The sequence below is a fragment of the Bacillus sp. F9_6S_D1_P_5 genome (assembly GCF_054823925.1).
This window is the reverse complement of sequence record NZ_JBTREW010000005.1, coordinates 57,672-173,014: the sequence shown is the minus strand read 5'-3', so window position 1 is coordinate 173,014 and position 115,343 is coordinate 57,672. Positions and strand designations below refer to the sequence as shown.

Here is a 115,343-nt window from a genome sequence, read left to right as displayed (position 1 = left end):
AGCGATTTTTAAAATATATGGACTTATCGACAAAACATGAAAAAAGGAGCCCATCCCAATATGATTTTTGGAACAGACTCCAAGGCTATATTATTTTTCCTTCAAAAAAGTTCGATCCTTCAAGAATAAATTCCAGAAGAAAATAAATCCTGGTAATAAAATTGCAATCCCAATTGCATATAAAATAAGCAATGCATAGAATGTTTCGACCGTTGTAAAGCTTGTAAATACAGTTACATCAGGATAAATAATATACGGTAAATGAGCGACACCGTAAGCATAACTTGCAAATGCATATTGAGCGACGACTGCTAAAACGGCAATACGAGGGTATCCTAGTGAGTCATACTTCTTGTTTGTCCACCAAAGAGAAGAGTACCCGATAACGAATAAAACGATAGAAACTGTAAACCATGGGAATTGCTTTATAAGTCCTTGCATAAGCCAGTGTGTTTCCGGGTCCATTACAACGAGGGCGATAATCGCCGTAACGAGTGTTGCAGGGCCAAGGATGATGGCGTTTCTTCGATAAACTCTATACGAATCTTCTGAACCTTGCTCTCTCGCAAAATCAGCAAGAAAGAGAGAAGAGAGAAATAGTTCCGAAGTTAGCCCGAAGAGCATATAGCAATAGATAACCGGGCTAGAAAGAAGTTTTCCATACAGTAATACTTCTTTTCCTTCAGACATTGTAATATAAGCTCCCTCTGTAACAGGTAAAACGGTAATTAATAAGGCTGGAATTAAGAGCCCAGTAATACCTGAAATAACCCGAAGAAGGTACTGATATTTTGGCACAGAGTAAGCAAATACCATGAATGTACTGCGAATTGCAATGAGTATTAAAATTAACATAACTGGTACAAACATCACTGTCGCAAGGGTGAAAGCGGCTTTTGGAAAGAAACCGAGAAAAGCGACAACGACAAAGACGAGAAATGTATTTGTTACTTCCCAAGTTGGTGATAAGTATCGGTTGGCAAGCTTGGCAGCGATTGTTGGATGTTTTGCGTATACCATGCCCCAAAAACCTGCTCCAAAATCGATGGAACCTAATATACTGTATACGAAAATAAGAGCCCACAAGATGATGATTGCAATACTTTCCTCATGCACGAGAATCGCCTCCTTCGTGATGTAAATCATTTGTAAGCGGATGTTTCTTAAAGAATGTCCGCAGTACAAAAACAGTTAAAATACCGAGTCCAATATATAAAATGATGAATAGAATAAATAAAGGACCGACAAAATCAGCGCGTGTAGAAGCGTCGACTGTACGTTGCATACCATAAATGGTCCACGGCTGACGACCGCTACAGCTAAAAATCCATCCAAATTCAATGCCGAGCATCATAATTGGTCCACATGCGGCCGCTCCCCAAAGAAGCCACTTCGGTAATTCTGCGCCTTTTTTTCGGTAAACAAAGTACCAATATAAGAGGGCAATTGCTGCAACTGCAAAGGTGAAGGCAGCGGTGCCGACCATTAAGTTAAATAATGTATGTGTGTAAAATGGTGGCCATGTTTCTTGTGGGAATTCATTTAGTCCTTTTACGACGGTGCTAGGGTCTAGTCCTACTAGTAGGCTAAGCATGTTCGGAATTTCTAGTGCATAGTTTAGTTCAAGTGTGTTAGGATCCACAACTCCGCCAATTGATAACGGTGCATGTGATGTCGTTTCAAATAAAGCTTCAGCAGATGCAAGTTTTTCAGGAGAATGCTTATGTAAGGCAATTGCCGATTCGTGTCCCGAAAGCCACATCGTAGCACCTGTAATAAATGTCACGACGAGTCCTAACAGCAGTCCTTTTTTATGATATGCTACTTCACGTTCACTTAAATTTTTCTTTAATAATTTAAATCCAGCGATAGAGGCAATGACAGCAGCTCCAGTTGCGTAGGCTGTAATCACAACGTGGAATGCGCTTGTGCCAAAACTCGGATTAAAGAAAGCTTTCCACGGATCAACGTTAAAAACGGATCCATCTGGTCCCATTGAAAATCCCGCGGGTGTATTCATCCATGTATTTGCTGATGTAATAAGCACGGCAGATGCCGTGGCACCAATCATGACGAAGAATAGCGAGATTAATCTCATGAATGGAGGTAGTTTGTCAGCTGCATATACATAAATGGACATGAACAAAGCCTCTAAAAAGAAGGCGAAAATCTCAATTTGAAAGGGAACAGAAATAACTTGCCCAACAATTTTGGCAAAACCAGGCCAAAGAAGTGAGATTTGCACACCAACGATTGTTCCAGTCGGAATTGCTACACCGAGAAGGATGGCGAACGCTTTCGTCCATCTTTTTGCCATAATGGCGTAATCGGAATCTTTCTTCCAGTGATAGAATATTTCACTTATAAAAATCATCAATGAAAGTCCGACACCGAGTGTTGCAAAGATAATGTGGAATGCTAATGAAGAACCGAAAAATGCTCTTGCTAATGTTACCGTATCCATATGTAAACTCCTCTTCTTTTTTGCCATTATTTTCTGATTGAATTGGAAGATTTATTCAAAAAAACTACCAAAAATATATATGTATTTAAAAAGTAGATATGGTAATATAATGTTTGAATATTCTAAAAAGAAAGAAGTTAATGTTTAATAATATTTTGTTTGTTTTTTAGTAAGGAATATTTTATAATCTTTTATGCGAACATAAGTTCTATTTTCCAGGGTGAAGAAGTTTATGTGAAATGGAGAGGATGTTTTATGTATCCTGAAGTCATTAAAAAGATGGCATTTTCAAAAGAGCATAGAGATTTATTATTGAAGCTGTATAATAAAGAGATTACGCGTCGTGAATATGATCGACTTGTAGAATCGCTATATAGACCTTCTAAAGAGGCTTGTGAGAGATAGAGGAAGGGAGACAATCTAATAGATTGTCTTTTTTAATTTTACGTATGTTCTGGTAAAATTAAGGCTAGCCTTATTAGGGAGGTGAATAGATTGCGGAAACGTTTATATATAGGGATTGGAGTTATTCTCTTAATCGCTTTAGGTGGAATTGTATTTTGGTCAGCTATACAAGGAAACCGTACAGAACATTTTATTTTGAGACATATGGTGAATGAAAATGGGACAATTGCTACATATCGTTTAGGGGATACAAAGGCAGGTACGGGTGAAGCGAAAGGCCGTGAAGCTTTATCGGAATCAGCAGGACTATGGCTACAATATACACTCGATAAAGACGATCAAGCGTTATTCGATGAACAAGTTAAGGTTATTCAAAATAACTTTGTACATAAGGATCAAATCGTTGTATGGAAAATCTCTGAAAAGGGAGAAATACAGTCGGCTACCAATGCACTTATAGATGATCTTCGTATTATAGAGCAATTATATCGTGCTTATGAAATGTATAAGGAAGAGCGTTATAAAAACTTGGCAGATCAATTGAGTGACGCTGTAATTCGCTATAATAAGAAAGATAATTATTACGTTGATTATTATGATGCAGATGCAGGGAAACAAAATAATTTTGCAACGACATCATACTTAAATCCGCACGCATTCTCCTATATGAAGAAGTACGGCAAAGTTTCTGATCAGCAATATCAGGAAGTCGTTCAATTTTTAGCGGATTATCCAAGGAATGGCTGGGCATTCCCGAAAGAGTATAAAGAAGATGGTACATTTACGTACGATAAAGAAGTGAATCTAATCGACCAATCATACGTTGCATATCACCGGAGTTTAGGTGGTCTTTCATCAGATGCTTATTTGGAATTTATAAAGAAGAAATTCCAGGAGGACGGCAAGCTATACGGTCGTTACAATTTAGAAACGGGAAAACAAACTGTGAACTATGAATCGCCAGCCGCTTACGGACTAACGATTTTGTACGTACTACACACAGGTGATACAAAGTTTGCAAAGGAATTATATGATCATATGGCCACATTCCGAAATGACAACGTATTTAGTAGATATTACGGTGGATACGTAACAGGCGAAAATAACAATACGCATATTTTTGATAATGTACTACCACTTTTAGCGGAAATGGAATTAGAGAAGAGTGAATAATAAAAGGTGCCACCCTATGGGGATGGCATCTTTTATTTGTTGATATAATTTTACGTCCTAATATTGGAGAAGTAATCAATCACGAATTCACGGAATTGCTGAGCGGTTTTCGATAAGTAACGTTTTTTTGACCAGCTTAAGCCAATCGTTCGCTTACAAACGGGTTCAATAATACGCAACTTATTTAATGCTAAAGTAGAGTTTTTTAATAGAGTTAAACTTGGAACAAAGGCGATGCCGAGGCCTTGCTTAATAAGGTCGCTAATTACGGTTGGTTCATCTACTTCAAAAGCGATATGTGGAGTGAAGCCAGCTTCCTTACAAAATTCATCCGTTAAGTGCCGAAATCCGTAACCAGTGTTCATACTAATAAATGGTTCGTCTTTTACTTCATGCAGATGGATACTGTCGCGTCCTGATAAACGATGACCTGAAGGGACGACTAAGAAAATTTCTTCTGTAATAAGTGGTTCCCACATAATTCCCTCGCCTTCAATTGGCACAGAAGAAATGCAAAAGTCAATTTCTATATTATCTAGTTGTCGTTTCATAGAAGGAGTAGATGCGAGAAACTGCTGGAATCGAACGTTAGGATATTCTAGTAAAAAAGAACCGATTAGTTCTGGTAATATTCTCGGAATAGAAACTGCCAGTGTAATAGAGCTTTGTTGTAATTCAGCTAAATCTTTAATTTCTCGTTCACCTTCACTTAATTCATGAAAAATGCGCTCTACTCGTTTTAAAAATACTTTCCCAAAAGAGTTTAATGTAATCTGTCGACCTTGGCGATCAAATAGCGGGACGCCTAAGTCCTTTTCTAATCTAGCGATTGTTTTGCTGAGCGAAGGTTGTGCGATATGCAATTCTTCAGCCGCTTTTGTCATATGTTCTAATCGTGCGACTGTCTGAAAGTATTTTAGTTGAAGAAGTTCCATTTTGACTCTCCTTTCTATAGACCAAAAGGAATGAATTGATAATTAAAGATGTATTATACAGTATGGAAAGTGGCGTGTATAGTAAATCTGTTAAACCATTGTAATGGTGTAAAATTAGGAGAAGGAGTATGTTTCATGAAAGGAATTCAACTTATATTTAAAGATTGGAAAGCGATGTGGCACCATAAACATGGACGTATCGCTTTAATTTTTTTATTAATCGTTCCTTTAATTTATTCAGGATTCTTTTTAGCTGGATATTGGGATCCATATGGAAAATTAGATAAATTACCTGTTGCGATTGTAAATTTAGATAAGGGTGCTGCGATGGATGAAAAAACAATTCATGCGGGAGACGATTTTGTAAGAAATTTAAAAGAGAATAAGGAACTAGATTTTCATTTCGTATCAGAAAAAAATGCTGATGAAGGGTTAAAAGAAGATAAGTATTATATGGTTGTTACGATTCCGAAGGATTTCTCTAAAAAGGTAAGTACACTTATGGATGAGAAACCAGAGCCAGCACAACTTCAGTACAAAGTAAATCCGGGTAAAAACTTTGTAGCAGCTCAAATTGGAACGACAGCTGTTGAAAATATGAAAACAAAAATTTCAAATAGTATTACGAAATCTTATACAGAAGGTGTCTTTTCAAAGTTTCAAGACTTAGCGCAAGGATTGAGTGATGCAAGTAATGGCGCTGAGAAGTTACATGAAGGAACGATATCTGCAAGAAATGGGGCCAATCAGCTTGCAGATGGTATTCATCGTTTAAGTGACGGGACATCAAAAGTGAAAGAGGGAAGTGAAAAACTTGCTGCTAGCCAATCAGCCTTAACTGGTGGAGCAAATGAGCTAAGTCAAGGAGCGATCTCACTTCATAGTGGGATGGAGTTATTGACGCAAGGTGAAAAAACTTTACAATCAGGGATTAGTGAATTAAGTGCTGGTACAAACGAATGGGTGAACGGAAGTGAGAAACTTGCTGAAGGACAAGTGAAAGCGGACAATGCAGCAAATAGTGTAAAGCAACAATTAGAAGAGTACGTGGAAAGTCATCCAGAAGTGCAACAAGATCCTGCCTTTCAAAAGATTATTGCTACTTCTAATGGATTAGCTAAAGCAACAAACTCTTTAAATAATAGCCAACAACAATTGACGCAAGGCGCGAAGAAGCTTGCTGACGGTCAACATAAGATTGAAGAAGGCATGAATACATTTGGAGTTAAGTTAAATGAGGCTACTACTGGAACGAAAAAGATTGCAGATGGTGCTGCGAATTTAGCTAATGGATTTACGAAGTGGGGAAGTGGATTTACAACATTACAAGAAGGTGTAAATCACCTTGCGAGTGGTGGAACAGAACTAAATCATGGTGCTGATCAGTTAACGAACGGACTTGTTAAACTTGACGATGGCGCGAAAGAACTTTCTACGAAATTGGGAGATGGAGCAGAGAAGATAGCGGATGTTCGCAATGATGATACACGCAATACGATGTTCTCAGAGCCAGTTCAATTAGTGAAGTCGACAGTTTCTGATGTACCTAATTACGGTTCAGGTATTGCACCATATTTCTTATCACTTGCATTTTATGTTGGCGGAATTATGGCATCGAATATTTTACCTCTTGGCCGTAGACAAAATATGAAGGTAAGCGGAACGGTACATTTTATTAATAAATTAGGATTAGTATATGTAATTGGACTTATTCAAGCATTACTAGTAGATGTAGTTGTGCTAGGAGTTATGAAATTAGAAGTTGCAAGTGTGCCACTCTTTATTTTATCAAGTATTGTTATTTCCTTTACGTTCATGACATTTATTCTTATGTTAGTAACGGTATTTGGTCTCGTTGGAAAGTTCTTAGCGGTAACGCTTCTCGTCTTGCAATTAGCGACGAGCGGGGGGACTTTCCCAGGAGAATTAAATATAGCTGTTCTTAGTAAGATTGGACAATTTCTCCCAATGTCCCATTCTCTTAGAGGATTGCAAGATGTGATCTCTTTAGGGGATTGGTCGCAATTACAAATACAAATTTTAATATTGTTATGCTATCTCGTTGTTGCGGGGGGAATTGCTTGGATTACGAGCCATATACAACATAAGGAAACGAATGCAGAACAAGTTTCCTAAAATGAAAGAAGCTATCCGGTTTTTCGGATAGCTTCTTTTTTATTTGCGTTCCATTACCGCAAAGTAATTGTTTTCATTATCAGCGAAGTTAAATGCTCTACCAGTAGGCAAATCTACAACTTGTCCAACTGTAACACCTTTCTCAGAAAGATTTTTATACAGTTGATCTAAATTATTAGCGAAGAACATAAGTGAAGGAGTACCTAAGTTTAATTCAGGTTGCATCTTCGCAATTAACGCTTTATCGTGAAGGACGATGCTTGTGCCTGCATCTTTTGCTGGAGCGATTTCAATCCAGCGAAATCCTTTTCCGTTATTTTCTTCAGCGATGATTTGGAACCCTACTTTTTCTGTCCAAAATTGTACTGTTTCGTCTTGGTTATTTACATATAACATAATTTGTCCAATTTGATTAATCATAGGTGTGTCCTACTTTCTTTTCTTGTATGGAATTCTATTATATCAAAGATATGGTTTGAATACTTTTTCATGATTTTTTCGAAGTACAATCTTCGCCCATTTCACATTCGTCGTAGGAGAAGGGCCTGTAATCCACGTATGAAGAGGTAGTGTACTGCAAATGACCATTGCTGAAATTGAGATTGTGGCCGTTATTGTAAATAATAATAGACTATATAATATTGTGTTTTCTTGCAGTGTGAATAAAGAAAGAAATTTTGTACATAGTTGCAAGAAGAAAAAGTGAGCTAAATAAGCACCGTACGTGTAATTCCCGATAAATCGTAAAGCTTTATATAAAAAACCGCGTCGCTGTACGATTGTAATAGATAGCACGTAAAGTATAATAATTTCGCATACGATATATAAAAACATAGACGGTTTTAAATAAGTCGAAACGGTTAAATGAATAGAGTTTGCTCCGTAAAAACTAAATAACTCATAATTAATGAATAAAAATAAGATGAAAAATAATATTGTGATAAGTGGGATATGTTTCATAACAAATGTACGCCACGTTTTTAGTGCGACAGCAGCGATTCCTCCCATGACGAAATAGAACGAGTAGAAGAAGAAAGAACGATCTGTATAATGTAAAATGGTTGAGCTAGTCAATTTTTCTCCATTAAAAATGTAGTGAGAAGAATACCACATTAAGAGGAAATATAGAGAAGCAAAGATGGTCATATATTTATATATGTCTTTTTTATTTTCTGTTCGTTTTTGAAACCAATAAAATAGTGTGCACAGCAAAGGGAACAATAAGTGAATTTGGAACATCATAATTACGTACCAAAGATGAGGTGCGGCCGTTCCGAGTAATACACTTTTTATCCCGCTTTGTAATGTGATCATATCGTTTGTTGTTAATAAGTAAAGAATAGACCAGAAGGAATAAGGAATGAGTAAATGTGCGGCTTTTTCAGAAATATATTCTTTGTATACTAATTGCTTTGTATAGTGACGAATTAAATGAAATCCAACGATAAATATGAATGCAGGTGCTGAAAATTTTGCAAGGTTAAATAGCATGCCCATAATGAGGGATTGCTCAAGTAAAACATGTCCTTGATTCATTGTATATAATAAAGAACTTTGCAAAACGACAGCGAGGAATGCAATGCTTTGCAAAACTTTAAATTCTGGTGCGCTTTGTGTCATTATTTCCATCTCCTTTTCCATACATGATTATAGTACGGGGAATGGATAAGAGGTGTGGAATATTTGTGAAGTTTTTAACAAATTTGTGGCGAGAGGAAATGAATGAGATTATATCAACGATTTTTCGGATATATCTATCACAACTTCAAATATATCGACGATTTTTTCAATATATCGACGTTTCGACAAGGGATATCGACTTATCAACAAATAACGACAAAAAGAGGATGCTCGTTAGGAGCATCCTCTTTCTATCTATTAAGCAAATTTGTTTTTGATCCAGTTCTTACCTTCTACAAGGCGAGCTGTCATTACGGCACAAGCGTTATCTGCTGTTACGTTTAACATTGTTGCAGGAGGATCAATGATTGTACTAATTGCTGCAATAATTGGTAATGCTTCTGGCGGGAATCCGTATAGAGAAACGATTAACATTTCACCAATCATACCGCCGCCTGGAATAGCACCCATTACTGTTCCTACTAATAGAGAAACAACAAGTGCGATTGCTAATGTTTTCGGTCCTTCGAATTCCATGTTGAAAATACCGAATAAGAAAGCAATTTTTAATACGCCGCCTAAAACAGATCCGTCTTTATGAAGTGTAGATCCAAGAAGGACAACTGTTTCACGAACGTCAGACGAGATACCCATTTTCTTCGTTGCTTCCAAGTTCGCTGGAATACTAGCAGCACTACTACAAGTTGCAAGAGATGTAACTGTAGGAGAGACCATGTTCTTCCAAAATACTTGTACACCTTGTTTGCGACCTGCAAGGTATGCATAGAAAGTGAAGAATACAAAGAAGTAAATGAGAGACGCTGGATAGTATACCATTGCTGCCCGGAAGTAAGTTCCAAGAAGTTGTGGTCCAAATTCACCAACTAATGCTGCGAAGTAAGCAGCAAGTCCGATTGGAGCGTAGTACATAATGAAAGATACCACTTTCATCGAAATTTCTGCACCAGCTTGTAAGAATGTAGCGAATGGTTTTCCTTTTTCACCAACTGCTGAAGTTGCAACCCCCATTAAAATAGAGAAGAAAATAAGTGCTAACATATTTTCTCGAGATAGTAACTTTGAGAAGTCAGATACTGTTAGAATACCGACGATTTGATCTGCAACACTAACTGCCTTTTCAGCTTTATCAGGCTGCGTTAGTTCTAATACAACACCTTGTGCTGGCGGGAATACCTTCACGACAATAATCATAAAAATAGCAGCTAAAATACTTGTAAATAAGAAAGTCCCAGCCATACTAGACATAATTTTACCGAAACGTTTTAATCCATCCATATTAGCAATAGATGACGCGATGCTAAAGAACACTAACGGTACAACAATCGTAAACATTAAGTTTAAGAAAATGTCACCAAGCGGCTTTAAAGCAACTGCATCGGCACCCATGAAATAACCAATGAAACCACCAATTAGGATAGAAGATAATAAAATAAGTGGAAAGCGATATGCCTTCATAAATATATCCTCCTATCAATTAAAAAAATCATACTGAATTATTATAGCGAGTTAAAGTCCTCTTTACTAGGAGAATAATGATAGATGGAATAGCGTGAAAAACGAGAAATTTTTGTTTTTAAGCTCGGCATACAGCAGGAAATCTAGACATATATATTTGTAACCTAGTGGTGGCAAAGGATGCACCGTAACTTAGGTTTGGAAAAAGGGGAGGGAAAAGGGATGAATATTTTACTTTGCTGTGCAGCGGGAATGTCTTCCAGTTTAATTGTTACGAAAATGGAGAAAGCAGCAGAGGCAAGAGGAATAGAGGTAAAGATTTGGGCAGTATCAGGTTCTGAAGTAAATAGTCACATAGATGAAGCTGATGTACTTTTACTTGGACCACAAGTACGTTATTTATTACCGAAAATGAAAGAGTTATGTAAGGAGAAGGGAGTACCTGTTGATGTCATTCAATCTGTCCATTACGGACTTTGTAATGGAGAAGCTATCTTACAAGCAGCTTTGTCAATGAAACCATGAGGAGAGTGGGATAGATGATACGGTTTTTAGAGAGATATGTAATGCCAGTAGCAGGGAAGGTTGCAGAACAGAGGCACTTGCTAGCGATTCGTGATGGACTTGTATTGACGATGCCTTTCTTAATTATAGGATCATTTTTCCTCATCATTAGTGCTTTACCAATACCAGGTTATAATGATTTTATGGCCGGTTTGTTTGGGGAGAATTGGCAGAGGGCTTTGGGGTATCCAGTTAGTGCAACTTTTAATATAATGGCTTTAATAGCTGTTTTTGGAATCGCTTACAGACTTGGAGAATATTATAAAGTGGACGCTTTAGCATGCGGGGCATTGTCGCTTGTGACGTTTTTACTTGCGACGCCATTTCAAGTTGCATATATTATACCAAGTACAAAAGAGAGTGTACTTGTAGAAGGTGCTATCCCAGCTGCATTAATGGGAAGCCAAGGGTTATTTGTAGCAATGATTATTGCACTTATATCTACTGAGCTTTATCGGTTTATTGTACAAAAAAAGATAATTATAAAGATGCCAGAGACAGTTCCACCAGCTGTGACACGTTCATTTGCCGCACTTGTTCCAGGATTTATTGTTGTAACGGTTGTTTGGATTTTACGTTTAATTATAGAAAATACTTCTTTTGGCAGTATCCATAATATTGTAGGGCAAATTTTACAGGAACCACTTAGTGTACTTGGTGCTAGTCTTTGGGGCGCAATAATAGCTGTTATTCTCGTTCATGTTCTTTGGTCATGTGGAATTCATGGAGCTACTATTGTTGGTGGTGTAATGAGTCCCGTTTGGTTGTCGTTAATGGATCAAAACCGAGTTGCTTACCAAGCAGGGCAAGATATACCAAATACGATTACTGCACAGTTTTTTGATTTATGGATTTATATGGGCGGTTCCGGTGCAACACTTGCTTTAGTTGTAGGAATGTTATTATTTGCCCGAAGTCAGCAATTAAAAAGTATAGGTAGATTGTCAATTGCGCCTGGTATATTTAATATTAATGAGATGGTAACTTTTGGGATGCCGATTGTCATGAATCCAATTTTATTAATTCCATTTATATTGGTTCCAGTTGTGTTAACAATTGTTTCTTACTTTGCAATGGAATGGGGATTAGTTGCTCGTCCGAGCGGAGCTGCTGTACCTTGGACGACACCGATTCTTTTTAGTGGATATTTAGGATCGGGCGGGAAACTTTCAGGTGTTGTTTTACAACTTGTTAACTTTGCGCTTGCATTCTTCATTTATTTACCGTTCTTAAAAATATGGGATAAACAAAAAGTAGCGGAAGAAAAGGGGGAGTAAAGAACTAAAATGGATACGATAGAAACGAAAGCTTTTCATTTGATTTTGCATGGGGGAAATGCGAGAAGTTGTTCAATGGAAGCAATTGATTGTGCAAAGCGTGGAGAGTTTACAGAAGCAGAAGCTAAATTACAAGAAGCGTTAAAGGAATTAAAAGAGGCGCACCGTGTACAAACGGATCTCATACAAAAAGAAGCTGGTGGTGAAAAGACCGAAGTTACCCTTCTGATGGTACACGCGCAAGATCATTTAATGAATGCAATTACGGTGAAGGAATTAGCGAGTGAATTTGTAGAATTATATAGGAAGATGTCAATGTCTGAATAAACCTTGCGTATGCAAGGTTTTTTTATGTTGTATAAAGAGACAGTTATGATGAAACAAAAACCACTTACGCAGGATTATATTTATTATTTCCAAGTTTATGTAAAAATGAAATTGTAAAGGGGGTGGGGAATAGATGAAAGTTCGCATCGAATTGGACCCATCAAAACAAGAAGTAGAAATTATTATAAAGACAAGCGAAGTAACAGATGAAATTCAGCAGATTTTAAAAATAATTGAAGGAGGGAATGTGAATCAAATTGTCGGTGTATTAGATCAGCAGTATTATTTATTATCTTTAAATGATATTTTTTGGTTTTATACAGAAGGACGAAAAGTAATGGCGAAGACAAGGAAAGGGAGTCTGGAAGTGAAAGCCCGTTTATATGAGTTAGAGGAACAGTTAGCTGGAAAGCGGTTTGCTAGATTTTCTAAGTCGATACTTGCAAACTTAGGTCATGTCACAAGCTTTGAAATGTCTTTTAGTGGAAGTATGTGTGCTCATTTTTCTAACGGAATGAAAGAATATGTTTCGAGAAAATATGTACCGCTCATTAAAGAGGCTTTAAATATAGGAGGAGGTTAAAAGATGTTTGAGAGAATTGTTAATAAAATAGCTTTTGGATTCGGGATGGCGATGTTATATAGTTTGTTGTTTTTATGGATTGGTTATGTAAAAGGAATGGAAACAGTGGAAACAAAAACATTAATTATGTATTTAGTTACGGCAAATTTAGTAGGACTTATCTTCTCTTTCGCTTCATTTATTTTTGAAAAAGAAGAATGGAGCATATTAAAGCAGACGATGACTCACTTTATTGTTTTACTAGGGGCATTTTTGCCTACAGCCATTTGGATTGGTTGGGTTCCAAATCGTTTCGGTCCGATTCTTGTTTGCATAGGAAGTTTTATTGTTATTTACTTCATTATATGGTTTATGATGACGTTATATTGGAAGCGAAAAATCACAAAATTAAATCATCGATTAAGGTGAAAAAGATATATATGTTTCTGTACCATCAGTGGAATGTTCGTTCCACTGATGGTAGTAACAATCCTCCTTTTTACAAATGAGTAAGGTTGATATTTAATCGGTAGTAACAATCTCCCCTATACCACGAATTAGTTTTTTTATATTCATCTCATTTGGTTTTAATATACTCACGATATAATCAATCGCTATTTGCGGTTCAACGGTCGTACCACACGTATAACAGTCAATGGCTGCAAAGTTTTTTTCTGGATAAGTGTGAATAGAAAGGTGGCTTTCTGATAGTAAAACTAAAACAGTAACACCGTGCGGTTCGAATTCTTTTGCACTTACGTTTAAAACATGGGCACCTGAGTGATCAGCAGCGGTAACTAAATGATATTCTAAAAAGTGAACATCATCTAATAGGGAAAAGTCCACTCCCCATAAATCTACTATTATATGCTTACCGAAAGTAGAGTATTCCATAAGGTAGCACTCCTCACTATAATATCGTTAAAACTCCATTTCTTTTTTATAACACTGATGTAGGATAAGGTTTGATTCTGAATTTAAAAGGGCAAGATTACGCTGTTCGAGATGTTCTTCTTTAAATTGAAATAAGGGAGAAAGAAGAGAAGGTAATGTTTGTGGAGTTGGTACAACATATAATTGCTCAATTTGATCGAGTACATAGTCAGAATTAGCCGCAATATGAAATCCCCAGTCAGTTCCGAAAGAAGGAACGATTGTATGATAACTCTTCACAGTTAATCCAGCATGTTCAATTGTGTTACCGATACTCCAATATACAAGGGGTGCATCAGCAGGTGAATTAGATTGACAGACGAATGCGCCATCTTCTGTTAAAAACGTAGCGATACGAGCGAAAAGTTCACTTGTATATAAAGTACTTAACAACTCTGTCGCTGGGTCTGGAAAATCAATAATGATTACATCGTATAAAGAGGAAGGAGAATTCAGAAATTCCTTTGCATCACATACGTGTGCATTCACACGATTATCAAAAAATGCGCTATTGTTCAAAGAAACTAATTCAGGAATGTTACGAGCCATATCAATCATCGACCCATCTAAATCAACAAGGTCTACATGTAGCACAGTTTCATATTTCAAAACTTCTCGTAAAGCAAGGCCATCGCCACCACCTAATATGAGAACACGTTTTGGGTCAATTACCTTTGACATAATTGGATGAACGAGTGCTTCATGATAAATTTGCTCATCGACGGAACTAAATTGTAGTTGCTTGTCCAAATATAAACGAACATCGCTTACTTGTAACAAAGTAATATTTTGATAATTACTTTGTTGTGCAAATAAACTTGTATGCTCGCCATTTTCTATCTGTTGTAGAGAAATTGCATCCCATACATCTAAGTTGTGTGAACTTGTTTCTATTATAGGTTCCAATTGTTCCTGTTTGTCCTGTTTGTCCTGTTTGTCCTGTTTGTCCTGTTTGTCCTGTTTGTCCTGTTTGTCCTGTTTGTCCTGTTTGTCTTGTTTGTCTTGTTTGTCTTGTTTGTCCTGTTTGTCCTGTTTGTCCTGTTTGTCTTGTTTGTCTTGTTTGTCTTGTTTGTCTTGTTTGTCTTGTTTGTCTTGTTTGTCTTGTTTGTCTTGTTTGTCCTGCTTGTCTTGTTTGTCTTGTTTGTCCTGTTTGTCTTGTTTGTCCTGTTTGTCCTGTTTGTCTTGTTTGTCCTGTTTGTTCTGCTTGTCTTGTTTATCCTGCTTATTTTCTATTTCTTCTTGTTCTAGTCCTAGTTCAAATTTGTCAGAGTCTAATTCAGAACGCTTGTCTTTTTTATAGCTTGTTATTCTATAAATCTTTATTTTGTTCTGTTTTCTATGTTTTGGCATAGGAATCCCCTTTCGAATTGTGTTATTTTATTCTATTCTATGTAATTTAGTAGAGTTTGATTGGACAATAGATAGAAGAGTGTGTTCAAGAGAGGTTTATTTTTTTACTAGATTTTCATGTTAAAAAATTTTTTAGTGTTTTTTGTTTTAAATACAACTAGACAACTAAACACTAATCTATTTTCATACAGTTATGTGTTAAAAGAATGTTGTTTTATAACACACTGTGTGTTTTTTTGGTGACACACTAATTGAAAGCGTTAACACACAAAGGAAATGCTCGAAAAAGCACTGATTTTAGTGGTTTTAAAAAGTTGGCACGCTAATTGCATTAATAAATAGCGTAAAGAAAAATAAATAAAACATAAATTTTTTATACTACACAAGGGGGATTTTCAAATGAATATTTTATTATGTTGCTCAGCAGGGATGTCTACAAGTTTACTAGTTACAAAAATGGAAGCGGCTGCAAAAGCTCGCGGTCTAGAAGGAAAGATTTGGGCTGTATCTGGGGATGCAGTAAAAACAAATATCGATCAAGCAGATGTATTATTACTAGGACCACAAGTTCGTTACATGCTTTCTTCTATGAAAACGCTTGCTGATGAGAGAAATGTTGGAATCGATGTTATTAATCCAATGCACTACGGCATGATGAATGGAGAAGCAGTTTTAGATCACGCATTAACACTTAAAAAATAATTAGGGGGGAAGCGAAATGCAAAAGTTTATTGCATTCATGGAGAAATATATTGTTCCTGTCGCTGGTAAAATCGGATCGCAACGTCATTTAGCTGCGATCCGTGATGGATTTATTGCAGTTATGCCACTTATTTTAGTTGGTGCACTGGCATCACTAATTAATGGTTTTCCGTCTGAAGCTTTCCAAGATTTCATGAAAGGTTTGTTTGGTGAAACGTGGAAACAAGTTGGCGGTGGAATGTGGACTGGTTCTTTCGCGATTCTAGCACTAATCATAGCATTTACAACAAGTTATAACTTAGCAAAATCTTACGGCGTTGATGGTTTGTCAGCAGGTATTATTTCATTTGGTGCGTTAATTATTCTTACGCCAACAACACCGAAAGAAGGCGGATTGAACTTAGCTTGGACAGGTGCACAAGGGTTATTCGTAGCAATTATTGTGGCGCTCCTTGTTACTGAGGTATTCCGTTTCTTTGTACAAAGAAACATTACTTTAAAAATGCCTGATGGAGTACCACCAGCAGTTTTAAGATCGTTCGCAGCTATAGTTCCGGCATTTGTTATCTTAACAGTAGTTGCAGGTATTCAATTAGCGGTGAAATTAGCTGGTACAAGTGTTCATGAATTTATCTTTAATACGATTCAATCACCACTGCAAAGTTTAGCAGGGACATTACCAAGTGCAATTGTCATTGTACTCCTTGTTCATCTTCTTTGGTTCTTCGGTTTACATGGTCCAAATATCGTTGGTGGTATTATTGAGCCATTATACTTACCGGCATTAGAGAAAAACATGAAGTTATTCCAAGGTGGTACATCTGCATTTGATGTTCCAAACATTGTTACAAAACCATTCTTTGATACTTTCGTATATCTTGGTGGTTCTGGTGCAACATTAGCGTTCTTAGTCGTTGTATTAATTGTAGCGAAAAGTGCACAATTACGCGGTGTATCTCGTCTATCAATTGGACCTGGTGCATTCAACATTAACGAACCAGTAATCTTTGGTACACCAATTATTTTAAATCCAATTTTATTCTTACCGTTTATCATAACACCAATTGTATTAGTAATTACTTCTTATACAGCTATATCTATTGGCTGGGTACCAAAAACAGTTGTGATGATTCCATGGGCAACACCACCAATTATTAGTGGTTATCTTGTAACAGGTGGACATCTTTCAGGTGCACTCCTACAGTTATTCAACTTTGTAATTGCGATGGTAATCTATTATCCATTCGTTGTATTATGCGATCGTTCTGTTGTTCGTACTGAAAAAGCAGCAGCACAAGGAAATAACAACTCTGTACCTATGTAACATAAAGGTTGTTCTCGCAGACAATATTGTCTGTGAGAACAATCACCTTTATACCATGTTCAAAAAGATGAAACCCATCTACAAGAACACCAAACTATCATTCATAAAATAATAATTTAATAGACATGTTCAAACTGAAGGGGTATTTAAATCGGTTGAACCATAATAGAGAGGACGGTAATTATGATGACTACAGCAGAACAAATTCCATTCCAATTAATTTTAAATAGTGGTAATGCACGAAGCTTTGCGATGGAGGCACTTCAATTTGCCAAACAGGGGAAAATGGCAGAGGCTGATGAAGCAATGGTGAAGGCGAAAGAAGCGATTAATGAAGCGCATCATTTCCAAACAGAGCTCATACAATCAGAAGCAAGAGGAGAAAAAACAGAGGTTAGTGTTCTTTTAATTCACGCACAAGATCATTTAATGAATGCGATTACAGTAAAAGAATTGGCGGCAGAATTTATTGACCTTTATAAAAAATTAGAAGCGAAAGGGGAATAAAGCATGACTGGAATTAAAATTGCTACAATCGGCGGTGGATCTAGTTATACACCAGAGTTAATTGAAGGGTTTATTAAACGTTATGATGAGCTTCCTGTTCGTGAAATTTGGTTAGTAGATATTGAGGCAGGAAAAGAAAAATTAGAAATCGTTGGCAACTTAGCGAAACGTATGGTGAAAAAATCTGGTTTACCAATTGAGGTACACTTAACGCTTGATCGCCGCGAAGCATTAAAAGATGCTGACTTCGTAACAACGCAGCTTCGCGTAGGTTTATTAGAAGCTCGTGCAAAAGATGAAGCAATCCCATTAAAATATGATGTAATCGGTCAGGAAACGAATGGTCCTGGAGGTTTATTCAAAGCATTGAGAACGATTCCTGTTATTTTAGATATTTGTAAGGATATGGAGGAGCTTTGTCCGAATGCATGGTTAATTAACTTTGCGAATCCAGCTGGTATGGTAACAGAAGCTGTCCTTCGTTATACAAATATTCAAAGAGTAGTTGGTCTATGTAACGTTCCAATCGGAATTCGCATGGGTCTTGCAAAATTACTTGAAGTAGATGCAAGTCGTGTCCACGTTGATTTTGCAGGTTTAAATCACATGGTATACGGATTAGACGTATATTTAGATGGCGTAAGTGTAATGGATCGTGTGTTAGAGCTTGTAACAGATCCAGAAAAGCAAATTACGATGGAAAATATTGCAGCGCTTAACTGGGAGCCAGACTTTATTCGAGGCCTTCGTGCAATTCCATGTCCATACCATCGTTACTACTACAAAACACGTGAAATGTTAGAAGAAGAGAAAGAAGCTTCGGTTGAAAAAGGTACACGTGCAGAAGTAGTAAAACAATTAGAAGATGATTTATTCGAGTTATATAAAGACCCGAACTTAGATATTAAACCACCACAATTAGAAAAACGTGGCGGCGCTTATTATAGTGACGCAGCATGTAGCTTAATTACGTCTATTTACAATAATAAAGGTGATATCCAGCCTGTTAATACACGAAACAACGGAACAATTGCAAGCTTACCGCATGATTCGGCTGTTGAAGTGAACTGTATTATTACGAAAGAAGGTCCAAAGCCAATTGCAGTTGGAGATCTTCCAGTACCAGTTCGCGGCTTAGTACAGCAAATTAAATCATTTGAGCGCACAACAATTGAAGCTGCTGTTACAGGGGATTATCATAAAGCGCTGCTTGCTATGACAATTAATCCACTTGTACCATCAGATAAAGTGGCAAAACAAATTTTAGATGAAATGTTGGAAGCACATAAAGAACATCTTCCACAGTTCTTTAAAAAGGTAGAGAAATAAAGCGGCGCTATTTAGCCCGCTTTTTTTATTCTATTAGGAGGTATTACGATGATTAAATTAATTGTAAATGCAGATGATTTTGGTCTTACAGAAGGTACAAATTACGGCATTATTGATGGGCATATAAATGGACTTGTAAATTCAACGACGATGATGATGAATATGCCAGGAACAGAGCATGCGGTACGCTTAGCGAAAGAGCATAACTTACTCGGAGTAGGCGTACATCTCGTATTAACAGCAGGGAAACCGCTTCTTGGAGACGTACCATCACTTGTAAGTAGCGATGGTTTGTTTCATAAACAAAGTGTCGTATGGGAAGGGAAGGTAAACCCAGAAGAAGTCGAGCGAGAATGGACTGCTCAAATTGAGAAATTCCTATCTTACGGATTAACACCAACTCATTTAGATAGTCACCATCATGTGCATGGCTTACCGATCTTGCACGATGTTCTTGAGAGATTAGCGGCTACGTATAATGTTCCGATTCGTCGTTGTGAGAAAGAGCGAGCAGTACGTCCGTTTTCTGACGTATTTTACAGTGACTTTTACGCAGATGGTGTGACGGAAGATTACTTTGTGAAGTTAAAAGAAAGAGTACAGGGTGAACAAACGGTAGAAATTATGGTTCATCCAGCGTATATTGATCCAGAGCTTGTGAAGCGTTCTTCTTATGTAATGGATCGGGTGAAAGAATTGCGTATTTTAACAGAGAGCGAGTTGCCTGAAGGAATAGAACTTGTGAAGTTTTAATAGAAAAACGACGGCTATATCATGCCGTCGTTTTTTATTTACAAAATGGATAGAATATATCCGCCAAAGGCTCCGAGTATAACGATAACCCAAGGTGGTGTTTTCCAAAAAGCGAGCAAGCAAAATAGAAGAGACGCGAAAACGAAATCTACAGCGTTCATAATTGTGCTTGTCCAAATTGGATCATAAAAAGCTGCTAATAAAATACCGACAACAGCTGCATTGACTCCAAGTAGTGCGCCTTGTATGAAAGATATTTTTCTTACACTGTTCCAAAATGGTAAAACACCAATAACGAGTAAGAAAGCAGGAAGAAAGATTGCAATTGTTGCGAGTAGTGCTCCAAGCGTTCCGTTTAACACTGCGCCTATATAAGAAGCGAATGTAAATAGTGGTCCTGGTACGGCTTGTGTTAATCCGTATCCAGCTAGGAACTGTTCTTTCGTCATTATTCCGTTTTGTACGAACTCACCTTCAAGAAGAGGTAGCACGACGTGTCCGCCTCCAAATACAAGTGCACCAGAGCGGTAGAAACTATCAAATAAAGCGATGTAATAAGAGAACGGTCTTAATATTGGTAGCAGCAGTAATAGTCCAAAGAATAAGACGAGACAAGAAACTGCTATCTTTTTTGAAATAGGTACTTTTATATGTTGAGATTGGCTAATTGGTTGGTTGCGATATAAAAACCAACCGATAAAGCCAGATATTATAATGAGGATGACTTGTGTCCAGCTGCTTGGCCATAATAAGGCGATTGCGGCAGTTACAATAGCGATCGTCGCACGATTTCGGTCTGGCGTTAATTTTTGCGCCATTCCCCATATGGCATGAGCGACAATAGCGACTGCTACAAGTTTTAGTCCATGAATCCAGCCAGCACTTCCAAGATCGAACTGATTAAGGAATGAGGCGAAGAAAACTAAAACGAGCACAGACGGTAAAGTGAATCCAATCCATGAAATAATAGATCCTAATAGGCCGCCCCTTAATAATCCAACCCCCATACCGACTTGACTGCTAGCGGGACCAGGAAGGAATTGACATAATGCTACTAAATCTCCATAGCTTCGTTCATCCATCCATTTTCTTTTTTGTACATATTCGTGGTGGAAATAGCCGAGATGGGCGACAGGGCCACCAAACGAAGTAAGTCCTAATTTAAATGAGATGAGAAAAATCTCTAATAATGTGTGAAAAGTGTATTTGTTTTTTTCCAAAACGACCTCCGAGAATGTTTTTCTATGTGCATTATACAAGAAATAGTGAGGCAAAAGGAACGATTCTAATGTAAAGATTGTGTGAATCTTTTCTTCGTAATTAAAGTTTGAAAAAGTCATAAATGATTATGTATAAACCATAAAGTAGTAGAAGTAGTGCTGGGAAATTTATATGAGGAGAATGCCCGTATGACAACACATTTCTTTGCGAGGTTAACAGGCAAGAGGGAAATACCTCCTGTAAATACAGAAGCTTTTGGCGTAGCAGAGTTTATATTTAGTGGTGATTTAAAGAAATTACAATATCGGGTCATATTGAAAAACATCGAAAAAGTTACATCATGCCAAATTCATTTAGGGAAAGCGGATCAAATTGGCCCAGTTGTTTTAAGTTTATTTGGTCCGTTAAAGCAAGGGATTAGTGTAAATGAAGGAGTCGTTACTGGTGTAGCTAATGTGGAAGATTTTGAAGGGCCGTTACAGGGGAGAGCATTTGATAGCTTACTGCAAGAAATCATCCAGGCGAATGTGTATGTAAATGTTTATACGAAGTCCAATAAGAAGGGCGAAATCAGGGGGAGAATCAGGAAAGTAAAGAAGTAGAAAAAAGGCTGTCCATATTTTGGAACAGCCTTTTTTCTATAAGGTATAAATTTTATCGATTATTGTTGGTAAATCGATATATTAAAACAACTACCTCGGTTAATTTTTTACAGGCTGATTTTTAATGAAGAAGTCCATAACATAAAACACTTCGTCATCAGGTATTTGTATTTCAAATGTATTTTCAATCGGTTGCAATGCTTTTTTCACTTTCATATACATCCAGTACTCATCTTGTCTTCGTTTCTCTTTATCTGGATGAGGGAGAAGGCTTTCTCCTTTTTGAAGACGGTCCACCATACAGCTCATATGCAGAATCACACCCATTAAGCTGTCAGGAGTTAGCTGTAAGGAAATTAATTCTTGAATTGTATTTAATGCGTAACGAATTGTTTTAATAAGTAGTGCTCCGTCATTGCGCTGCATTTGTTGTTCAAGAATATCAGCCATTTTTGCATATGTTTCTTCATACGTAATTAATTCTTGAATTGGCTGAATTGCTGTGTAGTTTACAATGTCTTGGAAATGATACGTTAAGCATGGCACCTGCACATCGAAATTCGTGACGATACAAATGATATTCCGCTCTTTTTTTATGTTCTCAATCATTTTCGTTAAATCTTTTTCATGGACGATACTAATCGGAATAATTTCAATTAAGTCTTTGTCAAATCGCAAATAGTTCTCTAACATTTTTTGAATAGCTAAAGCACTGCCTTCTCCAGTTAAACAAGCTGTCAAAATAACAGATTTCATTGGCGATAGTGGTTTTTTCTTTTCTTCTTGTACGTTTAAGTAAAACGGTGTTAAATTCTTCACTGTTTCATATAAGGCATCTAACGAGTAGCCAAGCTGAGCTTTTCGAGCTGCTTCTAGTGCATGTGGAGTGCTCGTCATGGAAAGAACACGCACTGGAATTTTGAACTCAGTTTCTAATATATCACCAATATAAGCGAGGGATCCCATATCAACGAGTAAGAGAAGCCCGTTTACATTTTGAAGTGTTTTCATATACACTTTCACACGCTCTAAGAAATCTTTCGGCGATTCATGTAACGGCATATCGATACCGGTTACTTCCTCAATGCCGAGCAGTTCGTTTGCAACGTTTGCCATTTCTGTTGCGATACCGTTACCGTGCGCTAATATTAATACTTTTACTTCTGTTTGTGAAGCAGGAATTGGGTCAACAACGAAGAACATTGTTAAAAAGCCCGCTTCATCGATAGGCATTGTTATTTGTAATTCGTCTTCTAGTAATTGAATGCATTGCATAGCTACGGAAAACGCTTCTTTATATTTCGTACGAATTTGATTTAATTGTGGGTGATGAATTTGTTTTCCAGCTTGCAAACGTTGTAGAGTTGTCTGTACATGTAAGCTTAAAGCGAGAAATACTTTTTCATCAAACGTCTTAGATAAATGCTTTTCAGCAAGTTCTGCAATTCTTTCACAAACGGAAACGATATTACGATCCACAATTTTAAAAACATTTTCATGACTTGTTTTTTTGGACATTTGGTTAAAATATTGTACGAAAAAGCTTTGAAGATCATTTTCTATAAGTAATTCTAATTCGTCCTCTTCAATACCACGAGCTTGAAGTTCTTCGTATTTATAATCAATATAATCGTAAATAGAAGACTGTTTTTCATTTTCTATCTTATGATTACTCCAACCTTCATTACCTGTAAATATAAATGTTTCATTTGGTATTTGGTATAGATGACGGCTCTTTCTTTCAATGAATAGCCCTTCTTTCATATACCAAGGTAAATCTGTACTTGAAACATGGACAGAATCACGTTTCTTTGTCACGAAGTCAGAATAGGCTTTTGCACAGGCAATTTGTACATCCGTTTTTAATTGACCGATGTTATTGGGACAATTGTAAAAGACGAAAGAACGCATTGCATTCGGACTAACGTGAATTTCTTTTCGCAAGCGAATTGCTTCATTTGTGAAAAATAGTTGTAGTAAAGCAAAGCGTTCTTTATGTGTACGCTCACGAAGTGGTGGCAGCGTAACAGTCATCGGGATACGTCTTGTAAATGTTTTTAATAAAAATGAATTTGGTTCTTCTGTTGTTGCAGTAATGATTAATACTTGTGCTTTACGTTCGTTTTCTGTTTCTCCAAGGCGGCGGTATACTCCGCGGTCAATAAAGGTGAAAAGCATTTCCTGTCCCTCGGGAGGAAGACGATGTACTTCATCTAAGAAAAGAATTCCTTCATGTGCTTTTTCAATTAACCCTTTTTGATCGCTTGCCCCTGTATAAGCTCCTTTTTTAATCCCAAATAACTGCCCGAGTAGTAGCTGTGGATTATTCGCGTAATCAGCACAGTTAAAGACGATAAATGGTGCATTTTTAGGAAGTTGGTCAACTTCAATTGCATATTCGTGCATTAAAGAAGCGAACATAGATTTTCCGACTCCTGTTTCTCCGAGCAGTAAAGTATGCATACCGTTTGGAGGATAGAGAATAGAAGCTTTCGCTTTTTCAATTGCGATTTTAAGGCTCGTATTTTCAATTGCAAATGTATCTAATGAAGTCACTTCTTTTGAATGCGTTTCCAACGAAGCGTTCGTTTCTATATAAAAACGAACAGGACGCGTATTTGTTTTTAATAAACGTTTATCTTTTACAAGTTTGTTTAAGTCACTACTTACATTGGCGCGATCTAGTTGCAACTGGGTAGCTAGTTCTGATGCGGTTACACCTTCTGTATAATTGCCTTTTTGTATTGCGTTAAAAATGAGATCTATTCGTTTCATTTCTATTCACCTCGAAACTTCATCACTATTTAAAATTTTACACAAAAATGGGAAGGGTGGGAAGAGAAAAATAAAACAGCTTTAGCACATAGGCACTAAAGCTGTTACAATCTTGTGTCTTTCCAAAAGTTTACTTCAAGGTGGGAAGATGGATTATAGGGAAGAAGTTTGTATCCTTGTGACTGTAAGTAATCAATTACTTGTGGCAGTATTTGTACAGTTACACTCGAATCATGCATTAAAATTACTTCGACTTGTTCATCACTCTGATTACGTACTCTTTCAAGTATGGCAGAAGGATTATCATAGCTTTTCCAGTCGTATGTATCGATTGTCCAATCCCACATTTTATACTGAGCGGATACAAGTGCATCACGGTAATTCTTTTTTAAGTAAGGCATGCTACCGTACGGGACACGAACGAGATGTGTATTTAATTTTGTAACTTGCTGAACGATGTTTTGTGTTTGTTCCATCTCTGTAATTAAAGCAGATGGGTCACCAGTGTAAAGGCGTTTTACATCGTGTGACATACTGTGAAGTCCGATATAATGTCCGTCTTTAATTAATCGTTGCATTGTCTTTTTATAATGTGGCACTTTTCCACCAATAACAAAGAAGGTTGCTTTTCCGTTCTTTTCTTTTAAGATGTTTAAAATTTGCGTAGTATATTTGTTTGGTCCATCATCAAATGTTAAGTACGCGATTTTTTTGGTAGAAGAGGTAGTTTCGGTATTTGGATGATGTTGAGCAGGGGTAATGGTAGTTGCTCCTGCATAAGATGACGCGTACATCGTAATCGTTAAAAATAAAATAATGTATTGGAATACTCGCTTGATCATAACATTCACCCTCAGTTTGACAATCAAAGATGTAAAAAAGAAAATATAATCCTTTTCTTATTATGTATATCTTTCTCCAATAGTGGGACTCTCAAACAAACTATATTTTGGAAATGTAAAATAATGAATAAAAAATAGCATCCTCTTATAAGAAAGAGGATGCTATTTGAATATTTCATAATTGTAAAGGCTATACTACAATTAGTCTTCGCGTTTTTTCACTTTTTTATAAAAGGAAATAAGTGGTTTGTAACGTTCGTGTACAAGCCCGATTACTTCAGCAATAATCTCTGTAAAGAAGATTAAAACGAAAAGAAGAATAATGGATAACCATAATGTTGCACTAGAGAAAATAATTGCATTTACACTAAAGAAAATACCGAATGCGTATATAATTAGTACCGTTTTACGATGAGAGAAGCCCATTGCAAGTAAACGGTGATGTAAATGCGATTTATCTGGTGCTGAAATAGGTTTTTTATTTACGATACGACGAATAATTGCAAATGTCGTATCAAATACAGGTACGCCTAAAATGATAACTGGAACGATAAAGCTGAATAACGTTACACTTTTGTATAACCCAAGTAACGATATAACAGAAATACAGTATCCTAAAAATAGTGCGCCTGTATCTCCCATGAAGATTTTTGCTGGATGGAAGTTGTAGAATAAAAATCCGATTGTACTTGCTAATGTAATTAATGCTAGTGGTAAGATAATAGCAGCTCCAGTGCCCCATGGGCTAGTGAAGGCCATATATGCTAGCGTTGCAAGTACGATAGATGAAATACCAGCAGATAATCCATCTAAGCCGTCAATTAAGTTGATTGCATTTGTAATACCTACAATCCAAAATACTGTAATTGGATAAGCAAGCCATCCAAGTTCAGTATCCCCGAGGATTGGGATGTATAATACTTGCACTAATAATCCACTTTTAACAATCATAATGGCAACTAGTAGTTGTCCACCGAATTTTACCTTCGCAGATAACTCGTACATATCATCTAAAATACCGATGATTACAATGATAATCGCACCTAGCGTTATCGATAACATTCTTTGTTCGTATAAGCCGCCGACAACAAATCCTACAGCTACACCAATAAATATCGCTAACCCGCCAAGACGAGGCATAATCTTTTGGTGTACTTTACGAGCGTTTGGCTTATCCGTTGCTCCTATTTTAAAAGCTAACTTAATAACTAAAGGAGTAACGACGAGTACAGTGATGAAAGATGCCAAAATGGCATAAATCACTTGTGAGTCCATTAATACCCCACCCTTTTATAGTCTAACGTAATTTTTTTAAATATATTTATCTGAAAATTATGATGTTTATTTGCAGGCTCATAACATATGGTATCACAAAAAGATTAGAATTCAATCTTTTTTTCTATTTACGATAAATGGAAGCAGATAGAATATATGACAATTGCATATAGAATGTTGAATCATTTGAGAAGGTTAATCGTATTAGGCTTTGGAATATGACATTTTCTCTTTTTCTTTAATAGTGAATACTTTTATTTCAGTATTATAAGTGTTACACGTAGAAATGAGTAAGTTCCGTGTTAAAATGTGGGAATTTATCCGCATGAACGGGCAGTAAGGTTTCCACCTCAAAATTCAGTTGGAGCAAAGAGGTGAGGTGGGAACCTTAATTCCTGTGAAGTCTCGATTGGTTTAGCTAATAATGAGCGGAAAATAGATGCTCTTTCACTGAATAAAATTTCACTTTATATTGGTGCATTTAATTTTACAAAAACTTAAAAAAGAATGGGAAAAGTAATTCATATAATAAAGAAGTAAAAGAGTTTTCTCATTTTTAATGTGAGAGGGGGAAGCACAGGGAGAATTCTATGTATTCGTATATTTTCTATTGTATATTCCTGTGCGAAAAGGAAATGAAAATTACGATAATAGGTACCGGATATGTTGGATTGATTACAGGAGTAGGGTTGGCGATGTTAGGCCACTCGGTCACATGTTTTGATATAAATGATGAGAAAATTGAACGGATAAAGCAAGGGGATTTACCTATTTATGAAGCTGGTTTATATGAATTAATAAGTGATGCATGTGATAATAATCATTTAACTTTTACAACAAGTAGAGTAAAAGCATTTAATGATGCAGAATTTATATTTATTGCGGTTGGGACGCCATCTTTATTAGATGGGACAGCGGATTTAACATATATTCGAAGTGCTTGTGACGATATTGGAACATATGCGACTAACGATGTCATTGTTGTTACAAAAAGTACGGTTCCTGTAGGGACGAATGATGTTATGAGGGGATGGATTGAGGAGAAATTACAAAATAGATATGAATTACATATCGTATCAAATCCAGAATTTTTACGGGAAGGTTCAGGTATTTACGATTTTTTTCAAGGAGATCGTATTGTAATTGGAGCAGATAATGAGGAAGCAGCACGAAAAGTTGAGAATTTGTATAGTGAATTACGCTTAAAAACATATGTTACAGATATAAAAAGTGCAGAGATGATTAAATATGCATCGAATGCTTTTTTAGCGACAAAAATTAGTTTTATCAATGAAATTTCAAATATTTGTGAGAAGGTAGGAGCAAATATATTGGATGTTGCAAAAGGGATGGGAATGGATAAGAGAATTGGTGCGTCATTTTTAAATGCGGGCATTGGTTATGGGGGATCGTGCTTTCCGAAAGATACGAAAGCACTTGTGCAAATTGCAGGGAATGTGGCGCATGATTTTCGCTTGTTAAAAGCAGTCATTGAAGTGAATAATAAACAACAGTTGTTATTGATTGAGAAAGCGAAGGAAGTAATAAATATGAACAAGAAGCGGATTGCCGTGCTGGGAGCGGCATTTAAACCGAATACGGATGATATAAGAGACGCACCGTCCCTTATTATGATACAAGAATTAATTCATATGGGTGCGGATGTAGTTCTATATGATCCAAAGGCGATTCACAATATGAAAAATATCTTTGGGGAGACTATACAATATAGCGAATGTATAGATGAATCGATTAGAGGAGCGAGTGCGGCTTTTATCATAACAGAATGGGAAGCAATCAGGGCTTATCCGTTAGAAAAGTACGCACAACTTATGAGAGAGCCTATTTTATTCGATGGAAGAAATTGTTATACTATTGAGGGTGTCAAAGAGCAAGGGATAGATTATTATTCGATTGGAAGAGAAAGTATTTGTAAGAGAGACTTTTCCGTTATTCGTTAAAAAGGCATGTATTCATGTATATTCTTATATGTCATAATAGAATTTGTAACTAGTGAAAGAAAAGAGGCAATGAAATGACTGAACGTTTAAAAGTAATGACAATTTTCGGGACACGTCCAGAAGCAATTAAAATGGCACCTCTTGTATTAGAGTTGCAAAAGCATTCAGACAAAATTGAATCGATTGTGACTGTAACGGCGCAACATCGTCAAATGTTAGACCAAGTATTAAGTATCTTTGGAATTACGCCAGATTTCGATTTGAATATTATGAAGGACCGCCAAACTTTAATTGATATTACAACGCGTGGCTTAGAAGGTTTGGATAAAGTAATGAAAGAAGCAAAGCCGGATATTGTACTTGTACATGGTGATACAACGACAACATTTATTGCAAGTTTAGCTGCTTTCTATAATCAAATTCCAGTAGGTCATGTCGAAGCAGGACTTCGTACATGGGATAAGTATTCTCCATACCCAGAAGAGATGAATCGTCAGTTAACAGGTGTAATGGCAGATCTTCATTTCTCACCTACAGCAAAATCAGCAACGAACTTACAGAAAGAAAATAAAGATGAGTCACGCATTTTCATAACAGGAAATACAGCGATTGACGCACTAAAAACGACTGTAAAAGAAACATATAGTCACCCTGTACTAGAGAAACTTGGAAGTGATCGTCTTGTACTTATGACAGCTCACCGTCGTGAAAATTTAGGGGAGCCAATGCGTAACATGTTCCGTGCAATTAAACGTCTTGTTGATAAGCATGAAGACGTACAAGTTGTATATCCTGTTCATATGAACCCTGTTGTTCGTGAAACTGCAAATGATATTTTAGGCGATCATGGCCGCATTCATTTAATTGAGCCGCTAGATGTAATTGATTTCCATAATGTTGCAGCTCGTTCATACTTAATGTTAACTGATTCTGGTGGAGTACAAGAGGAAGCACCATCACTCGGTGTACCGGTTCTTGTTCTTCGTGATACAACAGAGCGCCCAGAAGGTATTGAAGCGGGTACATTAAAATTAGCAGGAACAGACGAAGAGACAATCTTTAGTCTTGCTGATGAATTATTATCAGATAAAGAAGCTCATGATAAGATGTCGAAAGCATCTAACCCATACGGTGATGGCCGTGCATCAGAGCGAATTGTAGAAGCGATTTTACAACACTTTAATAAGTAAATAAAAAAGAGCCAAATCATTTGCGATTTGGCTCTTTTGTTATTGCTGATTTCTCATAATCCACTCTGCATGAGCATTTGTGGATGGAGGAGGTTCAGTTGGTGTTTGGTTCTGATTTTGGTTCTGATTCGTTTCTTTCTTCGCTTTTTCGTTAGAGTTAGCATTTGAAGAAGGATTTGATTCGGTTTTTGTCGTTGAATTGTCTTGCGTGTTTGCTGTTTCTCCTAATTCTTTTTTTATTTCGTTACGTACTGCCTCAATACCGTTTGGATCTGGAAGGAAGTAATAAATACCACCTATTTTTTTGTCTTCTCCTTCAAGTTTGAATGTTTGTATTGTAGAAGGATCAAATCCAGATATTTTATTGTAAAGAGCCAGTCCGTCTGAAATAGGAATGTCAGTTTTTATATATTTTCCAACGACTGCCGTTAAATCTTTAATTTTAAATACGGTAGAGGTGGAATTTAGTTTTTGAGCAACAGCGGCTAGTAGTTGTCTTTGTCTAGCAGCACGACCATAATCGCCATTTGGATCTTGCTTTCGCATACGAACGTAAGCGAGTGCTTCTTCACCATTTAATTCTTGTTGCCCTTGCTTAAATTCGATCTTTTTGTAGTAATCCACGTCTGAACGCTCCCAGAAATCGAAGGGAACATCTACGGTAACGCCGCCAACAGCATCAACAATACCTTTAAAGCCTTGGAAATCAATTTTAAGATAATGGTCTACAGGCACTTTTAGAAAACCTTCGACCGTTTTGATTGCCATTTCTTCTCCGCCATAAGCGTGCGCAGCGTTAATTTTGTCTTCTTTATTCTTTCCGACAATTGGGACGCGACTATCACGAGGGATACTCATAAGCGAAATCTTCTTCGTTTTCGGATTGACTGTTGCAAACATTAATGAATCTGTACGACCGTTTTGACCGTCTGTCGCATAATCTTCTATACCCATAATGAGGATTGTAAAAGGTTCTTTTGTAATTTCTACATCTTCAGTTCTCAAATCCGATTTTTCACGAGTAAAACCACTATACATCCCCATGAGAGAAGAGTAGGAATTTAATATATAAAGTCCTACACTACCAAATAAAAATAAGAAAATAAGGAAGTAGAAAAACTTTCTTCTTCGTTTCTTTTTTATTCTGCTATTTTGGAGATGATAATAACGTTCTTCCATATATAATCTCCTTAGTTCATTTGTAGGGAAGTAATTCCCTACATTAATCTTTAAAGGTGATAATATAGTTATTCTTAGACAACATCTTGTTCTAAGTACAACATATCTCCTTCTGTAATTGTACATTTCCCATTTGTTAATTCAATCATCCAATCTGTGAATGGTTGTTTTCCATCTTCTTCTACATACGTATCAAATGTGACATTTTCGAGATAATGTATATCTTTAATGGCATATTTTGAATTGCGTAATTCATTTTCAATTTTGCCGAGTAATGTGTAATCAATTTCGGTCTGCATAACACGCATTAGTTTTCGCTCGACAACACCGACATGATTAATACCTTCGCTTGTACATTTTCCGTATGCGCGAATTAATCCACCAGCGCCCAGTTTGATGCCACCAAAATAGCGAGTAACGACAACGACGGTATCTTTTAAACCGCGTTTTTTTAGTACCTCTAACATAGGTACGCCAGCTGTACCGCTAGGTTCACCATCATCATTTGCTTTTTGGATTTGATCTTGCTCGCCAATTAAATACGCAGAACAATTATGTGTTGCATTCCAGTTTTGTTTTTTAATTTTTTGTATGAATTCTTGAGCCTCTTCTTCGGTTGTAGCACGACTAATATAACAGATGAATCTTGATTTTTGAATAACAATTTCGTGTTCACCGTAGTCTTTTATTGTTAAATATTGTAATAACACTTATATACGCTCCTATCCATCAAAATGACTAGTACTTTACATTTTAAAAGCGGGCGTTTTTATATTCAAACATTTTTTATAAATAAGTTGAAATTTTTGGTGAGTATTTTACCTTTTTGTTGTAATTTGTCGAGATGATGAGTATAATTTCAAACCCGCATTTTCATGTATGGATGCACCATTTTTAGTTTTCGTGTAAAATTAGGAAATAAAAACTTTTTTATAAGGCAGGTACGCAAATGAAAACAGCTATTGTAACTGATAGTACAGCATATATACCGAAGCATATTCGTGATGAACTCAATATATATATGATTCCATTAAACGTTGTGTTTGGAACGGAATCTTATCAAGAAGAAGCTGAAATTTCAGCAGATGATTTTTATGTAAAAGTGCGTGAGCAAGAAGAACTTCCGAAAACTTCTCAACCAGCAATCGGAAAGTTTGTTGAGCTATATGAAGAATTATCTAAGGATTATGATGCAGTTATTAGCATCCATCTTTCAAGTGGAATTAGTGGTACATATCAAACGTCAACGACAGCTGGACAAATGGTAGAGGGTATTGATGTATATACGTACGACTCTGAGATTAGTTGTGAAGTACAAGGATTCTATGTGCGTGAAGGTGCAAGGCTAGCAAGCGAAGGAAAGGATCCGAAAGAGATTATCGCCCGTTTTGATGAAATGAAGAAAACGATGGACGCTTATTTTGTAGTAGATGATTTACACCATTTACAACGTGGAGGCCGATTAAATAGCGCGCAAGCTTTCATTGGCAGTCTGTTACAAGTAAAGCCGGTTTTATATTTTAGAGATAAAATCATTATTCCGTTTGAAAAGATTCGTACGCGTAAAAAAGCGTTAAAACGAATTGTTGAAATTTTTGATGAGCAAGCAAGTAAAGGGGTACCTATGGAAGCAGTTATCATTCATGCACAACGTGAAGAGGAAGCGAATGAATGGAAGGCTGAATTAGAAGCAAAATATCCTCATGTCACAATCCGCACAGGTTATTTCGGTGCTGTAATTGGAACGCATTTAGGTGAAGGTGCACTAGGTCTTGGATGGTATACGAAGTAATAAAGATATAAAAAGCTCTCTTTCGGAAGAGGGTTTTTTTACGGATATTTTACGTGAATTTGACAAGTTAATATTTGGAAATGGTAAAATGTACGTAAAATAAAATAATGAGGAAAGTTTTATAACTTACTTTTTACAAGAGACTATATTATAATAGAAGAGAGGTGAAACATATGGAGCATAATTCTTGTTTATGTCCAAAGTTTGAGTCAGCTTTTACTTTGCTTAGTAAAAAATGGACTGGCTTAATTATTAAATCTTTGCTTGAAGAGTCAAAGCGTTTTAGAGAAATCGCAGATATTATACCGAATATGAGCGATCGTATGTTGTCAGAGCGTTTGAAGGAATTGGAGAGCGAAGGCATTGTAGTTCGTAATGTTTATCCAGAAGTACCAGTTCGAATCGAGTACGGCTTAACTGACAAAGGGAAAGCATTAGAAAGTGTTATGGATGAAGTCCAAAATTGGGCTGAAAAATGGATGAAATAACGCTTGGATTGCATTCGTATTAGTATATTTAATAAAACGTAAGGGAAACCTTACGTTTTTTTCTTTGCTTATAAAAAACGTTTAAAATTCTACACATACATACAAAAATATGCATATTTTGCGATAGTGTTACATATAATATTACATTTGTTTTACAAAAGCGTAACATTAGCAAAAAAAATCCCGAATTATGGTATAAATTTTATAGGTTATATACGGAAAAAGAAAAAAGAAAGCGGTGTAAAAAATAAAATGAAAAAGCTAAAAATGGCATCTTGCGCATTAGTTGCAGGGTTAATGTTTTCAGGACTAACACCAAATGTATTTGCAGAAGATAAAATTGCTGACGTGAAATCACAAATTAATACACAAAATGATACTTTACATAAACAACAACAAGAACGTGATGAATTACAAAAACAAATGAACGACTTAAACAAAACAATTCAAGGTTTAGATAAATCTGTTCAAGAAAATGCTTCAAAGCTTGATGAAACAACGAAAAAAGTTGCTGATACTGAGCAATTAATCGAAAAGAAAAATAAAGATATTGCAGAACTACAAACGAAAATTGCAAAACGTGAAGAGTTATTAAGAAAACGTTTAGTTGCACTTCAAGAACAACCAAACACAAACGTTGTAACAGAAGTTCTTGTAAACTCTAAAAATATTGCAGATTTAGTTGATCGTTTAAATTCAGTTTCTAAAATTCTTGAGTCTGACGAAGACATCATGAAAACACAACAAGAAGATCAAGCGAACGTGAAAAAAGATGTTGAAACGGTAAAAACAAAACAAAAAGAATTAAAAGAAGCACAAGCTCAAATTGAAACTGCTAAAAAAGAACTTGACGCTGAAAAAGCGAAAAAAGCAACTGCAGTAAACGATTTAAGTGGTAAAATGGATACAGTTGTAACTTCAATGACAAGTACGGAAGATCAATTGAAGGAGCTTGAACAACAGGCATTAAAATTACAACAAATTGCTGAAAAAGAAGCACAAGAAAAAGCTGCACAAGAAGTTGCTGCTCAAAAGCAGGCAGAGCAAGCAGCTCAAGCAGCAGCTCAGCCAGCACAGGCTCCAGCTCAACCAGCACAAACACAGGCAGAGCCAGCAGCAACAGCAAACAATGATGGACAAGATAAAAAAGAAGAGCCTAAGAAAAAAGAAGAGAAAAAAGCAACACCAGCTCCATCAGTACCAGCAAACAATGGCACTGATGGCGGCAGACAAGATGTTGTTTCAAAAGCTAAAGGTTTAGTAGGTCTGAAATACGTATGGGGTAGTGCGTCAATTTCAAATGGTGGATTTGACTGCAGTGGTTTAATCTCTTATGTTTACGGTTTAGGTCGTCAAGATACTAGAGGTTTATGGAACTCTGTACAAAAGATTAGCGCCTCTGAAGCAAAACCAGGAGATCTTATCTTCTTACAAGGTACTTATAGAGCAGGCGTATCTCACGTTGGTATTTATATTGGTGGCGGTCAAATGATCCATGCTGCTGATGAATCAACGGGTGTTACTTACGGTAGTGTAAATAGTTCTTATAACCAAAAACATTTCTTAGGTTACGGTAGATTATAGAATTATAATTGAATAAAAAACGTGTATAAAGTCGATAGCTTACTATTTTATAAGTAGGTTATCGGCTTTTTTGAGTTTTTACGAGATTATGAGAAAGGTTTATAGTAGTGCTGGAGGTGGTGTGAATGCTTGCTGGAAAACAGTTGCTATTAGAAGAACTCTCTTCAGATTTAAGGAGAGAATTAAGTGATTTGAAAAAGAAGGGAGAGGTCGTATGTGTACAAGGCATAATAAAGAAGGTTTCTAAATATATATGTCAGCGCTGCGGAAATATAGAGCAGCGATTATTTGCATCATTTTTATGTAAAAGGTGCAGTAAAAGATGCACGTATTGCCGGAAGTGCATCACGATGGGGAGAGTTAGTGAATGTACTGTACTCGTTCGTGGGATTCAGGAAAGAAAGGAAGAAAGAGAGTTAAATCAGTTGCAGTGGAAAGGGGTTTTGTCTACCGGTCAGGAGTTGGCGGCGCAAGGTGTTATAGAAGCTATTAAGCAGAAAGAATCTTTCTTTATTTGGGCTGTATGCGGAGCTGGAAAAACAGAAATGTTATTTTACGGTATTGCAGAGGCACTTCAAAAAGGAGAAAGAGTTTGTATCGCAACGCCAAGAACAGACGTTGTACTGGAATTAGCACCGAGATTACAAGAAGTGTTTCCTAATATAAATGTAGCTGCTTTATACGGAGGGAGTGCAGATCGTGAAAAAGATGCAGCGTTAGTCGTTGCAACGACGCATCAATTGTTACGTTATTATAGAGCGTTTCATGTCATGATTGTAGATGAGATTGATGCCTTCCCGTATCATGCGGATCAAATGTTACAGTATGCAGTGAAACAAGCGATGAAAGAGAAAGCGGCACGTATTTATTTAACAGCAACTCCTGATGAAAAGTGGAAGCGTAATTTCAGAAAGGGGAAACAAAAAGGTGTCATTGTCTCAGGAAGATACCATCGTCATCCGTTACCAGTTCCTCTATTTAGCTGGTGCGGAAATTGGAAGAAAAGCCTTCATCATAAAAAAATTCCTCGAGTGTTACTACAATGGTTAAAAATGTACGTAAACAAAAAACATCCTATTTTTTTATTTGTTCCTCATGTGCGATATATAGAAGAAATAAGTCAGTTATTGAAAGGATTGGATAATAGAATCGATGGTGTACATGCAGAAGATTCGATGAGAAAAGAAAAAGTAGCAGCGTTCAGAAAGGGAGAAATTCCGTTATTAGTTACAACGACAATTTTAGAAAGGGGAGTAACTGTGAAGAACCTACAAGTGGCGGTGCTAGGGGCAGAAGAAGAAATTTTTTCAGAGAGCGCGCTCGTACAAATTGCAGGCCGAGCGGGTCGTAGTTTTGAAGAGCCATATGGCGAGGTTATGTATTTTCATTACGGTAAGACAGAGTCGATAGTACGCGCGAAAAAACACATTCAAAGTATGAACAAAAATGCGAAGGAACAAGGGTTGATCGATTAATGCATTGTTTGCTTTGTGATGAGTATATGTTGGAAACAGTTAGTTGGTACACCTTCTTTGTAAAGTCCCATAAAAAATATGTATGTAATAGATGTGAGCGGAAACTTTCCTATATTATAGGAGAGATTTGCATAGAGTGTGGGCGACCTTTAGAGGACTTGCCTTCCGAATATAAAGAAAATGATATTTGTGTGGATTGCGTAAGGTGGATAAATGAGGATAAGTATCGTCCTTTTAAAAATCGTTCTTTGTACGTGTACGATGATGAGATGAAAGAAATAGTAACACAGTTTAAGTTTCGAGGAGATGCGGAGTTAGTTCATGTTTTTCATCAATCCTTTCGAGAGCTATTTCAAAAGTATTTTACGAACGTTTCAACTGTTATTGCTGTTCCGCTTAGTAGGGAACGGCAATATGAACGTGGTTTTAATCAGGCAGAGTTATTAGCAACTTGTTTACCTGTCAACATTTCGTATCCATCATTAAGAAGAAGGGAAACAGAAAAGCAAAGTAAGAAGACGCGTAAAGAAAGGCTTTCGGGAAGTAATCCTTTTTATTTTCAAGGAGAAGAGATGTTTCATGGTCAACACATCTTACTCGTGGATGATGTATACACGACAGGAATTACAGTGAGACAAATTGGAAGTCTTTTATACAATAGAGGAGCAAGAGAAGTTTCTAGTTTGACGCTCTGTAGAAGTTGATCTATAACTGTCGAAAGAGATAATAAAAAGACGATAAGTCTTCTTTGACTTCGTAAGTTGTCATTCGTTATAGTCAAATTATGGGGCAAATGCCCTGATTTTTAGAGTGAAGGGAATGGAATGAACATGCAAGGAAGAGTGAAATGGTTCAATGCAGAAAAGGGATTTGGGTTTATTGAGCGTGAAGACGGTGATGATGTGTTTGTTCATTTTTCTGCGATTCAACAAGATGGTTATAAGTCATTAGAAGAAGGGCAACAAGTTGAGTTTGACATTGTAGATGGCGCACGTGGACCACAAGCAGCTAATGTTGTGAAACTGTAGGAATATTGTTTTTGGGAAGAGAAAGCTGCGTTTGTGGCAACGTTATATATATGGTAGAACCTCTTGTTTTTTGCAAGGGGTTTTTGTTATGAATAGAGTTGTCAAAAAGTTGTTTCTTTTCTGTAACGAATTGTCCACAGTTATATTCGTTATTCACGATGTTAATAGGATAAAATAAAGATAGAAACGATGCATCTTTTCATTTCAACAAAAAACGATAAAAAAATCACAATTCCACTAATTTTTTTAAAAAAGTTAGAAGGAGTTTTTAAGCCAGTGTCGAAATTATAGTACATAGGCTTGAAAGGAGGAATTCATCTATGAAATTCAACATTCGTGGTGAAAATATTGAAGTAACTCCAGCATTAAAGGAATATGTAGAGAAAAAACTAGGTAAGTTAGAGCGTTATTTTGATACATTCCCAGAGATTAAAGTTAATTTAAAAGTATACTCTGACAAGCAACGTGTCGAGGTAACAATTCCATTTACTGATTTATTACTTCGTGCAGAAGAAACTAATAGCGATATGTACGCTGCTATCGATTTAGTAGTTGATAAACTTGAGCGACAAATTCGTAAACATAAAACAAAAGTAAATCGTAAGTTACGTGAGAAAGGTTCTATGAAAACGAACTTTATCCTTCCAGAAGCAGTAGCTGTTCTGGATGAGGTAGAAGAGGATGAACTAGAACTTGTACGTACAAAACGATTTGATTTAAAACCGATGGACGTTGAAGAAGCAATCCTACAAATGGATATGCTAGGACATAATTTCTTCGTCTTCACAAATGCTGATACAAATGAAACTAACGTTGTATATGGCCGTAAAGATGGGAAATATGGTTTAATCGAAACTAAATAATAATTCAAAAGCGCAGCCGAAATGGCTGCGCTTTTTTTATATTTTTACTTTTCGCAGCAAGGTTAAAAAGCTTTGTAAGTAGCCCATTTCATTAAGAAGTGATTTTTAGACTGTGTTTCCTCAAAACGGCATGAGAAAATAAAAAACTTGGAAAGGCGAGTTACTCTTTATGATTTGGAACAGGCATAGGTAAGTAGTTATCGCTATAAGTATTTCTTTGCTAGGAGTGTATTATTATTTTTGTTAATTTGGCAAAATGTTTACAATTATAAATTTAATATTAAGTATTCTGAAACATGTTGAAGGTGTGTCGAGGTGTTGATATCATAAAATTGCATTATAAGGATTTAGTTTGTTTCTTCAGTGAAAAAATAAAATCAATATAATGCTACAAATTATCGGAGGTGCTTTTAGTGAGTAGTAAGAAAAAAAGTCGTTTTATGTTTGGGTCTGTTTTATGTTTAGGTATTTTAGCTAGTACTTTTGCTTTAACCGAACCAGCTAAGGCTGATACAAGGGATGATCATGTAGAATTTACCTTTAGGCTTTGGAGTGCATATGATTTTACTAACGCACGTCCTAAAGAGACACCTACTTCTATGTATATGCGTGTGAAGAGTAGTGAGAAGGGCGGAGGTTCTTTTAACGTTTGGACAGAAGCGGATAAAAATAAAAATGGAGATAAGAGAGATTGGGTAAATGTTTCAGGTGAGTCAGGTAAGCATGAAGGAACGGTGCGACCAGGTAAAACGTATCTTTTCCAAAATTACGCATATGAAAACTATGGAAAAAATGTACCTGTGAGATTTGGTGGTTATTCTAGAGAAAATAATGCTTATCCTACTGCTTGGAGTCCTGATAGTGTAAGACCTGGTGGACCTTACACTGAATATTGATTTAGAAATTATAAATTGAAATTATTTATTGTGTAACGTTAGAAAAAGTCGTCTAGTTCTTAATCTGGATTATACGATTTTTTCTGCTATTTCATTTTTCAAATAGGAGGAGCTGCAATGAAGCTTATTTCAAAATATATTTTATTCTGTTGTTTTATATTGATTATTTGTTTATTAGCTTCTTGCCATAAAAAAGTAGATGAACCTATTGTAAATATTGAAGATACTTTAACCGAAAAAGATAATTTGAAAAGTATTCAGTTGAAAGAAATTAATAAAAATACTGTTTTTGAACAAGTATTTTTGGGAAATGAAACTGGTGATGATTTCTTTCAAGGGCAAATAGATAGAAATGATATTGCAATAAAAGATAATCTTTCAAATAAAAAAATAAAGTCAGGAGTTATACCGGAAAATTATTATGTGTTTTTAACAGGTGTTACGAATAAGAAAAAACCAACGTATCTTTTGGGGCGGATTGAACAAACTGATGGAAAAGTAATTGAGTGGAAACAAGAAGTTAAGAGTGTAAAAAGAAAAGATACAAATGATGTTTATCAGTATGAAGTTGAGTTTCCTAAATTTGAAGGAGAGAGAGCGAATGTTTCTTTTCGTTACATCTGGTTAAATAAAGAAAATAAATGTTACGGTGTTGCGGATCAATTGTTCATATTAAAAAAGGTTTAAATTTAATTAATGGTTTATGGAGGAGCTGTAGATGAGTTACTTTTTAGAAAGGGTTTTAAAAGGTAGGATGTTTTGGTTATCTTTATTTATTATGTTAGTAATTGTCATTGCTCAATATATTTCTATGCTAGTAACAACGAAAGGATTTAATGATGCTGGGGTTATAGAGGTATCTCCATATTTATCTAACATTTTACATTTTAATAGATTGCCGTTTTATAGTGAATTTTATGTACTTATATTTCCGATGATTTCTGCAATGGCTGTAGCAGGAATTTATAGAATTGATAAAAATTATGGATTTATTTATTCTGTTATTTCTAAGATGGGAACGCGTCATTATTTTAGATTACTTTATTTTATTAATTTTATTGTATCTTTTTTTATTATAAGTGCCCCTTTACTATTTAATTTTTATTTATATGCGATGACTTATCCAACAGTTGCTCCGCATCCGATATTAAATTATATGGCTGCCACTGTTTCACCAATAGCTCAATTTAATACGGTTTATTATGAGTATCCTACTTTATATTTTCTTATGTATGTATTTTTAAATGGTTTATACGGTGCGGTTTTTTCAAGTTTAGCTTTATCAGTTTCGTTTTTTATAAAACGAATTTATTTTATTTATTTAGTTCCACTCATCTTACATATTGTTTGGCTTGGTATTGGAAAGGGGATTCTCAATCCTAAAGATTATTTAATTAAAGATCTTGGTTTTTTTGAATTACAAATTTTTCTTAGTGTACTGTTATGTATTTGGTTTTGTTCTGTAGTTCTTTATTTACGGGGGAGTAGGAAGCATGTTCTTTTATAATGTAATGAAAGAAACTATAAGGATGAAATATATTTGGTTCAGTATTCTCTTTTTACTTAATGTTAGTATCATTGTTTGCCTGTTCAATTATTTTGAACATGGAATTGTAAAAGAAAAAATGAATGAATTGGAAACTTTGTATAAGGTTATGTCTTTTTATAATTTATCGACTATATTTATTCCTTTGACCATCGTTTTTTCTGTATATTCTATGTCGAATTTTTTTAGTGTTTATGTAGTTTACCGAGTGAATAATGCATTGAAATTAGTTTCTATATATTATTTGAAACTATTCGTTTTCGTTTGTTTTTTCGCTGGGAGTATGATTTTACAGTTATTTTTGATGTCAAATATGATGGCTGTAAATAGTATTTCTGTGAATTATCCATTATTATTTTGCGTTCAATTATTTGCGACTATTTTTATATGTATGATAAGTGCTTTGTTGCAATTATTTTTACCTAGTTTACTTGTAATAATATGTATGATCACTGCCGTTTTACTAGATAGATTTATGTTACATGGATTTTTATTTACAAATGTTTTTTATATAAATGTGTTTGAAGATGCGACTGGTTTATTTATACGCTTATTTGGATGTTTTTCTATCTTTTTTATAAGTGTATGGATTGTATCTAAAAAAAATTATATTTCTATGAATGATGAAACAGAGGTGATCTAGTTTACATTATGATTTTATATCATTTGTTAAAAAGAGATTTACATGTAAGGTTTAGAGATTCCATCAAGATAATGGCTTTTTTATTCTTAATTTACGCTATGATTATAGTTACTTTTTTATACAATCAGTCTCTTATTAATGGTAAAGAAACTGTATTAGTAGATGTTACCTTTTATCGATTTTTTCATGGAGTAGACTTTGTGGATTTATCTTATTTTTATAAGGAGGGGCGGTTTTCTATTCCTTTTTATTGGATATTCTTTCAAATTACTCCTTTGTTGCTAGTAGGGAAGTTTGCTTTTTCAGATATTCAACAAAATGGTGTTTATTTATTTCCTCGTGTTAAGAAGAAGCATTTTCTTTGGTTAACGAAAATACTATCTTTGTTTTTTTACATAATTAGTATTTGGATTGTTATGTATTTGATTTGGTTTACTGTTTATTATTTGCTTACTTTTGGCGAGCATTCTTTTTCAAATGTATATAGTCAATTTTCTTATAGGATAGTAGGTACTATGCTAATTCAAATAATTATAAGCTTTTTATTAGCTTTAATTTTTGAGTTTTTAACGCTTTATATACCAATAACTATTGTTTTTATACTGATGTTGATGTACCTATTTTTGTCTATTTTCTTTCATAGTATTTATTTTTTAGGATCTTTTGTTATGCCAAATCGTTGGTATTTTGTTGATCACAGTTCAATTCAATTGACTTTAGGTAATAATCAATCTATTCAATGGCATGAGTTATTTTTAATAGGAGTAGTAATTGTTGTTGTTGTAATGATTTTGTTAGGTAGTTTTTGTTTAAAAAAACTAGATGTGATAGGTGAATAATTTATGGACAATTATATTAAATGTGAATGTATGACGAAAAGATTAAAAGGAAATATTGTGTTAGATAATATTAGTTTGTCAGTAAAAAAAGGAGAGTTTTTAGTTTTGAAGGGGCATAATGGTTCTGGTAAAACGATGATTTTACGCGCTATATCAGGATTAATGCGCTTGAATTCTGGAGCTGTTTATATAGATAATGAAATGATTGGAAAACAAAAGCAATTCCCTGATTCTATGGGGATATTGATTGAATATCCAAGTTTTATTCCAGGGTATACTGGTTTTCAAAACTTGAAATTTTTATCATCAATTAACAATAAAATTTCTGATGAGGAAATTTATAATATTATTCAAAGAGTTGGGCTTGATAAAACAGATAAGAAAAAGTATAAAAGATACTCTTTAGGTATGAAACAACGTTTAGGGATAGCGCAAGCTTTAATGGAACAACCAAAATTATTGTTATTAGATGAGCCTACTAATGCTTTAGATAGTGATGGGATAAAAGATGTTTTGGATATTTTGAAAGAAGAAAAATCTAAAGGAACGACTATTATTGTAGCCAGTCATGATGTGCATGTTCTAGATAATGAAATAGTAGATCGTATTGTACATGTTAATAATGGAAAGTTGGTAGATTAAGAGTGACAAGAAAACATATCTTAATAATTATTGGGTTGTGTGTGTTGCTATGTATATTTGCTAGTTTTTTTAGATTTAAAACATTAAATCAAAATAATGAATCTTATAAAGTGGTAAACGATGAGTTTTTATCTAATAGAACTTTTGAAGATGGACAAGGAGTTACGTTTCATGCACTTGATCCTCTGGATCCTACAAAAGTTTATGATCCTTATGAAGACCGAGAAGTAGTGACGTATGTTTTACCTTTAGATATTACAAATACAACGAATCGGGATATTAATTTGCTTAGTAATCAGTCTATTTCCAATACAATGTTTTATTCTAAAATAGGCGAGTTTTATAATGTAATCCCTTATTCAATAGAATTACCTAAAAAATATCAGTTTGATCCTGTAATACCTGCTGGTAAAACAGTGCGGGGATATATAGGGACAAATTATTTTATAGGAGATGACCTTTATAAAAATTATAAAAACTTTTCAAATGAATCAACTAAAGTGAAATTCATTTCTTTTATGAAGGATAAGAAAGGGAAATATCATGAATTAGAAATACCAATAAATTAATGTATGATTGATACAGATATATTTTAAGTGTGCTTTTTGGGTGCCGTGGTTGAGTAGATTTTGCAACATAACATTATCTTTTAAAGTCGGAGGTTTTGCGCAGGTGTAAGTATCCATGGATGCTGCACCGACGAAATCTTCGACTTTTTGTAATTATCGATTTAGATTTAATACGAAATTTGTAACGTGAACTTGAAATAACGAGACAGAGAAAAGAAACGTAACACATGAAATGAAAACTTTTTCTGAATATAAGGCCTGACATTCGGCCGATTGTTGTCATAGTTATAAGACAAGTGTTACAATTATCATTAGGTATATACATTTTAGTTTTTTTAATTAGGAGAAAAATTGGCATAACATACATTTGATTTTATAACGACTGATTGTAATAGAGAAAAAGAAAAAACAATCGGAAGTTTTATTTTAATAAAAAGAGGAGCGTATTTCCTATGATCGGTATTTTAAAAAAGGTGTTTGATGTAAATCAACGCCAAATTAAACGTATGCAGAAGACAGTTGAGCAAATTGATGCATTAGAGCCATCTATTAAGCCATTAACTGATGAACAATTAAAAGGGAAGACGCTTGAATTTAAAGAACGTCTAACAAAAGGTGAGACAGTAGATGATCTACTACCTGAAGCTTTTGCGGTTGTTCGTGAAGCTGCGACTCGTGTTCTCGGAATGCGTCCGTATGGCGTACAGTTAATGGGTGGTATTGCCTTACATGAAGGGAATATCTCTGAGATGAAAACGGGTGAAGGTAAAACGTTAACATCTACATTACCTGTATATTTAAATGCTTTAACAGGAAAAGGTGTTCACGTTGTTACAGTCAATGAATACTTAGCACAACGTGATGCGAGCGAAATGGGACAACTTCATGAGTTCCTAGGCTTAACAGTAGGAATTAACTTAAACAGTATGTCACGTGAAGAAAAACAAGAAGCTTATGCTGCTGATATTACGTATAGCACAAATAATGAGCTTGGATTCGATTACTTACGTGACAACATGGTTTTATATAAAGAGCAGTGCGTTCAACGTCCACTTCACTTTGCTATTATCGATGAGGTCGATTCTATCTTAGTCGATGAAGCACGTACGCCGCTTATTATTTCTGGACAAGCTCAAAAATCAACAGAGCTATACATGTTTGCAAATGCATTCGTTCGTACGTTAGAAAATGAAAAAGAATATTCATTTGATGTAAAGACAAAAAATGTAATGTTAACAGAAGATGGTATTACGAAAGCGGAGAAAGCTTTCCACATTGAAAACTTATTCGATTTAAAACATGTAGCACTTCTTCACCATATTAATCAGGCACTTCGTGCACACGTTGTTATGCACCGTGATACAGATTATGTTGTACAAGAAGGCGAAATCGTAATTGTAGACCAATTTACTGGTCGTCTTATGAAAGGTCGTCGTTATAGCGAAGGTTTACACCAAGCTATCGAGGCAAAAGAAGGCGTAGAAATTCAAAATGAAAGTATGACGCTTGCGACAATTACATTCCAGAACTACTTCCGTATGTACGAAAAGTTATCTGGTATGACTGGTACAGCGAAAACAGAGGAAGAGGAATTCCGTAACATTTATAATATGAACGTTATCGTAATTCCAACAAACAAACCGATTGTTCGTGATGACCGTGCTGATTTAATCTTCAAATCAATGGAAGGTAAATTTAATGCTGTTGTTGAGGATATTGTAAATCGTCATAAACAAGGACAACCTGTTCTTGTTGGTACAGTTGCGATTGAAACGTCAGAGCTTATTTCAAAAATGTTAACGCGTAAAGGCGTACGTCATAACATCTTAAACGCGAAAAACCATGCGCGTGAAGCAGATATCATTGCAGAAGCTGGTATTAAAGGTGCTGTAACGATTGCGACGAACATGGCGGGTCGTGGTACGGATATTAAGCTTGGAGACGATATTAAAAGCATTGGTTTAGCAGTTATCGGTACAGAGCGTCATGAAAGTCGTCGTATTGATAATCAGTTACGTGGTCGTGCTGGTCGTCAAGGAGACCCTGGTGTTACGCAGTTCTACTTATCAATGGAAGATGAACTAATGCGCCGCTTCGGTTCTGACAATATGAAAGCAATGATGGACCGCCTTGGTATGGATGATTCTCAGCCAATCGAAAGTAAAATGGTTTCTCGTGCAGTAGAATCTGCGCAAAAACGTGTAGAAGGAAATAACTATGATGCACGTAAGCAGTTACTACAATACGACGATGTACTTCGTCAGCAACGTGAAGTTATTTACAAACAGCGTCAAGAGGTAATGGAGTCTGAGAACTTACGCGGTATTATTGAAGGTATGATGAAATCTACAGTAGAGCGTGCGGTTGCACTTCATACACAAGAGGAAATCGAAGAAGATTGGAACATTAAAGGTCTTGTTGACTACTTAAATACAAACCTTCTGCAAGAAGGAGATGTAAAAGAAGAAGAATTACGTCGCCTTGCTCCAGAGGAAATGAGCGAGCCAATTATCGCGAAATTAATAGAGCGTTACAACGACAAAGAAAAGCTTATGCCAGAAGAGCAAATGCGTGAGTTCGAAAAGGTTGTTGTATTCCGTGTTGTAGATACGAAATGGACAGAGCATATTGATGCGATGGATCACCTTCGTGAAGGTATTCATTTACGTGCTTACGGTCAAATTGATCCACTCCGTGAGTATCAAATGGAAGGATTCGCAATGTTCGAATCAATGATTGCTTCTATTGAAGAAGAAATTTCTCGTTACATTATGAAAGCTGAAATTGAACAAAACCTAGAGCGTCAAGAAGTTGTTCAAGGTGAAGCTGTTCACCCATCTAGCGATGGCGAAGAAGCGAAGAAAAAGCCAGTTGTAAAAGGTGACCAGGTAGGCCGCAACGATGTATGTAAATGTGGTAGCGGCAAAAAATATAAAAACTGCTGTGGTATTGGGAAGTAATACAGGTCGGTAGCCTAGGCTACTTTACAATGTATAATTAAGAAGGATTAAACTCTCTCCGTCATAAGTGGAGAGAGTTTCCCTTGTTTTCATACGAAAGTAACAGCAATTACATAGAGGTGAAGGAAATGGAATTAGTAGAAATTAGACAGGAATTAGAGAAAATGGCTAAGAGATTAGCGGCTTTTAGGGGGTCTCTTTGACCTTCCTACTAAGGAGAAACAAATTGCAGAATTAGAAGAGAAAATGATGGGCGCAGGATTTTGGGATGACCAACAAGGCGCGCAAGCTGTAATTAACGAAGCGAATGCACTGAAAGATATGGTTGGAAAGTTCCGTCAGTTAGATGAGACATTCGAAAATTTAGAAATTACGCATGAGCTTTTAAAAGAAGAGTACGATGAAGATTTACATGAGGAGCTTGAATCAGAAGTAAAGGGCTTAATTCAAGAAATGAATGAGTATGAACTTCAGTTACTACTAAGCGATCCTTATGATAAAAATAACGCGATTTTAGAATTACACCCAGGTGCTGGTGGAACAGAGTCACAAGACTGGGGTTCTATGTTATTACGTATGTACACACGTTGGGCTGAAAAACGTGGATTTAAAGTAGAAACGGTTGACTATTTACCAGGTGATGAAGCTGGTATTAAGAGTGTTACTTTATTAATTAAAGGTCATAACGCTTACGGTTATTTAAAGGCAGAGAAAGGTGTACATCGTCTAGTGCGTATTTCACCATTCGATTCTTCAGGTCGCCGTCATACATCGTTCGTATCTTGTGAAGTTGTCCCTGAGTTCAATGATGAAGTTGAAATCGAAATACGTTCAGAAGACTTAAAAATTGATACGTACCGTGCAAGTGGTGCAGGTGGACAGCATATTAATACGACAGACTCAGCAGTTCGTATTACACATACACCGACAAACACAGTTGTAACGTGTCAGTCAGAGCGTTCACAAATTAAAAACCGTGAGCATGCGATGAAAATGTTAAAAGCGAAATTATATCAAAAGAAATTAGAAGAGCAACAAGCGGAGTTAGATGAAATTCGTGGTGAGCAAAAAGAAATCGGATGGGGTAGCCAAATTCGTTCTTACGTATTCCACCCGTATTCTCTTGTGAAAGACCACCGTACAAACACAGAGGTTGGTAACGTGCAGGCGGTAATGGATGGAGAAATTGACCCATTTATCGATGCTTACTTACGTTCTCGCATCTAATAAACTAAGTGAAAAAAAGCCAACAAAATTGTTGGCACATGTTGAGGATATAGAGGATATAAAGAGTGTTATTTTATCTATATAGATGAAGTACAGAGGAAGAGAAGTTGGAAACGACAACTTCTCTTTTTGATGGGATTATATGTAGCATACAATGTTGTATATTGTTTTGTAAAAAGTAGAGAATAGTAAAACAGAGTGGCAATAGAGTAAGACTTTATACAGAACTTTTTTAATTTCCCGTTCAAAAAGGATACTTTATAGAAGTTTTTATGTTGTTCACAGAATTGAAACAACTGATAAAAGCTTTATATTATTAGGGTTTTCGCTGTATTTTTGAAGAATATGAAATATACCTTAGTTTTTCTATATAAAGATAATGCTTATAATGAAAATGAGTGTGTTTTAGGAATGAAAAGAATATCAACAATGGGGAGCGATAGAAGTGAAAAAGAAATTGTTGGCTATTGCGCTAGGGACATCAGTCGTTTTTGCTTTAGGAGCATGTGGAAATAAAGAAGAGAGTAAGCCTTCAAAACAATCTGCAAGCACAGATAGCGCAGAGCAAATTTATCAAAAAAGTTGTATAGGCTGTCACGCGAAAGATTTATCGGGAGCAACTGGACCGGATTTACGAAAAGTGGGACAGAAGTATGATGCGGCAGAGATTGAAAAGATTATTGAAAAAGGTCGCGGTTCTATGTCACCAGGAATTATTCAAGGTGAGGATGCGAAAAAAGTAGCTGAGTGGCTAGCTGACCATAAATAAAAAAGGTGAAATGGACGAGTTGATTATAGAGTCTTATCCAAAAAGGGTTTTTGGTAAGAACTATGACAACTCGTTTCCTTTTTTGATGTGTAACATAACTGTAACAAAAATGTATCCGAACTGGAAACCGTTTGATGTTACAATGGGGTTTGTAGAATTTTGCTGAAATATATTACATAGTAGTATTACTTATAAAAAAATTGTAAGTAGACTACCTTCAACAAGAGTGGTTAAGTGAGAATAAAGTTTTTATTTTCAGATGTACAGAAAAGTATTTGAAAAAAATCATTAAGTATTGGGTGATAAATAATGATAAAAATGACGAATGTTTATAAGGAGTACCCGAATGGTATGAAAGCCATTGCTGGTCTCACAGTTAACATTAAACAAGGTGAGTTTGTATACGTAGTTGGACCGAGTGGAGCCGGGAAATCTACATTTATTAAAATGATGTATCGTGAAGAGAAGCCATCTACAGGATCAATTAATGTAAATGGACTTGTTATCGAAACATTAGCAGAAAGAGATGTTCCATATTTCCGTCGTCAATTAGGCGTAATTTTCCAAGATTTTAAATTGTTACCTAAGTTAACGGTATATGAGAATGTTGCGTTTGCCTTAGAGGTAATTGAAGAAGAAAAAGAAGCAATTCTTGAGCGTGTAACAGAAGTTTTAGGTCTTGTAGGTCTTGAAGATCGTGCAGATGCACTTCCAAGCGAACTTTCAGGCGGAGAGCAACAACGTGTTGCGATTGCGAGAGCAATTGTTAATAGACCAAAGGTTGTAATTGCCGATGAGCCAACAGGTAACTTAGATATTGAAACAGCTCTTGATATTATGAAGATTTTCACGCGCATTAATGAGCGTGGTACAACGATTGTTATGGCGACACATAACGCAGATATCGTAAATACAATCCGTCATCGTGTAATCGCGATTGAAGGCGGAAAAATTGTTCGAGATGAGATTGAGGGAGGATACGGATATGAAGGCTAAGACCCTTAGTCGACATTTGCGAGAAGGTGTAAAGAATCTATCACGTAACGGATGGATGACGTTTGCTTCTGTTAGTGCAGTAACAGTTACATTATTACTTGTAGGTGTCTTCTTAACAGCGATTATGAATATGAACCATTTTGCAACGAAAGTAGAGCAAGATGTAGAGATTCGTGTACACATTGATCCAGCAGCAAAAGAAGCTGATCAAAAGAAATTAGAAGATGATATGAGTAAGATTGCAAAAGTAGACTCTATTAAATATTCTTCTAAAGAAGAAGAGTTAAAACGTTTAATTAAAAGCTTAGGCGATAGCGGAAAAACGTTTGAGTTATTTGAACAAGATAACCCACTTAAAAACGTATTCGTTGTAAAAGCAAAAGAACCAACAGATACAGCGACAATCGCGAAAAAGATTGAAAAAATGCAGTTTGTAAGTAATGTTCAGTACGGAAAAGGGCAAGTTGAACGATTATTTGATACTGTAAAAACTGGTCGTAATATCGGGATTGTGTTAATTGCTGGTCTTTTATTCACAGCGATGTTCTTAATCTCTAATACAATTAAAATTACAATTTATGCTCGTAGTACAGAAATCGAAATTATGAAACTTGTAGGTGCGACAAACTGGTTTATTCGTTGGCCGTTCTTATTAGAGGGATTATTCTTAGGAGTATTAGGATCAATTATTCCAATTGGCTTAATTCTAGTCACGTATAATTCACTACAAGGTGTGTTTAACGAGAAACTTGGCGGAACAATTTTCGAACTTCTACCATACAGCCCATTCGTATTCCAATTAGCTGGTTTACTAGTGTTAATCGGGGCTTTAATCGGTATGTGGGGAAGTGTAATGTCAATTCGACGCTTCTTAAAAGTATAAAAAGTTGCAAACATAATTCGTACAAGCTTATCATATAGTAGAAATAGGTAAAGGCATCACACACTGTGTGATGCCTTTTGCTACACCACCTGTGTGTTTTGGAAAGGGGAATTCCGCATTGAAACGTAGAGTTGCAATTATTGGAATGGTTGTTGCATTTTTAATTGGTGCTGGCGGAATGTTTGCAGGTATGTCTTTATTTGGGGTTAACCCAGCAGAAGTAACGCAAACAATTTCGAGTGGAAATGCTAGCACTGCGCAAGGGAATTTGGCAAAAATTAATGAGGCGTATGCACTAATTGATTCACGTTATGTGGAAGACGTGAAAGATGAAAAATTAGTCGAAGGTGCAATACAAGGAATGTTGTCTACGCTGAAGGACCCTTATTCCACGTATATGGATAAAGAAACGGCTAAACAGTTTAGTGAATCGCTTGATCCTGAGCTAGAGGGGATTGGGGCTGAGGTGAACAAGACGGACGGTAAGCTTATTATCGTATCTCCAATTAAAGGCTCACCGGCAGAAAAGATTGGAATTAAACCGAATGACCAAATTTTATCTGTAGATGGAAATAGTGTGAAAGATTTATCACGTGAAGAAGCAGTATTAAAGATTCGTGGTAAAAAAGGAACGACTGTTGCGATTGAAATTAAGCGTGCAGGAGTAGCTGATCCGATTGTGTTTAAAATTAAACGTGAAAAAATTCCGATTTTCACAGTGTTTAGCTCTGTGAAACAAGAGAGCGGAAAAGATATCGGTTATATGCAAATCACTTCCTTTGCTGAAAATACAGCGAAAGAATTTAAGGATCAGTTAAAAGAGTTAGAGAAGAAAAACATAAAAGGCTTAGTTATTGATGTACGTGGTAATCCTGGTGGCTACTTAAATAGTGTAGAAGAGATACTAGGGGAAATTATGACGGATAAAAAGCCGATGCTACAAGTAGAAGAGCGAAATGGTGCGAAGAAGAAGTTCTCTACGGAACTGAAACAAAGAAAGCCATATCCAATTTCAGTATTAATTGATAATGGAAGTGCTTCTGCTTCAGAGATTTTAGCGGGTGCGCTAAAAGAGGGAGAAGGATACGATTTAGTTGGTGAAAAAACATTTGGTAAAGGCACTGTTCAGCAAGCCGTTCCATTTAAAGATGGCAGCAACATCAAATTAACGATGTTTAAATGGTTAACGCCGGATGGAAACTGGATTCATAAAAAAGGAATCGCGCCAACAGTAGAAGTGAAGCAACCAGATTATTATCATGCGACACCAATTCAAATTGAAAAGACACTTTCATACAATTCAAATGATGTACAAGTAAAACACGCACAAGAAATGCTTAAGAGTTTAGGATATGTAACAGGACGTGAAGATGGATACTTTAGTAAAGAGACAGAATCAGCGCTGAAAGCATTCCAAAATGCGAATAAAATGGATGCGACAGGACAGCTTGATAAAAAGACAGCTGAAGCGATTCAAACGAAAATTATTGAAAAAATCCGTTCTGGAGAAAATGATCTACAATTACAGTCAGCATTAAAATTAATAGCGAAATAACAAGAAATACAGGCAGTTTGCTGCCTGTATTTTTTTGTGTTAAACAAACGTTTGTCCAGTTATGATAATATAAAAAGAAAGAATGATATAAATGGTGGTGAATGGGTTCGTGGAGGCATGGATTTTTGAAATAATGCGGGCGGTTGGACGTTTTTTCTTACACCCTGCTGTCTATGTATTTTTAATAAGTAGTATCTTCGTTGGATACTTACGTATGTTACGAGAACGAAAGGACTTTGCCTTTAAAGTTTATGATATTTGGTTTGAACTGCGAACATCTTTATTTGCGGGAGTTAAATACGGATTAATCGTATCTATTATTACAATTGGCTTTGGACTTGTTGTTTCCAAAGCGAGCTTATGGGTCATCTTACTTTGGACGCTTCTATTTGGATTAACAGCTATGTATCGATATTTATCAGCAGCTTATACGTTTAGTATCGCAATTGTCTTTGTTCTATTATCTTCTAAGCTACCAGTTTCCTTCTTACAGCTTGGAGAAGGTGAAGAGAGTACGATTGTATCTCTTGCTATTTTACTAGGCGTCATGCTCGTTGTAGAGGGCTTATTGATTTCTAAAAATGCAGTAGGATATTCGACGCCAAAGATGAGAAAGGGTAAGCGGGGATTAAAGGTTGGTTTACACGAATCAAAGCGTTTATGGATCGTTCCTATTTTTATTCTCGTACCAGGTGACGCAGTAACGCAGTTTATTTCATGGTGGCCTGTCGTTTCAATCGGTTCAGATACATACTCTCTATTCCTCGTTCCATTTTTAATTGGATTTATGAGAAGGATTAGAAGTTATGAACCGACGGAAGCTTTATTATTTACAGGAAGACGTGTATACGGATTAGCAGGACTTGTGCTAGTTTTAGGAATCGCAAGTTATTGGTGGCACGTACTTGCAATTATCGCCATGGGAGTCGCAATGCTTGGACGTTTCACAATTTCCATGCAAGAAAAAATTGCGGATGAAACAAGACCAGCGTACTTCGCTGCACGTAATGATGGACTCGTTGTATTAGATACAATCCCGAATACAATTGGGGCAGAGCTGAATTTACTACCTGGAGAAATTATTACGAAAGTAAATGGAGTCATTCCAAGAAGCGCTGAAGAATTTTACGATGCGCTTCAAACGAAGACGACAGGAGCATTTTGTAAATTAGAAGTATTAGATACAAACGGAGAGCTTCGCCTCGCTCAAACGGCATTATACGCCGGAGGACATCACGAATTAGGTATTGTATTTGTCCAGCAGGAGCATGAGTGGGATTCGGAAGCTATGTAATAGAAGTGGGGGTATCACCAATAGGTGATACCCTTTTTGTATGGGATGGGTGGGGCAGTAGTAAATGAAATTTATATCGGCGATTACTGGGATATATCAGCGCAACTTGAATTATATCGGCGATTATCGAGATATATCAGCGCAACTCGAATTATATCAGCGATTATTCCAATATATCGACTTTCCGGCAAAAAACGACAACTATCGCAAACCTTATTTTAGTTTCATAGTCGAATTACTTGAATAATTATTTGATAATGGTTATCATTTAGGGAGTCTTTTTAATTTTGGAAAATGGAGGGAAGATATGCTACGTAAATTTTTTTCTTACTATAAACCGTATAAAGGTTTATTTATACTCGACTTTTCTTGCGCAGTTGTCGCAGGGTTATTAGAACTTGGCTTCCCGCTTATCGTAAATCAATTTATTGATAAGTTATTGCCAGGGCAAAACTGGACGCTTATTTTATGGGCTTGTTTCGGTTTACTTGCAGTGTATATGTTAAATGCGGGCTTACAATACGTCGTTACATATTGGGGACATATGCTTGGCGTTAACATTGAAACAGATATGAGGCAGAAATTATTTGATCACATTCAAAAGCTATCATTCAGATTTTTTGACAATAATAAAACAGGTCATTTAATTTCACGTCTTACAAACGACTTAATGGAAATTGGGGAAATTGCTCACCATGGACCGGAAGATTTGTTTATCGCTATTATGACTTTAGTTGGAGCATTCTCATTTATGATGATGATCAACTGGAAGTTAGCGCTATTAACGTTCTTCGTCATTCCATTCTTATTATGGTTGGCGCTTTACTTTAATAAAAAAATGACAGGTACATTTAGACGTTTATTCTCAGATGTTGCTGATTTCAATGCATGTATTGAGAACAACGTCGGTGGTATCCGCGTTGTACAAGCATTCGGAAATGAAAAGTTTGAGAAAGAGCAATTTGCTGTGAACAACGCTCGTTTCCGTACAACGAAATTAATGGCGTATAAAATTATGGCGTTAAATTCGTCGATTAGTTATATGCTTATGCGTCTCGTAACGCTCTTCGTCTTAATATGCGGTACATGGTTTGTTCTGCAAGGCGAATTAACGTACGGTGGATTTATCGGATTCGTTCTATTAACGAATATTTTCTTCCGCCCAATTGAAAAAATTAATGCGGTAATCGAAAGTTATCCGAAAGGGATCGCTGGCTTTAAGAGGTATGTAGAGCTTCTTGAAACAGAGCCAGATATTGTAGACGCTAAAAATGCGATAGAAGTTAAACATGTACACGGTGATATTCAATATAACAACATTACGTTCGGATATGAAAATAAAGAACCGATTTTAAATGACATTAGCTTGAAAATACATGCAGGTGAAACAGTTGCATTCGTTGGACCATCAGGAGCAGGGAAAACAACGTTATGTAGTTTACTCCCACGTTTTTATGAACAATCGTCTGGATCGATTCAAATTGATGGTATTGATACGAAAGATATGACGCTATCTTCACTTCGTAAGCAAATCGGAATTGTGCAGCAAGACGTGTTCTTATTCTCTGGAACGATTCGTGAAAATATCGCTTACGGAAATTTAAAGGCGTCAGAAGCGGAAATTTGGCAGGCAGTAAAACGTGCGCAGTTAGAAGACTTAATTTACTCGCAACCAGACGGTTTAGATACCGTTATTGGTGAGCGCGGCGTGAAACTTTCTGGTGGACAGAAGCAGCGTCTAGCGATTGCTCGTATGTTCTTGAAAAACCCGCCAATTTTAATATTAGATGAAGCGACTTCTGCATTAGATACAGAGACAGAACTAGCGATTCAAAAATCACTTGCTGAACTAGCTGTCGGTCGCACAACGCTAGTTATCGCTCACAGGCTGGCAACGATTAAAAATGCAGATCGTATCGTCGTTGTAAATAAAGATGGTATTGCAGAACAAGGTTCACATGATGAATTAATTGAACAAGGCGGAGGATACAGCAGGTTATACGAAGCGCAGTTTAGTTCGTAAATATAATTTGTACTGAATTAGTGCACCATAAGTAGGTAAAAATCTCATATGGGAGGCTATAAAGTATGATTGTAACAACAACGTCTACAATTCAAGGAAAAGAAATTATTGAGTATATCGATATCGTCAATGGAGAAGCGATTATGGGCGCGAATATCGTCCGTGACCTTTTCGCCTCTGTTCGTGACGTTGTCGGCGGTCGTGCCGGCGCTTATGAAAGTAAATTAAAAGAAGCGCGCGACATCGCAATGGAAGAAATGAAAACTTTCGCAAGACAAAAAAATGCGAATGCAATTGTTGGTATCGACGTGGATTACGAAGTAGTTCGCGAAGGAATGCTAATGGTTGCAGTGAGCGGGACTGCTGTCCGTATTTAAAGTAAAAAGCCGTGCTGATGCACGGCTTTTTACTTTTATTCATGCTATTCTATGTCGAAGTTTCAATATTTCTTGGGAAATGTGGAAGGCCCCGTCGATATATAGGGAAGACATTAGAGCGCTTCTTTACATTTCCGGATTTGAACTAATAATGTTTCGTATTCTTGTTCAAGAGATGGGATGTTATCGTGATGATTTGGTATGGAAATTCGGCCGATGATTTCCGTTAATTTTGTTTGTAATCGTAATAATTCTTGTTCAGTAACGTTTACAGAATCCCCAGCTGTTCTTTTTGTGTATTGCTCGTAATTACCGTGGAATACTCTTGGTTCACTCTCATCTACTTGTAGAATATGGTCGGCAACAGAGCGAATAAAAGCGCGGTCATGGCTAATGAATAGTATTGTACCAGGATATTCTTGCAACATGAGTTCTAATTCTTCTTGCGTCGCTAAGTCTAAATAGTTTGTCGGTTCATCGAGCAGAAGCATATTATAGTTTCCTAAAAATACTTTTGCGAGTGCAACCTTCATTCGTTCACCACCGCTTAGAATGTGCACAGGCTTATGAACGTCTTCACGGCGGAATAGGAGCCGTGCAAGTATTGTTCGAACGAACGATTCTGTATAATTTGTTTCCTCTAGAACGTTTTCTAAAATGGTTTTATCTGTTTTTAAAATAGATAGTGTTTGTTCGAAGTATCCAATTTTACAACTTTTCGAAAGCTGAATGCCACGCTCGTTTGCGAGAAGCATGTTGAACAAAGTGGTTTTTCCACTTCCATTTGCACCTAAAACAGCAAGCTTTGCACCAGGAGCAATAGTTCCACTTATACTTTTAAATAGTGTACGGTCGCCTATTTTCTTTGTTGCTTTATTGAACTGTACTGCCACTTTACTATGAATGGGTGCATGATATTGCACGTCAAACTGAGCCTGAGAAAAATCCTTTGGCTTTTCTTTCTTTTCTAGTTTTTCGAGACGTGTTTCTAATGCTTTTGCTGCTTTGCTAACCTTTTCTTGGCCGTGAGCCCCACTTAATTTATACAGTTTAGATTCAGATGAGCTGAACCGTGTTGGGATTTTTGTCATGTTAGAAGCACGTTGCTTTCTTTGTAAAATGGACTGCTCTAAACGATTTTTTTCTTGTACATATTGCTTATACTCTGCTTGTTTTTGTGTTCGTTCACGTTCTTTTTGTTTTCGATAGTTGGAATAATTCCCTTTATACTCTTGGATCCTACCGTCTTCAATTTCAATAATTTTTGTACATATATTATCTAGAAATTCACGGTCATGCGATATTAAAACAAGTGCCCCTTTATAAGATAAAAGTGCCTTTTCTAATTGCTCTGTACCGACCATATCTAAGTGGCTTGTTGGTTCATCAGCGAATAAAATACCTGCATCTTGTTCGAGAGCATGGGCAATCTTTAGGCGCATTCGTTCACCGCCGCTCATTGCATCTGTAACGTTTGAAATACTCCATTTTCCTTTTGAGAGAGAAGACGCGGTTTCCGGTAGTTCCTCACTAAGCTGAGGAATGATGCTGATAGAACTATGATGAGTTACTATGCCTTTGTCGGCTTCTATTTCTTTACTCAATATTTGTAATAACGTAGATTTACCAGCACCATTGACTCCGACAATTCCTATACGGTCATGTGCTTGTATTTCCAGTGACGGTAACGTAAATAGTGTGCGATCACCAAAGCTCTTTTCAATATTACGTGCGAATAAAATAGTCATAAAAAAACCTCCCTAGTTTCACTAGAGAGGATAAACGTCGCCCTTGCATGTAAAAAACCGTACATAAATAAACGATTTTTTTACATGATCGTTTCGAAAGAAAGTATCGACAAATGGACAGACTAATCCCCTGCTAGTTTTCATCATTTTTTGTTCACTATTTGTGATGGATGAAATAAATAAGAGAATTAGAACTTCATTGGTCAAAGTACCTTCCTTTCATAATATTACTTTTATTGTATGCGCATACAAAATGGTTTGTCAAACTTATTTCTGTTCATGATTTTTGAGTTCGTTATTATACACTTATACTTGTACCTGTATTGTAAACCTTCACACTAATGTGAAGGTCAACTCTGTTTTTTCGCAAAAGAATCTACATGATTTAAAAATACTTGAATAGCTTTAGACGGAATAAAATATTTGCCGCGCACGATGGAGAATGGACGGATGAGTTGTTCATTTGGAACTTCGACGTGGAATAGTTCTTTTGCCAGTAGCTCTTTCCGTACAGTCCAATCAGAAAGAATAGCGATGCCAAGCCCGGCACTAACTGCTTCCTTCACGCTTTGGATACTACTGAATGTAAAGAATCGTTTCATTTTTAAATGGTGTTGATGAATAAAACGATCACTATAAGCACGTGTACCAGAGCCACTTTCTCTTAATACCCATACTTGATCTTGGAGTGTGCTTTCATTTATTTCATTTGTGCGGAGCAGTGGATGATTTGGCGGAACGACGAGCTTCATTTCATCTTGCATAAATGTTTCAACGTCAACGTCGGCGTATACGACTTGCCCTTCCACTAAGCCGATATCAATTTGATTAGAGCGAAGGCTTTGCAAAACGTCTTCTGTATTTGAGATAAAAGTATGAACTTCGACGTGTGGATTTTCATTCGCATAGTTAGCGAGTATTTTTGGAAGTAAGTATTCGCCAATTGTAAAACTAGCACCGATGCGAAGAGTTCCTGTTACAACGTTATGTAGTTCGTTAATTTCTTGCTTAGCATCTTCGTAAAGAGAGAGCATTTGCTTTGCGTGTATATATAAAATGTTTCCAGCCTCTGTCACTTGAACGTGCTTCGGGGAGCGCTGAATGAGTGTAGTTCCAAATTCATTTTCTAAGTTGCGAATGTGCATACTTACGCCAGGCTGTGAAAGGTTTAATAATTCTGCTGCACGGGAAAAGTGTTTCTGTTCCACGACAGTAACGAAAATTTTTAAAATGTCTACGTTCATGTAATGAGCTCCTTTCGTTTTTCTATCATCTTATCATAAGTATTTCTGATGATAGAGATTCAATATTGATATTAAACTTATTATAGAAACTCTCTTATAATGTAAGTAGATAGAACATGCATGTTCCAATACGATTATTGGAGTGGTACAAAGTGGAACAAACACTTGTTATACAAAAGAAGAAGCGTTTTGGATTTTCACAAGGAATTGGGATTACACTATTAATCGCAATTGCGGCGAAATATTTAGCAGAGCTTCCATTTTTAAATATTATGGGACAATTAGTAATTGCTATTCTAATCGGGATGGTTTGGCGTGCGGCAATTGGAGTTCCTCATGATGCGATTGCAGGGACGAACTTTGCGAGTAAGAAGTTGCTTCGCTTCGGGATCATCTTACTTGGAATGCGATTAAATCTTGTTGATATTGCGAAGGCGGGGCCGAAAGTATTGGTCATCGCAGCGGTTGTTATTATATTTACGATTTTCGTAGTATATGGACTAACGAAAGTATTTAAAGTAGAGAAGAAACTTGGAATTTTAACAGCGTGCGGGACGGCAATTTGCGGCGCGGCAGCGGTCGTGGCAATTGCGCCGCAAGTGAAAGCGAAGGATGAGGAAACGGCAGTCGGCGCAGCGATTATTGCAATTTTAGGTACAATATTTACACTTATTTATACGCTATTATACCCAGTGCTTGGCTTCTCACCGTACGGTTACGGTGTATTCTCAGGTGCGACGCTGCATGAAATTGCTCATGTTATCGCAGCTGCGGCGCCAGGAGGAAGTACGGCTGTAGACATCGCAGTTATCGTGAAGCTAACGCGCGTAGCAATGCTTGTACCAGTAGCGATTTTAATTGGATTATGGTTTGGTAAGAGTGAAGGAAGCGAAGAAAAAAAATCGTGGCGCGACCTTCCAATTCCATGGTTCATCTTCGGATTTTTAGCGATGAGTGCAGTGCATTCGCTCGGGGTTATACCAGAAGTTGTTGCGGGCTATATTGTTGTCATTGCTTACATGCTTATTGCAATGGCGATGGCGGGGCTTGGTTTAAATGTAGAGTTTAAAACGTTCCGTAAGTTAGGAAGCAAAGCGTTCGTGGCAGGGCTAATTGGTTCGGTTTGCCTTTCTATTCTCGGATACGTTCTTGTATATGCGTTAGGATTTATGTAGTAGGGCGGAGAAGCTGTTCCCAAAGGTATTTGGGAACAGCTTTTTTTTATGATTATAGTGCGTCGGTATTTGTCGGTAAGTCGATATATTAAAAAATCGCTGATATAAATTAAATGACTCTTGTACTTTGGTAGAGAAGATGTTCAGTGAAATGTTTTTCTAAAATCTGTAAAGATATCTTTACTTGAAACTGGAAAATATTTTTAATTAAAGTAAAGATATCTTTACTTTCAAAGGTGGAGCCTATGGGTGTGAAAAATACAATAAAAGAGTTAAGAAAGCAAAATCATATAACGCAAGTTGAAATGGCAAAGGCGATGCAGGTGACGCGGCAGACGATTGTGGCGATTGAAAACCATCATTATAACCCGAGTCTAGAATTATCGTTAAAAATCGCTAAATATTTTGGGATGAAGGTGGAGGAAATATTTACGCTAGAGTAAGGGGAGAAAAATGGACGATACTAAAAAGTTATTGATTGGTGCGACTATTGGATTGTTTTTGGGAGACATTGTAGTTCATATTATGAATCCGGCTATACCAATTTTACCGCTCATAGTGAGTAACGTTTTAGCAATTGTATTTTTAATAGTGTATACGTATTACAAAAAGCGTAAGTACAAAAAAGAAGAACTTCCAGATATAGACGAGCGAGTAAATGAAAATATAAAAAAATATGTAAATATCTCATTTATATTCGCGTTTTTATTGCTTATTGTTTATATTGTTGCGAGCAAGGCGATAGGTAGAGCCGTTATGCCGATACAAGAAATATTTATAATATGTAGTTCCTTATTTGCGGGTAGTCTCATCATAGGAGTGATGATAGGGAAACGAGTATAGCGATAGGAGGAATGAAAAATGCAAGATGAGTTTGAGAGATTTCAGTCGGATAAAGCGTTTAAATATGTAGGAGTATTTTTAACAATTAGTTTAGCGATATGGAGTTTGTACAATTTAATTGTTGATGGAAATGCTGGCATGCCGTTTGTTTTATTTGTACTAGGGCAGTTTGTTTATTTCTTTGTGAACTATTGGCCGAAGTGGAAATATAGAAATCAAAAAGAGATCGATCATGTATGAGTAAGCAAGATATTATACGTTTTATAGGAAGTTTGTTTTTAGCAAGTCTTGTTTTAAATGTGAGTTTAATGATTGTAAGTATTTCGTGGGGAACGATCTTCATATCGAATGTAGCACTAGTCATTTTATATGGTATTGCGGAATATAGAGAACAGAAGCGTTTGAAAGAAGAGGGAGTACCGTCAATTGATGAGCGAGTTGTGAACAAGATGAAGTCATATTTTACGATTAGTATGACAAGCTTCGTTTTCTTGTTCATTATGTATCTTTGTGTAAATAAGTATTTAGATAGGCAAGCAGTACATGTAAATGAGTTATTATATATTGTTATTTTTGGTTTATTAATAAGTATGGCATCGACGAGTGTGTTAGCAACAAGGAATAGATAGAAAAAGGGGAACTGGGATGGGATTACCGGTATTATGTGTCGCTACGGCTATTTTTGCTTTGTTTTGGGGAATGCAGAACTTCTCTCGTAATCCAGTGCCAAGCGTTTGTATTATGATTGGTACTGTCGGTTTATCATATTATTTATTAGTTTCAGCTCATTATCATAAAACAGCAACGAGTGTTGTTGTTGGAGCACTTATTTTATTTTGTGGGCGCGCTGTACAAAAAGGATTATTTCCGTAAAAGCTGTTTATACGAAGAGTATAAACAGCTTTTTGTATTTTTTTACAAAAGGCTTGAAAGTGACGTAACGTCATCTTTTATAATGAAGGGGAAGAGGTGATGGTAGTGATTTCAATACAACAATTGACGAAAGAAACAGGGGTAACAGTACGTACATTACGTTATTATGATCAAATAGATTTATTAAAGCCGAGCGGGAAAACAGAAGGCGGGCATCGTTTATATAGTGAAGCTGACGTAATACGTTTGCAACAGATTTTATTTTTAAAGGAAATGGGATTTTCATTAAAAGAGTCTGCGAATATGTTAGTAAAAGGTGAGCTTAATTTAAAGGATTCGCTTGAAAAACAACTTCGATTTGTACAGGAAGAACAAAAGAAGTTTAATCGAATGGAGCGTGTTTTACAAGCTGTTGTTTATTCGGTAGATGTAGAGGGAGAACTTGATTGGAAAGTTATGTTTGAACTGATTCAGCTTTCAAAACAGTCTTCTCGTATACGTGAAATATTTCAAAATGAAGTGTTTTCAAAGGAAGAACAAAAATTGCTTCATAATTTGCCAAATATGAGTGAAGAAGATCCGAATGTTTTAGAGTGGGTAGATTTATTAAAGCAATTACGTACTTTTATGAAAGACGGCAAAGAAGTCGCGAGTGATGAGGTACAAAGGGCAACGAAGAGATTAATGCAGAAGTGTTTAGAAATGGCCAATGGTGATGAAGCATTTTTAGATAAGTTATGGGAAGTTAGAAAATCGAAGGAAGATTCACAGAAAATGAGCATGTATCCAATTGAAGAAGAATTTTTATTATATATGGATGAAGCTTTTCGTATATATGATGAAAAGGAGAAGGGTAAATGAGTATACTCGCAGAATATCGTTGGTATTTTTTAATTGGGGCAGAGATTGTATTTTGGTTAGCGGCTATCGGTTTCTTTTTACTCCGTTACGGATTCCGTTTGAAGAAGGCGAGCTTTATTATGGGGATTGTACTTCTCGTAAATGAAGTATTTATTTTAACTTTAGGGGTAGTGGACTATTATCAAACAGGGAAGTTCTCTAATTTTCAAATCATTACTGTAATTATTTTATTGTATGCAGTTTTCTACGGGAAAAAGGAGTTGAAGAAGCTTGATATATTTGCGCAAAAGCTAGTTGCGAAATGGAGGAATGAACCAGCGCCAATTATGGAAGAGCACGTAGAATTAACAGGTATGGCCTATGCGAAGCAGGAAATAAAAAATTGGGTATTACATCTTGTTTTATTCGTTGTTGTGCATATTTTCTTTTTCTTTCTGTATGGTTTTGTCCCGTTTGAACAATGGCATAATTGGTTAGAAACGGGGATTGTTTTAAATGAAAAAGCAAGTCGTGTTAGCCAAGTTTGGGCGATTATACTTTTAGTGGATACAGTTATTTCATTTTCATATGTTCTTTTCCCGAAGAAGGAAAAAGGAAAAGAGAAGCTACTTTCGTAGAGGAAAGTAGCTTTTGCAGTATACAAATGATTTTTATAGGAGCGGATGACAATAGGAAAAAGAAGTCGTTTTATATGCCTATTTTTCTTTAGTTTAGTAGCATGGTCACAACCTAACATTGAAGTTGATAGGAAGAATGATGTCATTGTAAAGAGAGCAGGAATTTCCAATCTAGATAAATTCGAAAAGTTCGTTTTGAATGTGGCCCAAGGGGAAGTTGATAAAATAAGAATTGTACATTATACACATGAAGGGGATCCAGTTTTTCAAACGTTAGAGTATAGTGGGACAGATATACTTTATGTGTCAGATAATAGGCAAGATCGATTTGCTGGTAATCATACAGGTATGGATGAAGATAGCTGTAAAAGAATTGTTAAAGAGCAGCGTGAATCACAAATAGCTTATAGGTTAATAGATTGTGCGAATGAAAATGGGCGCAATGGATATGATTTATTATATGTACTTAAAAAATAGAGTTAGTAGAGGAAGGAAGTTTTGACCCCTTCCTTTTTCTATGTATATATTGTCGAAAACTTTACCGAATATCTGTTCGTTTTTTTAGGTTTTTTGTGGGTATTCGTGGTAAAATAATAATACAGATTTTTATGAGGAGGTCGGATTATACTTGGAACATCAATTTGAAATTATTTCAGCGTATTCCCCGCAAGGCGATCAGCCGGTAGCTATAGAGAAGCTTGTAGAGGGAATTAATAGTGGAAAGAAAAAGCAAGTGTTGCTTGGAGCGACAGGAACGGGTAAGACATTTACGATTTCAAATGTCATTAAAGAAGTGCAGAAGCCAACACTTGTCATGGCTCATAATAAAACGTTAGCGGGACAGTTATATAGTGAGCTGAAAGATTTTTTCCCGAATAATGCAGTTGAATATTTTGTTAGTTATTACGATTATTATCAGCCAGAAGCGTATGTGCCGCAAACAGATACATTTATTGAAAAAGATGCGCAGATTAATGATGAAATCGATAAATTACGTCACTCAGCAACATCTGCACTATTTGAACGGGATGATGTGATTATTGTTGCGAGTGTTTCGTGTATATATGGTTTAGGTTCTCCAGAAGAATACCGCGAGTTAGTTGTTTCACTTCGAGTTGGTATGGAAAAGGACCGCAATCAATTGCTTCGTGAACTTGTTGATGTGCAGTATGGACGTAATGACATTGATTTCAAGCGTGGTACATTCCGTGTGCGCGGAGATGTAGTTGAAATCTTCCCAGCATCACTTGACGAGCATTGTATTCGAATTGAGTTTTTCGGCGACGAAATTGATCGTATTCGCGAAGTAAATGCGTTAACAGGTGAAGTATTAGCAGAACGTGATCATGTAGCAATCTTCCCAGCATCTCACTTCGTTACACGTGAAGAAAAGATGAAGGTCGCTATTGAAAATATCGAAAAAGAATTAGAAGAGCGTTTAAAGGAATTAAATGATAATGGCAAGTTGTTAGAAGCGCAGCGTATAGAGCAGCGAACACGTTATGATTTAGAAATGATGCGTGAGATGGGCTTTTGTTCAGGGATTGAAAACTACTCCCGTCATTTAACGCTTCGTCCAGCGGGTGCAACGCCGTATACGTTATTAGACTATTTTCCAGAAGATTTCTTAATCGTTATGGATGAGTCACACGTATCCGTGCCACAAGTAAGAGCGATGTATAACGGGGACCAAGCACGTAAGCAAGTGCTTGTGGATCATGGATTCCGTTTGCCATCAGCTTTAGATAATAGACCGCTTACGTTTGATGAGTTTGAAGAGAAAACGAATCAAGTTATTTACGTTTCGGCAACGCCAGGTCCGTATGAATTAGAGCAGTCACCAGAAGTAATAGAGCAAATTATTCGTCCAACAGGGCTTTTAGATCCACCAATTGATATACGACCAATTGAAGGTCAAATTGATGATTTATTAGGAGAAATTCAAGATCGTATTGCAAAAAATGAGCGTGTATTAATTACGACTTTAACGAAGAAGATGTCAGAGGATTTAACGGATTACTTAAAAGATGTAGGAATTAAAGTGAACTATCTTCACTCTGAAATTAAAACGTTAGAACGTATTGAAATTATCCGTGACCTTCGCCTTGGTAAGTTTGATGTACTTGTCGGTATTAACTTATTACGAGAAGGATTAGATATTCCAGAAGTATCACTTGTAGCTATTTTAGATGCTGATAAGGAAGGATTCTTACGTTCAGAACGTTCATTGATTCAAACAATCGGTCGTGCAGCACGTAATGAAAACGGACGCGTTATTATGTACGCAGATCGTATAACGAGATCGATGGGAATTGCGATTGAAGAAACGCAGCGTCGTCGTACGATACAAGAAGCTTACAATAAAGAGCATGGTATTACGCCGAAAACGATTCAAAAAGGTGTGCGTGATGTGATACGTGCAACGACAGCTGCTGAAGAAACAGAAACGTATGAAGCAGCGCCAGCTAAGAAGATGACGAAAAAAGAGCGTGAAAAGACAATTGCGAAGATGGAAGCAGAGATGAAAGAAGCAGCAAAAGCGTTAGATTTCGAGCGTGCAGCTGAATTGAGAGATTTACTATTAGAATTAAAAGCGGAAGGGTGAACAGAGTGAGCATGAGCAAGGATTTTATTGTTGTAAAAGGTGCTAGAGCACATAACTTAAAAAATATTGATGTAACCATTCCGAGAAATCAGCTTGTTGTTGTGACAGGATTGTCTGGTTCAGGGAAATCATCATTAGCGTTTGATACGATTTATGCAGAAGGGCAGCGCAGATACGTAGAATCGTTATCTGCGTATGCGCGCCAGTTTTTAGGGCAAATGGATAAGCCGGATGTAGATACGATTGAAGGATTGTCACCAGCGATTTCAATCGATCAAAAAACGACGAGTCGTAATCCACGTTCAACTGTCGGAACGGTAACGGAGATTTATGATTATTTACGTTTATTATTTGCGCGAATTGGTACGCCGATTTGTCCGAATCACGGCATTGAAATTACATCACAAACAGTAGAGCAGATGGTAGACCGTGTACTTGAATATCCTGAGCGTACGAAATTACAAGTGTTAGCTCCTATCGTTTCTGGACGTAAAGGTGCACATGTGAAAGTGCTTGAAGATATTAAGAAGCAAGGATATGTTCGTGTACGTGTTGACGGTGAAATGCTGGATGTATCTGAAGAGATTACGTTAGATAAAAATAAGAAGCATTCTATTGAAGTTGTAATTGACCGTATTGTTGTAAAAGAAGGAATCGCAAGCCGTCTTGCGGATTCTCTTGAAAGTGCATTAAAGCTTGGCGGGGGCCGAGTGTTAATCGATGTAATGGGAGAAGAGGAACTTCTATTTAGTGAACATCATGCTTGTCCGCATTGTGGTTTTTCAATTGGAGAATTAGAGCCGCGCATGTTCTCATTCAACAGTCCATTCGGAGCGTGTCCTTCTTGTGATGGACTTGGTTCAAAGTTAGAGGTAGATTTAGAACTTGTTATTCCGAACTGGGATTTATCATTAAATGAACATGCGATTGCTCCTTGGGAACCGACAAGCTCACAATATTATCCGCAGCTTTTACAATCTGTATGTAATCATTACGGCATTGATATGGATGTGCCTGTGAAAAATATACCGAAAGATTTATTTGATAAAGTGTTGTACGGAAGCGGTGAAGAGAAAGTTTATTTCCGCTATGTAAATGAATTTGGTCAAGTAAAGGAAAATGAGATTTTATTTGAAGGTGTTATTCCAAATATCGAACGTCGTTATCGTGAAACGAGTTCTGATTATGTTCGCGAGCAAATGGAGAAATATATGGCAGAGCAAGCTTGTCCGAAGTGTAAAGGTGGACGCTTAAAGCCTGAGAGTTTAGCTGTTTTCGTTGGTGATAAAACGATTGCTGACGTAACGAAGTATTCTGTTCAAGAAGTACAGGAATTCTTCTCAAATGTAGAGCTAACGGAGAAACAACAAAAAATTGCTCATTTAATTTTAAGAGAAATTCAGGAGCGCGTTGGGTTCTTAGTAAACGTCGGCTTAGATTATTTAACGTTAAGTCGTGCCGCAGGAACTTTATCAGGTGGTGAGGCGCAGCGTATTCGTTTAGCAACACAAATCGGTTCTCGTCTTACTGGCGTACTTTATATTCTTGATGAGCCTTCTATCGGTTTGCATCAGCGCGATAACGACCGTCTTATTCGCACATTGCAAGAAATGCGCGATTTAGGAAATACGCTAATTGTCGTTGAACATGATGAAGACACGATGATGGCTGCTGATTATTTACTTGATATCGGACCTGGTGCAGGTATTCACGGTGGTCAAGTTGTGTCAGCTGGTACACCAGCTGAAGTGATGCAAGATGATAATTCGCTAACAGGTAAGTATTTAAGCGGTAAAGAGTTTATTCCGGTTCCACTTGAAAGACGTAAAGGTGACGGGCGTAAAGTGGAAATTGTCGGTGCAAAAGAGAATAACTTAAAGAATGCGAAGATGTCATTCCCGCTTGGTACGTTTGTAGCGGTAACGGGTGTATCTGGTTCCGGTAAAAGTACGATGATTAATGAAGTACTATATAAATCGTTAGCGCAAAAATTATATAAAGCAAAAGCGAAGCCAGGTACGCATAAAGAGATTAAAGGTCTCGAGCATTTAGATAAAGTAATCGATATTGATCAATCGCCAATCGGTCGTACGCCACGTTCTAATCCAGCGACGTATACAGGTGTATTCGATGATATCCGTGATGTGTTTGCACAAACGAATGAAGCGAAAGTGCGCGGATATCAAAAAGGACGTTTCAGCTTTAATGTAAAAGGTGGACGTTGTGAAGCGTGCCGTGGTGATGGAATTATTAAAATCGAAATGCACTTCTTACCAGATGTATACGTTCCGTGTGAAGTTTGTCACGGTAAACGTTACAACCGTGAAACGTTAGAAGTGAAATATAAAGATAAAAACATTTCTGAAGTGTTAGGAATGACAATTGAAGATGGAGTAGAGTTCTTCGCTAATATCCCAAAAATTAAGCGTAAACTTCAAACGCTTGTAGACGTAGGGCTTGGTTATATGAAATTAGGGCAACCAGCTACGACGTTATCTGGTGGTGAAGCGCAGCGCGTGAAGCTAGCTTCTGAATTACACCGTCGTTCTACAGGACGTACGCTATACATTTTAGACGAGCCAACGACTGGTTTACATGCGCATGATATTGCACGTCTTCTAGAAGTGCTGCAACGTCTTGTTGAGAGCGGTGAGACGGTACTTGTAATTGAACATAATTTAGATGTAATTAAAACAGCTGACTATATCGTTGACCTTGGACCAGAGGGCGGAGACAAAGGTGGACAAATCGTTGCTTCCGGAACACCAGAGCAAGTAGTGAAAGAAGAGCGCTCGTATACAGGCAAGTATTTAAAAGAGATTTTAAATCGCGATAAAGCAAGAATGAAAGAGAAAATAAAAGAAGTAGAGTTATCTCAATAAGTGTATTACGAAAAACCGAGTGGAAATGGCACTCGGTTTTTCGTTCATAGAGGGAGAAAATGGAGTTTATAGATGTTTTAAGAAAGAAAAACATGAAGGTAAGAGAGTTTCAAAGTTGGGGTGTTTATTTTCGTAAGCGCTGGGAGGATAACTTTGCAAATCATTTTAAGTGATGAGGAAAAGGAAGACATCTTTCTGTATGGTGATAAGTATGCATGTGGGTTTCTTTGGCACATATTTAGTTATGAGAAAAAGAAGTGTTTAGAGGGTGAAGAAGCGGAGAACGCATTTCATAATGAAGTGAAAAAGAATTGTTACATATTCTATCAACATTGTGAGGAAGTCATACTAATAACGGATGCGAGTTTATTACATATGGATGATATATTACGGGAGACGTATGATGCGTATAAAGGCGATATCTATATTGTAGACAAAGATTTTACTTGGACCTTTGTGAAAACTCATGAACATAGATGGTATGGACCTTATTTTGCGAGGAAATGTTAGTAGGTATACAAGCAGGAAGAGTAGAATAAGTTGATATAAGTGTTTGCATGATACTTGCGTTTATAATCTATTAGCGTATGATGAAATATATATGTCAAAAGGATGTGTAAGAAAATGAGATGGATTGTATCACTTCTTGTAAATAGCGTTGTGTTAATCGCTGTATCGGGACTTTTAAAAGGGATTGCACCAGACGCGTTTTACGTAGCAAATATACAAACTGCAATTATTGCGAGTATTATCTTGGCTGTTTTAAATGTGTTCGTAAAACCATTTTTAATTTTAATTACGTTACCAATTACGGTTGTAACTTTTGGGTTCTTCTTAATTGTTATTAATGCGATTACGTTAAAAATAGCAGATTCATTATTAGGAGATGCATTTAATATATCAGGATTTGGTGTAGCGATCGTTGCAGCAATTTGTATTTCAATTTTTAATATGATTATTGAAAAGGCAATTGTGGAACCTCTATACGAAAAAAAGAGAAAATGACAAAAAGAAAAACATTTCATGATGTGTATGAAATGTTTTTTTCTATTTATTAGAAACCGTATTTCTTGTTTCCAGAAAAAAATGGTACAATATCCGGTAGAATGGAATTTTACATCAAATGAGACTGAACCCGCAGCGGAGTGGAGGTTTATACATATGCCGAAAGTAAGAACAAAAGATTTAATTGAACAATTTCAATTGGAGTTAATAAGTGGTGAGGAAGGAATTCATCGTCCGATTGATACAAGTGATTTATCACGACCTGGAATTGAAATGGCAGGATTTTTTACATATTATCCAGCTGATCGCGTGCAGCTTCTTGGAAAAACGGAGCTTACGTTCTTTGATACGTTAACGACAGAACAAAAACAAGAGAGAATGAAAGCGCTTTGTACCGAGGAGACGCCATGTATTATTATAACTCGTAATCAAGATGTACCAGATGAGTTATTACAAGCATCACGTGAATCAGGCATGCCTTTATTACGTTCTTCTCAAACGACAACGAGATTATCAAGTCGTTTAACCAATTATTTAGAAGGTAAGCTAGCACCAACAACTGCTGTTCATGGTGTATTAGTGGATATTTACGGTGTTGGTGTTTTAATTACAGGTCAAAGTGGTGTCGGTAAAAGTGAGACAGCTCTTGAACTTGTGAAGCGTGGCCATCGCCTTGTTGCGGATGATAGTGTAGAAATTCGCCAAGAAGATGAAGACACATTAGTAGGAAGCTCACCAGATTTAATTGAGCATTTATTAGAAATTCGTGGTCTAGGTATCATTAACGTTATGACGTTATTCGGTGCAGGGGCAGTGCGAAATTATAAGCGTATTACACTTGTTATTAATCTTGAAATTTGGGATCAAAAGAAAAATTACGATCGCTTAGGTCTTGATGAAGAGAAGATGAAGATTATTGATACAGAACTTACGAAGATTACACTTCCAGTTCGCCCTGGTCGAAACTTGGCTGTTATTATTGAAGTGGCAGCGATGAACTTCCGTCTAAAACGTATGGGAGTCAATGCAGCACAGCAGTTTTCTGAACGATTAATGAGTGCGATTGAGTTAGGAAATCAGGAGTAAACTTTGGAGAGGGAGGTCATACATATGCTGTTAGGTTCTGTACCACAGCTTGACCGCGTAGCTGTCCAACTTGGACCGTTTCCTGTTTATTGGTACGGGATTATTATCGGGACAGGTGTGCTATTAGGTCTTTGGCTAGCAACTCGCGAGGGAGAAAGGCTAGGTATTCCAAAAGATACATTTGTTGACCTTGTATTAATTGCAGTACCGATCGCTATTCTATTTGCGAGAATGTACTATGTTATTTTTGAATGGGAATATTACGCGCAAAACCCGAGTCAAATTATTAATATTCGTCAAGGTGGCTTGGCGATTCATGGTGGTTTAATTGGGGCTGTTATTACAGGGATTCTTTTTGCGAAACGCCGCGGGGTTTCATTCTGGAAGTTGGCTGATATTGCTGCGCCAAGTATTTTACTAGGACAAGCAATTGGCCGATGGGGAAACTTTATGAACCAAGAGGCACATGGTGATGAAGTAACGAGACAGTTTTTAGAAGGCCTTCATTTACCAGATTTCATTATTAATCAAATGTATATTGATGGTGTGTACTATCATCCGACGTTTTTATATGAATCATTATGGAATTTTGCAGGTGTCATTTTATTACTTGCATTACGAAAAGTGAACTTGCGACGTGGGGAACTGTTCTTTACATATTTAATTTGGTATTCAGTAGGGCGCTTCTTCGTAGAAGGCTTACGTACAGATAGTTTAATGCTAGGACCACTTCGTATCGCACAAGTAATGTCAATTGGACTTGTTGTTATTTCTATTATTTTCATTATTGTGAGACGAAAAATGGGGCAAGCTGATAAAAGATATTCGGAAAATTAGAGAAAAGTAGCATCTTATTATGAGATGCTGCTTCTTTCATATTCAGGAAAGAGAAAGGACTAAGGCAATGAGAATAAATACAGTGTTATTTGATTTAGATGGAACTTTAATTAATACAAACGAACTTATTATTTCTTCTTTTTTACATGTGTTACATACATATTATCCAGATCAATATAAACGTGAAGATGTATTACCATTCATCGGCCCGTCTTTACATGACACTTTCAGCAAGATTGATGAAGACAAGGTTGAAGAGATGATTACATGTTATCGTCAATTTAACCATGATCATCATGATGAATTAGTAGAAGAATATGAAACTGTATATGAAACAGTTCAAGAGTTGAAGAAGCAAGGCTATAAAGTTGGGATTGTTACAACGAAAGCGAGACAAACTGTTGAAATGGGATTAAAGTTGTCAAAGCTTGATGAATTTTTTGATGTTGTCGTGACAATTGATGATGTAGAGCATGTGAAACCACACCCAGAGCCACTTCAAAAAGCACTTCAGTTATTAGATGCGAAACCGGAAGAAGCATTGATGGTTGGGGATAACCATCATGATGTTGTTGGCGGACAAAATGCGGGTACGAAAACCGCTGCTGTTTCATGGACACTGAAAGGTAGAGCGTATTTAGAGGCTTACAAGCCGGACTTTATGCTAGATAAAATGAGTGATTTGCTACCAATTTTGTCTAATATGAACCGTTCATAAAGGTCCAAGTAAGTTAGTAGGGGAGATATTTCTCTACTAACTTACAGTTTCACTTTTTAGTAGAGGAGCGAGCTAAGTGCGACGGACAACGCGCTATCCTGTTTCGGGAGAAAATTCATTATGGAATGTGTATAAAACAGTGTCCTTTTGGAAGGTAATGAAGAACTTTATTATTATCCAGATTGCTCGTTATACACCATTTTTATCCGTCAAGAATTGGTTGTACCGCACATTTTTACGGATGAAAGTCGGAAAGAAAACATCGTTCGCGCTTATGGTAATGCCGGATATTATGTTCCCAGAAAAGATAACTGTGGGAGAGAATTCGATTATCGGCTATAATACAACGCTTTTAGCACATGAATATTTAATTCGCGAATATCGACTTGGAGAGATTGTCATAGGAAATGAAGTGATGATTGGAGCGAATACAACGATATTACCAGGTGTAAAAATTGGAGATGGCGCGATTGTTTCAGCTGGCACACTTGTTCATAGGGATGTCCCAAGTGGTGCTTTCGTGGGTGGAAATCCAATGCGTGTTATTTATACGAAAGAAGAAATGGATGCTAAAGAAGGTTGATACTAAAAATGTAACATTTCTCTTCTTTTTTAATGAATAAAAAGGAAATAATTGAGTATAATATACTGTTTTGTTTTTTACGGAATCGTTTATACTTATAGATAGAAGAATGTGTGAACGAAGAAAACAAAAAACTGGAGGATATATGGGGAAAAATCAAGGAATATATAAGGAGAACGGACAAGTTATCTCTTTTAATCAATTAGCGGACTTCTTTTATAAAAAAGGGATGAGGGCTTACAAAGGGCAAAAATTGCAAGATGCAATTAAATATTTTCGAAGAGCGGCACAAAGTGAGAAGGAGCCGTTTATTTTATGCCAATTAGCAACAGTATTATCTGAGGCTGGTGAATATCAAGAGTCGAATCAAACCTTCTTTAAGCTTGTTAGATCTAATCCAGAACTTGAACAGTGCTATTATTTTATTGCAAATAATTATGCATATATGGGGCTATTTCAGCAGGCGAAAAAGTATGCGGATCGCTATTTAGAAGTTGCAGAAGAGAAGGAATTTGTAGAAGATACATTAGAATTACTTGAAATTATGGAAGAAGAAGCGATGGGTGCGGAAGAGATTGAGGATGAAGATGATCTAATTGTTATGCAAGAAGAAGCGAATCGTTATATTCGTAACGGCCAATTGGAAGAAGCAATTGCTACATTAGAAATTGTTACGAAAGATTATCCGGAATTTTGGTCGGGTCATAATAATTTAGCCATTGCACATTTTCAATCTGGTAATGTAGATAAAGCGCTGAAGTTAACGGAAATGATTTTAGAGAAAAATCCTGGTAACATACATGCGCTTTGTAATACGCTTATTTTCCTATATTCAATTGGAGAGCATAAACAAGTAGAAGCGTTAGCTGCGCAGTTAGTTGCAGTATATCCAATTTCATTCGAACATCGTTTAAAACTTGGAACGACACTTGCAACAATTGGTCATTTTGAACCTGCATATAAATGGTTCAAAGTATTAAAGCGTCAAGGATACGAGGGAGACGTTAGTTTTTATTATTGGTTTGCATATTCTGCTTATATGGTGAAAGATCAGCAAGTAGCTGAAAAAATGTGGCAACATGTTGTAGAATTGCACCCTGATAAAAAGGGAAAAGAACCGTGGAATGCGCTGAATTTAGCGGATGAAGGACAAAACGTGTTATTTGAAGAATTACGAAAATCATTTCAGCAAAGTGCGACGCTAGAGGAACAAATGCTAGCTTTATATTTAATGAATGAATTATCAACGCCAGAGAAGGTGGGATTCTTCTTTGATGTAACACAAGCGAAGAACGGTGTTCCAATTGTATCACAACTTGCAAAGTATTTCTTTTTACTTAATAGCCATAAGAGCATTTCAGCTGATTTACAACAGTTTGAACAGTGCGCGCGAATCGCGGATGCCTTATACAATTATACGAAAAAAGATGATGAATTAATCGAAGAGTGTTTACAATTTTGGTTCTGTACGTTCATACGTTTATATACATCTGGGGCAGTTTTTACAAATGTATACGGCTGGTCAGCTGCGGTTGAATATATCGTACGCAGCGAACAAGGAAATAAGATGACACAGTCAGAGCTTGGAGATGTATATAATGTATCTGTAGCGACTGTTCGAAAGTATGTGCAGGCTGTGAAACGTACGCACAAATAAGATAAGCAAATCATTGGGAAAAAAATGATGCTAACAGTATAATGAGGGTAACTTAATTGTGTAGGAATGAATAGGAGTGAATGGTGTGTCAGAAGAAAAAATTTATGATGTCATTATTATTGGTGCAGGACCAGCTGGTATGACAGCTGCAGTATATACATCTCGTGCGAATTTAAGCACATTAATGCTTGAGCGCGGTATTCCAGGTGGCCAAATGGCAAACACAGAAGATGTAGAAAATTACCCAGGTTATGAGTCTATTTTAGGACCAGACTTATCAAATAAAATGTTCGAGCATGCGAAGAAATTTGGCGCTGAATATGCATACGGTGATGTGAAAGCAGTCATCGATGGTAAAGAATACAAAACAATTGTTGCTGGTAAAAAAGAATATAAAGCACGTGCAATTATCGTTGCAAGCGGTGCAGAATATAAAAAAATTGGTGTGCCAGGCGAAGCTGAACTTGGCGGCCGTGGTGTATCATATTGTGCAGTGTGTGACGGAGCATTCTTTAAAGGAAAAGAACTTGTAGTTATTGGCGGCGGAGATTCTGCTGTTGAAGAGGGTGTGTTCTTAACACGCTTCGCATCAAAGGTAACGATTGTTCACCGTCGTGACACGCTTCGTGCGCAGAAAATTTTACAAGATCGTGCTTTCCAAAATGAGAAAGTAGATTTCATTTGGAATCACACTATTAAAGAAATTAACGAAGCAAGTGGTAAAGTTGGAAGTGTAACACTTGTAGACGTAAACAGTGGAGAAGAGAAAGAAGTCAAAACTGATGGCGTATTCGTATACATCGGTATGTTACCATTATCAAAACCATTTGTTGAACTAGGTATTACAAATGAAAATGGTTACCTTGAAACAAATGAGCGTATGGAAACGAAAGTTCCTGGTATTTTCGCAGCTGGAGATGTTCGTGAAAAAATGCTACGTCAAATTGTAACTGCAACAGGTGATGGTAGTATTGCAGCACAAAGTGCACAACATTACGTAGAAGAATTATTAGAAGAACTAAAAACTGTATCAGAAAAATAAGGGATAACATATTTTTGGAGAAGAAAGCTACAGATAGGAGCTTTCTTCTTTTTTTGTGTGAAAATGTCAAAGTTTTGTCAAAAATTATTAGGATTATAAGCTTTCTTATTGATATACTGGACTTTACGGAAAAAATCACTATAAGAAATGAGGAATTTATTCAGTATGGAATGGCGTAATATATATCGTGGATTTTGTATGGGTGTTAGTGATTTAATTCCTGGTGTGAGCGGCGGTACAATCGCTGTTGTGTTAGGGATTTATGAACAATTACTTGCGGCAATTAGTGGATTCTTTAGTCGTGAATGGAAAAAACATTTAGGATTTTTAATTCCCCTTGCAGCTGGTGTGGCAGCAGCGTTTTTAACGTTAAGCCACGTTATTAAATATTTACTTGCAAATCATTATGAACCGACTCAATTTTTCTTCCTCGGTTTAATTATTAGCATATTACCGATGTTAATGAGAGAAGCTGATGCAAAGTCGTCGTTTAAAGGTAAGCACATTGTTTTATTAATAGTTGCAGCAATCCTTGTTGCAATCACAGCTTTCTTTAAACCAGATAAGGCAGCAGATCCAATTACGACGTTAACAATTTTAAATGCAATTGGCTTATTTTTCGCAGGATGGATGGCTAGTATGGCTATGTTGCTTCCCGGAATTAGCGGATCATTTATTTTATTAATTATTGGTGTGTATCCGACAGCAATTAATGCTTTAACTACACTGAACTTACCATTAATCGTAGTTATCGGTGCCGGTGTTATGGTAGGGTTTGTTGTAAGTAGTAAAGGAATTAGTTTCTTATTAGATCGTTATAAAAGTATGACATTTGCGGCAATTATTGGACTTGTTATCGGCTCAATTGTAATTGTGTTCCCTGGTATTCCAACTGGAGGATTTTCAATTATAAGTTCAATTATTACCTTTATTTTAGGATTTGCGATTGTTACTTATTTCGGTAAGAAATAAGGGCTTTAATCCCCTTGGCGATAAAAATCGTTAAGGGGATTTTTCATGCTATTCATTGAAAATCTAGGCATTTACATTGCTTGTTATAGAAAGCTTTTTTAAAATTGTTGAGTAGCATATGCTTAGCGAAAGAGGACTGGCTCCTTCGTTGTAGCAAACTGTTTTTGATAGTATAATGAAATGAGTATGCAGTGAGAAATTTACTGCAAGTAGCTGAGGTGAAGAAACATGCAAAGAGTGACAAACTGTGTGTTAATTAGAGATAATGAAGTACTCTTACTCCAAAAACCTCGCCGAAATTGGTGGGTTGCACCAGGCGGGAAAATGGAGCGTGGTGAGACTGTAAGAGATTCCGTTGTTCGCGAGTATCGTGAAGAAACAGGTATTTATTTAAAGAACCCAGCGTTAAAGGGGGTCTTCACCTTTGTCATCCAAGAAGGTGATAAAGTTGTTTCTGAATGGATGATGTTCTCCTTTTTAGCGACAGATTTTGCAGGAGAAAACAAACTAGAGAGCGAAGAAGGCATCATTGGTTGGCATACATTTGATAAAATTGATGATTTGGCAATGGCGCCAGGAGATTATCACATTATTGATTATTTAATTAAAGGAAACGGCATAATCTACGGTACATTTGTATATACCCCAGATTTTGAGTTGCTTTCATATCGATTAGATCCGAGTTAAACCGTCAAGGAGAGGATACGATGACAGAGAATAATGATATAAAAATGGTAATTATTACAGGAATGTCTGGAGCTGGAAAGACAGTAGCTTTGCAAAGTTTTGAAGATTTAGGATATTTCTGTGTTGATAATTTACCACCGATGTTATTGCCAAAGTTTATTGAGCTTATGGCAGATTCAAAAGGGAAAATGAATAAAGTAGCACTTGGCGTTGATTTACGTGGCCGAGAGTTTTTCGAACATTTATGGGGAGCACTTGATGATTTATCAGAACGTACATGGATTATTCCTCATATTTTATTCTTAGATGCGAAAGATGGAACGCTTGTAACTCGTTATAAAGAAACGAGACGTTCGCATCCACTTGCGCCAACTGGTTTGCCGTTAAAGGGAATCGAAATGGAGCGTAGCTTATTAACTGATATGAAGGCGCGAGCAAATATTGTGCTTGATACATCAGATTTAAAACCGAAAGAATTACGTGAAAAAATTGTTCATCTGTTTTCAACTGAAACTGAGCAAGCATTTCGTGTAAATGTTATGTCATTTGGATTTAAGTACGGTATTCCAATTGATGCAGATTTAGTATTTGATGTTCGTTTTTTACCAAATCCATATTACATTCCACATATGAAGCCGTTAACAGGACTAGATGAGGAAGTTTCATCGTATGTGCTGAAATTTAATGAGACACATAAGTTTTTAGAGAAATTGACGGATCTTATCACATTCATGCTGCCTCATTATAAAAGAGAAGGAAAGAGTCAACTTGTAATTGCAATTGGATGTACAGGTGGACAGCATCGTTCTGTTACGCTTACAGAATACCTTGGGAAACATTTGAAACCAGAGTATAGCGTTCATGTATCTCATCGTGATGTGGAGAAGAGAAAGGGCCATTAAGGGATGAAAAAAGAGAGAAAACCTAAAATTGTCATCATGGGAGGCGGCACTGGACTCTCTGTTTTATTACGAGGATTAAAACAATATCCGGTTGATATTACAGCAGTTGTTACAATCGCTGATGATGGTGGCAGTTCAGGTAGATTACGTGATGAGCTAGAAATTCCACCTCCAGGTGACATTCGTAACGTACTTGTTGCGTTATCAGATGTAGAGCCACTGGTGGAAGCTTTATTTCAGCATCGTTTCACAACGGGAGATGGGCTGAAAGGTCATGCGTTAGGAAATTTATTGTTGGCAGGTATGACCTCGATTACAGGAGACTTTTTCCATGCGATTACGGAAACGAGCAAAGTGTTAAATGTTAGAGGACGTGTATTACCGGCAGCGAATCAAAGCGCGGTACTTCATGCGGAACTAGAAGATGGAGAAATTGTAACAGGTGAATCAAAGATTCCGTATTACGGAAAGAAGATTAACCGTGTCTTTTTAACTCCAGAAGATGTAGAGCCGTTACATGAAACGTTGGCTGAGATTAAGCGAGCTGATTTACTCGTTTTCGGTCCAGGAAGTTTGTATACGAGTATATTACCGAATTTAGTTGTTAACAAAATCGGGGACGCTGTTCTTGCTGCAAAAGCGAAGAAGGTATATGTGTGTAATGTTATGACGCAAGCTGGTGAAACGATGGGATATACTGCGTTTGACCATGTGCAGGCGTTACATGATCATTTAGGTAAGCCATTTATTGATACTGCAATTGTAAATAACCGTGATATTCCTTGTGAATTACGTCAGTTATATGAAGAAGAAATGTCGGCACCAGTTGTAGTAGATAAAGAGCGTTTTACCGAAAACAATATTGATGTCATTCAAGATCAATTAGCGAAGTATGATGATCGTGTTGTAAGACACGATACATTAAAACTAGCCTCAATTTTATATTCACTGTTGTAGATGTGCGTTGCCTCGTTTGGGGTAACGCTCATCATTTCATATAGGACAAGATTTTTGTTCCACAATAATCGTATAAGGAGGTGTTGACTGTGTCATTTGCATCAGAAACAAAGAAAGAGTTGACGAATCTTGAGATGAAGGAATGCTGTGAGAAAGCAGAATTATCAGCGTTACTTCGCATGAACGGATCGCTTTCTTTTTCAAATCGTCGTCTATCTATCGATATTCAAACGGAGAATGCGGCAATTGCAAGAAGGATTTATACGCTTTTGAAAAAAGGATATGACGTGACGGTAGAATTACTTGTTCGTAAAAAAATGCGATTGAAGAAAAATAATGTATATATCGTACGGCTTGTTGAGAAGTCTCGCGAAATATTAGCTGATCTTCATATCGTTCGAGACGACTTTTCATTTATTCGAAATATATCACAAGAATTGATTGAGAAGAAATGTTGTAAACGATCGTATTTACGCGGTGCATTTTTAGCAGGTGGTTCAGTAAATAACCCAGAAACATCATCTTATCATTTAGAGATCTTTTCGTTATATAAGGAACATAATGATGCTATATGTGAACTGATGAACGGATTTGATTTAAATAGTAAGACGTTGGAAAGAAGAAAAGGGTACATTACGTATTTGAAAGAAGCAGAAAAAATTACAGAGTTTTTAAATATTATAGGTGCTCATAATGCACTTTTAAGATTTGAAGACATTCGAATCGTACGTGATATGCGTAATTCAGTAAATCGTTTAGTGAACTGCGAAACAGCTAATTTAAATAAAACAATTGGTGCAGCGCTAAGGCAGATTGAAAATATCCGCTATATTGATGAGACGGTCGGTCTTGATATATTGCCAGATAAACTACGAGAAATTGCACAACTACGAAGAGATTATCAAGATGTAACATTGAAAGAATTAGGTGAGATGGTATCCGGGGGGAAAATTAGTAAATCGGGTATTAATCATCGTTTGCGTAAAATCGATGAGATTGCAGAGAAATTACGCGCGGGGGAAACGGTAGCAAAAAAATAAGAGGTTAAAGGGGAAATGGAGCTGTGGTTCAAAAAAGAGTTCAGGTTTCATTAAAAAACGGTTTACAAGCACGTCCGGCTGCGTTGTTTGTACAAGAGGCAAATCGCTTTCATGCGGATATCTTCATTGAGAAAGATGGAAAGACAGTGAATGCAAAGAGCATAATGGGGATTATGAGCTTAGCAATTGGAACTGGTAGCATGATAACAATTACAACAGAAGGTTCAGATGCAGAAGAAGCTTTAGAAGCATTAGCTGCATATGTACAATAAAAAGCTATCGCGCATGTGCGATAGCTTTTTTGTTGTTTTGGGCTTGTTGTTTGTTGGTGAGGGTATGTAGGGGGGCGTGCTTGTCGAGAATTGTCGGTAAGTTGTGTGGAATCGTCGATATATTTAAGGGGATACTAGGTGGGGTATGTGAGCGAAGAACAACATATAAAAAAGCGCCCTATTATAGGGCGCTTCCACTTTAAATCTATCTAGCTCCAGCGGCTAGAATGGTCGGTGGCTTCGCTTCTTCCGACGAGGTAAAAAGCACCTCGTCGGAAGAAGCTCCATCCTCCTCCTATTCTGAACGAGCCGCTTTCGCTTTTAAGTATTAACGATTTGTAAAGATCTTATCGATTAAACCGTATTCTAAAGCTTTTTCTGCTGTCATGAAGTTGTCGCGGTCTGTGTCGCGTTGTAGTACTTCAAGTGGTTGACCTGTGCGGTCAGCAAGAATTTGGTTTAGTTTTTCACGTAAGAATAGGATACGTTTAGCAGCGATTTCGATTTCAGTCGCTTGACCTTGTGCTCCACCAAGTGGTTGGTGAATCATTACTTCACTGTTTGGAAGTGCATAACGTTTTCCTTTTTCACCTGCTGCAAGTAAGAATGCACCCATAGATGCAGCCATACCGATACAGATTGTTGATACTTGTGGTTTAATAAACTGCATTGTATCGTAAATTGCCATACCTGCTGTGATAGAACCACCAGGGCTGTTGATGTAGATGTGAATATCTTTTTCTGGATCTTGAGATTCCAAGAATAAAAGCTGGGAAACGATTGAGTTAGCTACGTTGTCATCAATTGCACTACCAAGCATAATGATGCGGTCTTTTAATAGTCGAGAGTAAATATCGTAAGCGCGTTCTCCACGATTTGTTTGTTCAATTACTGTAGGAATTAAATTCATCTGTTATTTCCTCCTTCTAAAGCTTTCTTAGTCTTATAATACAATTATGGTCAATAAAGGTCAAACGAAACCACTTTAAATCAAAAAAATATGTAGTTGTACCATGAAATATTCGCTATGTTTTTGAAATTCCCTGCTTATGTATCTTCAACATCATAACCGAATTACATAAATTTAAACGTTAGAAAAGCGATAGGAAAAAAGAAAAGAACGCTTTTTTACTGAAGCGTTCTTTCGATATTTATTCTTTTAAAAGATAGGTCACTTTATTTAAAATCTTTTCGATTTGTTTCGCATTTTTGCTATACATTTCGCTCGCTGATTTCGACTTTGTTTCTAAGGAAAATAGTTCAAGATCAGCATGACATTTTTTTAAAGATGCCAATAATAAAGGTTTGTTTTGAGGAGATGCCATTTGTAGTTTGTCATTATAAATGTCGATAGTAAGTTGTCCATATGAATCCACTTGACCGAGAAAGACGTTTTCAATGACAACACCGAGTTTTTCTAGTTCAGAATGTAGCCAAGCTCGGTTATGACCGCTTGCGGAAAGAGGTTCATCTAGTACATTGCCATCCATAATAACAGTTTGTGGTTCTTTTTCATTGGGCACTTTTAAACCGAGATCTTTTGCAGTAAGTGGCTGAAAATCTTTCTTTAATAATACATTTAATTCTCCGCTCGGTTCTAAGACAGCAAATTCGACTTCAGCTATACTGAATGCACCATTTCCTCTAAGAAGTTCAAGTAACTCATCACTTGTATATTTTTCTTGTTTTAAATTATCCTCAAGTACTTTGCCATCTTTTATTAACACTGTAGACTTCCCTTCAAAAAAATCTCTAGCAGTTTTGTTTTTTAGGGAAAGAATTCCGACAAAGAAGGGTACTGAGGCGAAAATAAGTATTGCAAAGACACCATGGAAAAACTTTTGATCAAGCCCTGTAGCTATTTGAGCGGCGATATCACCGATTGTCATTCCTGCTATGTATTCAAAAAAGGAAAGCTGAGAAATTTGCCTTTTTCCTAAGCATTTTGTAATAGTGAATAAAATGATTAATATGAATACAGAGCGAAGAATGACAAGTGTCCATTCCGGCAGGTGAGACATAGTCATTTCCTCCAGTCTACTTAAAACCCTTTATATTGAGGTTCTTCACGTTCTAATACTGAAACTCTATCCTGTAAATCAGCGATGACACTGTCCATTTCTAACATACATTCATGAAATACGCGTTTAGCTTCATTGTCTGTAGAATTTAGCGAAAGGGAACTTAGGCTTGCTTGAGCTCCCCTTACACTAGCAAGGCAGGTTTTAACGCTAGCGATAACTGTCATACAAACACCTCTTATCCTTTCGGTTTGAATAGCAATGCTCCAATGAAGCCGAAAATAATAGCTGCGGATACACCGGCGCTCGTTACTTTAAACATGCCGGTAATGACGCCAACGATACCATGTTTTGCGGCTTCTTCCATTGCGCCGTGAACGAGGGCATTACCGAAACTTGTAATAGGTACAGTTGCCCCGGCTCCAGCAAAATCAATTAATGGTTCATACAAATTGAACCCGTCTAATATAGCTCCAGCAACAACGAGTGTTGCCATTGTATGAGCGGGCGTTAGTTTACCTACATCAAACATAAGTTGGCCGATTACACATATGAGTCCACCAATGACGAAAGCCCAGAAAAAAATCATTGCGTTGCACCTCCAAATTCAATCGAAACGGCGTGAGCGATACACGGAATCGTTTCTTCTTGTTGGAATGTAAGTGGAGATAGTAAAGCGCCTGTCGCAACAACAAGTATCTTTTGGAACTCTCCTCTTTTCATTCGGTTTAATAAATGACCGTACACGACTGTTGCGGAGCATCCTGGTCCACTAGCACCAGCTATGACAGGTTGCCCCTCTCTATAAATGAGTAGCCCGCAATCTTGAAACTGTTCGCTCGTTACTTTTGTTCCATGTTTATGTAGTAAGTCATAAGCAATTTCGCGTCCGACATGTCCTAGGTCTCCGGTTACGATTAAATCGTAGTAAGAGGCATCAATTTGTCGTTCACGTAAGTGGGCTTCAATTGTATCGACGGCAGCGGGAGCCATTGCGCCTCCCATATTAAACGGATCCGTTAATCCCATATCAATCACTCGTCCGATTGTTGCAGATGTTACTCTAGGGCCATGTCCAGTATCGCTTAAAATAGCAGCTCCTGCTCCGGTTACTGTCCACTGCGCAGTAGGTGGTTTTTGTCCGCCGTATTCGGTAGGGTAGCGGAACTGTTTTTCTACCGCAGTGTTATGGCTTGATGCCCCGGTTAATAAATATTTTGCGCCTTTTGCATTTACGATACTTGCTCCAAGTGCTAAACCTTCCATAGAAGTAGAACAAGCCCCGAATAATCCGAGATATGGAGTGCCAAGTGTACGGCAAGCAAAACTTGTAGGGGTAATTTGATTAATTAAATCTCCTGCAAGTACGAATTGGATATCATCTTTACGAAGTTCTGCTTTTTCAGTGGCGCGGCTACAAGCTTCTTCGAACAAAATTTTATGTGCTTTTTCATAGGAATCCTGTCCGAGCCATAAATCTTCATGAAGAATATCGAAGTCTTCTGGAATTTTTCCCTTTGCTTCAAACGGTCCGCCAACAACTCCTGTTGAAATAATAACGGGTTTGTTTTTAAATACCCACGTTCGGTGTCCTTGTAACATTTATAGCCCTCCCCATTGAACGAGAATCGTTTTAATTAGTGCGATGACGAAAGCGGAAAAGACACCAAATAAAATAACAGAGCCAGCTAATTTAAACATGTTGCCGCCAACGCCAAGGACGAACCCTTCTGTTCGGTGCTCGATACATGCGGCAATAACAGAGTTACCAAATCCAGTAACAGGTACAGCTGTGCCTGCTCCAGCAAACTGCCCAAAGCGGTCATATATACCGAAACCAGTTAGTAACATGGAAATGAAAATGAGAGTTGCGACTGTTGGATTTCCTGCTGAACGCTCAGTGAAATCAAAATATGTGATATAAAACGTAGAAATGAGTTGTCCGATGAAGCAAATAAAACCACCGACGAAAAAGGCTTTTATACAATTTTTTAAGACAGGGCGCTTCGGTTCTCGTTCTTGCTCGAATTTTTTATACTCCTGTTGCACAGGGGTTAAGTTCTTATCTTTACTAGACATTGCGATCCTTCCTTTTCTATTAAAAAGCGTTAAGTGTTAGACTCCATTTTTTTACCAATGAATTTTAATTGTTTATTAATTTCATCTTTAGATACTTCTTTTTTCTTGATCTTACTCTCAAGTTTTTCGAGTAACATAAAGATTTTTTTATCTGTACTAACACGAACATCAAAAGTAGGATGCTCGTCACTTAGCTGTTTTTGAAGTTTCTTACGCAGAGGCTTTAATCCAAACCTTTCGTGATGCTCAGGTGTAACTGCTATGTAGAGATCTAAATTTGAATTCACTGCTGTGCTTTTTATAATTTCATCCATAGCGAGAGCCCTTTTCTTGGCTCCTTGTGATATAGATTGATTAAAGGATTCCGTACTCGTTTTTGTTAACTTTGGACCTTTCTCTTTCTCCGTTCGTTTTGCTTCTTCTTTCACTTTTTTATCTAAAGGACTATTATCACATCCGGTAAAAGAGCTAAATAGAAGGGCAAATAATGCGGTTATGAGGCCGAGTTTTCGCATAATTATCATTCCGTTTCTATTGCAATATGTAATGTGATAGAAAAAGGATGACTGCATATCATCCTTTTTCTATTTCACAGCACGACCAATTCGTTATTGCTGTGAGTATTGTGGTTCTTCTTGTTGGACTTCTTCAACGCGTGGGTTTAAAGAATCGATAATCGTTTGTGTTTGCTGCGCAGCTGTTTGGAAAAGTTGCTTCGCTTGTTGGTTATCCGTATCAAGAGCGAATCCCTCTAAGCTAGCTTGTGCACTTTTTAATCCAGAAACAGTTTGCTTTAATTTCGTAATTACAGTCATTGAATGAAGCCCCCTTTGGAATATCAATTCATAGGTTATAATTTGTGAGTTGGGGTGAATTTATGATTGGAAAATTTAGGGGAGAGTGTTTTGTTAATATACTCATAACTAAGTTGCGTAACGGATTATGGGGATATTTTTATTGATTTAGATGGATTTTATTGCTATTATTATGAAAAGAAAATGAAGTATTTTCTATAATCATGCGCCCATAGCTCAGCCGGATAGAGCGGTGGTTTCCGGTACCACGTCTGCCGGGGGTTCGAATCCCTCTGGGCGCGTCAAAAAGTCCTAACTTACGTTTTGTAGGTTAGGACTTTTTTATTTTTCTCTTGTTATATCTAGTGATAAGATTTACTATTAGTACTTGGTAATAATGTTGTTGTGTTTTATTATTTTCTTTCAATATTATTCAAATTTCGGTTGTAAGTTGTAAATCTCATTAATACATATAAATTAATAATATTTTGGAATGGGTGTCTGTGATAGCATTCTCCTTTTACCAAACTTATTGTACAATAGAAACAAGGGGGAGATTAGTTTGAAGGCAAGTCTTTTACAAGAACAAAGCTTACGTTTGGCAATGACACAAGAGTTAAGGCAAGCGATTACAATGCTCCAGTATAATGTACAAGAATTATCGGAGTTTTTGTATGAGCAATCGTTAGAGAATCCCCTTATTGAGTTAGGTGGTTTTGAGAGGGAGAAGAAAAAGAGCTCTAACACAAGTAAAAGTACCAGCAAACAAGTCGAGAATCAGATGGAAATCTACAGTGTGGATTCTACAACGATTCAGCAACATTTATTAAATCAAATACAGTATTATAAAATAGATGAAGAAGAGCGAAAAATAGCTTCTTTCATTATTATGAACATGGATGGAAATGGGTATTTACAAGAAACGAACGAAGAGTTAGCGGATCTCCTTTCCGCGCCGCTTCATGTAGTCGACCGCTCTGTAGAGCTTGTCCAATCACTCGAGCCAGCAGGGGTAGGGGCGCGTAATATTCAGGAATGTCTAACTTTGCAATTGAAGCGCTTACAAAGACGGAATGGATTAGCAGAAGAGGTTGTGGAAGATCATTTCGCTTATTTCGTGAAGAAAGATTGGCGAAAGCTCGTTCAAGTGTTGAAGTGTAGTAATGAAGAATTGCAGGATGCGGTAAATTGTATAACGTCATTACAACCAAAACCAGGTCTTGCGTTTTCTTCTGATAAACCACTTTATATTGTGCCTGATATGGCGGTGAAAAAAGATGGCGATCGTCTCGTTTTACAAATGAATGAGAGAAATATGCCAAGAATTGAAATTCATTCTGAGTATAGTGCGCTTCTTAATAATAGCGAAAGTGAAGTAGCATCTTACGTATCAGAAAAGTATCAGCATGTGCAGTGGATCATGCGCAGTTTGAAACAGAGAAAACAGACATTGCTGCAAGTAATGACTATTATTATGGAAAAACAACGTGATTTCTTTTGGGAAGGTCCAGCGTATTTAAAACCGCTTGCTTTAAAAGAGGTGGCGGAAGAGTTAAGTGTGCATGAATCTACAATTAGTCGTGCAACGCGAAATAAATATGTGCAAACACCACATGGTTTATTTGAGATGAAATCGTTCTTTAGTAATGCCGTTTCAACGACTGAAGATGAAGCAGTTTCTACAAAACGTGTAAAACAGTTTATTCAAACACTTGTTGAGGCAGAGAATAAGAAAAAGCCACTTTCAGATCAAAAGATTTCAAAATTATTAGAAGAAGAGCATGAAATCGTTATTTCTCGAAGAACGGTGGCGAAGTATAGAGAACAAATGCATATTCCAGCTTCGTCATTACGAAAAACGATCGGATAGGTGAAGAAGATGAAAGTTGTACTGTATACAAAAAAAGATTGTGGTCTTTGCGTGCAGGCAAAAGAAGTTTTGCAGGAAGTACAATGTGAATATTCTTTTCAAATCGAGGAAATAGATATATATGAAGATAATGACCTTTTAGAAAAATATCACTTAATGATTCCGGTTGTAGAAATAGACGGAAAACAAGTAGAATATGGTAACATTCACAAAGGTGTCATAATAAACTATATAAAGAATGCAGTTAAGAGTTGAATAAGTTTCTATCTCCTGTTACAATAATACACGTAGCAGGGATTATTTTTTTAACCTATGTGGGACACAAAATGTCACTACGGGACGTAAAGTGACCACCTAGGAAAAATGAACCAATGTAGTGAGGAGAAAAGATATGCGCTCATGGATTCAGAACACAAAAAAATTATTACCTGATCTGCTACCTGTTATGCAAACGAGAATGCAAATTCTTCAATACATTAGGCTCATGCAGCCGATTGGAAGAAGAAACTTATCAGCAAGTCTCGGTATGACAGAACGAGTATTGCGAAGTGAAGTTCAAGTTTTGAAAGAACAAAACTTAGTTCACGTCGCTTCTTCTGGAATGACTTTGACAGAAGAAGGAACAGCTTTAGTTCTTGCTTTGGAAGACTTTATGAAAGAAATTTCCGGGTTAAAGGTTTTAGAAAAGCAACTTAAGGAAACATTAGACTTGGATGAAGTTTTCGTTGTCCCTGGTGATAGTGATGAATCACCTTGGGTCAAACTGGAGATGGGCCGTGCTTGTGTGACTTGTATAAAAGACCGTCTGACAGCGAATAATATCGTTGCTGTGGCTGGAGGAACTACGCTAGCTGCTGCTGCGGACATGATGCAGCTTGATTGCAAAGATTTACATATGCTATTTGTCCCAGCGCGTGGTGGAATTGGAGAAGGTGTTGAGTTAGAAGCCAATACCATTTGTGCCAAAATGGCGCAAAATACGATGAGTAATTATCGCTTATTGTATGTTCCAGACCATGTTAGTAGCGAAGCATATGCGTCTATTGTGACAGAGCCTTCCGTGAAAGAAGTTCTTGAGTTGATTCGATCTTCCAATATCGTCATTCATGGAATAGGTGATGCGTTAACAATGGCACGTCGCAGAAATACTTCAGAAGCAGATTGGTTAAAGATTCAAGCAAGCGAAGCAGTTGGCGAAGCTTTCGGTTACTACTTTAATGAACAAGGAAATGTTGTTCATAAAGTAAGAACAGTTGGGATGCAACTTGAGGATTTACAACATGTATCTCACGTTGTGGCAGTCGCTGGAGGTTCTTCAAAGGCAAAGGCAATACAGGCTGTAATTAAACAAGGGCACACTTCAATTCTAATTACAGATGAAGGTGCAGCAAAACAGTTAACAAAGGGTATTACCCTTTAATATAATCCCCCAAGGAGGAAATTCAAATGACTAAAATTGGTATTAATGGATTTGGACGTATCGGACGTAACGTATTCCGCGCAGCTCTTAACAACTCTGAGGTAGAAGTAGTAGCAATCAACGACTTAACAGATGCTAAAACATTAGCTCACCTTTTAAAATATGACACAGTTCACGGAACTTTAAATGCAGAAGTATCTGCTAACGAAAACAGCATCGTTGTTAACGGTAAAGAAATTAAAGTTATCGCTGAGCGTGACCCAGCTCAATTACCATGGAGCGACTACGGAGTAGAAGTAGTAGTAGAATCTACTGGTCGTTTCACTAAAAAATCAGACGCTGAAAAACACTTAGGTGGATCAGTTAAGAAAGTTATCATCTCAGCTCCAGCTTCTGACGAAGATATCACTGTAGTTATGGGTGTTAACCACGAACAATACGATGCAGCTAACCACAACGTAGTATCTAACGCTTCTTGTACTACAAACTGTCTAGCTCCATTCGCTAAAGTATTAAACGAAAAATTCGGCGTAAAACGCGGAATGATGACAACAATTCACTCTTACACTAACGACCAACAAATCTTAGACTTACCACACAAAGATTTACGTCGTGCTCGTGCAGCAGCTGAAAACATGATCCCAACATCTACTGGTGCAGCTAAAGCTGTAGCATTAGTATTACCAGAACTTAAAGGTAAATTAAACGGTGGCGCTGTACGTGTTCCAACTGCTAACGTTTCTCTAGTTGACCTAGTTGTTGAACTTGACAAAGAAGTAACAGTTGAAGAAGTAAATGCAGCATTCAAAGCAGCAGCTGAAGGCGAATTAAAAGGTATCCTTGGATACAGTGAAGAGCCATTAGTATCTATCGACTATAACGGATGTACAGCTTCTTCTACAATCGATGCATTATCTACAATGGTAATGGAAGGTAACATGGTTAAAGTACTTTCTTGGTACGATAACGAAACTGGTTACTCTAACCGCGTAGTAGACTTAGCAGCTTACATGACTTCTAAAGGTCTTTAATTCTTAATTATATAAGCTATCAATGACAAAACGAGGGAGAGGGTTTGTTCCCTCTCTCTCTTCTTTCGTTTTAAAAGCAAATGTGTTAAGCTTTTGAGTGGGTTTTGTCAATCCTAACTAGTAGTCGGAGGGAAATCCAATGAACAAAAAATCAATTCGTGACGTAGATTTAAAAGGTAAGCGTGTATTTTGCCGCGTTGACTTCAACGTACCTATGAAAGAAGGCAAAATTACAGATGAAACTCGTATCCGTGCAGCTCTTCCTACAATTCAATATTTAGTAGAGCAAGGTGCGAAAGTTATTTTAGCAAGTCACTTAGGCCGTCCAAAAGGTCAAGTAGTAGAAGAAATGCGTTTAACTCCAGTAGCAGCACGTTTAGGCGAGCTTCTTGGTAAAGACGTTAAAAAAGCAGACGAAGCATTCGGACCAGTTGCACAAGAAATGGTTGCAGCAATGAACGAAGGCGACGTATTAGTTCTTGAAAACGTACGTTTCTATGCGGGCGAAGAAAAGAACGATGCAGAACTTGCGAAAGAATTTGCAGCTCTTGCTGATATCTTCGTAAACGATGCATTCGGTGCAGCTCACCGTGCTCACGCTTCTACAGCAGGTATCGCAGACTACCTACCAGCAGTATCTGGTCTATTAATGGAAAAAGAGTTAGATGTACTTGGTAAAGCACTTTCTAACCCAGAACGTCCATTTACAGCTATCATCGGTGGTGCGAAAGTAAAAGATAAAATCGGTGTAATTCGTCATCTATTAGACAAAGTAGATAACTTAATCATCGGTGGCGGACTTGCTTACACATTCGTTAAAGCTTTAGGTCATGAAATTGGTCTATCTCTATGTGAAGACGACAAGATCGAACTAGCTAAAGAATTTATGCAACTTGCAAAAGAAAAAGGCGTAAACTTCTACATGCCAGTTGATGTTGTAATCACAGAGGAATTCTCTGAAACTGCAACAACTCAAATCGTTGGTATCGACTCTATTCCTTCTAACTGGGAAGGCGTGGACATCGGTCCTAAAACACGTGAAATTTATGCAGATGTAATTAAAAATTCTAAGCTTGTTGTATGGAATGGACCAATGGGTGTATTCGAAATGACTCCATTCGCAGAAGGTACAAAAGCAGTAGGACAAGCATTAGCAGATGCAGAAGATACATACTCTGTTATCGGCGGTGGTGACTCTGCAGCAGCTGTTGAAAAATTCGGTATGGCTGATAAAATGAGCCACATTTCTACTGGCGGCGGTGCGTCATTAGAATTCATGGAAGGTAAAGAGCTTCCAGGTGTAGTTTGTCTTAACGACAAATAAGTAGCAGCCAAAGAAAAAGGACGGTGCAAAGCATGCGTAAACCAATTATCGCAGGTAACTGGAAAATGAATAAAACTCTATCAGAAGCAGTTAGCTTCGTAGAGGAAGTTAAAGGTCAAATCCCAGCAGCTTCAGCTGTTGATGCAGTAGTTTGCTCTCCAGCTCTATTCTTAGAGCGCCTTGTAGCAGCGACTGAAGGAACTGACTTACAAGTAGGTGCACAAAACATGCACTTCGAAAAAAATGGTGCATTCACTGGCGAAATTAGCCCAGTAGCACTTAGCGACTTAAAAGTAGGCTATGTAGTACTTGGTCACTCTGAGCGTCGTGAAATGTTTGCTGAAACAGATGAGTCAGTAAACAAAAAGACTATCGCAGCATTTGAACATGGTTTAACACCAATCGTATGTTGTGGTGAGACTTTAGAAGAGCGCGAAAGCGGAAAAACATTTGATCTAGTAGCAGGTCAAGTGACAAAAGCACTTGCAGGTTTAACAGAAGAGCAAGTTAAAGCAACTGTTATCGCTTATGAGCCAATCTGGGCTATCGGTACAGGTAAATCTTCTTCTTCTGCAGATGCAAACGAAGTATGTGCGCACATCCGTAAAGTTGTTGCAGAAGCTGTTTCTCCAGAAGCTGCAGAAGCTGTTCGTATTCAATACGGCGGTAGCGTAAAACCAGAAAACATTAAAGAGTATATGGCACAATCTGACATCGACGGCGCTTTAGTTGGCGGTGCTAGCTTAGAGCCTGCTTCGTTCTTAGGTCTTCTGGGGGCGGTAAAATGAGAAAGCCAACAGCTTTAATCATTCTTGATGGTTTCGGACTACGTGAAGAAACTCATGGGAATGCTGTAGCACAAGCTAAGAAACCTAATTTTGATGGTTACTGGAACAAATTCCCTCACACAACGCTTACAGCTTGTGGCGAGGCAGTAGGTCTTCCAGAAGGTCAAATGGGTAACTCTGAGGTTGGTCACTTAAATATCGGTGCTGGCCGCGTAGTATATCAAAGCTTAACACGCGTAAACGTTGCAATTCGTGAAGGTGAGTTCGATCAGAACGAAACGTTCCAAAGTGCAATTAAAAGCGTAAAAGAAAAAGGTACTGCACTTCATTTATTCGGTTTACTTTCTGACGGTGGTGTGCACAGTCACATGAACCATATGTTTGCTCTTCTTCGCTTAGCAGCTAAAGAAGGCGTTGAGAAAGTATACATTCATGCATTCTTAGATGGCCGCGATGTTGGACCAAAAACAGCACAAGGTTATATTGATGCAACAAATGAAGTAATTAAAGAAACAGGAGTAGGACAATTCGCGACTATCTCTGGTCGTTATTACTCCATGGACCGTGACAAGCGTTGGGATCGCGTAGAAAAATGTTACCGTGCTATGGTGAATGGTGAAGGCCCTACTTATAAATCAGCAGAAGAGTGTGTAGAAGACTCTTATGCAAATGGTATCTACGATGAATTCGTATTGCCGTCTGTAATTGTTAACGAAGATGACACGCCAGTTGCAACAATCAATGATGATGATGCAGTTATCTTCTATAACTTCCGTCCAGACCGTGCAATTCAAATTGCTCGTGTATTTACAAACGAAGACTTCCGTGAGTTCGATCGTGGTGAAAAAGTACCTCACATTCCTGAATTCGTTTGTATGACACACTTTAGTGAAACTGTAGATGGTTATGTGGCATTTAAGCCAATGAATCTTGATAACACATTAGGTGAAGTTGTTGCGCAAGCGGGATTAAAGCAACTTCGCATCGCGGAAACTGAAAAGTATCCACACGTTACATTCTTCTTTAGCGGTGGTCGTGAGGCTGAATTCCCAGGAGAAGAGCGTATCTTAATTAACTCACCGAAGGTTGCAACATATGACTTGAAACCTGAAATGAGCATTTACGAAGTAACGGACGCTTTAGTAAATGAAATCGAAAATGATAAACATGATGTTATCATTCTTAACTTTGCGAACTGTGATATGGTTGGCCATTCTGGGATGATGGAACCAACAATTAAAGCAGTAGAAGCAACTGACGAATGTTTAGGAAAAGTTGTAGAAGCGATTCTTGCAAAAGATGGTGTAGCACTTATTACTGCTGACCATGGTAATGCTGATCAGGAGTTAACTGCTGATGGCGAGCCAATGACTGCTCATACAACTAACCCGGTTCCTTTCATCGTTACAAAAAATGACGTAGAGCTTCGTGAAGGTGGTATTTTAGGAGATATCGCCCCAACAATGCTTACACTTTTAAATGTGGAACAACCGAAAGAAATGACAGGTAAAACAATTATTAAATAATTTGCTTATATAAAAAGGAGAGAATTTATTATGTCAACAATTATTGATGTTTATGCTCGCGAAGTCCTTGACTCTCGTGGTAACCCAACTGTAGAAGTAGAAGTTTACACAGAAAGCGGCGCTTTCGGACGCGCTATCGTACCAAGTGGTGCATCTACTGGTGAGCACGAAGCAGTAGAATTACGTGACGGTGACAAATCTCGTTACCTTGGTAAAGGTGTTCTAAATGCAGTAAACAACGTTAACGAAGCAATCGCTCCAGAAATCGTTGGTTTCGACGTAACTGACCAAGCTGGTATCGACCGTGCTATGATCGAATTAGATGGCACTCCAAACAAAGGTAAACTAGGTGCTAACGCTATCCTTGGTGTATCTATGGCAGTAGCTCACGCAGCAGCTGACTTCGTAGGTCTTCCATTATACCGTTACCTTGGTGGATTCAATGCAAAACAATTACCAACTCCAATGATGAACATCATCAACGGTGGTTCTCACGCTGATAACAACGTAGACTTCCAAGAGTTCATGATCTTACCAGTTGGTGCTCCAACATTCAAAGAATCAATCCGTATGGGTGCTGAAGTATTCCATGCACTTAAAGCTGTATTACATGACAAAGGTCTTAACACTGCAGTAGGTGACGAAGGTGGATTCGCTCCAAACCTTGGTTCTAACCGTGAAGCATTAGAAGTAATCATCGAAGCTATCGAAAAAGCTGGTTACAAAGCTGGCGAGAACGTATTCTTAGGAATGGACGTTGCTTCTTCTGAGTTCTACAACAAAGAAACTGGTAAATATGACCTTGCAGGCGAAGGCCGTACTGGCTTAACTTCTGCAGAAATGGTTGATTTCTACGAAGAGCTTTGCAAAGACTTCCCAATCATCTCTATTGAAGATGGTTTAGACGAAAACGACTGGGATGGTCACAAATTATTAACTGAGCGTATCGGTGATAAAGTACAATTAGTTGGTGACGACTTATTCGTAACTAACACTCAAAAACTTGCTGAAGGTATCGAAAAAGGTATCTCTAACTCAATCTTAATTAAAGTTAACCAAATCGGTACTTTAACTGAGACTTTCGAAGCTATCGAAATGGCTAAACGTGCTGGTTACACAGCAGTTGTATCTCACCGTTCTGGTGAAACTGAAGATGCTACAATCGCTGACATCGCAGTTGCAACTAACGCTGGCCAAATCAAAACTGGTTCTATGAGCCGTACTGACCGTATTGCTAAGTACAACCAATTATTACGCATCGAAGACGAACTAGGCGAAATCGCTGTTTACGATGGTATCAAATCTTTCTACAACATCAAACGATAATTGTAGAAAATAACGACAGACCGTGAGAAATTACGGTCTGTTTTTTTATGTTAAAATTGCTCACCCGTCATAAGTGACATGAAATGTTTAAAGAAACGGTTATAATCAAAATCAATTGCAATTTGATGACTCGGCCAATCGACAAATGGATTAGATTCCCTTAAAGAACGAAATTCCCCGATGCTTGCTCCTTGTGCATAGGATTCCGTCATGACAACAATAGGTGATTTGTGATACGTAAACATAGAGTTATCTAATAAAGCTAGTATTGGCATTGTGTCATGGAAGGGGCTACCCTTTAAATGTGGTAGGGTATCTTTATAATAGCCGTAGTAATAATGATCGAATAAAGGTTTGGCGAGTGGGGCTTTTCCTTTCGCTTCAATGTATTCAGCCATTTCTGGTGTAATGATGGAATACTGGGTGACGTTTAATGGATAGATGTACATGTTAGCTGTGGATTGAAGGACTATATTAGCGGCAGTAGGATCGCCATAAAAGTTTGCTTCGGAAATAGGTGTAACATTACCAGGGTGTAAAAAGGCACCGCCCATTACGTAGTAAGATTTAATTTGCTTCATTAGCTGTTTACATAAGATGAATAAAATTGCTAGGGAGGTAAGTCTTCCTAAACTTACGATGATTAATTCATCTTTATACTCTTCAATAAGAGGGATAACTTCAAAGAAATTCTCCATTTCTCCGTTAGTTACATTCTCCTTTGGAATAATTGGCCCGAGCCCTTGTTTCCCGTGTACATCCGTAAAGAAAGCAGGAGGGGCACCAGTAAGCGGTTGTTCTGAACCACCAAATACCTTAATATTTCTATTTTTTGTTTCGTGCTTAAGAAAATGAGCATTTTGTACGGCCATTTCTTTTGGAACATTGCCGTAATCAGCAACAATGCCGAGGATTTCTATTTCATCGATAAAGAATGCTAAGAGGAGAGCCATCGCATCATCAATTCCAGGATCACAAAAAATAAGAACTTTTTTGGGCATATGTTCACCACCTATCTTATTTATCCCACTTTAATGGGCAGTAAGACCCCCACCTCAAAATTCAGCGAAAGCAAAGAATTTAGGTGGGGGATCAACTGCCCATAAAAGTCCGATTGGTGAGGGCTAATAATCAGTGGGGGGATGAAGACCCCCCACTGATTAAAGTTTCACTTTATATATATGTAAGCTTAAGGATAAAAAGATTATTTTATTGAAATAACAACCTTATAAATTCAGAAAATAAAAACTTTTTATATTAGGTCAAGGTTTTTGACTTAATTTCCACACAGAAATCCAGTCATATCAAGGTTGTAAGCGTCTAACATAGGCTGTTTTTGCTGTCAAGTTGATAAATTGCAGCTTTTTACAATTTATACTATGATAAAGATATTAACAGAAGATCGTATAAACATGAGGGATGATGAACATGAAATTTACAAAGATTCTTGTCCAAATTGCTGCTCTTTACGTTTTTTATATGGTTGGAACTTGGGTACAAGAAATGTTAAATATTCCGATTCCAGGAAGTTTGATTGGGATGTTCCTCTTACTTGTTTTACTTAGCCTAAAAGTTCTTCCAGTGAAATGGTTCGATTTAGGAGCAGAAACACTCGTTGCTATTATGCCGTTTTTATTAATTCCGCCAACGCTTGGCCTAATGAATTACGGTGCCTTTTTTATGAGTAAAGGAATTTCTCTTTTCATTACAATTGTAGCGAGTACATTTTTAATTATTATTGTCGCAGGACATACAGGACAATATCTTGCGAATAGAAAGGAAAGAGAGTCGCGATGAGTCAAATATTAATCGGAATTGGTTGGGTTCTTTTTACGGTGCTATTATACCAATTATCTAAAAAAATCTATAAAGTATTTCCAACACCATTCACCATTCCAATGCTTGTAGCAACAGGATTAATGGCTTTCTTATTTATCATGCTTGATATACCATATCAACATTATATGGAAAGTGGTGGCGGCTGGATTGCAAAACTACTGGGACCCGGTGTTGTAGCATTTGCAATTCCTCTTTATAAACAACGTCACGTTCTACAAAAATATGTTGTACCGATTGCTGGTGGCGTATTAGTAGGTACAACAGTTGCCATTGCGAGCGATTTTGCTATTGCATCACTTATGGGAACGGATAAAAGCTTAATTTTATCTTCTTTACCAAAATCGGTAACAATGCCAGTTGCGATGAGTGTTTCAGAACAAGTTGGTGGTGTACCGTCATTAACAGCAGCTTTCGTTGTTATTGCGGGTATTACTGGAACGATTACCGGCCCACTTTTATTAAAATGGAGCCGCGTTACAAATTCAGTTGGTAAAGGTATCGGATTTGGATGTGCTTCTCATATTATGGGCGTCATGAGAGCGATGAAAAATAATGAACATGAAGGTGTTATTGGATCGGTAACAATGACATTAACAGCAATTTTGACATGTTTGCTCGGACCATTATTTGCAATGATGTTCATGTAATAGAAGAAAAGCGAGAGCAACCCTATAGCTCTCGCTTTTCTATAGAATTTATGCTACAGTTACAATAACTGAATCTTTGTAGGAGGTACGCCAAGTGCATACGTTATTATCCGTTTTACTTATTATTGTATCGATTTTAATGATTGTTATGGTACTTATGCAGTCTAGTAATAGCTCAGGCCTTTCAGGTGCAATTTCAGGCGGTGCAGAGCAATTATTTGGTAAGCAAAAAGCACGTGGAATTGAAGCGGTATTAAACCGTATTACAATTGTTTTAGCTGTTCTATTCTTTGTATTAACAATTGCTGTTACGTACTTAAATTTATAGAATTGAAAGAAGAAGCGTTAGTAAGATGTACTAATGGTTCTTCTTTTTTTGTTTTGTCATTTGAAAGATGTTTCTAATTAGATTATAGAAATATAAATATGGTACACTAGATATAGAAAGAATACGACTAGATTACAGAAGAGAAAGAGGAGAAGTACATGATGAAATTAGCATCTCCGAAACCATTTACATTTGAGGGTGGAGACCGCGCTGTTTTATTACTACATGGATTCACAGGAAACTCAGCTGATGTACGTATGTTAGGGCGTTTCTTAGAAAAGAAAGGCTACACTTGTCATGCGCCAATTTATAAAGGGCACGGTGTACCACCAGAAGAGCTTGTTCATACAGGTCCTGAAGATTGGTGGCAAGACGTAACGGAGGCATATCAGCTTTTAAAAGATAAAGGCTTTGAGAAAATTGCTGTTGTTGGATTGTCACTTGGCGGAGTATTTTCTTTAAAATTAGGTTATACAGTACCGGTTTTAGGTGTAGTACCAATGTGTGCACCGATGTATATTAAGAGTGAAGAAACGATGTACCAAGGTATATTGGCATACGCCCGCGAATATAAAAAGCGTGAGCAAAAATCACCAGAGCAAATCGAACAAGAAATGTTGGAATTCCAACAGACACCGATGAATACATTAAAAGCATTACAACAATTAATTGCTGACGTACGTAACAATGTGGATATGATTTATGCACCGACATTTGTTGTACAAGCACGTCATGATGAAATGATTAATACAGATAGTGCTAACATTATTTATAACGGTGTAGAATCTACGTTAAAAGAAATTAAATGGTATGAAGACTCTACGCATGTCATTACACTTGATAAAGAGCGTGACGAGCTACATGAGGATGTATATAACTTCTTGGAGCAACTAGATTGGTAAGATCTAGTTGCCTCTTTTTTTCATAAGGAATTTTTTGTGAAAACTGTAAAAATCATAAGGGGAGTATTGAAGTTTCGCTTTATACATCCCCTATCTTTCGGATACACTAAATAATATAAGGTTTTAAAGGAGGTATTTTTGCTTGGAAGAAATCACACAAGAACATATTGATAAGTTGTTATTATTTATGAGAGAAGAAGCGTATAAACCGTTAACGATACAAGAGTTAGAAGAGGCATTTGGAATTGAAGGTTCTGAAGGCTTTAAAGATTTTGTAAAGGCACTTGTAACGATGGAAGAGAAGGGACTTGTTATTCGTACGCGTAGCAATCGTTATGGTCTTCCTGAAAAAATGAATTTAGTACGTGGTAAGTTAATTGGACATGCACGTGGCTTTGCATTCGTTGTACCAGACGAGAAGAAAACAGGAGACGATGATCTTTTCATCCCGCCTACAGAATTAAACGGTGCACTTCATGGCGATACAGTATTAGCACGCCTTAGTTCTCAATCGAGCGGTTCGCGTCAAGAAGGTTCAATTGTACGCATTTTAGAACGTGGCACGAAAGAACTAGTTGGTACATATACAGAATCGAAAAACTTTGGATTTGTTATACCTGACAATAAGCGCTGGACGAGTGATATCTTTATCTTGAAAAGCGCATCAATGGGTGCTGTAGAAGGTCATAAGGTAGTAGTGAAAATTACGAGCTATCCAGAGAATCGTTTAAGTGCAGAAGGTGAAGTTATTCAAATTCTAGGTCATAAAAATGATCCAGGAGTAGATATTTTATCTGTTATTCATAAACATCATTTACCTTTAGCATTCCCTGAAGAAGTGATGGAGCATGCAAATAGTGTACCAGAAACGATTTCAGAAGAAGATTTAAAAGATCGTCGTGACCTGCGTGACCAAATGATCGTAACGATTGACGGTGCAGACGCGAAAGATTTAGATGACGCTGTTACAGTAACGAAACTTGAGAACGGTAATTACAAGCTTGGCGTTCATATTGCGGATGTAAGTCATTACGTGCAAGAAGGTTCTCCAATTGATGTAGAAGCAGCGGAGAGAGCGACGAGTGTATATCTTGTTGACCGTGTAATTCCGATGATTCCGCACCGTCTATCTAACGGTATTTGTTCATTAAATCCGAAAGTAGACCGTCTAACATTATCTTGTGAAATGGAAATCAACAACTTAGGTGACGTTGTAAAACATGAGATTTTCCAAAGTGTAATTAAAACGACAGAGCGTATGACGTATGCTGACGTAAGAAGCATTTTAGAAGATGAGGACGAAGAATTAATTAAGCGCTATGAGCCGCTTGTACCGATGTTTAAAGAGATGGGTCAATTAGCACAAATCCTACGTGAAAAACGTATGCGCCGCGGTGCAATCGACTTTGACTTTAAAGAAGCGAAAGTATTAGTAGATGAAGAAGGAAAACCGACAGACGTTGTTATGCGTGATCGTTCTGTATCAGAGAAGTTAATTGAAGAATTTATGCTTGTTGCGAATGAAACAGTAGCAGAGCATTTCCACTGGATGAACGTACCATTCATGTACCGTGTCCATGAAGATCCGAAAGAAGATAAGCTTGAGCGTTTCTTCGAGTTTGTAACGAACTTCGGATATGCGGTAAAAGGGCGTGCAAATGAAGTACATCCTCGTGCGCTGCAACAAATTCTTGAAATGGTGCAAGGACAGCCTGAAGAAGTAGTTATTTCAACAGTAATGCTTCGTTCAATGAAGCAAGCGCGTTACGATGCGGATAGCTTAGGACATTTCGGTTTATCAACTGAGTTCTACACGCATTTCACATCGCCAATTCGTCGTTACCCAGATACGATCGTTCATAGATTAATTCGTGAATACATCATTAATGGTAAAGTCGACAATGAAACACAAGCAAAATGGCGTGAAAACTTACCTGAGATTGCAGAGCATTCTTCTAATATGGAACGCCGTGCTGTTGAAGCAGAACGTGAAACAGACGAAATGAAAAAAGCAGAGTATATGGTTGATAAGATCGGCGAAGAGTATGATGGTATGATTAGCTCTGTAACAAACTTCGGTTTATTCGTAGAGCTTCCAAATACGATTGAAGGTCTTGTACACGTTAGCTACTTAACGGATGATTACTACCGTTATGACGAGCAGCATTTCGCAATGATCGGAGAACGTACAGGTAACGTATTCCGCATCGGAGACGAAATTACAATTCGCGTTATTAACGTAAACAAAGACGAGCGTGCAATCGACTTTGAAATCGTTGGCATGAAAGGTACGCCTCGTCGTAAGTTCAAAGATCGCCCAGTCGTTATCGAACAGCCAAGAACAGGCAGAAAGAAACGCGGTGGACGCAGTGAGCGCAGTAATGAGCGCGGCGGAGAACGTGGAACAGGTAGAAAATTTGACCGTGGTGGCAAAGGAAAAGGAAGAGGAACAGCTTCCGCGTCCACATCAGCATCAGCTAGTCAGCCAGGGAAAAAAGATGGTAACGGCAAGAAGAAAAAAGCATTCTTCGAAAATGTACCAGGATTCAAGAAGAAAAAGAAAAAGCGTAAGTAAGAAAAGAATGGCTTCGCTTTGATGAAAAGCGAGGCCTTTTCTTTTTTATTGGTGGTTTGAGAGCGAGCCACTTTCGCTTTTTAATGTAATCCAGCTACAGTGGCTAGAATGTTCGGCGGCTTCGCTTCCTCCCAAGAGGCAAAAAGCGCCTCAAGGTCAGAAGCTCCATCCACCTCACATTCTGAGCGAGCCACTTTCGCTTTCTAATGTAATCCAGCTACAGTGGCTAGAATCTATTGGCCATTTCACTCCCTCGGACGAAGCAAAAAGCGCTTCTCTGTCGGGAGTTCCAATGTCCAAAGATTCTGAGCGAGCCACTTTCGCTTTTTTATAACATTTGTTACAATAGTAAAAATAGAGGAGGGACGTTATATGCCAAAGGGTACAGGTAAGGTTATTGCACAAAATAAAAAAGCTTTTCATGATTATTTCATTGAAGAAACATACGAAGCAGGGCTTGTCCTTCAAGGAACGGAAATTAAGTCGATTCGCGCTGGACGTGTGAACTTGAAAGATGCATTTGCTCGTGTACATAATGGTGAAGTATGGGTTCATAATATGCATATTAGTACGTACGAACAAGGGAATCGTTTCAACCATGATCCACTTCGCACAAGAAAGTTACTTCTTCATAAAAAAGAAATTGAGAAGTTAACGGGTGCTTCAAAAGAAACAGGCTATGCATTAGTTCCAGTTAGAATTTATTTGAAAAATGGCTTCGCGAAAATGGCACTTGGTTTAGCAAAAGGTAAAAAGCAATATGATAAGCGTAACGATTTAAAAGAGAAAGAAGCAAAACGTGAAATTGCCCGCGCGTTCCGTGATCGTCAAAAGATGTAATACATATATTTACATTTGTAAAACGGCGCGCGTATGATATAATAACTTATGTAAGATTGTTGCACATTGAAAAACAGCTCTTAGTAGCTATCACGAAATTTCTTCGTATGCTCCATTTTTATCATGGGGACGTTACGGATTCGACAGGGATAGTTCGAGCTTAGGTTGCGAGTCGAGGGGATCGGCCTCGTTAAAACGTCAAAGCCTATAATTGGCAAACAAAACAATCTTTCTTTAGCTGCTTAATTGCACTAAAGGTTCCTCCCTCCATCGTCCATGTGGTAGGGTAAGGGACTCAAACTAAGTGGACTACGCCGGAGTTCGCCGTCTGAGGACAAAGGAAGAGAACAACCAGACTAGCAACTTGGAAGCCTGTCGATAGGCTGAAGAGTTCGCGAAATACTAATATATCGACTACACTCGTAGAAGCTTAAGTGCCGATATTTTTGGACGTGGGTTCGACTCCCACCGTCTCCACCAATACATAACTGTTTGGTGGTTTTTTATTTTGTATGATATGAACCATAACTTTGCCAGATTGGCAGGGGTATGGTTCTTTTTGTTTTGTAGTTTTATAAAATGCTGAAGTTGATAGAGGTGGGGCGGTCCCCTTGAAACAGAAAATGAAGTAATAGTTATTGCTGATAAGCAGATAGATACTATAGATGCCTTTAATGATTACATAATATGTATTTGAATCTTCATATCCTTTGTGTTTTTATCCGTATCTATTGTAAGATTATATAGAGTGCTCCTAATAAGCTGTTATAATGGCTTTTTTAGGAATTTAACATTTATAAATCTTAAATTATTTTTTGGGGATAATTTTTTATGTAACTAAGTTATATTGAAGTAGAGGTGAACCATCGGTGAAGCAGGTGTTAGTAATTAAGAATGAAAGGTCTTTAGCGAAGAAAATCGTAAGCGGTCTATCGCAAGAAGGCTATTTCATTTTAAAACTTCACAATGAAAACCAAGGTTTAAATATAGTATATGAACAAGATTGGGATATTATCATATTGGATTGGGATTCATTAAGTATATCTGGACCAGAAATTTGCAGACAAATACGACTTGTTAAAACGACACCAATCATTATTGTGACCGACAATATTTCCAGCAAGGATTGCATAGCAGGGTTACAAGCAGGAGCAGATGATTATATTAGAAAACCATTTGTGAAGGAAGAATTAGTAGCAAGGGTTCAAGCTATTTTAAGAAGAAGTGAATATATTCAGCAAAATGAGACAAACTTTTTTCAGTTTAAAGATCTCTTTGTTGATGCATCTAGCAATATTGTGAAAAAAAGTGGCGAAAACCTCGTGCTTACTAAGCGCGAGTACAATTTACTTGTATTTTTAATCAAGAATAAAAATACAATATTGAGCCGTGAAATACTTTTGAACCAGGTTTGGGGAGATAATGTAGTAGTAAATCCGAATGTAGTAGACTTATATATTGGGTATGTAAGAAAAAAGTTAAAGTGTGAGAAAAAAGACAGATATATTCAAACGATACATGGCAGAGGCTATTCAATGATTGAATGATAAAAATAAGATAATAGAAAAAAGAGTAAAACTATTTCATTCAGTTTTACTCATTTTTTATTAAATATGATATTCAAATAGTTTCTGAGAAATATTAGCTATTAATGGGCGTGTCTTGTAAGGGAAGTCGCTTATCTATTAGTTATTTTGGAGGAGAGGACTCTCTCGCATTCGTTGAGAAAGTATTTAATGAAGGTAAATCAACATGCCTGACTTCACATATTACTTTTTGAGCTTGATTTTATGAATTCACACCATTCACAAGATTTTCACATAATTAACGACTATACTTATTATCAGGATGTTCAAATGAAAATGATTATCAATAGCAATTTAGATGTATAAAAGTTACTATCTAATGTAATCTATGGACTTTATCATTTTCGAACTAAATTACATAATAAGGAGTATACGTATGAAAAAAACTATGCTTTTAAAATTAGTAAGTATTCTAGCAATTTTCACTTTAATGTTAGTAGCTTGCTCAGATTCAAGTAAGGAAACTTCGAAAGCTAATAAAGGTGATAGTAGTGATAAGCCAAAAACGGTTGAAATCACTGATGCTCATGGAACTGTTAAAGTCCCTGTAAATCCAAAGAATGTAGTTGCTTTAGATAATAGAACGTTTGAAACTTTAGCTGATTGGGGAATTAAATTAGCGGCTGCTCCACAGGATATTATGCCTGCAGATTCAGCGTATAAAAATGATAAAACAGTTAAAAATATTGGTAATCACCGCGAACCAAATCTTGAAATTATTGCAGCGGCAAACCCTGAACTTGTAATCGTTGGTCAAAGATTTGCTGATCATTACGAAGAAATCAAAAAGTTAGTGCCAAATGCAGCTGTTATTGATCTTAATTTTGATGTTTCTGAGAAATCTACTACGCCTGGAAAAAATTTAGTAGATGGACTTAAAAATTCTACAACTACTCTAGGAAAAATCTTTGATAAAGATAAAGAAGCTAAACAATTAGTAGCTGATTTTGATAAATCTATTGAAAAAGCAAAATCTGCTTATAACGGAAAAGATAAAGTTATGAGTGTTATCGTTACTGGTGGGAATATTGGTTTTGCTGCTCCACATTCTGGTCGTGTTTGGGGACCAATGTATGAAATTTTCGGTTGGACTCCAGCATTAGAAGTGTCTAATTCTACTGCAGGTCATAAAGGTGATGACGTTTCTGTTGAAGCTATTGCACAAACAAATCCTGATTGGCTTTTCGTATTAGATCGTGATGCTGCAACATCTGATGCAGCTAAATCAACACCTGCTAAGGATGTTATTTCTAAATCACCAGCTCTTCAAAACACAACTGCTGTTTCTAAACAACAAGTTGTTTATGCACCAGAAGATACTTACACAAATGAATCAATTCAGACTTATGTAGAGTTATTTGGAAATCTTGCAAAAACTTTAGCTAAGTAGTGTAAAGGGGTACGAAACAGTGTCAAAAAATATGATTTCTAGGGTTGAGAATATTTCTCAACCCCAGTTTTATAATCACAATAAAATATGGACAAAACCTTTTATAATAGCGGTTATAGTTGTTATAATTTTAGGGATTATATCACTATTTACTGGAGTTTATGATATTCGTGGACAAGAGGACGGAATGGAGATGTTTTTCATCACTCGTGTTCCGAGAACAGTTGCATTAATGCTTACTGGAGCTGCAATGGCGATGGCAGGACTCGTAATGCAACTCATTACACAAAATCGCTTTGTTGAACCTACTACAACGGGTACTATTGAATGGTCAGGCTTAGGCCTGCTTTTTGTGTATTTATTATTTCCTGCCCCGACTTTAGTCCAAAGAATGACTGGTGCAATCATTTTTTCTTTTATAGGAACTATGATTTTCTTTCTATTTTTAAGAAGAGTTAAGCTTCGTTCGTCTTTAATTGTCCCGATTATTGGATTGATGCTCGGAGCAGTTATTTCTGCAGTGTCTACTTTTATGGGACTTCTTTTTCAAATGACGCAAAGTATTGAAACTTGGTTCGTAGGTTCATTTGCTAACATTCAGGTGGGAAGGTATGAATATTTATGGCTGATTGTTATCATTACTCTGCTTATTTTTATGTATGCGAATAGATTGACTTTAGCTGGACTAGGAGAAGATGTCGCAACAAGCCTTGGCGTTAATTACAATAGAATTGTTCTTTTTGGGACTGCTCTTATCTCTGTTGCAGTTGGAATTGTTGCAGCTGTTATTGGACACTTACCTTTCTTGGGATTAATTGTGCCAAATATTGTTTCCATGTTTAGAGGTGATGATCTTAGAAGTAATTTACCTTGGGTTTGTGTGATTGGAATGGGGACAATAACTGCCTGTGACATCATTTCTCGAACAATTATAAAGCCTTTTGAAGTCCCTGTTTCTTTAATACTTGCAACAGTGGGAGCGGTCGTGTTTATTACTATTCTATTGAGACAAAGAAAACCAAGGAGGCTGCGATGATCACATTAGAATATAAAAATAAAGAAAATGTCGAAATCGATTCTAGCCTTCATAATGCAAGTAGATCAGCTAGTGCTTTTCGTTCTAAGAAGGAAGCAAGACGTTATTGGATTTTACTGATAACATTGATTGCTTTAGGTCTCCTTTCTTCATATGGACTTTTAGTTTATAACAACCCAGTTCCGATAGATTCACCTTCTTTTATCCCAGTTGTTCAGAGAAGGATAGTAGCTATTGTTGCAATGATTATTGCTGCAGTTTGCCATAGCTTATCGACAGTTGCTTTCCAATCTATTACGAATAATAAGATTATTACTCCTTCACTTTTAGGTTTCGAATCACTTTATTCAGCAATTCAAACGAGTACAATATTCTTCTTTGGTGCTAGTGCATTAATAAACTTTAATGGAATTGGATCATTTTTATTTCAAGTTGTTGTGATGGTCTTCATGAGTTTGATACTTTATGGATGGTTACTTTCCGGTAAATACGGGAATTTACAACTTATGCTTTTAGTAGGAATTATTATTGGTACCGGGCTAAATTCTGTGTCAACTTTCATGAGAAAACTACTTGCGCCTTCAGAGTTTGATATTTTACAAGCGAGATTATTTGGTTCTGTTAATCATGCAGACCCTGCATATTTTCCTATTGTAATTCCTATGATCATAATTGTAGCAGTATTAATTTTTGCTCATTCTAAGAAGTTGAATGTTTTGTCATTAGGAAAGGATGTTGCTACTTCTTTTGGGGTTAAATATCAACCTAGTGTAATTTATACGCTTGTATTAGTTGCTATTTTGATGTCCATCTCAACAGCTCTAATTGGGCCACTTACTTTCTACGGCTTTTTAGTAGCAACTTTGAGTTATCAGGCGGCGTCAACTTATGATCATAGATATATTTTCCCAATGGCTTTTGCTATAGGATTTTTGATAATGACGAGTGCATACTTTTTAATGTATCATGTATTCCATGCTCAAGGTGTAGTTTCAGTTATTATTGAATTATTTGGTGGAATCATATTCTTAACTATAGTTTTAAGGAAGAGGGCTTTATGATAAAAATTGATAATGTTAAAAAGTTCTATACTGATAAGGTGAAAATAGGACCTTTGGATATTGAAATACCAAAAGCGGGCTTTACTTCTTTAATTGGACCAAATGGCGCTGGAAAGTCTACGACACTTTTGATGATTGGAAGACTTTTAGATATGGATGAAGGTCAAATTCAAGTAGCGAATATGGATGTTTCCGAATCCAAATCAAAAGACTTAGCAAAAATTTTGACTATATTGCGACAAGAAAATCATTTTGTAACGAGGCTTACTGTTAGACAATTAGTTGGATTTGGACGCTTTCCGTATTCAAAGGGAAGATTAACTAAAGATGATGAAGTTATTATTTCTAAATATATCGATTTCTTAGATTTAACTAGTTTAGAGAATAGATATTTAGATGAGCTTTCTGGTGGTCAAAGACAAAGGGCATATGTAGCAATGGTATTGTGCCAAGAGACTGAATATGTACTTTTGGACGAGCCTTTGAACAACCTTGATGTTGCGCGCTCTGTTCAAATGATGGAGCATTTGAGACGTGCAGCTAATGAATTTGGAAGAACGATTTTGACTGTTATGCATGACATAAATTTTGCAGCTAAATACTCTGATAAAATTTGTGCTATGAAAGATGGACAAATTGCTGCTTTTGGAACAGTAGAAGAGGTTATGGACCCAACACTTTTAACAGATATTTTTGAAACGAAAATAGAAATTATCAAAGGTCCTTATGGGCCGATTGCTGTTTATTAGTTAAAAAATGAGTATGCAAAAAAAGCTGCTGTCTATATTTTATAGGCAGCAGTTTTTTTATGCGATTGCCCATGATGTTCACAATATGAGGTTGTATTTATAAAAAAGTTCTTTTACATACGGTGAATGCTATTCTCTCATTTTTAAAATGTCGTAATCAAAAGGTGTGATTAATATTATGTTTACAGTGCGATTTTATATGTGGTGCTATACTGGGGTTAGGGTTTTTATGAGTGCTTGTTGTGTCGTTTCTTGTCGGTAAGTCGATATTCTCTGTCGAATCGTCGATATATTGAAAAAATCGTTGATATATTGTGAGTTATCGTCGATATATTTGAAAAATCGTTGATATATTTTGGGGAGGGCTAAAGATGATTGTGAAAGAACGACAAATGCCGATTTATTTACAGCAATTAGAAGCGTTATTGAGACGATTACCCGCTCATCATCTGAAACGAGATATGATTGTAGAAAGTTTAGCGAAGCATAAGGCTGGTTATAAAGGTGAACAAGCTATTAATTATCCGCTAAGTTTTCTATCAGAGGAAAAATATCGTATTTTACACGATATAAGGTTGTTTGACCAAAATCACCACTTTCAAATTGATACGATTATAATTTCCGCTTATTTTCTTCTTTTCCTCGAAATAAAAAATATAGCGGGTACATTATTATTTGATTCAAAGTTTAATCAGCTTATTAGAATATCAGAGGGGAATTCAGAAGGATTTCCAAACCCGATTTTACAAGTGAAAAGGCAAGAGGAACAGCTTAGAAAATGGTTAAGTTTAAATGGGTTTTCGCGTTTTCCAATTGAATCACTTGTTGTGATTAGTAATCCCCGAACTATCATTAAAGCTTCAGACGATAATCTCCTTAATAAAATTATTCACAGTGCAAATTTACCTAATAAAATAAAATGGTTTGAGAGTAAATATAAGAAAAAAGCTATAAAAAATGTAGACAATCTTATTTGTCAAATAGTAGCCAATCACGCTCCATTACGGCAAAATATCCTTGAACAATTTAAAATTAAAAAAGGAGAGTTGTTAAACGGTGTACAATGTGAGGTTTGTTCTATACTTCCAATGTTTAAATTGAAAAAAGGGTGGTATTGTTCGAGTTGTAAAACTATCTCTAAAGTGGCACATGAATTTGCTTTAAAAGATTATGCACTTCTTATTAGTGTCACTTGTACAAATATGCAGTTGAAGAAATTTCTTCACGTTCAATCAAGTGCGACTGTCAAAAGACTCCTCCAAACAATGAACATCCCCCACACGGGCAACAACAAAGGACGAAAATATGATTTAACTCACCTTCTATTATAATTTTGCTATAATAAATACGTACTTATACGAAGGGGAGTTTAAAGAGAAAATGAAATTTAATATCGATCATTTTATCGCAAGTGTTTTACAGTGGATATTAAACATAGCGTTAATTATATTATCCATTGTCTTATCTATCTTTTTAATTAACGAGACGATTACTTTTATTCAATACATATTTTCAGCGAAGAAGTATACGTCATACAAATTAGTTGAAAGTATTATCGTTTATTTCTTATACTTCGAGTTCATTGCATTAATTATTAAGTATTTCAAATCGAACTATCATTTCCCGTTACGTTATTTTATTTATATCGGAATTACGGCGTTAATTCGTTTAATTATCGTATCTCATGAGGAACCGATGGAGACGTTATTATACGCAGGAGCGATTCTTGTTTTAGTTATCGCTTTATACATATCAAATATGAGAGATTTGAGAAAAGAGTAGTGCAGGCATATGTTTGCACTATTTTTTTATATCTTGACCTTAAAGTCGCTTGAAAGTTTACAATATAAATAGGGCGTTTGAAATTGAAAAAAATTGAGAAATTAAGTGAAGAGGTTTCTTTTACTTGGAGGTTATAGCGATGAGTCAGGAATTGAAGTTACGTCCTTTAGAACGAGAAGATTTAAAGTTTGTACACGAACTAAATAATAATGCCCATATTATGTCGTATTGGTTTGAAGAGCCGTATGAGGCATTTGTGGAGCTGCAGGATTTATACGATAAACATATACATGATCAAAGTGAACGCCGATTTATCGTTGAAAAAGATAATGAGATGGTTGGATTGGTCGAGTTAGTGGAAATCGATTATATTCACCGTAGAACAGAATTCCAAATTATTATTGATCCGAATTATCAAGGGCATGGCTACGCAGCAGAGGCGACGCGTTTAGCGATGGATTATGCTTTTTCTGTATTAAATATGCATAAGATTTATTTAGTTGTGGATAAAGAAAATGAGAAAGCAGTCCATGTGTATAAAAAGGTTGGATTTATAGTGGAAGGCGAGCTTTTAGACGAGTTTTTCGTTGATGGTAACTATCATAATGCGATAAGAATGTGTATGTTCCAAAAGGAATATTTTAAAAATAAGTAGTTGAATAATTTGGAAGTAATGTTTACGCTTCATAAAACAGTGTGCTAAAATCCCTTTTAAGTATTAAGGAAGGTGCAGAACATGCTTTATATAAAATTTGTAAAACTCATTAGAAAACTTTGCTCCGCACAAATGTATACGGTGAAGCGTTGTACGGAGCTTAATCAAGGGGTATAAATCCCCTATATTCATCGGCTGAATAACTTTTCGAAAAAAAGTATAGTTTACCTATGCTTATTTCGTTATGGTTTTTCAGCTGATGTATAAAATAGATTAAGGGGCCATAGACAATGCTTTGTCTATGGCCCTTTGTGTATATTATTCCAATGAGCTTTTACTGTAATTTGGAGTAGTATGGGAAAAATCACGAAGCAGAGGGCTAGTGTCGAATGACGCTATCTCTCTGCTTTTTTTAATTTCAGGAAAAGAGGAATAAAAATGAGTTTACTTAAAGTTGAAAGTTTATCACATAGTTTTATAGATAAAGTATTATACGAAAATGCTTCTTTTGATTTGCATAAAGGGGAACATATGGGGATTGTTGGACAGAATGGTGCAGGAAAAAGTACATTAATGAAAATATTGGTGGGGGAAATTATTTCTGATAAGGGGAGCATTAAGTGGCAACCTAATATTCAAATTGGACATCTTGATCAATATGCAGAAATTGATGGGAGCTATACCATTTCACAATATGTAAAGCGAGCCTTTTATGATTTGTTTGAAATGGAAAAGAGAATGAATAAGTTATATGAAGAAAGTGCGATGACTGGAGATGAGAAGCAACTATTGAAAGCAGCTGAAATACAAGAGCAGCTTGAAGCTCGCGATTTTTATTCAGTAGATAGTGTAATAAATAAGGTGGCAGCCGGTTTAGGTATTGATGCTATTGGGATGGATCGTGTTATTGGTGAATTAAGCGGAGGACAACGGGCAAAGGTAATTTTAGCAAAGCTTTTATTAGAAGAGCCTAATATTTTATTACTAGATGAACCGACAAACTTTCTTGATAAAGAGCATGTTGAATGGCTTGCTAATTATTTAATGAATTTTGAAGGGGCGTTTATTGTCGTGTCACATGATTTTGATTTTCTAGAAAAAGTGACTTCTTGCATATGTGATGTAGAGTTTGGAACGGTGAAGAAGTATTACGGCAAATACTCAGATTTTGTAAGACAAAAGGAGCATTTGCGAAAAGATTATATACGCCAATATTATGCACAGCAAAAGAAAATTGAAAAAACGGAAGAGTATATTCGTAGAAACATTGCTGGGGTAAATTCAAAAATAGCACAAGGACGTAGAAAGCAGTTGCAACGTATGGAAAGAATTGCACCACCAAGTTTTACTCATAAACCGTCTATTCATTTTCAGGAACTTCCCATTTCAGTTCAGACAGTTCTGGAAGTAAATAACCTTGAAGTGGGTTACGATTTTGCTCTCTTACCAAAATTGAATTTTTCAGTAATGGGTGGGCAAAAACTTGTTATTACAGGGTTCAATGGAGTGGGGAAATCTACTTTATTAAAAACAATCGTTGGAAATATTGCTAGCATTTCTGGAGAATTTCACTTCTCAGAGCAAATAAAGATTGGATATTATGAGCAAGATTTAAATTGGAATAATGATTCTTTAACACCGCTTCAAATTATTTCAGAACAGTTTCCTAAACTGAATATGAAAGAAATACGTCATCATTTAGCTGCATGTGGTGTGAAGGATACTCATGTTTCACAAGAAATTCGTACGTTGAGTGGTGGTGAACAATCAAAGGTTAAATTATGTGGATTGTTATTATCAACTTGTAATTTCTTAATTTTAGATGAACCGACAAATCATCTAGATGCAGAAGCGAAAGAAGCTTTGCGAAAGGCGTTAATACAGTTTAAGGGGAGCGTTATACTTGTATCTCATGAGGCGAGTTTTTATCTTGATTGGACAGATAGTATTTTTAATATAGAGACAGGATTAGTTAAGGGGGTGTGAAACATATGATTGAAAACAATTGGAAAACAAAAATTATATTATTTTTAACCGCTCAAATGATTTCGTTATTCGGTTCATCTCTCGTACAATACGCGATTATATGGTATATCACCTTAACGACATCGTCAGGATTAATGTTGACCATTTCGACCGTTTGTGGTTTCTTACCACAAATTGCGATTTCTTTATTTGCGGGTGTTTGGATTGATCGTTATGACCGTAAAAAGATGATTATGTTATCGGACGGGGTTATAGCAATTGCTACGTTAGTTTTAGCAGTTTTATTTTTAACTGGATATAAAAGTATTTGGTTACTTTTTATAGTACTACTCATTCGTTCAGCTGGGACAGGGGTACAAACGCCAGCTGTGAATGCGTTAATCCCACAAATCGTTCCGAAAGATCATCTTATGAAAGTAAATGGGATGAATAGCAGTATTACATCTTTAATTATGTTTCTTTCGCCAGCAGCAAGTGCTGCAATTCTTTCTATTGCTAGCATTGAAATGACATTTTTTATTGATGTTATTACGGCTATGATTGGAATTAGTATTATGTTTATCATTCAAGTGGAGAGACATGTGAATACAGAGAGTAAGCAAAAATCTAATCTACAAGGCATAAAAGAAGGGTTTGCTTATTTAAAAGAAAATGAATTGATTAAAAGGCTACTCGTTTTATTAATTATTGTCATGATTTTAATAAGTCCAGCTGCCTTTTTAACACCTTTAATGGTAACTCGTTCTTTCGGTGCAGAAATGTGGAGACTTACTGCTAGCGAGATGACTTTTAGTGCGGGAGCGGCAGCTGGTGGCATATTGATTGCAGCGTGGGGTGGTTTCCGTAATCGTATGCATACAACAGCGCTAGCCTGTGCGTTGTATGGATTACTTATGATTGGATTAGGGATTGCTCCGGTATTTATTATGTATTTAGCATTTAACTTTTTAATTGGTATAACAATGCCGTGCTTCAATACACCGGTTACCGTGTTATTGCAGGAAAAAGTAGAACCTTCCATGCACGGACGAATGTTTAGTCTTGTACAAATCGCTAATTCATGCGCACTTCCTTTAGGAATGATTATATTTGGCCCATTGGCTGATATGTTTCGTGTAGAAATTTTGTTAATTTATGCTGGGATGTTCGTATTGTTGTGTGCGATTTATGTTGTAGTAAGTAAGAATTTTGAAGTGTAAATATTCATGATTAAAAAGGTTTGTGAGGCGATTTAAGGTGCTTCATAAACCTTTTGTTTTAATTACAAATCAATAATAGTTTATCGAAAAACAATAAAAAATTATTGACTTATAGTTTTATTGAATTTATTATGATGGTAGTAAAAAGGAATACAAATAAATGAATTATGAAGTTAAAGGAGAATATATTATGAAAAATAAATTTTTATTAGCTATCGTACTGCTATCGTTAGGAGTTACTTGTTTATTAATGCACGGGGCAACTAGTAAAGTAGCGGATAATGGTTTGCTTATAGAACCTTTCTTTTTCCTAGTACCAATAAGTTATTTATTGTTCTTTAGTGGTATTGGTGTATTACTATTTGGAGTTATTACTTCGAAGTTGAAAAAACAGTAATAGACAAAATAGAACTTTAGTCTGTGGGGCTAGCCTGATAGGTTATTAGCTTACGGCAAATGGAATTTTATGAGCTAAAACACCTACTATGAAATAGAAACATATAATATGGAAGAAAAATAATAAGTGAGCTGAATCATAATGAATCATTATTTTTATAATGGTAGACAAGTAGGAGCAGCTATTACACTGGCTGGGGCACAGGGAACTATTCATGCTGTGAATCAAGTTATTCAAATGCAGCAACAAGCACAACTTTTAAAAATGATGCAAGGGCAGTATATGTCGTACTCACAGCCTCCGATGCAAATTATACATTACGATGTGCATCCGGCCGGTTTATTTTCCATTCCATATGGCGGGACATACTTCTTATGAAAGAAAGCGACTGATTAGAGTCGCTTTCTTTTTTTATATTCCGCCTAACTTCATTCCAAGGAATGCAAAGGCGATACCAATTATATAAGTTACGCTTACATATAAAAATAGTACACCGAAGTTTTTACGGTTGAAGAGCTGAATAGATTCGATCTTAAATGTTGAAAATGTCGTGAATGCCCCCATAAATCCAGTCCCTAATAATAATTGCCAGCTTGTAGTGACTCCTTTGCCAATTATATATCCTAGTAAAAATGCGCCTGTTATATTAATGAGAAATGTAGCAATTGGAAATGAGGTTTTATTTCTTTTTTTAAACCAATTGCTAATTGCAAATCTTGTAATCGCACCGAAAAATCCGCCTACTGCCACTAATAAAGCTTCTATCATAAGTGATCACCTTCCGTAAGGTGTTTCTTAATTAAGAAATCACCTAGTGTATAGCCAAGAGCAGACATAGTGAGGCCACCAAGTATACTGCACGATACATATAAGAAAGCCGTACTCCATTCAGAATGATTGATTAATTGTACAGTTTCTACACTGAATGTCGAAAACGTCGTAAAGGAACCGATGAATCCAGCCCCGATGCCTGTAATAATTTCTGAAGGCAAGATATTTCGCCGAGCTATATACGTAGTTAGCAACACTAATAAGAAGCAGCCGATTAAGTTAATGAGTAATGTAGCAAGTGGAAATGAATGATGCCATGAAGTATGAATAGTAAGACCTAAATAATAACGAGAGAGGGCTCCTAATATACCGGCTATGCCGACAATAATATAAATCAATATTTTCACCTCTTTAAGTAGTTTGCTCAAAAAAATAGACTCCTACCAGTAGTTATACTGGTAGGAGTCATTAGCTAAGCAGCGGTTAAGGCGAACTCCATCGCCTATAATTATTACATATAGTGTACTAAAAATCGCATTGAATTTCCAGTGAAGAAGTGGAGTCGTTTTGTATGTGTGTGATGGTTTAAGATAGGGAATTTTCTCTTATAAACTAAATATAGTGATATAGGGTTTTTGATATGATAAAATGTTTCGTATGTCTGTCATTTATTTTTAGTTGACTGAAAATAAAGAAAAGTAAATTTGATAGTTTTAGAAAAGGAGTCGTTTGTTTGAAGAAATTATTAAAAATAGTACTTATATGTGTTTTGATAGGAGCTTGCATTTTAGGTGGTTTTTTAGCGTATATGACAATTACAAAAGAACAGCCGGCTGATGTTATAAGCTTGAAGATGAAAAATAATCAGGAGCGCGTATTAGCGCCTGACAATGAGTTTAAGGTTACAACATTTAACATTGGATATGGTGGATTAGATAAGGATCAAGATTTCTTTATGGATGGCGGAAAGGGATCTGGTTCAAGTAGTAAAGAGCAAACGGAAACGAATTTAAAGAATATGCTTTCGTTTTTACAAAATGAGAATAGTGATTTTACGTTATTACAAGAAGTTGATATAAAGTCATTGCGATCTTTTGATGTAAATGGGCATGAATTTTTGAAAAAGGAATTACCTGATTATGCATCGTCATTCGGGAAGAACTATGATACAAAATGGGTCCCTGTTCCAATTACAAGTCCAATGGGATATGCGGAGGCTGGATTAAGTACGTTTTCTAAATATAAAGTTCAAACAGCGGAGAGGTTCCAGCTTCCTGGAATGGAGCCTTGGCCGAAGCGTTTGTTTGATTTAGATCGAGCGATTGTTGAGCACAAAGTACCTGTTAATAATGGGAAATTTGTTAGACTCGTAAATTTACATTTGTCTGCTTATGATGAAGGCGGGAAAATTAGAAAGCAGCAAGTAGAGTATTTAAAAGAATATATGAACAAGCATTATAAAAATGGTGATTACGTAATAATGG

117 protein-coding genes, 1 tRNA gene, 1 other RNA gene, 1 pseudogene and 1 riboswitch (1 of these 121 only partly in view) are annotated in these 115,343 nt (G+C 36.7%); of the genes and pseudogenes, 93 read left to right on the top strand and 27 right to left on the bottom strand.

The window, feature by feature from the left end; translation table 11 throughout:
• Positions 1 to 90: 90 nt before the first annotated feature.
• Together ACUXEY_RS08685 and cydA are read right to left on the bottom strand one after the other, a co-directional pair.
• Entirely contained in the window at positions 91 to 1,116 is a 1,026-nt protein-coding gene (locus ACUXEY_RS08685; protein WP_144615056.1) for a cytochrome d ubiquinol oxidase subunit II, read from the bottom strand.
• Positions 1,109 to 2,464: a cytochrome ubiquinol oxidase subunit I gene (cydA, locus tag ACUXEY_RS08680; protein ID WP_461300478.1), complete on the bottom strand. Its 1,356-nt coding sequence runs from the start codon at positions 2,462 to 2,464 to the stop codon at positions 1,109 to 1,111. The genes ACUXEY_RS08685 and cydA overlap by 8 nt, the downstream gene beginning before the upstream one ends.
• A 255-nt stretch (positions 2,465 to 2,719) precedes the next feature.
• On the opposite strand from cydA, the gene ACUXEY_RS08675 reads away from it, so the two are divergent.
• Both ACUXEY_RS08675 and ACUXEY_RS08670 read left to right on the top strand, forming a co-directional pair.
• A complete protein-coding gene (locus ACUXEY_RS08675) occupies positions 2,720 to 2,869 on the top strand; it encodes a hypothetical protein (RefSeq protein WP_166702754.1) in 150 nt (49 codons plus the stop codon).
• Positions 2,870 to 2,959: 90 nt separating this feature from the next.
• On the top strand, positions 2,960 to 4,042 hold the full coding sequence (locus ACUXEY_RS08670) for a transcriptional regulator (protein WP_461300477.1): 1,083 nt from the start codon (positions 2,960 to 2,962) through the stop codon (positions 4,040 to 4,042).
• A 50-nt stretch (positions 4,043 to 4,092) separates the two neighbouring features.
• Here ACUXEY_RS08670 and ACUXEY_RS08665 read toward each other — a convergent pair whose 3' ends face one another.
• Positions 4,093 to 4,977, bottom strand: a complete 885-nt coding sequence (locus tag ACUXEY_RS08665; RefSeq protein WP_461300476.1) for a LysR family transcriptional regulator — start codon at positions 4,975 to 4,977, stop codon at positions 4,093 to 4,095.
• Positions 4,978 to 5,112: 135 nt separating this feature from the next.
• Here ACUXEY_RS08665 and ACUXEY_RS08660 point away from each other — a divergent pair, with 135 nt between their 5' ends.
• A complete protein-coding gene (locus ACUXEY_RS08660) occupies positions 5,113 to 7,113 on the top strand; it encodes a YhgE/Pip family protein (RefSeq protein WP_461300475.1) in 2,001 nt (666 codons plus the stop codon).
• Between the two features lie 39 nt (positions 7,114 to 7,152).
• Here ACUXEY_RS08660 and ACUXEY_RS08655 read toward each other — a convergent pair whose 3' ends face one another.
• From ACUXEY_RS08655 to ACUXEY_RS08645, 3 genes are all read right to left on the bottom strand, one after another.
• Positions 7,153 to 7,533, bottom strand: coding sequence for a VOC family protein (locus ACUXEY_RS08655; protein WP_461300474.1), 381 nt, complete (start codon positions 7,531 to 7,533; stop codon positions 7,153 to 7,155).
• 42 nt (positions 7,534 to 7,575) lie between these two features.
• Positions 7,576 to 8,733 (bottom strand): acyltransferase, encoded by a 1,158-nt coding sequence (locus ACUXEY_RS08650; protein ID WP_461300473.1) that lies wholly within the window; start codon positions 8,731 to 8,733, stop codon positions 7,576 to 7,578.
• 258 nt (positions 8,734 to 8,991) lie between these two features.
• The gene (locus ACUXEY_RS08645) at positions 8,992 to 10,209 is read right to left on the bottom strand and encodes a dicarboxylate/amino acid:cation symporter (RefSeq protein ID WP_000649373.1); all 1,218 of its coding nucleotides are present in this window, start codon (positions 10,207 to 10,209) and stop codon (positions 8,992 to 8,994) included.
• Between the two features lie 222 nt (positions 10,210 to 10,431).
• Between ACUXEY_RS08645 and ACUXEY_RS08640 the strand changes: the two genes are divergently transcribed.
• The 5 genes from ACUXEY_RS08640 (at position 10,432) to ACUXEY_RS08620 (ending at position 13,368) form a co-directional block, all read left to right on the top strand.
• Complete coding sequence (locus ACUXEY_RS08640; RefSeq protein ID WP_001023539.1) at positions 10,432 to 10,734, top strand: PTS sugar transporter subunit IIB; 303 nt, start codon at positions 10,432 to 10,434, stop codon at positions 10,732 to 10,734.
• Between the two features lie 14 nt (positions 10,735 to 10,748).
• The gene (gene celB, locus ACUXEY_RS08635; RefSeq protein ID WP_461300472.1) at positions 10,749 to 12,050 is read left to right on the top strand and encodes a PTS cellobiose transporter subunit IIC; all 1,302 of its coding nucleotides are present in this window, start codon (positions 10,749 to 10,751) and stop codon (positions 12,048 to 12,050) included.
• Positions 12,051 to 12,059: 9 nt separating this feature from the next.
• The gene (locus ACUXEY_RS08630) at positions 12,060 to 12,377 is read left to right on the top strand and encodes a PTS lactose/cellobiose transporter subunit IIA (RefSeq protein ID WP_376906654.1); all 318 of its coding nucleotides are present in this window, start codon (positions 12,060 to 12,062) and stop codon (positions 12,375 to 12,377) included.
• A 133-nt stretch (positions 12,378 to 12,510) separates the two neighbouring features.
• Complete coding sequence (locus ACUXEY_RS08625; protein ID WP_461300471.1) at positions 12,511 to 12,960, top strand: LytTR family DNA-binding domain-containing protein; 450 nt, start codon at positions 12,511 to 12,513, stop codon at positions 12,958 to 12,960.
• A gap of 3 nt (positions 12,961 to 12,963) precedes the next feature.
• A complete protein-coding gene (locus tag ACUXEY_RS08620) occupies positions 12,964 to 13,368 on the top strand; it encodes a DUF3021 domain-containing protein (RefSeq protein WP_210625416.1) in 405 nt (134 codons plus the stop codon).
• 93 nt (positions 13,369 to 13,461) lie between these two features.
• Here ACUXEY_RS08620 and speD read toward each other — a convergent pair whose 3' ends face one another.
• A complete protein-coding gene (gene speD / locus ACUXEY_RS08615) occupies positions 13,462 to 13,833 on the bottom strand; it encodes an adenosylmethionine decarboxylase (RefSeq protein ID WP_000456841.1) in 372 nt (123 codons plus the stop codon).
• A 27-nt stretch (positions 13,834 to 13,860) separates the two neighbouring features.
• Positions 13,861 to 15,222 carry a polyamine aminopropyltransferase gene (locus ACUXEY_RS08610; RefSeq protein WP_461300470.1) on the bottom strand — a complete coding sequence of 454 codons (1,362 nt, stop codon included), beginning with the start codon at positions 15,220 to 15,222 and terminating at the stop codon, positions 13,861 to 13,863.
• Positions 15,223 to 15,621: 399 nt separating this feature from the next.
• Here ACUXEY_RS08610 and ACUXEY_RS08605 point away from each other — a divergent pair, with 399 nt between their 5' ends.
• The 5 genes from ACUXEY_RS08605 to chbG all read left to right on the top strand — a co-directional run bounded on the left by ACUXEY_RS08605 (position 15,622) and on the right by chbG (position 19,837).
• The gene (locus ACUXEY_RS08605; protein WP_001023569.1) at positions 15,622 to 15,924 is read left to right on the top strand and encodes a PTS sugar transporter subunit IIB; all 303 of its coding nucleotides are present in this window, start codon (positions 15,622 to 15,624) and stop codon (positions 15,922 to 15,924) included.
• A gap of 16 nt (positions 15,925 to 15,940) precedes the next feature.
• Positions 15,941 to 17,248 (top strand): PTS cellobiose transporter subunit IIC, encoded by a 1,308-nt coding sequence (gene celB / locus ACUXEY_RS08600; RefSeq protein WP_429602352.1) that lies wholly within the window; start codon positions 15,941 to 15,943, stop codon positions 17,246 to 17,248.
• A 183-nt stretch (positions 17,249 to 17,431) separates the two neighbouring features.
• Positions 17,432 to 17,755, top strand: coding sequence for a PTS lactose/cellobiose transporter subunit IIA (locus ACUXEY_RS08595; protein ID WP_000989055.1), 324 nt, complete (start codon positions 17,432 to 17,434; stop codon positions 17,753 to 17,755).
• 3 nt (positions 17,756 to 17,758) lie between these two features.
• The gene (celF, locus tag ACUXEY_RS08590) at positions 17,759 to 19,084 is read left to right on the top strand and encodes a 6-phospho-beta-glucosidase (protein WP_000145748.1); all 1,326 of its coding nucleotides are present in this window, start codon (positions 17,759 to 17,761) and stop codon (positions 19,082 to 19,084) included.
• 48 nt (positions 19,085 to 19,132) lie between these two features.
• The gene (gene chbG, locus ACUXEY_RS08585; protein WP_429602351.1) at positions 19,133 to 19,837 is read left to right on the top strand and encodes a chitin disaccharide deacetylase; all 705 of its coding nucleotides are present in this window, start codon (positions 19,133 to 19,135) and stop codon (positions 19,835 to 19,837) included.
• 38 nt (positions 19,838 to 19,875) lie between these two features.
• Here chbG and ACUXEY_RS08580 read toward each other — a convergent pair whose 3' ends face one another.
• On the bottom strand, positions 19,876 to 21,057 hold the full coding sequence (locus ACUXEY_RS08580) for a chromate transporter (RefSeq protein WP_461300469.1): 1,182 nt from the start codon (positions 21,055 to 21,057) through the stop codon (positions 19,876 to 19,878).
• Between the two features lie 189 nt (positions 21,058 to 21,246).
• On the opposite strand from ACUXEY_RS08580, the gene exsM reads away from it, so the two are divergent.
• Complete coding sequence (exsM, locus tag ACUXEY_RS08575; protein WP_461300468.1) at positions 21,247 to 21,660, top strand: exosporium regulatory protein ExsM; 414 nt, start codon at positions 21,247 to 21,249, stop codon at positions 21,658 to 21,660.
• Between the two features lie 99 nt (positions 21,661 to 21,759).
• Here the strand turns inward: exsM and ACUXEY_RS08570 are convergent, their stop codons facing one another.
• The 3 genes from ACUXEY_RS08570 to ACUXEY_RS08560 form a co-directional block, all read right to left on the bottom strand.
• The gene (locus ACUXEY_RS08570; RefSeq protein ID WP_461300467.1) at positions 21,760 to 24,435 is read right to left on the bottom strand and encodes a PRD domain-containing protein; all 2,676 of its coding nucleotides are present in this window, start codon (positions 24,433 to 24,435) and stop codon (positions 21,760 to 21,762) included.
• Positions 24,436 to 24,539: 104 nt separating this feature from the next.
• The gene (locus ACUXEY_RS08565; RefSeq protein WP_461300466.1) at positions 24,540 to 25,277 is read right to left on the bottom strand and encodes a polysaccharide deacetylase family protein; all 738 of its coding nucleotides are present in this window, start codon (positions 25,275 to 25,277) and stop codon (positions 24,540 to 24,542) included.
• 201 nt (positions 25,278 to 25,478) lie between these two features.
• Positions 25,479 to 26,552 carry a glycosyltransferase family 4 protein gene (locus tag ACUXEY_RS08560; RefSeq protein WP_016718934.1) on the bottom strand — a complete coding sequence of 358 codons (1,074 nt, stop codon included), beginning with the start codon at positions 26,550 to 26,552 and terminating at the stop codon, positions 25,479 to 25,481.
• 590 nt (positions 26,553 to 27,142) lie between these two features.
• Between ACUXEY_RS08560 and ACUXEY_RS08555 the strand changes: the two genes are divergently transcribed.
• A complete protein-coding gene (locus ACUXEY_RS08555; RefSeq protein WP_461300465.1) occupies positions 27,143 to 28,513 on the top strand; it encodes a UDP-glucose dehydrogenase family protein in 1,371 nt (456 codons plus the stop codon).
• Positions 28,514 to 28,587: 74 nt separating this feature from the next.
• Positions 28,588 to 29,703, top strand: coding sequence for a non-hydrolyzing UDP-N-acetylglucosamine 2-epimerase (gene wecB / locus ACUXEY_RS08550; protein WP_166702738.1), 1,116 nt, complete (start codon positions 28,588 to 28,590; stop codon positions 29,701 to 29,703).
• A 39-nt stretch (positions 29,704 to 29,742) separates the two neighbouring features.
• Here wecB and ACUXEY_RS08545 read toward each other — a convergent pair whose 3' ends face one another.
• Positions 29,743 to 30,882: an LCP family protein gene (locus tag ACUXEY_RS08545; protein WP_461300464.1), complete on the bottom strand. Its 1,140-nt coding sequence runs from the start codon at positions 30,880 to 30,882 to the stop codon at positions 29,743 to 29,745.
• A 74-nt stretch (positions 30,883 to 30,956) separates the two neighbouring features.
• Positions 30,957 to 31,592 carry a YigZ family protein gene (locus ACUXEY_RS08540; RefSeq protein ID WP_461300463.1) on the bottom strand — a complete coding sequence of 212 codons (636 nt, stop codon included), beginning with the start codon at positions 31,590 to 31,592 and terminating at the stop codon, positions 30,957 to 30,959.
• Positions 31,593 to 31,831: 239 nt separating this feature from the next.
• Between ACUXEY_RS08540 and ACUXEY_RS08535 the strand changes: the two genes are divergently transcribed.
• From ACUXEY_RS08535 to ACUXEY_RS08425, 23 genes are all read left to right on the top strand, one after another.
• Positions 31,832 to 32,674 (top strand): DegV family protein, encoded by an 843-nt coding sequence (locus tag ACUXEY_RS08535; RefSeq protein WP_166702735.1) that lies wholly within the window; start codon positions 31,832 to 31,834, stop codon positions 32,672 to 32,674.
• Between the two features lie 173 nt (positions 32,675 to 32,847).
• A complete protein-coding gene (locus tag ACUXEY_RS08530) occupies positions 32,848 to 33,162 on the top strand; it encodes a winged helix-turn-helix transcriptional regulator (protein ID WP_000400857.1) in 315 nt (104 codons plus the stop codon).
• 147 nt (positions 33,163 to 33,309) lie between these two features.
• Complete coding sequence (locus ACUXEY_RS08525; protein ID WP_461300462.1) at positions 33,310 to 34,746, top strand: C40 family peptidase; 1,437 nt, start codon at positions 33,310 to 33,312, stop codon at positions 34,744 to 34,746.
• A gap of 125 nt (positions 34,747 to 34,871) precedes the next feature.
• The gene (gene comFA / locus ACUXEY_RS08520; protein WP_461300461.1) at positions 34,872 to 36,221 is read left to right on the top strand and encodes an ATP-dependent helicase ComFA; all 1,350 of its coding nucleotides are present in this window, start codon (positions 34,872 to 34,874) and stop codon (positions 36,219 to 36,221) included.
• Complete coding sequence (locus tag ACUXEY_RS08515) at positions 36,221 to 36,925, top strand: phosphoribosyltransferase family protein (RefSeq protein ID WP_461300460.1); 705 nt, start codon at positions 36,221 to 36,223, stop codon at positions 36,923 to 36,925. Before comFA ends, ACUXEY_RS08515 begins: the two co-directional genes overlap by 1 nt.
• Before the next feature lie 126 nt (positions 36,926 to 37,051).
• Positions 37,052 to 37,249 carry a cold shock protein CspC gene (cspC, locus tag ACUXEY_RS08510; RefSeq protein ID WP_001990088.1) on the top strand — a complete coding sequence of 66 codons (198 nt, stop codon included), beginning with the start codon at positions 37,052 to 37,054 and terminating at the stop codon, positions 37,247 to 37,249.
• 320 nt (positions 37,250 to 37,569) lie between these two features.
• Entirely contained in the window at positions 37,570 to 38,112 is a 543-nt protein-coding gene (gene hpf / locus ACUXEY_RS08505) for a ribosome hibernation-promoting factor, HPF/YfiA family (protein ID WP_087959291.1), read from the top strand.
• Positions 38,113 to 38,525: 413 nt separating this feature from the next.
• The gene (locus ACUXEY_RS08500; protein ID WP_461300459.1) at positions 38,526 to 39,008 is read left to right on the top strand and encodes a hypothetical protein; all 483 of its coding nucleotides are present in this window, start codon (positions 38,526 to 38,528) and stop codon (positions 39,006 to 39,008) included.
• A 117-nt stretch (positions 39,009 to 39,125) separates the two neighbouring features.
• Positions 39,126 to 39,695 carry a hypothetical protein gene (locus ACUXEY_RS08495; RefSeq protein WP_166702730.1) on the top strand — a complete coding sequence of 190 codons (570 nt, stop codon included), beginning with the start codon at positions 39,126 to 39,128 and terminating at the stop codon, positions 39,693 to 39,695.
• A gap of 31 nt (positions 39,696 to 39,726) precedes the next feature.
• On the top strand, positions 39,727 to 40,515 hold the full coding sequence (locus ACUXEY_RS08490; protein ID WP_461300458.1) for a hypothetical protein: 789 nt from the start codon (positions 39,727 to 39,729) through the stop codon (positions 40,513 to 40,515).
• Entirely contained in the window at positions 40,502 to 41,197 is a 696-nt protein-coding gene (locus tag ACUXEY_RS08485) for a hypothetical protein (RefSeq protein WP_429602339.1), read from the top strand. Before ACUXEY_RS08490 ends, ACUXEY_RS08485 begins: the two co-directional genes overlap by 14 nt.
• Before the next feature lie 71 nt (positions 41,198 to 41,268).
• Positions 41,269 to 42,036 (top strand): hypothetical protein, encoded by a 768-nt coding sequence (locus ACUXEY_RS08480; protein WP_461300531.1) that lies wholly within the window; start codon positions 41,269 to 41,271, stop codon positions 42,034 to 42,036.
• A 3-nt stretch (positions 42,037 to 42,039) separates the two neighbouring features.
• Complete coding sequence (locus tag ACUXEY_RS08475) at positions 42,040 to 42,678, top strand: ABC transporter ATP-binding protein (RefSeq protein WP_461300457.1); 639 nt, start codon at positions 42,040 to 42,042, stop codon at positions 42,676 to 42,678.
• Positions 42,679 to 42,719: 41 nt separating this feature from the next.
• Positions 42,720 to 43,247: a hypothetical protein gene (locus tag ACUXEY_RS08470; protein ID WP_166702847.1), complete on the top strand. Its 528-nt coding sequence runs from the start codon at positions 42,720 to 42,722 to the stop codon at positions 43,245 to 43,247.
• A gap of 452 nt (positions 43,248 to 43,699) precedes the next feature.
• On the top strand, positions 43,700 to 46,207 hold the full coding sequence (gene secA, locus ACUXEY_RS08465) for a preprotein translocase subunit SecA (RefSeq protein WP_461300456.1): 2,508 nt from the start codon (positions 43,700 to 43,702) through the stop codon (positions 46,205 to 46,207).
• Positions 46,208 to 46,335: 128 nt separating this feature from the next.
• Positions 46,336 to 47,434, top strand: a protein-coding gene (gene prfB, locus ACUXEY_RS08460; RefSeq protein ID WP_097840497.1) for a peptide chain release factor 2 whose coding sequence is annotated in 2 segments (ribosomal slippage) — positions 46,336 to 46,407 and positions 46,409 to 47,434 — 1,098 coding nt in all. Because the reading frame shifts where the segments join, the coding sequence is not laid out codon by codon here.
• 445 nt (positions 47,435 to 47,879) lie between these two features.
• On the top strand, positions 47,880 to 48,203 hold the full coding sequence (cccB, locus tag ACUXEY_RS08455; protein WP_087959294.1) for a cytochrome c551: 324 nt from the start codon (positions 47,880 to 47,882) through the stop codon (positions 48,201 to 48,203).
• A gap of 309 nt (positions 48,204 to 48,512) precedes the next feature.
• Positions 48,513 to 49,199 (top strand): cell division ATP-binding protein FtsE, encoded by a 687-nt coding sequence (ftsE, locus tag ACUXEY_RS08450; protein ID WP_000594323.1) that lies wholly within the window; start codon positions 48,513 to 48,515, stop codon positions 49,197 to 49,199.
• Positions 49,189 to 50,082, top strand: a complete 894-nt coding sequence (gene ftsX / locus ACUXEY_RS08445) for a permease-like cell division protein FtsX (RefSeq protein ID WP_000645019.1) — start codon at positions 49,189 to 49,191, stop codon at positions 50,080 to 50,082. Before ftsE ends, ftsX begins: the two co-directional genes overlap by 11 nt.
• 118 nt (positions 50,083 to 50,200) lie before the next feature.
• Positions 50,201 to 51,637 carry a S41 family peptidase gene (locus ACUXEY_RS08440; protein ID WP_087959296.1) on the top strand — a complete coding sequence of 479 codons (1,437 nt, stop codon included), beginning with the start codon at positions 50,201 to 50,203 and terminating at the stop codon, positions 51,635 to 51,637.
• A 109-nt stretch (positions 51,638 to 51,746) separates the two neighbouring features.
• Complete coding sequence (locus tag ACUXEY_RS08435) at positions 51,747 to 52,931, top strand: PDZ domain-containing protein (protein WP_461300455.1); 1,185 nt, start codon at positions 51,747 to 51,749, stop codon at positions 52,929 to 52,931.
• A gap of 307 nt (positions 52,932 to 53,238) precedes the next feature.
• Complete coding sequence (locus tag ACUXEY_RS08430; protein WP_461300454.1) at positions 53,239 to 54,954, top strand: ABC transporter ATP-binding protein; 1,716 nt, start codon at positions 53,239 to 53,241, stop codon at positions 54,952 to 54,954.
• A 65-nt stretch (positions 54,955 to 55,019) separates the two neighbouring features.
• Positions 55,020 to 55,331, top strand: coding sequence for a heavy metal-binding domain-containing protein (locus ACUXEY_RS08425; RefSeq protein WP_000637523.1), 312 nt, complete (start codon positions 55,020 to 55,022; stop codon positions 55,329 to 55,331).
• 113 nt (positions 55,332 to 55,444) lie between these two features.
• Here ACUXEY_RS08425 and abc-f read toward each other — a convergent pair whose 3' ends face one another.
• Both abc-f and ACUXEY_RS08415 read right to left on the bottom strand, forming a co-directional pair.
• The gene (gene abc-f, locus ACUXEY_RS08420; protein WP_461300453.1) at positions 55,445 to 57,079 is read right to left on the bottom strand and encodes a ribosomal protection-like ABC-F family protein; all 1,635 of its coding nucleotides are present in this window, start codon (positions 57,077 to 57,079) and stop codon (positions 55,445 to 55,447) included.
• A 350-nt stretch (positions 57,080 to 57,429) separates the two neighbouring features.
• Positions 57,430 to 58,323 carry a LysR family transcriptional regulator gene (locus tag ACUXEY_RS08415; protein WP_001099987.1) on the bottom strand — a complete coding sequence of 298 codons (894 nt, stop codon included), beginning with the start codon at positions 58,321 to 58,323 and terminating at the stop codon, positions 57,430 to 57,432.
• Between the two features lie 152 nt (positions 58,324 to 58,475).
• Between ACUXEY_RS08415 and ACUXEY_RS08410 the strand changes: the two genes are divergently transcribed.
• The 25 genes and pseudogenes from ACUXEY_RS08410 to ACUXEY_RS08290 all read left to right on the top strand — a co-directional run bounded on the left by ACUXEY_RS08410 (position 58,476) and on the right by ACUXEY_RS08290 (position 79,937).
• Complete coding sequence (locus ACUXEY_RS08410; protein ID WP_461300452.1) at positions 58,476 to 59,498, top strand: YeiH family protein; 1,023 nt, start codon at positions 58,476 to 58,478, stop codon at positions 59,496 to 59,498.
• A 245-nt stretch (positions 59,499 to 59,743) separates the two neighbouring features.
• Entirely contained in the window at positions 59,744 to 59,941 is a 198-nt protein-coding gene (locus tag ACUXEY_RS08405; RefSeq protein ID WP_002143740.1) for a helix-turn-helix transcriptional regulator, read from the top strand.
• A gap of 10 nt (positions 59,942 to 59,951) precedes the next feature.
• On the top strand, positions 59,952 to 60,341 hold the full coding sequence (locus ACUXEY_RS08400) for a hypothetical protein (RefSeq protein ID WP_461300451.1): 390 nt from the start codon (positions 59,952 to 59,954) through the stop codon (positions 60,339 to 60,341).
• 18 nt (positions 60,342 to 60,359) lie between these two features.
• Positions 60,360 to 60,581 carry a hypothetical protein gene (locus ACUXEY_RS08395; protein WP_461300450.1) on the top strand — a complete coding sequence of 74 codons (222 nt, stop codon included), beginning with the start codon at positions 60,360 to 60,362 and terminating at the stop codon, positions 60,579 to 60,581.
• Positions 60,578 to 60,970, top strand: a complete 393-nt coding sequence (locus tag ACUXEY_RS08390; RefSeq protein WP_461300449.1) for an ATPase — start codon at positions 60,578 to 60,580, stop codon at positions 60,968 to 60,970. The genes ACUXEY_RS08395 and ACUXEY_RS08390 overlap by 4 nt, the downstream gene beginning before the upstream one ends.
• A 16-nt stretch (positions 60,971 to 60,986) precedes the next feature.
• Entirely contained in the window at positions 60,987 to 61,214 is a 228-nt protein-coding gene (locus ACUXEY_RS08385; RefSeq protein ID WP_064476205.1) for a hypothetical protein, read from the top strand.
• 99 nt (positions 61,215 to 61,313) lie between these two features.
• On the top strand, positions 61,314 to 62,075 hold the full coding sequence (locus tag ACUXEY_RS08380) for a MerR family transcriptional regulator (RefSeq protein ID WP_166702715.1): 762 nt from the start codon (positions 61,314 to 61,316) through the stop codon (positions 62,073 to 62,075).
• On the top strand, positions 62,072 to 62,692 hold the full coding sequence (locus ACUXEY_RS08375) for a hypothetical protein (RefSeq protein WP_461300448.1): 621 nt from the start codon (positions 62,072 to 62,074) through the stop codon (positions 62,690 to 62,692). Before ACUXEY_RS08380 ends, ACUXEY_RS08375 begins: the two co-directional genes overlap by 4 nt.
• A 45-nt stretch (positions 62,693 to 62,737) precedes the next feature.
• The gene (locus tag ACUXEY_RS08370) at positions 62,738 to 63,169 is read left to right on the top strand and encodes a DUF4362 domain-containing protein (RefSeq protein ID WP_461300447.1); all 432 of its coding nucleotides are present in this window, start codon (positions 62,738 to 62,740) and stop codon (positions 63,167 to 63,169) included.
• Positions 63,170 to 63,320: 151 nt separating this feature from the next.
• Positions 63,321 to 65,297, top strand: coding sequence for an excinuclease ABC subunit B (uvrB, locus tag ACUXEY_RS08365; RefSeq protein WP_087959306.1), 1,977 nt, complete (start codon positions 63,321 to 63,323; stop codon positions 65,295 to 65,297).
• A gap of 11 nt (positions 65,298 to 65,308) precedes the next feature.
• Positions 65,309 to 68,179, top strand: a complete 2,871-nt coding sequence (gene uvrA / locus ACUXEY_RS08360) for an excinuclease ABC subunit UvrA (protein WP_429602430.1) — start codon at positions 65,309 to 65,311, stop codon at positions 68,177 to 68,179.
• A 59-nt stretch (positions 68,180 to 68,238) separates the two neighbouring features.
• Positions 68,239 to 68,689, top strand: a pseudogene (locus ACUXEY_RS08355) (DUF4275 family protein).
• 114 nt (positions 68,690 to 68,803) lie between these two features.
• Entirely contained in the window at positions 68,804 to 69,184 is a 381-nt protein-coding gene (locus tag ACUXEY_RS08350) for a phage holin family protein (protein ID WP_001267308.1), read from the top strand.
• Between the two features lie 156 nt (positions 69,185 to 69,340).
• Positions 69,341 to 70,270, top strand: a complete 930-nt coding sequence (gene hprK, locus ACUXEY_RS08345; protein ID WP_001127251.1) for an HPr(Ser) kinase/phosphatase — start codon at positions 69,341 to 69,343, stop codon at positions 70,268 to 70,270.
• A 24-nt stretch (positions 70,271 to 70,294) separates the two neighbouring features.
• Complete coding sequence (gene lgt / locus ACUXEY_RS08340; RefSeq protein WP_000924239.1) at positions 70,295 to 71,107, top strand: prolipoprotein diacylglyceryl transferase; 813 nt, start codon at positions 70,295 to 70,297, stop codon at positions 71,105 to 71,107.
• A 67-nt stretch (positions 71,108 to 71,174) separates the two neighbouring features.
• Positions 71,175 to 71,825: a pyrophosphatase PpaX gene (gene ppaX / locus ACUXEY_RS08335; RefSeq protein WP_166702710.1), complete on the top strand. Its 651-nt coding sequence runs from the start codon at positions 71,175 to 71,177 to the stop codon at positions 71,823 to 71,825.
• 76 nt (positions 71,826 to 71,901) lie between these two features.
• Entirely contained in the window at positions 71,902 to 72,408 is a 507-nt protein-coding gene (locus ACUXEY_RS08330) for an acyltransferase (protein ID WP_429602325.1), read from the top strand.
• Positions 72,409 to 72,553: 145 nt separating this feature from the next.
• Positions 72,554 to 74,065 carry a tetratricopeptide repeat protein gene (locus tag ACUXEY_RS08325; protein WP_461300446.1) on the top strand — a complete coding sequence of 504 codons (1,512 nt, stop codon included), beginning with the start codon at positions 72,554 to 72,556 and terminating at the stop codon, positions 74,063 to 74,065.
• Positions 74,066 to 74,150: 85 nt separating this feature from the next.
• On the top strand, positions 74,151 to 75,107 hold the full coding sequence (gene trxB / locus ACUXEY_RS08320; protein WP_166702707.1) for a thioredoxin-disulfide reductase: 957 nt from the start codon (positions 74,151 to 74,153) through the stop codon (positions 75,105 to 75,107).
• Positions 75,108 to 75,272: 165 nt separating this feature from the next.
• On the top strand, positions 75,273 to 76,079 hold the full coding sequence (locus ACUXEY_RS08315) for a DUF368 domain-containing protein (protein ID WP_000455196.1): 807 nt from the start codon (positions 75,273 to 75,275) through the stop codon (positions 76,077 to 76,079).
• 228 nt (positions 76,080 to 76,307) lie between these two features.
• The gene (locus ACUXEY_RS08310; protein ID WP_001190080.1) at positions 76,308 to 76,766 is read left to right on the top strand and encodes an NUDIX hydrolase; all 459 of its coding nucleotides are present in this window, start codon (positions 76,308 to 76,310) and stop codon (positions 76,764 to 76,766) included.
• 20 nt (positions 76,767 to 76,786) lie between these two features.
• Positions 76,787 to 77,668, top strand: coding sequence for an RNase adapter RapZ (rapZ, locus tag ACUXEY_RS08305; RefSeq protein ID WP_000138462.1), 882 nt, complete (start codon positions 76,787 to 76,789; stop codon positions 77,666 to 77,668).
• Between the two features lie 3 nt (positions 77,669 to 77,671).
• Positions 77,672 to 78,625: a gluconeogenesis factor YvcK family protein gene (locus ACUXEY_RS08300; RefSeq protein WP_166702706.1), complete on the top strand. Its 954-nt coding sequence runs from the start codon at positions 77,672 to 77,674 to the stop codon at positions 78,623 to 78,625.
• 89 nt (positions 78,626 to 78,714) lie between these two features.
• Positions 78,715 to 79,665 carry a DNA-binding protein WhiA gene (gene whiA / locus ACUXEY_RS08295; RefSeq protein ID WP_000006563.1) on the top strand — a complete coding sequence of 317 codons (951 nt, stop codon included), beginning with the start codon at positions 78,715 to 78,717 and terminating at the stop codon, positions 79,663 to 79,665.
• A 23-nt stretch (positions 79,666 to 79,688) separates the two neighbouring features.
• On the top strand, positions 79,689 to 79,937 hold the full coding sequence (locus tag ACUXEY_RS08290; protein ID WP_000250307.1) for an HPr family phosphocarrier protein: 249 nt from the start codon (positions 79,689 to 79,691) through the stop codon (positions 79,935 to 79,937).
• Between the two features lie 328 nt (positions 79,938 to 80,265).
• Here ACUXEY_RS08290 and clpP read toward each other — a convergent pair whose 3' ends face one another.
• The 8 genes from clpP to ACUXEY_RS08250 form a co-directional block, all read right to left on the bottom strand.
• Positions 80,266 to 80,847 (bottom strand): ATP-dependent Clp endopeptidase proteolytic subunit ClpP, encoded by a 582-nt coding sequence (clpP, locus tag ACUXEY_RS08285; RefSeq protein ID WP_001049162.1) that lies wholly within the window; start codon positions 80,845 to 80,847, stop codon positions 80,266 to 80,268.
• A gap of 241 nt (positions 80,848 to 81,088) precedes the next feature.
• Positions 81,089 to 81,958 carry a DUF421 domain-containing protein gene (locus ACUXEY_RS08280; protein WP_166702705.1) on the bottom strand — a complete coding sequence of 290 codons (870 nt, stop codon included), beginning with the start codon at positions 81,956 to 81,958 and terminating at the stop codon, positions 81,089 to 81,091.
• Between the two features lie 20 nt (positions 81,959 to 81,978).
• Positions 81,979 to 82,185, bottom strand: a complete 207-nt coding sequence (locus tag ACUXEY_RS08275; RefSeq protein WP_085312777.1) for a DUF1657 domain-containing protein — start codon at positions 82,183 to 82,185, stop codon at positions 81,979 to 81,981.
• A gap of 11 nt (positions 82,186 to 82,196) precedes the next feature.
• The gene (gene spoVAE / locus ACUXEY_RS08270) at positions 82,197 to 82,547 is read right to left on the bottom strand and encodes a stage V sporulation protein AE (RefSeq protein WP_000575919.1); all 351 of its coding nucleotides are present in this window, start codon (positions 82,545 to 82,547) and stop codon (positions 82,197 to 82,199) included.
• On the bottom strand, positions 82,544 to 83,560 hold the full coding sequence (spoVAD, locus tag ACUXEY_RS08265; protein WP_429602324.1) for a stage V sporulation protein AD: 1,017 nt from the start codon (positions 83,558 to 83,560) through the stop codon (positions 82,544 to 82,546). Before spoVAD ends, spoVAE begins: the two co-directional genes overlap by 4 nt.
• Positions 83,561 to 84,037: a stage V sporulation protein AC gene (spoVAC, locus tag ACUXEY_RS08260; RefSeq protein WP_000095399.1), complete on the bottom strand. Its 477-nt coding sequence runs from the start codon at positions 84,035 to 84,037 to the stop codon at positions 83,561 to 83,563.
• Between the two features lie 29 nt (positions 84,038 to 84,066).
• A complete protein-coding gene (locus ACUXEY_RS08255) occupies positions 84,067 to 84,552 on the bottom strand; it encodes a YhcN/YlaJ family sporulation lipoprotein (protein ID WP_144615136.1) in 486 nt (161 codons plus the stop codon).
• A gap of 93 nt (positions 84,553 to 84,645) precedes the next feature.
• Positions 84,646 to 84,852: a DUF1657 domain-containing protein gene (locus ACUXEY_RS08250; protein ID WP_000216166.1), complete on the bottom strand. Its 207-nt coding sequence runs from the start codon at positions 84,850 to 84,852 to the stop codon at positions 84,646 to 84,648.
• A 205-nt stretch (positions 84,853 to 85,057) separates the two neighbouring features.
• Between ACUXEY_RS08250 and ACUXEY_RS08245 the strand changes: the two genes are divergently transcribed.
• From ACUXEY_RS08245 to eno, 9 genes are all read left to right on the top strand, one after another.
• A tRNA-Arg gene (locus tag ACUXEY_RS08245) sits at positions 85,058 to 85,133 on the top strand.
• 260 nt (positions 85,134 to 85,393) lie between these two features.
• Complete coding sequence (gene rpoN / locus ACUXEY_RS08240; RefSeq protein WP_429602319.1) at positions 85,394 to 86,701, top strand: RNA polymerase factor sigma-54; 1,308 nt, start codon at positions 85,394 to 85,396, stop codon at positions 86,699 to 86,701.
• Positions 86,702 to 86,710: 9 nt separating this feature from the next.
• Positions 86,711 to 86,956 (top strand): glutaredoxin family protein, encoded by a 246-nt coding sequence (locus ACUXEY_RS08235; RefSeq protein WP_063221768.1) that lies wholly within the window; start codon positions 86,711 to 86,713, stop codon positions 86,954 to 86,956.
• A gap of 136 nt (positions 86,957 to 87,092) precedes the next feature.
• Positions 87,093 to 88,121, top strand: a complete 1,029-nt coding sequence (gene cggR / locus ACUXEY_RS08230) for a gapA transcriptional regulator CggR (RefSeq protein WP_001258183.1) — start codon at positions 87,093 to 87,095, stop codon at positions 88,119 to 88,121.
• 26 nt (positions 88,122 to 88,147) lie between these two features.
• Positions 88,148 to 89,152, top strand: a complete 1,005-nt coding sequence (gene gap, locus ACUXEY_RS08225) for a type I glyceraldehyde-3-phosphate dehydrogenase (protein WP_000161236.1) — start codon at positions 88,148 to 88,150, stop codon at positions 89,150 to 89,152.
• Positions 89,153 to 89,291: 139 nt separating this feature from the next.
• The gene (locus ACUXEY_RS08220; protein WP_087959320.1) at positions 89,292 to 90,476 is read left to right on the top strand and encodes a phosphoglycerate kinase; all 1,185 of its coding nucleotides are present in this window, start codon (positions 89,292 to 89,294) and stop codon (positions 90,474 to 90,476) included.
• A gap of 32 nt (positions 90,477 to 90,508) precedes the next feature.
• Complete coding sequence (tpiA, locus tag ACUXEY_RS08215) at positions 90,509 to 91,264, top strand: triose-phosphate isomerase (RefSeq protein WP_001231038.1); 756 nt, start codon at positions 90,509 to 90,511, stop codon at positions 91,262 to 91,264.
• Positions 91,261 to 92,790, top strand: a complete 1,530-nt coding sequence (gene gpmI / locus ACUXEY_RS08210) for a 2,3-bisphosphoglycerate-independent phosphoglycerate mutase (RefSeq protein ID WP_029440956.1) — start codon at positions 91,261 to 91,263, stop codon at positions 92,788 to 92,790. The genes tpiA and gpmI overlap by 4 nt, the downstream gene beginning before the upstream one ends.
• A 30-nt stretch (positions 92,791 to 92,820) precedes the next feature.
• Entirely contained in the window at positions 92,821 to 94,116 is a 1,296-nt protein-coding gene (gene eno / locus ACUXEY_RS08205) for a phosphopyruvate hydratase (RefSeq protein WP_000103948.1), read from the top strand.
• A gap of 50 nt (positions 94,117 to 94,166) precedes the next feature.
• Here the strand turns inward: eno and ACUXEY_RS08200 are convergent, their stop codons facing one another.
• Positions 94,167 to 95,117, bottom strand: coding sequence for a nucleoside hydrolase (locus ACUXEY_RS08200; protein ID WP_166702695.1), 951 nt, complete (start codon positions 95,115 to 95,117; stop codon positions 94,167 to 94,169).
• Positions 95,118 to 95,544: 427 nt separating this feature from the next.
• On the opposite strand from ACUXEY_RS08200, the gene ACUXEY_RS08195 reads away from it, so the two are divergent.
• From ACUXEY_RS08195 to ACUXEY_RS08105, 19 genes are all read left to right on the top strand, one after another.
• Entirely contained in the window at positions 95,545 to 95,913 is a 369-nt protein-coding gene (locus ACUXEY_RS08195) for a CidA/LrgA family holin-like protein (protein WP_000673220.1), read from the top strand.
• Positions 95,910 to 96,602 (top strand): LrgB family protein, encoded by a 693-nt coding sequence (locus ACUXEY_RS08190; protein WP_144615142.1) that lies wholly within the window; start codon positions 95,910 to 95,912, stop codon positions 96,600 to 96,602. The genes ACUXEY_RS08195 and ACUXEY_RS08190 overlap by 4 nt, the downstream gene beginning before the upstream one ends.
• 94 nt (positions 96,603 to 96,696) lie before the next feature.
• Positions 96,697 to 96,930, top strand: coding sequence for a preprotein translocase subunit SecG (secG, locus tag ACUXEY_RS08185; RefSeq protein WP_000557263.1), 234 nt, complete (start codon positions 96,697 to 96,699; stop codon positions 96,928 to 96,930).
• Between the two features lie 161 nt (positions 96,931 to 97,091).
• A complete protein-coding gene (gene estA, locus ACUXEY_RS08180) occupies positions 97,092 to 97,832 on the top strand; it encodes a carboxylesterase (protein WP_166702843.1) in 741 nt (246 codons plus the stop codon).
• A 142-nt stretch (positions 97,833 to 97,974) separates the two neighbouring features.
• The gene (gene rnr, locus ACUXEY_RS08175; protein WP_166702693.1) at positions 97,975 to 100,407 is read left to right on the top strand and encodes a ribonuclease R; all 2,433 of its coding nucleotides are present in this window, start codon (positions 97,975 to 97,977) and stop codon (positions 100,405 to 100,407) included.
• 372 nt (positions 100,408 to 100,779) lie between these two features.
• Positions 100,780 to 101,247 (top strand): SsrA-binding protein, encoded by a 468-nt coding sequence (gene smpB, locus ACUXEY_RS08170; RefSeq protein WP_001123922.1) that lies wholly within the window; start codon positions 100,780 to 100,782, stop codon positions 101,245 to 101,247.
• A gap of 125 nt (positions 101,248 to 101,372) precedes the next feature.
• Positions 101,373 to 101,727: a transfer-messenger RNA gene (gene ssrA, locus ACUXEY_RS08165) on the top strand.
• A 389-nt stretch (positions 101,728 to 102,116) separates the two neighbouring features.
• Positions 102,117 to 102,794 carry a response regulator transcription factor gene (locus ACUXEY_RS08160; RefSeq protein ID WP_461300445.1) on the top strand — a complete coding sequence of 226 codons (678 nt, stop codon included), beginning with the start codon at positions 102,117 to 102,119 and terminating at the stop codon, positions 102,792 to 102,794.
• 415 nt (positions 102,795 to 103,209) lie between these two features.
• Complete coding sequence (locus ACUXEY_RS08155; protein ID WP_166702691.1) at positions 103,210 to 104,223, top strand: siderophore ABC transporter substrate-binding protein; 1,014 nt, start codon at positions 103,210 to 103,212, stop codon at positions 104,221 to 104,223.
• 19 nt (positions 104,224 to 104,242) lie between these two features.
• On the top strand, positions 104,243 to 105,259 hold the full coding sequence (locus ACUXEY_RS08150; RefSeq protein ID WP_000042068.1) for an ABC transporter permease: 1,017 nt from the start codon (positions 104,243 to 104,245) through the stop codon (positions 105,257 to 105,259).
• The gene (locus ACUXEY_RS08145; protein WP_461300444.1) at positions 105,256 to 106,320 is read left to right on the top strand and encodes an iron chelate uptake ABC transporter family permease subunit; all 1,065 of its coding nucleotides are present in this window, start codon (positions 105,256 to 105,258) and stop codon (positions 106,318 to 106,320) included. Before ACUXEY_RS08150 ends, ACUXEY_RS08145 begins: the two co-directional genes overlap by 4 nt.
• A complete protein-coding gene (locus ACUXEY_RS08140) occupies positions 106,317 to 107,069 on the top strand; it encodes an iron ABC transporter ATP-binding protein (protein WP_048542468.1) in 753 nt (250 codons plus the stop codon). Before ACUXEY_RS08145 ends, ACUXEY_RS08140 begins: the two co-directional genes overlap by 4 nt.
• A gap of 371 nt (positions 107,070 to 107,440) precedes the next feature.
• Positions 107,441 to 108,400: a nuclease-related domain-containing protein gene (locus ACUXEY_RS08135; protein WP_461300443.1), complete on the top strand. Its 960-nt coding sequence runs from the start codon at positions 107,441 to 107,443 to the stop codon at positions 108,398 to 108,400.
• 49 nt (positions 108,401 to 108,449) lie between these two features.
• On the top strand, positions 108,450 to 108,851 hold the full coding sequence (gene psiE / locus ACUXEY_RS08130) for a phosphate-starvation-inducible protein PsiE (protein ID WP_000671174.1): 402 nt from the start codon (positions 108,450 to 108,452) through the stop codon (positions 108,849 to 108,851).
• A gap of 139 nt (positions 108,852 to 108,990) precedes the next feature.
• On the top strand, positions 108,991 to 109,506 hold the full coding sequence (gene speG, locus ACUXEY_RS08125; RefSeq protein WP_000076820.1) for a spermidine N1-acetyltransferase: 516 nt from the start codon (positions 108,991 to 108,993) through the stop codon (positions 109,504 to 109,506).
• Between the two features lie 438 nt (positions 109,507 to 109,944).
• Positions 109,945 to 111,492, top strand: coding sequence for an ABC-F family ATP-binding cassette domain-containing protein (locus tag ACUXEY_RS08120; RefSeq protein ID WP_461300442.1), 1,548 nt, complete (start codon positions 109,945 to 109,947; stop codon positions 111,490 to 111,492).
• 5 nt (positions 111,493 to 111,497) lie between these two features.
• A complete protein-coding gene (locus ACUXEY_RS08115) occupies positions 111,498 to 112,691 on the top strand; it encodes an MFS transporter (RefSeq protein ID WP_461300441.1) in 1,194 nt (397 codons plus the stop codon).
• A 190-nt stretch (positions 112,692 to 112,881) separates the two neighbouring features.
• Complete coding sequence (locus tag ACUXEY_RS08110; RefSeq protein WP_166702683.1) at positions 112,882 to 113,088, top strand: DUF3955 domain-containing protein; 207 nt, start codon at positions 112,882 to 112,884, stop codon at positions 113,086 to 113,088.
• 138 nt (positions 113,089 to 113,226) lie between these two features.
• On the top strand, positions 113,227 to 113,466 hold the full coding sequence (locus tag ACUXEY_RS08105) for a DUF3947 family protein (RefSeq protein ID WP_461300530.1): 240 nt from the start codon (positions 113,227 to 113,229) through the stop codon (positions 113,464 to 113,466).
• A gap of 33 nt (positions 113,467 to 113,499) precedes the next feature.
• Here ACUXEY_RS08105 and crcB (ACUXEY_RS08100) read toward each other — a convergent pair whose 3' ends face one another.
• Positions 113,500 to 113,856 carry a fluoride efflux transporter CrcB gene (gene crcB, locus ACUXEY_RS08100; protein WP_461300440.1) on the bottom strand — a complete coding sequence of 119 codons (357 nt, stop codon included), beginning with the start codon at positions 113,854 to 113,856 and terminating at the stop codon, positions 113,500 to 113,502.
• A complete protein-coding gene (gene crcB, locus ACUXEY_RS08095) occupies positions 113,853 to 114,257 on the bottom strand; it encodes a fluoride efflux transporter CrcB (protein ID WP_461300529.1) in 405 nt (134 codons plus the stop codon). The genes crcB (ACUXEY_RS08100) and crcB (ACUXEY_RS08095) overlap by 4 nt, the downstream gene beginning before the upstream one ends.
• A 54-nt stretch (positions 114,258 to 114,311) precedes the next feature.
• Positions 114,312 to 114,371, bottom strand: a riboswitch (Fluoride riboswitch).
• 221 nt (positions 114,372 to 114,592) lie between these two features.
• Here crcB (ACUXEY_RS08095) and ACUXEY_RS08090 point away from each other — a divergent pair.
• Positions 114,593 to 115,343: the 5' portion of an endonuclease/exonuclease/phosphatase family protein gene (locus ACUXEY_RS08090; protein WP_461300439.1), read on the top strand. 308 nt of this gene lie beyond the right edge of the window; the window shows 751 of its 1,059 coding nt (coding positions 1-751); the start codon lies at positions 114,593 to 114,595; its stop codon lies off the right edge, out of view.

What these genes read in the sequence shown, in the direction of transcription:
- cydA (WP_461300478.1), bottom strand. Translation starts at nt 2,464, where the DNA reads ATGGATACGGTAACATTAGCAAGAGCATTTTTCGGTTCTTCATTAGCA.
- ACUXEY_RS08675 (WP_166702754.1), top strand. Translation starts at nt 2,720, where the DNA reads ATGTATCCTGAAGTCATTAAAAAGATGGCATTTTCAAAAGAGCATAGA.
- ACUXEY_RS08665 (WP_461300476.1), bottom strand. Translation starts at nt 4,977, where the DNA reads ATGGAACTTCTTCAACTAAAATACTTTCAGACAGTCGCACGATTAGAA.
- ACUXEY_RS08660 (WP_461300475.1), top strand. Translation starts at nt 5,113, where the DNA reads ATGAAAGGAATTCAACTTATATTTAAAGATTGGAAAGCGATGTGGCAC.
- ACUXEY_RS08655 (WP_461300474.1), bottom strand. Translation starts at nt 7,533, where the DNA reads ATGATTAATCAAATTGGACAAATTATGTTATATGTAAATAACCAAGAC.
- ACUXEY_RS08650 (WP_461300473.1), bottom strand. Translation starts at nt 8,733, where the DNA reads ATGACACAAAGCGCACCAGAATTTAAAGTTTTGCAAAGCATTGCATTC.
- ACUXEY_RS08645 (WP_000649373.1), bottom strand. Translation starts at nt 10,209, where the DNA reads ATGAAGGCATATCGCTTTCCACTTATTTTATTATCTTCTATCCTAATT.
- ACUXEY_RS08640 (WP_001023539.1), top strand. Translation starts at nt 10,432, where the DNA reads ATGAATATTTTACTTTGCTGTGCAGCGGGAATGTCTTCCAGTTTAATT.
- celB (WP_461300472.1), top strand. Translation starts at nt 10,749, where the DNA reads ATGATACGGTTTTTAGAGAGATATGTAATGCCAGTAGCAGGGAAGGTT.
- ACUXEY_RS08630 (WP_376906654.1), top strand. Translation starts at nt 12,060, where the DNA reads ATGGATACGATAGAAACGAAAGCTTTTCATTTGATTTTGCATGGGGGA.
- ACUXEY_RS08625 (WP_461300471.1), top strand. Translation starts at nt 12,511, where the DNA reads ATGAAAGTTCGCATCGAATTGGACCCATCAAAACAAGAAGTAGAAATT.
- ACUXEY_RS08620 (WP_210625416.1), top strand. Translation starts at nt 12,964, where the DNA reads ATGTTTGAGAGAATTGTTAATAAAATAGCTTTTGGATTCGGGATGGCG.
- speD (WP_000456841.1), bottom strand. Translation starts at nt 13,833, where the DNA reads ATGGAATACTCTACTTTCGGTAAGCATATAATAGTAGATTTATGGGGA.
- ACUXEY_RS08610 (WP_461300470.1), bottom strand. Translation starts at nt 15,222, where the DNA reads ATGCCAAAACATAGAAAACAGAACAAAATAAAGATTTATAGAATAACA.
- ACUXEY_RS08605 (WP_001023569.1), top strand. Translation starts at nt 15,622, where the DNA reads ATGAATATTTTATTATGTTGCTCAGCAGGGATGTCTACAAGTTTACTA.
- celB (WP_429602352.1), top strand. Translation starts at nt 15,941, where the DNA reads ATGCAAAAGTTTATTGCATTCATGGAGAAATATATTGTTCCTGTCGCT.
- ACUXEY_RS08595 (WP_000989055.1), top strand. Translation starts at nt 17,432, where the DNA reads ATGATGACTACAGCAGAACAAATTCCATTCCAATTAATTTTAAATAGT.
- celF (WP_000145748.1), top strand. Translation starts at nt 17,759, where the DNA reads ATGACTGGAATTAAAATTGCTACAATCGGCGGTGGATCTAGTTATACA.
- chbG (WP_429602351.1), top strand. Translation starts at nt 19,133, where the DNA reads ATGATTAAATTAATTGTAAATGCAGATGATTTTGGTCTTACAGAAGGT.
- exsM (WP_461300468.1), top strand. Translation starts at nt 21,247, where the DNA reads ATGACAACACATTTCTTTGCGAGGTTAACAGGCAAGAGGGAAATACCT.
- ACUXEY_RS08570 (WP_461300467.1), bottom strand. Translation starts at nt 24,435, where the DNA reads ATGAAACGAATAGATCTCATTTTTAACGCAATACAAAAAGGCAATTAT.
- ACUXEY_RS08565 (WP_461300466.1), bottom strand. Translation starts at nt 25,277, where the DNA reads ATGATCAAGCGAGTATTCCAATACATTATTTTATTTTTAACGATTACG.
- ACUXEY_RS08560 (WP_016718934.1), bottom strand. Translation starts at nt 26,552, where the DNA reads ATGGACTCACAAGTGATTTATGCCATTTTGGCATCTTTCATCACTGTA.
- ACUXEY_RS08555 (WP_461300465.1), top strand. Translation starts at nt 27,143, where the DNA reads ATGTATTCGTATATTTTCTATTGTATATTCCTGTGCGAAAAGGAAATG.
- wecB (WP_166702738.1), top strand. Translation starts at nt 28,588, where the DNA reads ATGACTGAACGTTTAAAAGTAATGACAATTTTCGGGACACGTCCAGAA.
- ACUXEY_RS08545 (WP_461300464.1), bottom strand. Translation starts at nt 30,882, where the DNA reads ATGGAAGAACGTTATTATCATCTCCAAAATAGCAGAATAAAAAAGAAA.
- ACUXEY_RS08535 (WP_166702735.1), top strand. Translation starts at nt 31,832, where the DNA reads ATGAAAACAGCTATTGTAACTGATAGTACAGCATATATACCGAAGCAT.
- ACUXEY_RS08530 (WP_000400857.1), top strand. Translation starts at nt 32,848, where the DNA reads ATGGAGCATAATTCTTGTTTATGTCCAAAGTTTGAGTCAGCTTTTACT.
- comFA (WP_461300461.1), top strand. Translation starts at nt 34,872, where the DNA reads ATGCTTGCTGGAAAACAGTTGCTATTAGAAGAACTCTCTTCAGATTTA.
- ACUXEY_RS08515 (WP_461300460.1), top strand. Translation starts at nt 36,221, where the DNA reads ATGCATTGTTTGCTTTGTGATGAGTATATGTTGGAAACAGTTAGTTGG.
- cspC (WP_001990088.1), top strand. Translation starts at nt 37,052, where the DNA reads ATGCAAGGAAGAGTGAAATGGTTCAATGCAGAAAAGGGATTTGGGTTT.
- hpf (WP_087959291.1), top strand. Translation starts at nt 37,570, where the DNA reads ATGAAATTCAACATTCGTGGTGAAAATATTGAAGTAACTCCAGCATTA.
- ACUXEY_RS08495 (WP_166702730.1), top strand. Translation starts at nt 39,126, where the DNA reads ATGAAGCTTATTTCAAAATATATTTTATTCTGTTGTTTTATATTGATT.
- ACUXEY_RS08490 (WP_461300458.1), top strand. Translation starts at nt 39,727, where the DNA reads ATGAGTTACTTTTTAGAAAGGGTTTTAAAAGGTAGGATGTTTTGGTTA.
- ACUXEY_RS08485 (WP_429602339.1), top strand. Translation starts at nt 40,502, where the DNA reads ATGTTCTTTTATAATGTAATGAAAGAAACTATAAGGATGAAATATATT.
- ACUXEY_RS08480 (WP_461300531.1), top strand. Translation starts at nt 41,269, where the DNA reads ATGGCTTTTTTATTCTTAATTTACGCTATGATTATAGTTACTTTTTTA.
- ACUXEY_RS08475 (WP_461300457.1), top strand. Translation starts at nt 42,040, where the DNA reads ATGGACAATTATATTAAATGTGAATGTATGACGAAAAGATTAAAAGGA.
- secA (WP_461300456.1), top strand. Translation starts at nt 43,700, where the DNA reads ATGATCGGTATTTTAAAAAAGGTGTTTGATGTAAATCAACGCCAAATT.
- ftsE (WP_000594323.1), top strand. Translation starts at nt 48,513, where the DNA reads ATGATAAAAATGACGAATGTTTATAAGGAGTACCCGAATGGTATGAAA.
- ftsX (WP_000645019.1), top strand. Translation starts at nt 49,189, where the DNA reads ATGAAGGCTAAGACCCTTAGTCGACATTTGCGAGAAGGTGTAAAGAAT.
- ACUXEY_RS08430 (WP_461300454.1), top strand. Translation starts at nt 53,239, where the DNA reads ATGCTACGTAAATTTTTTTCTTACTATAAACCGTATAAAGGTTTATTT.
- ACUXEY_RS08425 (WP_000637523.1), top strand. Translation starts at nt 55,020, where the DNA reads ATGATTGTAACAACAACGTCTACAATTCAAGGAAAAGAAATTATTGAG.
- abc-f (WP_461300453.1), bottom strand. Translation starts at nt 57,079, where the DNA reads ATGACTATTTTATTCGCACGTAATATTGAAAAGAGCTTTGGTGATCGC.
- ACUXEY_RS08415 (WP_001099987.1), bottom strand. Translation starts at nt 58,323, where the DNA reads ATGAACGTAGACATTTTAAAAATTTTCGTTACTGTCGTGGAACAGAAA.
- ACUXEY_RS08405 (WP_002143740.1), top strand. Translation starts at nt 59,744, where the DNA reads ATGGGTGTGAAAAATACAATAAAAGAGTTAAGAAAGCAAAATCATATA.
- ACUXEY_RS08400 (WP_461300451.1), top strand. Translation starts at nt 59,952, where the DNA reads ATGGACGATACTAAAAAGTTATTGATTGGTGCGACTATTGGATTGTTT.
- ACUXEY_RS08395 (WP_461300450.1), top strand. Translation starts at nt 60,360, where the DNA reads ATGCAAGATGAGTTTGAGAGATTTCAGTCGGATAAAGCGTTTAAATAT.
- ACUXEY_RS08390 (WP_461300449.1), top strand. Translation starts at nt 60,578, where the DNA reads ATGAGTAAGCAAGATATTATACGTTTTATAGGAAGTTTGTTTTTAGCA.
- ACUXEY_RS08385 (WP_064476205.1), top strand. Translation starts at nt 60,987, where the DNA reads ATGGGATTACCGGTATTATGTGTCGCTACGGCTATTTTTGCTTTGTTT.
- ACUXEY_RS08380 (WP_166702715.1), top strand. Translation starts at nt 61,314, where the DNA reads ATGGTAGTGATTTCAATACAACAATTGACGAAAGAAACAGGGGTAACA.
- ACUXEY_RS08375 (WP_461300448.1), top strand. Translation starts at nt 62,072, where the DNA reads ATGAGTATACTCGCAGAATATCGTTGGTATTTTTTAATTGGGGCAGAG.
- ACUXEY_RS08370 (WP_461300447.1), top strand. Translation starts at nt 62,738, where the DNA reads ATGACAATAGGAAAAAGAAGTCGTTTTATATGCCTATTTTTCTTTAGT.
- uvrA (WP_429602430.1), top strand. Translation starts at nt 65,309, where the DNA reads ATGAGCAAGGATTTTATTGTTGTAAAAGGTGCTAGAGCACATAACTTA.
- ACUXEY_RS08350 (WP_001267308.1), top strand. Translation starts at nt 68,804, where the DNA reads ATGAGATGGATTGTATCACTTCTTGTAAATAGCGTTGTGTTAATCGCT.
- hprK (WP_001127251.1), top strand. Translation starts at nt 69,341, where the DNA reads ATGCCGAAAGTAAGAACAAAAGATTTAATTGAACAATTTCAATTGGAG.
- lgt (WP_000924239.1), top strand. Translation starts at nt 70,295, where the DNA reads ATGCTGTTAGGTTCTGTACCACAGCTTGACCGCGTAGCTGTCCAACTT.
- ppaX (WP_166702710.1), top strand. Translation starts at nt 71,175, where the DNA reads ATGAGAATAAATACAGTGTTATTTGATTTAGATGGAACTTTAATTAAT.
- ACUXEY_RS08325 (WP_461300446.1), top strand. Translation starts at nt 72,554, where the DNA reads ATGGGGAAAAATCAAGGAATATATAAGGAGAACGGACAAGTTATCTCT.
- ACUXEY_RS08315 (WP_000455196.1), top strand. Translation starts at nt 75,273, where the DNA reads ATGGAATGGCGTAATATATATCGTGGATTTTGTATGGGTGTTAGTGAT.
- ACUXEY_RS08310 (WP_001190080.1), top strand. Translation starts at nt 76,308, where the DNA reads ATGCAAAGAGTGACAAACTGTGTGTTAATTAGAGATAATGAAGTACTC.
- rapZ (WP_000138462.1), top strand. Translation starts at nt 76,787, where the DNA reads ATGACAGAGAATAATGATATAAAAATGGTAATTATTACAGGAATGTCT.
- ACUXEY_RS08300 (WP_166702706.1), top strand. Translation starts at nt 77,672, where the DNA reads ATGAAAAAAGAGAGAAAACCTAAAATTGTCATCATGGGAGGCGGCACT.
- clpP (WP_001049162.1), bottom strand. Translation starts at nt 80,847, where the DNA reads ATGAATTTAATTCCTACAGTAATTGAACAAACAAATCGTGGAGAACGC.
- ACUXEY_RS08280 (WP_166702705.1), bottom strand. Translation starts at nt 81,958, where the DNA reads ATGTCTCACCTGCCGGAATGGACACTTGTCATTCTTCGCTCTGTATTC.
- ACUXEY_RS08275 (WP_085312777.1), bottom strand. Translation starts at nt 82,185, where the DNA reads ATGACAGTTATCGCTAGCGTTAAAACCTGCCTTGCTAGTGTAAGGGGA.
- spoVAE (WP_000575919.1), bottom strand. Translation starts at nt 82,547, where the DNA reads ATGATTTTTTTCTGGGCTTTCGTCATTGGTGGACTCATATGTGTAATC.
- spoVAD (WP_429602324.1), bottom strand. Translation starts at nt 83,560, where the DNA reads ATGTTACAAGGACACCGAACGTGGGTATTTAAAAACAAACCCGTTATT.
- spoVAC (WP_000095399.1), bottom strand. Translation starts at nt 84,037, where the DNA reads ATGTCTAGTAAAGATAAGAACTTAACCCCTGTGCAACAGGAGTATAAA.
- ACUXEY_RS08255 (WP_144615136.1), bottom strand. Translation starts at nt 84,552, where the DNA reads ATGCGAAAACTCGGCCTCATAACCGCATTATTTGCCCTTCTATTTAGC.
- ACUXEY_RS08250 (WP_000216166.1), bottom strand. Translation starts at nt 84,852, where the DNA reads ATGACTGTAATTACGAAATTAAAGCAAACTGTTTCTGGATTAAAAAGT.
- ACUXEY_RS08235 (WP_063221768.1), top strand. Translation starts at nt 86,711, where the DNA reads ATGAAAGTTGTACTGTATACAAAAAAAGATTGTGGTCTTTGCGTGCAG.
- cggR (WP_001258183.1), top strand. Translation starts at nt 87,093, where the DNA reads ATGCGCTCATGGATTCAGAACACAAAAAAATTATTACCTGATCTGCTA.
- gap (WP_000161236.1), top strand. Translation starts at nt 88,148, where the DNA reads ATGACTAAAATTGGTATTAATGGATTTGGACGTATCGGACGTAACGTA.
- ACUXEY_RS08220 (WP_087959320.1), top strand. Translation starts at nt 89,292, where the DNA reads ATGAACAAAAAATCAATTCGTGACGTAGATTTAAAAGGTAAGCGTGTA.
- tpiA (WP_001231038.1), top strand. Translation starts at nt 90,509, where the DNA reads ATGCGTAAACCAATTATCGCAGGTAACTGGAAAATGAATAAAACTCTA.
- gpmI (WP_029440956.1), top strand. Translation starts at nt 91,261, where the DNA reads ATGAGAAAGCCAACAGCTTTAATCATTCTTGATGGTTTCGGACTACGT.
- eno (WP_000103948.1), top strand. Translation starts at nt 92,821, where the DNA reads ATGTCAACAATTATTGATGTTTATGCTCGCGAAGTCCTTGACTCTCGT.
- ACUXEY_RS08200 (WP_166702695.1), bottom strand. Translation starts at nt 95,117, where the DNA reads ATGCCCAAAAAAGTTCTTATTTTTTGTGATCCTGGAATTGATGATGCG.
- ACUXEY_RS08195 (WP_000673220.1), top strand. Translation starts at nt 95,545, where the DNA reads ATGAAATTTACAAAGATTCTTGTCCAAATTGCTGCTCTTTACGTTTTT.
- ACUXEY_RS08190 (WP_144615142.1), top strand. Translation starts at nt 95,910, where the DNA reads ATGAGTCAAATATTAATCGGAATTGGTTGGGTTCTTTTTACGGTGCTA.
- estA (WP_166702843.1), top strand. Translation starts at nt 97,092, where the DNA reads ATGAAATTAGCATCTCCGAAACCATTTACATTTGAGGGTGGAGACCGC.
- smpB (WP_001123922.1), top strand. Translation starts at nt 100,780, where the DNA reads ATGCCAAAGGGTACAGGTAAGGTTATTGCACAAAATAAAAAAGCTTTT.
- ACUXEY_RS08155 (WP_166702691.1), top strand. Translation starts at nt 103,210, where the DNA reads ATGAAAAAAACTATGCTTTTAAAATTAGTAAGTATTCTAGCAATTTTC.
- ACUXEY_RS08145 (WP_461300444.1), top strand. Translation starts at nt 105,256, where the DNA reads ATGATCACATTAGAATATAAAAATAAAGAAAATGTCGAAATCGATTCT.
- ACUXEY_RS08140 (WP_048542468.1), top strand. Translation starts at nt 106,317, where the DNA reads ATGATAAAAATTGATAATGTTAAAAAGTTCTATACTGATAAGGTGAAA.
- ACUXEY_RS08135 (WP_461300443.1), top strand. Translation starts at nt 107,441, where the DNA reads ATGATTGTGAAAGAACGACAAATGCCGATTTATTTACAGCAATTAGAA.
- psiE (WP_000671174.1), top strand. Translation starts at nt 108,450, where the DNA reads ATGAAATTTAATATCGATCATTTTATCGCAAGTGTTTTACAGTGGATA.
- speG (WP_000076820.1), top strand. Translation starts at nt 108,991, where the DNA reads ATGAGTCAGGAATTGAAGTTACGTCCTTTAGAACGAGAAGATTTAAAG.
- ACUXEY_RS08120 (WP_461300442.1), top strand. Translation starts at nt 109,945, where the DNA reads ATGAGTTTACTTAAAGTTGAAAGTTTATCACATAGTTTTATAGATAAA.
- ACUXEY_RS08115 (WP_461300441.1), top strand. Translation starts at nt 111,498, where the DNA reads ATGATTGAAAACAATTGGAAAACAAAAATTATATTATTTTTAACCGCT.
- ACUXEY_RS08110 (WP_166702683.1), top strand. Translation starts at nt 112,882, where the DNA reads ATGAAAAATAAATTTTTATTAGCTATCGTACTGCTATCGTTAGGAGTT.
- crcB (WP_461300440.1), bottom strand. Translation starts at nt 113,856, where the DNA reads ATGATAGAAGCTTTATTAGTGGCAGTAGGCGGATTTTTCGGTGCGATT.